The organism is Exiguobacterium alkaliphilum, from assembly GCF_018138125.1.
In the GTDB taxonomy this organism is placed as follows: domain Bacteria; phylum Bacillota; class Bacilli; order Exiguobacteriales; family Exiguobacteriaceae; genus Exiguobacterium; species Exiguobacterium alkaliphilum.
On record NZ_CP073101.1, the window covers coordinates 1,731,037 to 1,846,379 of the forward strand.

111 protein-coding genes, 10 pseudogenes and 2 riboswitches (2 of these 123 only partly in view) are annotated in these 115,343 nt (G+C 49.8%); of the genes and pseudogenes, 45 read left to right on the forward strand and 76 right to left on the reverse strand.

What is annotated here, in order from left to right; translation table 11 throughout:
• On the reverse strand, positions 1-590 hold the beginning of the coding sequence (locus tag KB235_RS08930; protein WP_211779427.1) for an MDR family MFS transporter. It extends 655 nt beyond the left edge of the window; the window shows 590 of its 1,245 coding nt (coding positions 1-590); it begins with the start codon at positions 588-590; the stop codon falls past the left edge of the window.
• A gap of 246 nt (positions 591-836) precedes the next feature.
• Positions 837-1,937 (reverse strand): AI-2E family transporter, encoded by a 1,101-nt coding sequence (locus KB235_RS08935; RefSeq protein WP_034808144.1) that lies wholly within the window; start codon positions 1,935-1,937, stop codon positions 837-839.
• 171 nt (positions 1,938-2,108) lie between these two features.
• Positions 2,109-2,209: riboswitch (SAM riboswitch) on the forward strand.
• 77 nt (positions 2,210-2,286) lie between these two features.
• Between KB235_RS08935 and KB235_RS08940 the strand changes: the two genes are divergently transcribed.
• From KB235_RS08940 to KB235_RS08960, 5 genes are all read left to right on the forward strand, one after another.
• A complete protein-coding gene (locus KB235_RS08940) occupies positions 2,287-3,462 on the forward strand; it encodes an aminotransferase class I/II-fold pyridoxal phosphate-dependent enzyme (RefSeq protein WP_211779428.1) in 1,176 nt (391 codons plus the stop codon).
• On the forward strand, positions 3,459-4,457 hold the full coding sequence (locus KB235_RS08945; protein WP_211779429.1) for an iron-containing alcohol dehydrogenase family protein: 999 nt from the start codon (positions 3,459-3,461) through the stop codon (positions 4,455-4,457). Before KB235_RS08940 ends, KB235_RS08945 begins: the two co-directional genes overlap by 4 nt.
• 58 nt (positions 4,458-4,515) lie before the next feature.
• A riboswitch (SAM riboswitch) is annotated at positions 4,516-4,619 on the forward strand.
• Positions 4,620-4,694: 75 nt separating this feature from the next.
• On the forward strand, positions 4,695-5,516 hold the full coding sequence (locus tag KB235_RS08950; RefSeq protein WP_211779430.1) for a MetQ/NlpA family ABC transporter substrate-binding protein: 822 nt from the start codon (positions 4,695-4,697) through the stop codon (positions 5,514-5,516).
• A 9-nt stretch (positions 5,517-5,525) separates the two neighbouring features.
• The gene (locus tag KB235_RS08955; RefSeq protein ID WP_211779431.1) at positions 5,526-6,560 is read left to right on the forward strand and encodes a methionine ABC transporter ATP-binding protein; all 1,035 of its coding nucleotides are present in this window, start codon (positions 5,526-5,528) and stop codon (positions 6,558-6,560) included.
• A complete protein-coding gene (locus KB235_RS08960) occupies positions 6,532-7,194 on the forward strand; it encodes a methionine ABC transporter permease (protein ID WP_211779432.1) in 663 nt (220 codons plus the stop codon). The genes KB235_RS08955 and KB235_RS08960 overlap by 29 nt, the downstream gene beginning before the upstream one ends.
• 28 nt (positions 7,195-7,222) lie before the next feature.
• Here KB235_RS08960 and KB235_RS08965 read toward each other — a convergent pair whose 3' ends face one another.
• A complete protein-coding gene (locus tag KB235_RS08965; RefSeq protein ID WP_235193442.1) occupies positions 7,223-7,621 on the reverse strand; it encodes a Spx/MgsR family RNA polymerase-binding regulatory protein in 399 nt (132 codons plus the stop codon).
• Between the two features lie 169 nt (positions 7,622-7,790).
• Here KB235_RS08965 and KB235_RS08970 point away from each other — a divergent pair, with 169 nt between their 5' ends.
• Positions 7,791-8,171: a DUF302 domain-containing protein gene (locus tag KB235_RS08970; protein ID WP_211779433.1), complete on the forward strand. Its 381-nt coding sequence runs from the start codon at positions 7,791-7,793 to the stop codon at positions 8,169-8,171.
• Between the two features lie 49 nt (positions 8,172-8,220).
• Here the strand turns inward: KB235_RS08970 and KB235_RS08975 are convergent, their stop codons facing one another.
• The 4 genes and pseudogenes from KB235_RS08975 to KB235_RS08990 all read right to left on the reverse strand — a co-directional run bounded on the left by KB235_RS08975 (position 8,221) and on the right by KB235_RS08990 (position 13,261).
• Complete coding sequence (locus KB235_RS08975) at positions 8,221-9,033, reverse strand: AAA family ATPase (RefSeq protein WP_002316690.1); 813 nt, start codon at positions 9,031-9,033, stop codon at positions 8,221-8,223.
• Positions 9,026-10,474 (reverse strand): annotated as a pseudogene (locus tag KB235_RS15795) (transposase). Before KB235_RS15795 ends, KB235_RS08975 begins: the two are co-directional and overlap by 8 nt.
• Before the next feature lie 45 nt (positions 10,475-10,519).
• A complete protein-coding gene (locus tag KB235_RS08985; protein ID WP_211779434.1) occupies positions 10,520-11,074 on the reverse strand; it encodes a recombinase family protein in 555 nt (184 codons plus the stop codon).
• A gap of 261 nt (positions 11,075-11,335) precedes the next feature.
• A complete protein-coding gene (locus KB235_RS08990) occupies positions 11,336-13,261 on the reverse strand; it encodes a heavy metal translocating P-type ATPase (RefSeq protein WP_211779435.1) in 1,926 nt (641 codons plus the stop codon).
• 464 nt (positions 13,262-13,725) lie between these two features.
• Between KB235_RS08990 and istA the strand changes: the two genes are divergently transcribed.
• From istA to KB235_RS15770, 8 genes are all read left to right on the forward strand, one after another.
• Positions 13,726-15,282 carry an IS21 family transposase gene (gene istA, locus KB235_RS08995; RefSeq protein WP_211779436.1) on the forward strand — a complete coding sequence of 519 codons (1,557 nt, stop codon included), beginning with the start codon at positions 13,726-13,728 and terminating at the stop codon, positions 15,280-15,282.
• Positions 15,275-16,024, forward strand: a complete 750-nt coding sequence (gene istB / locus KB235_RS09000; RefSeq protein ID WP_211779437.1) for an IS21-like element helper ATPase IstB — start codon at positions 15,275-15,277, stop codon at positions 16,022-16,024. The genes istA and istB overlap by 8 nt, the downstream gene beginning before the upstream one ends.
• 263 nt (positions 16,025-16,287) lie before the next feature.
• A complete protein-coding gene (locus KB235_RS09005) occupies positions 16,288-16,602 on the forward strand; it encodes an ArsR/SmtB family transcription factor (RefSeq protein ID WP_211779438.1) in 315 nt (104 codons plus the stop codon).
• Between the two features lie 23 nt (positions 16,603-16,625).
• Positions 16,626-17,549, forward strand: coding sequence for a cation diffusion facilitator family transporter (locus KB235_RS09010; protein WP_211779439.1), 924 nt, complete (start codon positions 16,626-16,628; stop codon positions 17,547-17,549).
• A gap of 285 nt (positions 17,550-17,834) precedes the next feature.
• Positions 17,835-19,121, forward strand: a complete 1,287-nt coding sequence (locus KB235_RS09015; RefSeq protein WP_211779440.1) for a hypothetical protein — start codon at positions 17,835-17,837, stop codon at positions 19,119-19,121.
• Between the two features lie 11 nt (positions 19,122-19,132).
• On the forward strand, positions 19,133-20,377 hold the full coding sequence (locus KB235_RS09020; RefSeq protein ID WP_211779441.1) for a hypothetical protein: 1,245 nt from the start codon (positions 19,133-19,135) through the stop codon (positions 20,375-20,377).
• Positions 20,378-20,625: 248 nt separating this feature from the next.
• Positions 20,626-21,006 (forward strand): hypothetical protein, encoded by a 381-nt coding sequence (locus KB235_RS15665; protein WP_246514167.1) that lies wholly within the window; start codon positions 20,626-20,628, stop codon positions 21,004-21,006.
• Positions 20,934-21,530: a methyl-accepting chemotaxis protein gene (locus tag KB235_RS15770; RefSeq protein ID WP_276514396.1), complete on the forward strand. Its 597-nt coding sequence runs from the start codon at positions 20,934-20,936 to the stop codon at positions 21,528-21,530. The genes KB235_RS15665 and KB235_RS15770 overlap by 73 nt, the downstream gene beginning before the upstream one ends.
• 31 nt (positions 21,531-21,561) lie before the next feature.
• Here the strand turns inward: KB235_RS15770 and KB235_RS09030 are convergent, their stop codons facing one another.
• Positions 21,562-22,218: a M48 family metallopeptidase gene (locus KB235_RS09030; protein ID WP_211779442.1), complete on the reverse strand. Its 657-nt coding sequence runs from the start codon at positions 22,216-22,218 to the stop codon at positions 21,562-21,564.
• A gap of 115 nt (positions 22,219-22,333) precedes the next feature.
• Here KB235_RS09030 and KB235_RS09035 point away from each other — a divergent pair, with 115 nt between their 5' ends.
• Both KB235_RS09035 and KB235_RS15675 read left to right on the forward strand, forming a co-directional pair.
• On the forward strand, positions 22,334-23,524 hold the full coding sequence (locus tag KB235_RS09035) for a MalY/PatB family protein (RefSeq protein ID WP_211779443.1): 1,191 nt from the start codon (positions 22,334-22,336) through the stop codon (positions 23,522-23,524).
• A gap of 64 nt (positions 23,525-23,588) precedes the next feature.
• Positions 23,589-24,797 carry a hypothetical protein gene (locus tag KB235_RS15675; protein ID WP_246514169.1) on the forward strand — a complete coding sequence of 403 codons (1,209 nt, stop codon included), beginning with the start codon at positions 23,589-23,591 and terminating at the stop codon, positions 24,795-24,797.
• Between the two features lie 2 nt (positions 24,798-24,799).
• Here KB235_RS15675 and KB235_RS15830 read toward each other — a convergent pair.
• Positions 24,800-24,856: pseudogene (locus tag KB235_RS15830) on the reverse strand (hypothetical protein); the annotation flags it as partial.
• Here KB235_RS15830 and KB235_RS09045 point away from each other — a divergent pair.
• Positions 24,847-25,929, forward strand: a complete 1,083-nt coding sequence (locus tag KB235_RS09045; RefSeq protein ID WP_211779444.1) for a hypothetical protein — start codon at positions 24,847-24,849, stop codon at positions 25,927-25,929. The pseudogene KB235_RS15830 and the gene KB235_RS09045 sit on opposite strands and share 10 nt — an antisense overlap.
• Before the next feature lie 62 nt (positions 25,930-25,991).
• Here KB235_RS09045 and KB235_RS09050 read toward each other — a convergent pair whose 3' ends face one another.
• Together KB235_RS09050 and KB235_RS09055 are read right to left on the reverse strand one after the other, a co-directional pair.
• The gene (locus KB235_RS09050; protein ID WP_211779445.1) at positions 25,992-26,999 is read right to left on the reverse strand and encodes a tyrosine-type recombinase/integrase; all 1,008 of its coding nucleotides are present in this window, start codon (positions 26,997-26,999) and stop codon (positions 25,992-25,994) included.
• 12 nt (positions 27,000-27,011) lie between these two features.
• Positions 27,012-28,073, reverse strand: a complete 1,062-nt coding sequence (locus KB235_RS09055) for a GGDEF domain-containing protein (protein WP_211779446.1) — start codon at positions 28,071-28,073, stop codon at positions 27,012-27,014.
• A 364-nt stretch (positions 28,074-28,437) separates the two neighbouring features.
• On the opposite strand from KB235_RS09055, the gene KB235_RS09060 reads away from it, so the two are divergent.
• The 3 genes from KB235_RS09060 to parC all read left to right on the forward strand — a co-directional run bounded on the left by KB235_RS09060 (position 28,438) and on the right by parC (position 33,348).
• Positions 28,438-28,842, forward strand: a complete 405-nt coding sequence (locus KB235_RS09060; protein WP_211779447.1) for a CoA-binding protein — start codon at positions 28,438-28,440, stop codon at positions 28,840-28,842.
• 130 nt (positions 28,843-28,972) lie between these two features.
• The gene (gene parE / locus KB235_RS09065) at positions 28,973-30,940 is read left to right on the forward strand and encodes a DNA topoisomerase IV subunit B (RefSeq protein ID WP_211779448.1); all 1,968 of its coding nucleotides are present in this window, start codon (positions 28,973-28,975) and stop codon (positions 30,938-30,940) included.
• Positions 30,941-30,942: 2 nt separating this feature from the next.
• Positions 30,943-33,348, forward strand: coding sequence for a DNA topoisomerase IV subunit A (gene parC, locus KB235_RS09070; protein WP_211779449.1), 2,406 nt, complete (start codon positions 30,943-30,945; stop codon positions 33,346-33,348).
• A 216-nt stretch (positions 33,349-33,564) separates the two neighbouring features.
• On the opposite strand, the gene KB235_RS09075 is transcribed toward parC, so the two are convergent.
• Positions 33,565-34,071: a DinB family protein gene (locus tag KB235_RS09075; RefSeq protein WP_211779450.1), complete on the reverse strand. Its 507-nt coding sequence runs from the start codon at positions 34,069-34,071 to the stop codon at positions 33,565-33,567.
• Between the two features lie 143 nt (positions 34,072-34,214).
• Between KB235_RS09075 and KB235_RS09080 the strand changes: the two genes are divergently transcribed.
• Genes KB235_RS09080 through KB235_RS09090 form a run of 3 tightly spaced genes read left to right on the forward strand, consistent with a single transcriptional unit; the run spans position 34,215 to position 36,025 of the window.
• Complete coding sequence (locus tag KB235_RS09080) at positions 34,215-34,826, forward strand: NUDIX hydrolase (RefSeq protein WP_211779451.1); 612 nt, start codon at positions 34,215-34,217, stop codon at positions 34,824-34,826.
• Positions 34,827-34,840: 14 nt separating this feature from the next.
• Positions 34,841-35,557 (forward strand): MBL fold metallo-hydrolase, encoded by a 717-nt coding sequence (locus KB235_RS09085; protein WP_211779452.1) that lies wholly within the window; start codon positions 34,841-34,843, stop codon positions 35,555-35,557.
• A 15-nt stretch (positions 35,558-35,572) separates the two neighbouring features.
• Positions 35,573-36,025, forward strand: a complete 453-nt coding sequence (locus KB235_RS09090) for a GNAT family N-acetyltransferase (protein ID WP_235193444.1) — start codon at positions 35,573-35,575, stop codon at positions 36,023-36,025.
• A 200-nt stretch (positions 36,026-36,225) separates the two neighbouring features.
• Here KB235_RS09090 and KB235_RS15680 read toward each other — a convergent pair whose 3' ends face one another.
• Positions 36,226-36,369, reverse strand: a complete 144-nt coding sequence (locus tag KB235_RS15680) for an N-acetyltransferase (protein WP_246514172.1) — start codon at positions 36,367-36,369, stop codon at positions 36,226-36,228.
• 696 nt (positions 36,370-37,065) lie between these two features.
• Between KB235_RS15680 and KB235_RS09100 the strand changes: the two genes are divergently transcribed.
• From KB235_RS09100 to KB235_RS09120, 5 genes are all read left to right on the forward strand, one after another.
• Entirely contained in the window at positions 37,066-37,914 is an 849-nt protein-coding gene (locus tag KB235_RS09100) for a transporter substrate-binding domain-containing protein (RefSeq protein WP_211779453.1), read from the forward strand.
• Between the two features lie 2 nt (positions 37,915-37,916).
• Entirely contained in the window at positions 37,917-38,612 is a 696-nt protein-coding gene (locus KB235_RS09105) for an amino acid ABC transporter permease (protein ID WP_211779454.1), read from the forward strand.
• A 95-nt stretch (positions 38,613-38,707) separates the two neighbouring features.
• The gene (locus tag KB235_RS09110) at positions 38,708-39,616 is read left to right on the forward strand and encodes an AAA family ATPase (protein ID WP_211779455.1); all 909 of its coding nucleotides are present in this window, start codon (positions 38,708-38,710) and stop codon (positions 39,614-39,616) included.
• Between the two features lies 1 nt (position 39,617).
• Positions 39,618-40,646, forward strand: a complete 1,029-nt coding sequence (locus tag KB235_RS09115; protein ID WP_034816641.1) for a DUF58 domain-containing protein — start codon at positions 39,618-39,620, stop codon at positions 40,644-40,646.
• Positions 40,643-41,620 (forward strand): hypothetical protein, encoded by a 978-nt coding sequence (locus KB235_RS09120; protein ID WP_211779456.1) that lies wholly within the window; start codon positions 40,643-40,645, stop codon positions 41,618-41,620. Before KB235_RS09115 ends, KB235_RS09120 begins: the two co-directional genes overlap by 4 nt.
• A 37-nt stretch (positions 41,621-41,657) precedes the next feature.
• On the opposite strand, the gene cls is transcribed toward KB235_RS09120, so the two are convergent.
• Both cls and KB235_RS09130 read right to left on the reverse strand, forming a co-directional pair.
• Entirely contained in the window at positions 41,658-43,124 is a 1,467-nt protein-coding gene (cls, locus tag KB235_RS09125) for a cardiolipin synthase (protein ID WP_420842134.1), read from the reverse strand.
• Positions 43,125-43,299: 175 nt separating this feature from the next.
• Entirely contained in the window at positions 43,300-44,082 is a 783-nt protein-coding gene (locus tag KB235_RS09130) for a LysM peptidoglycan-binding and 3D domain-containing protein (RefSeq protein ID WP_211779457.1), read from the reverse strand.
• 208 nt (positions 44,083-44,290) lie between these two features.
• Between KB235_RS09130 and KB235_RS09135 the strand changes: the two genes are divergently transcribed.
• Positions 44,291-44,551, forward strand: a complete 261-nt coding sequence (locus KB235_RS09135; RefSeq protein WP_034816631.1) for a DUF1294 domain-containing protein — start codon at positions 44,291-44,293, stop codon at positions 44,549-44,551.
• A 140-nt stretch (positions 44,552-44,691) separates the two neighbouring features.
• Positions 44,692-45,489, forward strand: coding sequence for a helix-turn-helix transcriptional regulator (locus KB235_RS09140; RefSeq protein WP_211779458.1), 798 nt, complete (start codon positions 44,692-44,694; stop codon positions 45,487-45,489).
• Positions 45,490-45,522: 33 nt separating this feature from the next.
• On the opposite strand, the gene KB235_RS15685 is transcribed toward KB235_RS09140, so the two are convergent.
• Both KB235_RS15685 and bglA read right to left on the reverse strand, forming a co-directional pair.
• A complete protein-coding gene (locus KB235_RS15685) occupies positions 45,523-46,428 on the reverse strand; it encodes an SDR family oxidoreductase (protein WP_246514175.1) in 906 nt (301 codons plus the stop codon).
• A gap of 83 nt (positions 46,429-46,511) precedes the next feature.
• Positions 46,512-47,966, reverse strand: a complete 1,455-nt coding sequence (gene bglA, locus KB235_RS09150; protein ID WP_211779459.1) for a 6-phospho-beta-glucosidase BglA — start codon at positions 47,964-47,966, stop codon at positions 46,512-46,514.
• A 158-nt stretch (positions 47,967-48,124) separates the two neighbouring features.
• On the opposite strand from bglA, the gene KB235_RS09155 reads away from it, so the two are divergent.
• On the forward strand, positions 48,125-48,835 hold the full coding sequence (locus KB235_RS09155) for a GntR family transcriptional regulator (protein ID WP_211779460.1): 711 nt from the start codon (positions 48,125-48,127) through the stop codon (positions 48,833-48,835).
• Between the two features lie 45 nt (positions 48,836-48,880).
• On the opposite strand, the gene KB235_RS09160 is transcribed toward KB235_RS09155, so the two are convergent.
• The 16 genes from KB235_RS09160 to KB235_RS09235 all read right to left on the reverse strand — a co-directional run bounded on the left by KB235_RS09160 (position 48,881) and on the right by KB235_RS09235 (position 63,426).
• The gene (locus KB235_RS09160) at positions 48,881-49,435 is read right to left on the reverse strand and encodes a suppressor of fused domain protein (protein ID WP_211779461.1); all 555 of its coding nucleotides are present in this window, start codon (positions 49,433-49,435) and stop codon (positions 48,881-48,883) included.
• A gap of 27 nt (positions 49,436-49,462) precedes the next feature.
• Positions 49,463-49,924 (reverse strand): NUDIX hydrolase, encoded by a 462-nt coding sequence (locus KB235_RS09165; RefSeq protein WP_211779462.1) that lies wholly within the window; start codon positions 49,922-49,924, stop codon positions 49,463-49,465.
• A 25-nt stretch (positions 49,925-49,949) separates the two neighbouring features.
• The gene (locus KB235_RS09170; protein ID WP_211779463.1) at positions 49,950-51,323 is read right to left on the reverse strand and encodes a barstar family protein; all 1,374 of its coding nucleotides are present in this window, start codon (positions 51,321-51,323) and stop codon (positions 49,950-49,952) included.
• Positions 51,320-52,024 carry a hypothetical protein gene (locus tag KB235_RS09175; protein WP_211779464.1) on the reverse strand — a complete coding sequence of 235 codons (705 nt, stop codon included), beginning with the start codon at positions 52,022-52,024 and terminating at the stop codon, positions 51,320-51,322. The genes KB235_RS09170 and KB235_RS09175 overlap by 4 nt, the downstream gene beginning before the upstream one ends.
• Positions 52,025-52,037: 13 nt before the next feature.
• Positions 52,038-53,099 carry a DUF58 domain-containing protein gene (locus tag KB235_RS09180; protein ID WP_246514176.1) on the reverse strand — a complete coding sequence of 354 codons (1,062 nt, stop codon included), beginning with the start codon at positions 53,097-53,099 and terminating at the stop codon, positions 52,038-52,040.
• A 2-nt stretch (positions 53,100-53,101) separates the two neighbouring features.
• Positions 53,102-54,025 carry an AAA family ATPase gene (locus KB235_RS09185; RefSeq protein ID WP_034815444.1) on the reverse strand — a complete coding sequence of 308 codons (924 nt, stop codon included), beginning with the start codon at positions 54,023-54,025 and terminating at the stop codon, positions 53,102-53,104.
• Positions 54,022-54,249 (reverse strand): hypothetical protein, encoded by a 228-nt coding sequence (locus tag KB235_RS15690; RefSeq protein WP_246514177.1) that lies wholly within the window; start codon positions 54,247-54,249, stop codon positions 54,022-54,024. Before KB235_RS15690 ends, KB235_RS09185 begins: the two co-directional genes overlap by 4 nt.
• Before the next feature lie 707 nt (positions 54,250-54,956).
• A complete protein-coding gene (locus KB235_RS09195; RefSeq protein WP_211779465.1) occupies positions 54,957-55,448 on the reverse strand; it encodes a DUF3916 domain-containing protein in 492 nt (163 codons plus the stop codon).
• Positions 55,445-55,933, reverse strand: a complete 489-nt coding sequence (locus tag KB235_RS09200; RefSeq protein WP_211779466.1) for a DinB family protein — start codon at positions 55,931-55,933, stop codon at positions 55,445-55,447. Before KB235_RS09200 ends, KB235_RS09195 begins: the two co-directional genes overlap by 4 nt.
• 54 nt (positions 55,934-55,987) lie before the next feature.
• Positions 55,988-56,485, reverse strand: coding sequence for a hypothetical protein (locus KB235_RS09205; protein WP_211779467.1), 498 nt, complete (start codon positions 56,483-56,485; stop codon positions 55,988-55,990).
• Positions 56,482-57,525 (reverse strand): DUF2332 domain-containing protein, encoded by a 1,044-nt coding sequence (locus tag KB235_RS09210; RefSeq protein ID WP_246514178.1) that lies wholly within the window; start codon positions 57,523-57,525, stop codon positions 56,482-56,484. The genes KB235_RS09205 and KB235_RS09210 overlap by 4 nt, the downstream gene beginning before the upstream one ends.
• A 111-nt stretch (positions 57,526-57,636) precedes the next feature.
• A complete protein-coding gene (locus KB235_RS09215; protein WP_211779469.1) occupies positions 57,637-58,899 on the reverse strand; it encodes an NCS2 family permease in 1,263 nt (420 codons plus the stop codon).
• Positions 58,900-59,521: 622 nt separating this feature from the next.
• On the reverse strand, positions 59,522-61,027 hold the full coding sequence (locus KB235_RS09220; protein ID WP_211779470.1) for a PH domain-containing protein: 1,506 nt from the start codon (positions 61,025-61,027) through the stop codon (positions 59,522-59,524).
• Complete coding sequence (locus tag KB235_RS09225) at positions 61,024-61,530, reverse strand: PH domain-containing protein (protein WP_211779471.1); 507 nt, start codon at positions 61,528-61,530, stop codon at positions 61,024-61,026. The genes KB235_RS09220 and KB235_RS09225 overlap by 4 nt, the downstream gene beginning before the upstream one ends.
• 74 nt (positions 61,531-61,604) lie before the next feature.
• A complete protein-coding gene (locus KB235_RS09230; protein WP_211779472.1) occupies positions 61,605-62,276 on the reverse strand; it encodes a WGR domain-containing protein in 672 nt (223 codons plus the stop codon).
• A 58-nt stretch (positions 62,277-62,334) separates the two neighbouring features.
• On the reverse strand, positions 62,335-63,426 hold the full coding sequence (locus KB235_RS09235) for an FUSC family protein (protein WP_211779473.1): 1,092 nt from the start codon (positions 63,424-63,426) through the stop codon (positions 62,335-62,337).
• Between the two features lie 171 nt (positions 63,427-63,597).
• On the opposite strand from KB235_RS09235, the gene KB235_RS09240 reads away from it, so the two are divergent.
• Positions 63,598-64,218 carry an NAD(P)-dependent oxidoreductase gene (locus tag KB235_RS09240; RefSeq protein WP_211779474.1) on the forward strand — a complete coding sequence of 207 codons (621 nt, stop codon included), beginning with the start codon at positions 63,598-63,600 and terminating at the stop codon, positions 64,216-64,218.
• A 17-nt stretch (positions 64,219-64,235) separates the two neighbouring features.
• Positions 64,236-67,616, forward strand: coding sequence for a dynamin family protein (locus KB235_RS09245; protein WP_211779475.1), 3,381 nt, complete (start codon positions 64,236-64,238; stop codon positions 67,614-67,616).
• A 160-nt stretch (positions 67,617-67,776) separates the two neighbouring features.
• Here KB235_RS09245 and KB235_RS09250 read toward each other — a convergent pair whose 3' ends face one another.
• A complete protein-coding gene (locus tag KB235_RS09250; protein ID WP_211779476.1) occupies positions 67,777-68,343 on the reverse strand; it encodes a histidine phosphatase family protein in 567 nt (188 codons plus the stop codon).
• 217 nt (positions 68,344-68,560) lie between these two features.
• Here KB235_RS09250 and KB235_RS09255 point away from each other — a divergent pair, with 217 nt between their 5' ends.
• A complete protein-coding gene (locus KB235_RS09255; RefSeq protein ID WP_211779477.1) occupies positions 68,561-69,112 on the forward strand; it encodes a P-loop NTPase family protein in 552 nt (183 codons plus the stop codon).
• 28 nt (positions 69,113-69,140) lie between these two features.
• On the opposite strand, the gene KB235_RS09260 is transcribed toward KB235_RS09255, so the two are convergent.
• From KB235_RS09260 to KB235_RS09315, 12 genes and pseudogenes are all read right to left on the reverse strand, one after another.
• A complete protein-coding gene (locus KB235_RS09260) occupies positions 69,141-70,121 on the reverse strand; it encodes a Gfo/Idh/MocA family protein (RefSeq protein WP_211779478.1) in 981 nt (326 codons plus the stop codon).
• Positions 70,122-70,140: 19 nt separating this feature from the next.
• Positions 70,141-70,581 (reverse strand): annotated as a pseudogene (locus KB235_RS09265) (GNAT family N-acetyltransferase); the annotation flags it as partial.
• Between the two features lie 35 nt (positions 70,582-70,616).
• On the reverse strand, positions 70,617-71,099 hold the full coding sequence (locus KB235_RS09270; RefSeq protein ID WP_211779480.1) for an SRPBCC family protein: 483 nt from the start codon (positions 71,097-71,099) through the stop codon (positions 70,617-70,619).
• A 12-nt stretch (positions 71,100-71,111) separates the two neighbouring features.
• Positions 71,112-71,657, reverse strand: a complete 546-nt coding sequence (locus tag KB235_RS09275; RefSeq protein WP_211779481.1) for a hypothetical protein — start codon at positions 71,655-71,657, stop codon at positions 71,112-71,114.
• Between the two features lie 470 nt (positions 71,658-72,127).
• Positions 72,128-72,637, reverse strand: a complete 510-nt coding sequence (locus KB235_RS09280) for a GNAT family N-acetyltransferase (protein WP_211779482.1) — start codon at positions 72,635-72,637, stop codon at positions 72,128-72,130.
• A gap of 25 nt (positions 72,638-72,662) precedes the next feature.
• Entirely contained in the window at positions 72,663-73,424 is a 762-nt protein-coding gene (locus KB235_RS09285; RefSeq protein ID WP_211779483.1) for a hypothetical protein, read from the reverse strand.
• Positions 73,425-73,569: 145 nt separating this feature from the next.
• The gene (locus KB235_RS09290) at positions 73,570-74,217 is read right to left on the reverse strand and encodes a DUF2750 domain-containing protein (RefSeq protein ID WP_211779484.1); all 648 of its coding nucleotides are present in this window, start codon (positions 74,215-74,217) and stop codon (positions 73,570-73,572) included.
• Between the two features lie 284 nt (positions 74,218-74,501).
• Positions 74,502-75,278, reverse strand: coding sequence for a hypothetical protein (locus KB235_RS09295; protein ID WP_211779485.1), 777 nt, complete (start codon positions 75,276-75,278; stop codon positions 74,502-74,504).
• Between the two features lie 71 nt (positions 75,279-75,349).
• The gene (locus KB235_RS09300) at positions 75,350-76,033 is read right to left on the reverse strand and encodes a hypothetical protein (protein WP_211779486.1); all 684 of its coding nucleotides are present in this window, start codon (positions 76,031-76,033) and stop codon (positions 75,350-75,352) included.
• Positions 76,034-76,125: 92 nt separating this feature from the next.
• Entirely contained in the window at positions 76,126-76,560 is a 435-nt protein-coding gene (locus KB235_RS09305) for a hypothetical protein (RefSeq protein WP_051627722.1), read from the reverse strand.
• 158 nt (positions 76,561-76,718) lie between these two features.
• Complete coding sequence (locus KB235_RS09310) at positions 76,719-77,093, reverse strand: transposase (RefSeq protein ID WP_211779487.1); 375 nt, start codon at positions 77,091-77,093, stop codon at positions 76,719-76,721.
• A 4-nt stretch (positions 77,094-77,097) separates the two neighbouring features.
• A pseudogene (locus KB235_RS09315) lies at positions 77,098-78,199 on the reverse strand (IS3 family transposase).
• 218 nt (positions 78,200-78,417) lie between these two features.
• Between KB235_RS09315 and KB235_RS15695 the strand changes: the two are divergent.
• From KB235_RS15695 to KB235_RS09335, 3 genes and pseudogenes are all read left to right on the forward strand, one after another.
• Positions 78,418-79,272, forward strand: a pseudogene (locus tag KB235_RS15695) (ISL3 family transposase).
• A gap of 140 nt (positions 79,273-79,412) precedes the next feature.
• Positions 79,413-80,348: an IS30 family transposase gene (locus tag KB235_RS09330; protein WP_211780946.1), complete on the forward strand. Its 936-nt coding sequence runs from the start codon at positions 79,413-79,415 to the stop codon at positions 80,346-80,348.
• Between the two features lie 170 nt (positions 80,349-80,518).
• Positions 80,519-81,238: a peptidoglycan DD-metalloendopeptidase family protein gene (locus tag KB235_RS09335; RefSeq protein ID WP_211779490.1), complete on the forward strand. Its 720-nt coding sequence runs from the start codon at positions 80,519-80,521 to the stop codon at positions 81,236-81,238.
• A gap of 63 nt (positions 81,239-81,301) precedes the next feature.
• On the opposite strand, the pseudogene KB235_RS09340 reads toward KB235_RS09335, so the two are convergent.
• From KB235_RS09340 to KB235_RS15840, 9 genes and pseudogenes are all read right to left on the reverse strand, one after another.
• Positions 81,302-82,464, reverse strand: a pseudogene (locus tag KB235_RS09340) (IS3 family transposase).
• A 226-nt stretch (positions 82,465-82,690) separates the two neighbouring features.
• Complete coding sequence (locus tag KB235_RS09345; RefSeq protein WP_211779491.1) at positions 82,691-84,112, reverse strand: MATE family efflux transporter; 1,422 nt, start codon at positions 84,110-84,112, stop codon at positions 82,691-82,693.
• Positions 84,113-84,191: 79 nt separating this feature from the next.
• A complete protein-coding gene (locus tag KB235_RS09350) occupies positions 84,192-84,869 on the reverse strand; it encodes a hypothetical protein (RefSeq protein ID WP_246514179.1) in 678 nt (225 codons plus the stop codon).
• A 160-nt stretch (positions 84,870-85,029) separates the two neighbouring features.
• Positions 85,030-85,173: a heavy-metal-associated domain-containing protein gene (locus tag KB235_RS15835; protein WP_420842135.1), complete on the reverse strand. Its 144-nt coding sequence runs from the start codon at positions 85,171-85,173 to the stop codon at positions 85,030-85,032.
• A gap of 142 nt (positions 85,174-85,315) precedes the next feature.
• Positions 85,316-85,591, reverse strand: coding sequence for a glutaredoxin family protein (locus tag KB235_RS09360; RefSeq protein ID WP_029595503.1), 276 nt, complete (start codon positions 85,589-85,591; stop codon positions 85,316-85,318).
• Positions 85,592-85,605: 14 nt separating this feature from the next.
• A pseudogene (locus tag KB235_RS09365) lies at positions 85,606-88,064 on the reverse strand (heavy metal translocating P-type ATPase).
• An 18-nt stretch (positions 88,065-88,082) separates the two neighbouring features.
• Entirely contained in the window at positions 88,083-88,298 is a 216-nt protein-coding gene (locus tag KB235_RS09370; RefSeq protein WP_029336168.1) for a heavy-metal-associated domain-containing protein, read from the reverse strand.
• Positions 88,299-88,343: 45 nt separating this feature from the next.
• Positions 88,344-88,802, reverse strand: coding sequence for a CopY/TcrY family copper transport repressor (locus KB235_RS09375; protein ID WP_029336169.1), 459 nt, complete (start codon positions 88,800-88,802; stop codon positions 88,344-88,346).
• 112 nt (positions 88,803-88,914) lie between these two features.
• Positions 88,915-89,088 carry a thioredoxin family protein gene (locus KB235_RS15840; protein ID WP_084593011.1) on the reverse strand — a complete coding sequence of 58 codons (174 nt, stop codon included), beginning with the start codon at positions 89,086-89,088 and terminating at the stop codon, positions 88,915-88,917.
• Positions 89,089-89,514: 426 nt separating this feature from the next.
• On the opposite strand from KB235_RS15840, the gene KB235_RS09385 reads away from it, so the two are divergent.
• Positions 89,515-90,261, forward strand: coding sequence for a hypothetical protein (locus tag KB235_RS09385; RefSeq protein ID WP_029336170.1), 747 nt, complete (start codon positions 89,515-89,517; stop codon positions 90,259-90,261).
• A gap of 188 nt (positions 90,262-90,449) precedes the next feature.
• On the opposite strand, the gene KB235_RS09390 is transcribed toward KB235_RS09385, so the two are convergent.
• The 5 genes and pseudogenes from KB235_RS09390 to KB235_RS09410 form a co-directional block, all read right to left on the reverse strand.
• Entirely contained in the window at positions 90,450-90,800 is a 351-nt protein-coding gene (locus KB235_RS09390; protein ID WP_211779492.1) for a hypothetical protein, read from the reverse strand.
• Positions 90,801-90,829: 29 nt separating this feature from the next.
• Positions 90,830-91,264 (reverse strand): DUF6036 family nucleotidyltransferase, encoded by a 435-nt coding sequence (locus KB235_RS09395; protein WP_276514397.1) that lies wholly within the window; start codon positions 91,262-91,264, stop codon positions 90,830-90,832.
• A 15-nt stretch (positions 91,265-91,279) separates the two neighbouring features.
• Positions 91,280-92,804: pseudogene (locus KB235_RS09400) on the reverse strand (IS3 family transposase).
• 57 nt (positions 92,805-92,861) lie between these two features.
• Positions 92,862-94,019, reverse strand: coding sequence for a YncE family protein (locus KB235_RS09405; protein WP_211779494.1), 1,158 nt, complete (start codon positions 94,017-94,019; stop codon positions 92,862-92,864).
• A gap of 357 nt (positions 94,020-94,376) precedes the next feature.
• Complete coding sequence (locus KB235_RS09410) at positions 94,377-94,694, reverse strand: QcrA and Rieske domain-containing protein (RefSeq protein ID WP_246514180.1); 318 nt, start codon at positions 94,692-94,694, stop codon at positions 94,377-94,379.
• 69 nt (positions 94,695-94,763) lie between these two features.
• Between KB235_RS09410 and KB235_RS09415 the strand changes: the two genes are divergently transcribed.
• Complete coding sequence (locus tag KB235_RS09415; RefSeq protein WP_211779495.1) at positions 94,764-95,699, forward strand: IS30 family transposase; 936 nt, start codon at positions 94,764-94,766, stop codon at positions 95,697-95,699.
• A gap of 251 nt (positions 95,700-95,950) precedes the next feature.
• Here the strand turns inward: KB235_RS09415 and KB235_RS09420 are convergent, their stop codons facing one another.
• The 6 genes from KB235_RS09420 to KB235_RS09445 form a co-directional block, all read right to left on the reverse strand.
• On the reverse strand, positions 95,951-96,286 hold the full coding sequence (locus KB235_RS09420) for a four-helix bundle copper-binding protein (protein WP_211779496.1): 336 nt from the start codon (positions 96,284-96,286) through the stop codon (positions 95,951-95,953).
• A 102-nt stretch (positions 96,287-96,388) separates the two neighbouring features.
• On the reverse strand, positions 96,389-96,604 hold the full coding sequence (locus KB235_RS09425) for a heavy-metal-associated domain-containing protein (protein ID WP_211779497.1): 216 nt from the start codon (positions 96,602-96,604) through the stop codon (positions 96,389-96,391).
• Between the two features lie 48 nt (positions 96,605-96,652).
• Positions 96,653-99,109: a heavy metal translocating P-type ATPase gene (locus KB235_RS09430; RefSeq protein ID WP_211779498.1), complete on the reverse strand. Its 2,457-nt coding sequence runs from the start codon at positions 99,107-99,109 to the stop codon at positions 96,653-96,655.
• A gap of 25 nt (positions 99,110-99,134) precedes the next feature.
• Complete coding sequence (gene copZ, locus KB235_RS09435) at positions 99,135-99,350, reverse strand: copper chaperone CopZ (protein ID WP_211779499.1); 216 nt, start codon at positions 99,348-99,350, stop codon at positions 99,135-99,137.
• Between the two features lie 19 nt (positions 99,351-99,369).
• A complete protein-coding gene (locus KB235_RS09440) occupies positions 99,370-99,828 on the reverse strand; it encodes a CopY/TcrY family copper transport repressor (protein ID WP_211779500.1) in 459 nt (152 codons plus the stop codon).
• Between the two features lie 88 nt (positions 99,829-99,916).
• Positions 99,917-100,111 carry a hypothetical protein gene (locus tag KB235_RS09445; RefSeq protein WP_211779501.1) on the reverse strand — a complete coding sequence of 65 codons (195 nt, stop codon included), beginning with the start codon at positions 100,109-100,111 and terminating at the stop codon, positions 99,917-99,919.
• 482 nt (positions 100,112-100,593) lie between these two features.
• On the opposite strand from KB235_RS09445, the gene KB235_RS09450 reads away from it, so the two are divergent.
• Complete coding sequence (locus KB235_RS09450) at positions 100,594-100,926, forward strand: four-helix bundle copper-binding protein (protein WP_211779502.1); 333 nt, start codon at positions 100,594-100,596, stop codon at positions 100,924-100,926.
• 215 nt (positions 100,927-101,141) lie between these two features.
• Here the strand turns inward: KB235_RS09450 and KB235_RS09455 are convergent.
• From KB235_RS09455 to copZ (KB235_RS09465), 3 genes and pseudogenes are all read right to left on the reverse strand, one after another.
• A pseudogene (locus tag KB235_RS09455) lies at positions 101,142-102,607 on the reverse strand (IS1182 family transposase).
• A gap of 573 nt (positions 102,608-103,180) precedes the next feature.
• Complete coding sequence (locus KB235_RS09460; protein ID WP_246514181.1) at positions 103,181-105,319, reverse strand: heavy metal translocating P-type ATPase; 2,139 nt, start codon at positions 105,317-105,319, stop codon at positions 103,181-103,183.
• A gap of 137 nt (positions 105,320-105,456) precedes the next feature.
• The gene (copZ, locus tag KB235_RS09465) at positions 105,457-105,660 is read right to left on the reverse strand and encodes a copper chaperone CopZ (protein WP_211779503.1); all 204 of its coding nucleotides are present in this window, start codon (positions 105,658-105,660) and stop codon (positions 105,457-105,459) included.
• Between the two features lie 272 nt (positions 105,661-105,932).
• On the opposite strand from copZ (KB235_RS09465), the gene KB235_RS09470 reads away from it, so the two are divergent.
• Together KB235_RS09470 and KB235_RS09475 are read left to right on the forward strand one after the other, a co-directional pair.
• The gene (locus KB235_RS09470) at positions 105,933-106,265 is read left to right on the forward strand and encodes a four-helix bundle copper-binding protein (protein WP_211779504.1); all 333 of its coding nucleotides are present in this window, start codon (positions 105,933-105,935) and stop codon (positions 106,263-106,265) included.
• Between the two features lie 97 nt (positions 106,266-106,362).
• A protein-coding gene (locus tag KB235_RS09475) for an IS3 family transposase (RefSeq protein ID WP_211779505.1) occupies positions 106,363-107,933 on the forward strand; the annotation gives its coding sequence in 2 pieces (ribosomal slippage) (positions 106,363-107,002 and positions 107,002-107,933; 1,572 coding nt in all).
• Positions 107,934-108,013: 80 nt separating this feature from the next.
• Here the strand turns inward: KB235_RS09475 and KB235_RS09480 are convergent.
• From KB235_RS09480 to KB235_RS09510, 7 genes and pseudogenes are all read right to left on the reverse strand, one after another.
• Entirely contained in the window at positions 108,014-108,691 is a 678-nt protein-coding gene (locus KB235_RS09480) for a response regulator transcription factor (RefSeq protein ID WP_211779506.1), read from the reverse strand.
• Positions 108,669-110,072 carry a sensor histidine kinase gene (locus KB235_RS09485; protein WP_211779507.1) on the reverse strand — a complete coding sequence of 468 codons (1,404 nt, stop codon included), beginning with the start codon at positions 110,070-110,072 and terminating at the stop codon, positions 108,669-108,671. The genes KB235_RS09480 and KB235_RS09485 overlap by 23 nt, the downstream gene beginning before the upstream one ends.
• Before the next feature lie 99 nt (positions 110,073-110,171).
• Positions 110,172-111,080, reverse strand: a complete 909-nt coding sequence (locus KB235_RS09490) for a F510_1955 family glycosylhydrolase (RefSeq protein ID WP_114167384.1) — start codon at positions 111,078-111,080, stop codon at positions 110,172-110,174.
• A gap of 326 nt (positions 111,081-111,406) precedes the next feature.
• Positions 111,407-111,952 carry a thiol-disulfide oxidoreductase ResA gene (gene resA, locus KB235_RS09495; RefSeq protein ID WP_211779508.1) on the reverse strand — a complete coding sequence of 182 codons (546 nt, stop codon included), beginning with the start codon at positions 111,950-111,952 and terminating at the stop codon, positions 111,407-111,409.
• A 39-nt stretch (positions 111,953-111,991) separates the two neighbouring features.
• On the reverse strand, positions 111,992-112,699 hold the full coding sequence (locus KB235_RS09500; protein WP_211779509.1) for a cytochrome c biogenesis CcdA family protein: 708 nt from the start codon (positions 112,697-112,699) through the stop codon (positions 111,992-111,994).
• Positions 112,700-112,803: 104 nt separating this feature from the next.
• Positions 112,804-113,244 carry a disulfide oxidoreductase gene (locus KB235_RS09505; RefSeq protein ID WP_114167382.1) on the reverse strand — a complete coding sequence of 147 codons (441 nt, stop codon included), beginning with the start codon at positions 113,242-113,244 and terminating at the stop codon, positions 112,804-112,806.
• A pseudogene (locus KB235_RS09510) lies at positions 113,244-113,929 on the reverse strand (DsbA family protein). The gene KB235_RS09505 and the pseudogene KB235_RS09510 overlap by 1 nt, the downstream one beginning before the upstream one ends.
• A gap of 317 nt (positions 113,930-114,246) precedes the next feature.
• Between KB235_RS09510 and KB235_RS09515 the strand changes: the two are divergent.
• From KB235_RS09515 to KB235_RS09525, 3 genes are all read left to right on the forward strand, one after another.
• Positions 114,247-114,861, forward strand: a complete 615-nt coding sequence (locus KB235_RS09515) for a CadD family cadmium resistance transporter (protein ID WP_029595498.1) — start codon at positions 114,247-114,249, stop codon at positions 114,859-114,861.
• Positions 114,862-114,956: 95 nt separating this feature from the next.
• Positions 114,957-115,322, forward strand: coding sequence for an ArsR/SmtB family transcription factor (locus KB235_RS09520; protein WP_211779510.1), 366 nt, complete (start codon positions 114,957-114,959; stop codon positions 115,320-115,322).
• A protein-coding gene (locus tag KB235_RS09525) for a heavy metal translocating P-type ATPase (RefSeq protein ID WP_211779511.1) crosses the window boundary here: on the forward strand, positions 115,315-115,343 show its 5' portion. It continues 2,392 nt past the right edge of the window; the window shows 29 of its 2,421 coding nt (coding positions 1-29); the start codon lies at positions 115,315-115,317; its stop codon lies beyond the right edge, outside the window. The genes KB235_RS09520 and KB235_RS09525 overlap by 8 nt, the downstream gene beginning before the upstream one ends.

Below are 115,343 nucleotides of genomic sequence, written 5' to 3' on the forward strand. Positions count from 1 at the left end.
AACGTCTCATGCTCGGTCGTCTCGGGCAACGTCTCACGGATGAACTTGGCTAGGACGAGCGCGTAGAGCCCGAACACGACCGCCGCCGCGATAAAGATATACTGCCGGTCGAGGAAGAGGACGGCACTGCCGAGGAGCGGACCGAACGCGGCCCCGATGTTGTGCCCCATTCGGAGTAGGCCGAACGCCTCGTTCAACTGTTCCGGCTCGGTCACGTCCGCGACCATGGCGCTCGCTGCCGGATGGAAGAGCGAGTTCGTCAAGCCGAGCATCGCGTTCAAGAGCAGGAGCGGCCAGAACGTATCGGCGAAGGCGAAGCCGACGAGTGCGAGCGCATCCCCGACGATGGCCGTCATCATGACGGGCTTACGTCCGTAAAGGTCGGCGAGACGCCCGCCGACGACCGAGCCGATGAGCGCCATGATCGGTCCGGTCGCGAGGATGACCCCGACCTGGACGTAACTGTCGAGCTTGTCACTATAATAGAGGACGAGGAACGGGGCAATCATGAACATCATGACGCCGGTGATCGTCTCACCGAGGAAACGGATCCAAATGTTGCGGTCGAGCCGCTTGAGTGATTGATACATACGGGTTCACCTGTTTCTGAGAAAGTAAAAAGGGACGAAGCGTGCGCGGAGGCATACTCGTCCCTTTGTCTACGCATGCCTCGAAAGACAGGCGGAACCGTTCGATTGTCACGAAAGTCAAGGAGCCTGTCTGTCAGTATGAAGTTTCGTCTGTAGTCCGTTCATGACTGACATGGGGCAGCCTCCTTTCTAATAGTTGTCTACAGCTAAACTGTATGACAGATTGTTTGAATGTGTCAACTTATTTTAGAGCAGTTCGTTCAAATTCTTTCGTGACAATCGATAGTCGATGAGACGTGACAGGATGACTTGAATCATCGCCGTGACAGGAACGCTGATGAACATGCCGACGAGGCCGAAGAGGCTGCCGCCGATGATGATCGACGTGATGACCCAAAACGGCGTGATCCCGACGCTGTCGCCGAGAATTTTAGGTCCGAGCCACAATCCATCGAACTGTTGCAATAAGAAGATGAACACGAGGACGAGGACGGCCGTGAACGGGTCGTAGAAGTATGTGATGATGAACGCCGGAATCATCCCGAGGAGCGGCCCGACATACGGGATGAAGTTTAAGATCCCGATGATGACCCCGAGCAAGAGGGCGTACGGTGCCCCGATGATGAGTAGACCGATGACGGCCATCACACCGATGATGAGACAGTCGAGCGATTTGCCGATGATGTAACGTTTGAAGATGTAATCCATCTCCTGGAAGATGTCAATCGTCGTCTTCGCCGTGGCGACAGGGAACAGCGCATACAACAGACGTTTGAACATCCGGGCGAACACTTCTTTGTCTTTCAATAGATAGATGGAGATGACAATCCCAATCAAGAAGTTGATGAGCGTCATCGTGAAGCTCGAGACGTAACTGACCGACGACAACACGGCCGTCTCGACCCAGCCCGAGTAACGCTCCTCGAACCGCTTGAAGTCGAGCGTCTGGGCGATCGTCTCATTGTAATCTTGCAAAAACGCATTCAACTGACCGACGAAGCCGTCAAGTTGCCGGATATAAAACGGCAACTCCTCGATGAGCGAGGCGACGCTCGAATAGATGCGTGGGAACAGCGTCACGGCCGAGATGACGAGCAGCCCGATGAACGTCACGTAGACGATCAAGAGGCCTTGGTATCGTTTCAACGAGAATCGCTCCTCCATATACGACAGCACCGTGTTCAACAAGAGGGCGATCGCGATCCCCATGATGACGGGGGTCAATAGTTGAAACGTATACTGCAACACGCGTGAAATCGTGTCCGGTTCGCTGATGACCCGCCATAAGACGAGTAAAATCAGGCCGATCACTGTTAGTTTCCAAATCAATTGCCGGTTTAGCTCCACGAGTCCAACCCCTCACCCTACATTTTTTTCAGAATAACGTTCTTCTTTTACTATGGCCGTTTTTTTTCAGGGTTTCAAGAGCACTTCGTCATTTTTCAAAATAAGGATTGACAGCAATGGGAACGTTTGGTTTACTTAAGGACATATTACACATAAATCGCATATAAACACTTTCTATCAAGAGAAGCGGAGGGACTGGCCCGATGAAGCTTCAGCAACAGATTGTTTCAATACTGTGCTAATTCCAGCAAGGTAACCTTGAGAGATGGGAAGGTGGTTGTTTGAATACGTCTGTATCTCGACACCCCTTTCCTCGGAAAGGGGTGTTTTTTGCATAGGAGGACCATCCATGGCAGACAGACGTTCAAACTTACTTAAGACTTTACCCCCACAGCACTTCGTCGGGCTCGCGAAAGAAGTGGCCGCGCTCGAACAGGCCGGGGCCGATATCATCCGGCTCGGGCAAGGCACGCCGGACTTGCCGACGCCGAAACCGATCTGCGAGGCGCTCGAGACGGCGCTCGCGAACCCGGAGACCCATCAGTACGGCCCGTTCCGTGGGCAAAGCCGATTGAAACAGGCGGTGTCGACGTTCTACTTGAACGAGTATGGAGTCGACGTCGATGCCGAGACGGAAGTCGCGATTTTAATCGGGTCGAAATCGGGGCTGATCACGCTCCCACAATGTGTCCTTGAACCGGGGGAAGGCATCTTGCTCCCGAATCCGGGCTATCCGGATTATATATCGGGCGCACGGCTGGCCGGTTCGGTCGTGCATGACCTCGTCCTGACAGAAGCCAACGATTTTCTACCGGATTACAACACGCTCGATACGCACGGGGCGCGGCTCATGTATTTGAACTATCCGAGCAATCCGACTGGCGCCGTCGCGACGCCACAATTCTTCGAGGACACGGTCCGTTTCGCCCGAGAGCAGGAACTGATGGTCGTCCACGACTTCGCCTATGGCAGCATCGGCTTTGACGGGAACGTGCCGCCGAGCTTCCTTCAAGCCGACGGGGCGAAAGAGGTCGGCATCGAAGTGTACACGATGTCGAAGGCGTTCAACATGTCCGGCTGGCGCGTCGCCTTCGCCGTCGGCAACAAAGACATCATCGAGGCGATCAACACGTATCAAGACCACGTCCATGTCAGCGTCTTCTCCGCGATTCAAGAAGCGGCCGTCGCCGCACTCGAGTCACCGAAGTCGGTTCGAGATGACTTGTCCCGTCTGTATGAGACGCGGCGCGACCGATTGGTGGACGGCCTGCGCCAAGCCGGCTGGGACGTGACGGCCCCGAAAGGCTCGTTCTTCGTCTGGGCGAGAGTGCCGGAAGGCGATTCCGCCTCGTTCGCCAAAAAGCTGCTTCATGAGGCAGGCGTGGCCGTGACACCGGGCTATTTCTTCGGCACCGAAGGGGAGCGCTACGTGCGTTTCGGACTCGTCTCCCCGGAGCCGAAGATTGACGAGGCCGTCGAGCGAATCGAGCGGCTGTTCGCCGCCTATGAAGAGGTGCGGGCGTGATCCGTCAAGCCGTGCTCGAGTATGATCACGCCGCTGACGCGCTCGATCGTCTCGAAGAACTGATCGGCGCTCGTTCGGTCCATGTGTTGCGCGGGCAAAACGGCTACCCGACCGTCGAACGGTTACTCCCTTCGATTCAAACCTATCCGGCAACGACGTTCCGAGGAGAGTGCACGGATCGTGAGGCGGACCGCGTCGACCTCGACGGGGCGGACGTCCTCATCGCCGTCGGTGGCGGCAAGCTCGTCGACACGGCCAAACTCGTCGCCGTACGGAACGGCGTCCCGCTCATCGTCATCCCGACGCTCGCCTCCAACTGTGCGGCGTTCACCCCGCTCAGCGTCGTCTATCGCGACGACGGGAGCTACGACCGCTATGACGTCTTCCGGGTCGTCATCGAACGTGTCATCGTCGACGCCCGGGTCATCGCATCATCGCCGTATGATTATTATCGAGCCGGCGTCATCGACACGGTCGCGAAGTTTTATGAGGCCCGCTATTTGAGCGGGGACGCCTCGACCGATGCCGGCGTCGATGCCGGACTCGCGCTCTCCAAGCAATGTCATCGCCTGCTCGAGCTCGAATTGACCGAGACCGCCTTCCGCTCGTATGGGGAAGGGACGCGTTATGCGGTCGACCACGTTCTCGCCATCGGTGGGGCGGTCGGTGGGTTCGGCGACGCCGGGACACGGGTCGCCGTCGCGCACGCCGTCCATAACGCGCTCAGTCAGTTCGAGACGACGCATCCGTTCCTGCACGGGGACAAGGTCGGCTTCGGGTTGCTCGTCCAAGAATCGCTACGCGGCTCGGAAGACGTGGCTCGGCTTCGGGCATGGCTCGAAACGGTTGAGGCCCCGACGACGCTCGAGGCTCTCGGTCTTTCGACGGACGAGATCCCGTTCCTCGTGGCAGCAGTGATGAGGGAGACGACGCTCCAACAGTTGCCTGAACCGATTGATTATGACTATTTGAAAATAATTCTTGAAAATTTGTAGAAAACTATTTACAAATAAAAGAATAATGAGTAAGATTAAGACAATTAAATTGAACGTTTGCTTATCAAGAGCGGTGGAGGGACTGGCCCTATGAAACCCGGCAACCAGATCGAAAGATCATGGTGCTAATTCCAACAGACGGAAGCGTCTGGGAGATGAGCGTGTCCGACCTTGCTATGTCGTGCCCGCCTCTCTTGATGAGTGGCGGGCTTTTCATATTAAAGGAGGAATCATTCAATGAACATCAAATCGAAATCAATCCTTGCCGGAACATCGTTACTCGCCGCAATCGCGCTATCAGCTTGCGGACAGTCGGACGCGAGCGAGGCGCTCAGCAATGAGTCGATCACAATCGGTGTCACCGGGGGACCACACCAACAAATCGCCGAGGAAGTGAAGAAACTCGCTGCCGAGGACGGGCTCGAACTCGATATCAAAGTCTTCAACGACTACAACACGCCGAACGCCGCGCTCGCTGAAGGTAGCCTTGACGTGAACAGCTATCAGACCCTATCGTTCCTCGAGCTCCAAAAAGCGGATAAAGGGTATAAGATTGACGAGGTATTCAAGACGGTCGCCTTCCCGATGGGGCTCTATTCGGACAAGCTGACCGATATCGACGAATTGAAAGAAGGCGACAAGGTCGCCGTGCCGAACGATCCGGCGAACGAACTCCGTGCGCTTCGCCTCTATGAGACGGCTGGTCTCATCACGCTCAAGGAGGGCTTGACGGACAAGGCGACGAAACGAGACATCGCCGAGAACCCGCTCAACCTCGAGTTCATCGAGCTCGAGGCGTCACAGCTCCCGACGCAACTTCCTGAGGTCGCGCTTGCCGCCATCAACACGAACTTCGCGATGGGTGCGGGGCTCTCGATCAACGAGGACGCCCTCTTCCATGAAGACACGGTCGACAACCCGTACCCGAACTACGTCGTTGTCCGGACCGACAACAAAGAAGACGAGGTCGTCGAGACGCTCAAGTCATACTACCACTCTGACGAGATTCGGACGTTCATCGAAGAGACGTTCAACGGCTCGATCGTCCCGGCATTTTAAGGAGGCATCATGATCGAACTCAAACAGATCAAGAAGACGTTCACCGTCAACAAAGGAACGGTCACGGCGCTCGATGACGTGTCGCTCACGATTGAAAAAGGTGAGATCTTCGGCATCATCGGCCGCAGCGGTGCGGGCAAGAGCACGCTCATCCGAATGATCAACCTGCTCGAGCGGCCGACGTCGGGCCAAGTCGAGATTGAAGGACAGGACATCACGAAACTCGGCAAAAAGGAGCTCTCGAAGCTCCGCCACCGCATCGGGATGATTTTCCAACATTACAACTTGCTGAAGACGGCGACGGTCGAAGAAAACGTCGCCATCCCGCTCCGCCTCGAGGGGCTCGATAAGCAGACGATTCGACAGCGGGTCGACAAGTACCTCGACATCGTCGGACTGACCGACCATCGCAAACATTACCCGGAACAGCTCTCGGGTGGACAGAAGCAACGCGTCGCCATCGCCCGTGCCCTCGCGCACGAGCCGGATATTCTCCTCAGCGACGAGGCGACGAGCGCACTCGACCCGGAGACGACCGAATCGATTCTCGACCTCTTGCTCGAGATTAACCGTGAGCTCGGGTTGACGATCTTCTTAATCACTCACGAGATGGAAGTCATCGAACGGATCTGTGACCGTGTCGCCGTCATCGATGGCGGCAAGATCGTCGAGGAAGGGGATGTGCTTGATGTGTTCGCCGACCCGGTCCACGCGACGACGCAGAAGTTCTTGAAGACGAATCTCGACGTGCCGGAAGAAGTCGTGAAAGAATTGAGCACGCACGGGACGCTCGTCCACTTGTCATTCATCGGCAGCCAGACCGAACAGGCCGTCCTCGCCCAGCTGACGAAACGGTTCGGGCTCCTCCCGAACATCATCGGTGGCGGCATCAAGAAGTTGAAACGTGGGCTCGTCGGCAACCTGCTCATCCATCTCGACGGGGATCCCGACCAGACCGACCAAGCCGTCCGTTATCTCGAAGCGAGCGGCGTGAAAGTGAAGGAGGTGACGAGCCATGCTACAGTTCTGGGCCGACTGGGGTGACTTGATTTGGACCGGTACGATTCAAACGCTGACGATGACAGGCATCGCCCTCGTGATCTCGACGTTCATCGGACTGCCGCTCGGGACGTTGCTCGTGTTGACGCGTCCGAGCGGGCGCCTGGCGAACCGTTACGTCTACGGCGCGCTCTCGAGCGTCATCAACGTGGTCCGTTCGATCCCGTTCATCATCCTATTGTTCTTCATCTTGCCGTTCACGCGGTTCATCATGGGGACGACGATCGGGGTACAAGGGGTGCTCCTCCCGCTCATCGTCTTCACGGCACCGTACATCGCACGTCTCATGGAGTCGGCGCTTCTCGAAGTCGACCGCGGCGTCGTCGAGGCGTACGAGGCGATGGGGATCTCGACACGGAAGATCATCTGGTACGTCCTCATCCGTGAGGCCCGCTCGTCGATCGTGCTCGGACTGACGATCGCGACGATCGGGTTGATCGGGGCGACCGCGATGGCGGGGCTCGTCGGGGCAGGTGGCCTCGGAGACATCGCCTATCAGTACGGCCATCTCCGCTTCGAGCCGGAAGTCATGTACGTGACGATCTTCGTCTTGATTTTGCTCGTCCAATCGATTCAATCGTTCGGAAACCGCTTGGCGGCCCGACTCAAGAAGTCATAATAAAAAGAGCGCTGCTGCGGCAGGGCTCTTACTTGTTGTCGAGCAGACGTTTCAGCTCGGCGATTCGGTCATGGCGCGGGATGAACGTACGGATCTCTTTCTCGCTAAACCCGATTTGAATCCGATTGTCGTCGACGACGATCGGGCTCTTCAAAATCTGAGGGTGCGAGGCGACGAAACTGTACAGTTCTCGGAGCGACATCTCATCGAGCTGGTCGGCGGCCTGTTTGTACACGCTTTTTTGGACGGACAACAGGTCGGTCGTCCCGTTCTCGGTAAGGCGGAGCATGTCTTTGAACTCGTTGAACGACATCCCTTGGTCAGTCAATTTCTTCTCGATGAACGGGATGTTCTGTTCACGTAACCAATCAATCGTCTTGCGGGAAGAACTGCAGCTAGTATGTGTGAATACGGTGACCGTCACCACAACCACTTCTCCTTTGCGTCAAGTTGGATAGTTCTATTTTCTATCATTCATACGTCATGTAGCGGAATATGTTTCAAATCACATAGACTTTTTTCTCGTCTACTAAGGAATGATGTCCCTATCGGAAGGGTACATGACGAAAGAGACTATATTTTAAGGAGGAGTTCATATGTTCGATTATACGGTTACGACGGATCGATCAGTCGCAAACGTCGTCGAGAAGCTGAAAGGGACGCTCAAAGAAGAAGAGTTCGGCGTCCTTTGGGACTTTGACCTCGGGGCGACGCTTGAAGAGAAGGGGCAGGCGATCGACGGGGACTATCGCATCCTCGAGGTGTGCAACCCGAAGGAAGCGAAGAAAGTGTTGACGGCGCATCGAGAGGGCGGCTATTTCCTTCCATGTAAACTAGCCGTCTTCACGAAAGACGGGGCGACGCATGTCGGCATGCCGAAGCCGACGAGATTGATCGAGCTGATTGAGGACGATTCACTCCAAGTCTGTAAATTATGGTTTTATTTCGCACTAACTTCAAGCGCTATGTTGCACTAATAGAACAAAAAAAGACTATTTCGCTAAATGAAATAGTCCTTTTTATTACTTATTTTACTCCAATGACTAAACTATCTCGTGCAGCTTCCACTACTTCTGTCGTGATAGTTTCAAGGTTATTGATTTCTAATATTCTTTCGATTTGGGTGAAAAGTCTTTGGATAAGTCGAAAGTTTCCACTGGTAATTTTAATAATACTAGTGACAGCTTCATAATTAGCAAAATCTTCCAGTTGGACAGATAATCCTAACTCTTCCCATTTGTATTCCAGAATATGGTGGATCTCGTCTTTACTCAATCTGTCAAATTCATGGGCAAAACCTATTCTCGAGTAGAGTTGAGGATAACGAGCCAATCGCTTTTCTATACCCGGCATTCCAATAAAGATCATAGCCACATCTTTTTGGTCATAAATATCTCTTAATTGTTCTAAATGCTGTACTTTTAATCGATCTATTTCATCAATAATAATGAGATCAATTTCTTCATACACATTCGTTGAGTATTTTTCTTCTGCTCCTAACTGAAGAACTCTATACATACTTTTAACCATACCCATTTTACCACCGATCATATCGATTTCATTCGTCATTTTAGTCGCCCGTATGGCTGGAGCGGTGTAAAATATTGTTTTCGCTTCAAGGATTTTTTCATCTGCATTCATTCCGATTTCTTCCGATTTTTTGTAATCAATTTGTTTTTCGACCCAATTCCAATTTGAATATTGCTTAGCGGATAAAGTTTTCCCAACTCCGGGTAATCCATAACAAATTCCGATATATTTGTATTTGATACATGCCTGACAAAATTCTACAAAGCGTTTATATTCTTTTGTTTCAATAAAATAGGGTGTTTTATTCATTGTAATACCTCTTAATTTTTGACTTCTTAGAATCTTTTTTGTTTACAGGATTATCTAACTCTTTCTGCTTAGATGAAATAAGTTCTTCCGCAATATTATTTCCAGAATGGAGCTGATTTTCAAGGTTTTTCCGTGCTTTATTACGTGCCGCAACAATCTCTTTTAAATCGACTTCGTAATCAGAAATTTCAGGAGAAATTGCCGTACATAAATATTGGTCTTTGTAAAATACACGAATCTCAGCAATATCTCTTGGATCATATCGAATGATAACAGTTTCACCTACATAAGCTGCTAAATTGGTGTCAATATATCTTAAACCTTGGAAGTGAATTCCATCAGAATGAACTTTTCTTGGCTTTCCAACATTTAATAACAATAAATCTAAACTTTCTAGACTATCTGGTTGATGAGGAAGAAATCCTGAATTATTCCACATCTTTATAGGTTCCTGTTTTGTAGTGCCATGCACTCTATGGTGATAGTCATATATAATAAAATGCGCTAATTTCTAATCAAGCTCTTTTATCGTAAGAAGATTTAAAGTATTTTGATTCCCAATGTAACCTGGTAAATCTTGCAAAAATAATTGATTAATTGTTAAAAAGAAACGTTCTATTTTCCCCCGTCCTCTTGGCATACCTACCGTAGAAAAAATAAGATTGATTTTTAAATCAATTGCGACTTGCTCCAAATGATTTGAAGTGAAATCACTTCCGTGATCGGTATAGAAAGTTTCAGGTATACCACATATTTGCCAATCAGAGTTGCTTTTTTTCCATATTGCTTGGTGTAAAACTAAAGAAGTTTGAATAGCAGAAGGAGCTTGAAAACTAAGGAAATACCCTGCAACTGCTCGGCTATAATCATCTAAAATAATTGTTAACCATGGCCTCTCAGGCTTTCCTTTTTCGTTTAAAACAAGGATATCCAAGGGAGTGTGGTCAGCCTGCCATATTTCATTGGGATAATAAGACTCACGACGATAAACCAAATCATAATTATTTTGATATTCTTTTTTTCCTTTATGAGCAAGTTCCTTTAATTGTGGCGACAGATTTTTAGCAATCGCATATACTTGATTGTAACTAGGCGGGGCCCAATTTTTCTTTTTACAAATTTTACAGACTTTCCGATGAATAGAAGTTAAGGTGTTTTTTTTGTTTTCAAATATAAGCTTTTTAATTTCTTCTTGTACATTTTCTTCTACTTTAAAGCTTCCTGAATCCGAGCGCTTTCTTCGGATCAATCCTTTCAACCCTGATTGTTGATATTGATTTACCCAATGGTATAAAGTTCTTTTTGGAACCCCTGATTCTTCAGCAATATTACTCAAACTTTCTTCATGCTTAAGATAAGGGGCAATCACTTGATATTTATCCATCGCATTTTGTCGTAGTTCTTCTGAATATGAAGTTAATGGAGGAAGTTCTTGGTTCATGAGAACACCTCTTTCCCACGATTAAATAAAATTAATCGTCAATTTTTATTTATCCAAGTAACGATAAAGCGTTGACTTGCTGATTCCTGTCATCTCAACAATTTCTTTCACACTATATTCCTCACTTTCGTACAATTTTATTGCTCGTTCAATATCTCGTTGGTTCACAGGAGGACGCCCGCCTTTTCGCCCTCTAGCTCGAGCACTTTTTAAACCTTCTTTTGTGCGTTCAACAATCAAATCTCGTTCAAATTGACTAAATGCTTGAAACACAGTCATCATAAGTCGCCCTTGGGGAGTGACCGTATCAAAATTCTCTTTTAAGCTGATCAACTTTACATTATGTTCTTCAAAGTAATTTACAAGATCAATTAAATCTTTTGTGCTGCGCCCCAAACGAGAGAAGCTTTCCACGATAACTGTATCATCTGGACGCAATTTATCTTTCAGCCGATTTAATTGCGGACGGTTAGCTTTGGTTCCCGTCATTTTTTCGGTCAGTATTTCGTTGCAGTTATGTTCATTGAGCAAATCCAACTGACGAGACAATTCTTGTGATCGTGTACTTACCCTTGCATACCCATATATATACCCACTCATAATCCTCTTCCTTCTCTATTTTGATTTTCTCAATTGTATCATAAAGGGTGGGTAAAGATACGTAGATAAAGAGCAAAGTTTTGGCACTAAAAAACCCTTCTTCTAGTCTATAAAAGTTGTTATTTAAAATCGTCCCATAATCGATTGTTTTTGAGACAAAGTAATTTATAAAAAATATGCCTCTAACGTTTTTAGAACGTTAAAGGCATATTAACTTCAGACAGTTATTACTATACCCTAGATTTATGGGTTTTGATAGAATTAATTAGATTTTAATAAACGAAGTCCATTCAGAATAACGACCAACGTACTTCCTTCATGAATAGTGACACTGATTGCTATATCTGTTAGACCTAATAAACTCACTACAACTAAAAAGGCTACGACTGCCATTGAAAAAAGGATGTTTTGCCATATGACACGATTCATTTTAGAAGAAATTCCATGAGCTTTAACCAATTTAGATAAGTCATTCTGCATTAAAACTAAATCAGACACCTCTACTGCTACATCGGTTCCGTCTCCCATGGCAATCCCTACATTTGCATTCACAAGGGCTGGGGCATCATTTACACCATCACCCACCATTGCTGTTACGCCGTATTTCTCTTTTTGCTCGTCTATAATTCGAGATTTATCTTCTGGCATGACATTCGCGATTACTTCATCTATTCCTAATTGTTCAGCAACTGCTTTTCCTGTCATTTCTGAGTCGCCAGTGATTAGAGTGGTGTGTATGCCTTGTTCTTTAAAGTATTTAATAGTTTCTTTTGCATGTTCACTTGGAACGTCCATGAGAGCTATAAGTCCAATGACATACTCATCTTCTGCTACATATACGACTGTCTTACCTTCTGATGCCCACTCATTATTTAAACGAATATATTCATTTGCAACCTCGTCAAATGAAGTTGGTTTTCCGATCCGATAATTTTTGCCGTTGTAATCTCCTGTCAACCCTTTACCAATCTGATTTTCTACTTCAATAGTCAGTTGATTTTTTTGTTCAAACTTTCTTAGAATGGCATCTGCTAAGGGGTGATTGGATTCTTTTTCAAGAGCTACCACGATATCAATCATATTTTCTTCGTTCACGGAATCAGCAAAATAATAATTGGTTACTTCAGGTTTTCCTTTGGTCAAAGTTCCGGTCTTATCAAATGCAATGGCTTGAGTATCGGCTAATTGAGACAGGTAAGAACTACCTTTTGAAAGGACGCCTTTTTTGGCCAAGTTAGAAGTCGTCGATAAAGTTACCGATACAGTAGCTGCTGCTAAAGCACAGGGGGAAGCTGCCACTAAAAGGATCAATCCTCTATAGATACTTTGTGACCATGTCCAGTCTAGGAGAAAAGGAGCCAATAACATGAATAACGGAATGGCAATTAAAACAACTGTAACGTATTTCGGTTCAAATTTTTGGATTATACTCGCAGATTTTGTTTGGTTGTCTTGGTTCTGGTTTACTAACTGTAAAATTTTTGAAAATACTGTATCTTTATTTTCTTTAGTGACTTCCATTGTGAAAGTACCTGTTCCATTGATTGTACTTCCGAAAACGTAGTCTCCTTTGGACTTCTCTTTTGGGATACTTTCTCCATTAATAGACGACTCATCAATGGACGTAGAGCCTGACAAAATGACGCCATCAATGGGGACTTGATCGCCATTCAATACTTGAAGTTGATCTCCCACTTTTAATTCACTGACATCAACAATCTTTGTATTCCCATCAGGCAAAATTAACCGAGCAGTCGTTGGATTCATTTCGAGTAATTTCGTGATTTCTCGTTTACTTCTTCCTTCAGCGTAATCTTCCAGGAAATGTGCGCCTGAAAAAATGAGAATCAACAACGTTCCTTCCCAAAAATTCCCTATTGCTGAAGCTCCTATAGCCGCTAATCCCATTAAAATATGAGAATTAGGCGTGAACTTATTATTTGCTTTTGTGTTCTCAATTGTTTCCCCAAGGCCTTCAAGAATAATGACATGATACCCCGCACTGATGGTAGCGATTGAAAATAAAATGTTTTGTAGCAACTGATAATCTTCATTCAAAAATAGAGCGATCACTGCTAATACTAAACCAATAAAGTATAAAACGATTGGCATTTTCCCGTGATCATGGTCATGGTCGTGGTTGTGATTATGTTTTTCTTGAGATTGTTGTTCTTCGATAGTTTCCATTTTTATCACCTTCCTATATAATTCCTTTGATTTCCATTCATTTACTTATTAAATCACACAAATTCCCACTAAAAGAAGAGAAGTATTCATGTAATTTCCATTGTCTCTGACTCCTTTCAGTTGTCCTATATGTAAATCGCAATCTTTACGTTTTACATATGAATAACAAATCATATGTTTACAAAATCATATTAACTCACTGTATGAGCTTTGTCAAGACAAGATGCTTCTTGTTCAAATGGACTACTATTATGAATACAAAAGTCTTAATTTAGTCTATAAACTAAAAACTTGCATCGTTTTTGATTACGGCCATTAGAATGTACCAGTCTTGCAATCTTATTTACCAAAGAGTGACAAACAATTTACCAAGTGATGCCAAAGCCCCGACCAACCTTCATATTGCCTCCTTATGATTAATGTGCACACCTAATGGTGTGACATCGTTACATGGGAGGTTTTTTATGCTTCGGTATTTAGCTATTCTAAGACTTAGGGAGCAAGGGCTGAGCCTGAGAAGTATCGCGGCTAGCACTGGCAACTCGCGTCAGAAAGTGACGGAGGTGATTGATCGGGCGACAGACAAGGGCTTGATGGGACCTTTCGATGATGACATGACCGACAAGTGGATTGAAGAGTTCTTATTCCCTGAGAAGACGCTTGAATCTTCCGGTAGACATCCGATCGATTTTGACTATGTACACAAGGAATTGGCAAAGCCGAACGTCACCCTGTCGCTCCTGCATCACGAGTACGAGATGGAGTGCCGCACGAACAAGCGCATTCCTTACTCCTATCGGAGTTTCGTCCGACATTACAGCGCCTATGCGAACAAGCATAGGGCTACGCTCCGGATTCGTCGCAAACCAGGGGAAGTGATGGAAGTCGACTGGGCCGGTTCAACCACGTTCATCATCGATCGGGACACAGGAGAAAAAGTAAAAGTATACATATTCGTAGCGACATTGCCCTGTAGCCAATTGTCTTATGCCGAGGCGAGTCTCTCGATGGACTTGTCTGCATGGATTACGTGCCATAACCATGCCTACAGCTATTTCGGTGGGAGCACCCAGATTCTCATCCCTGACAATCTGAAGACCGGTGTCACGAGAAACACGTCACGTGAACTCATCCTCAACCCGACATACCGAGAGATGGCTGAACATTATGGGACGGTCGTCATGCCCGCGCGTGTGAGCGCACCTAAGGACAAACCGAGTGTCGAGGGTTCCGTCGGTGTCATCTCCACTTGGATCATCGCCGCCTTGAGGAACTCCCACTGTTTCAGCCTAGAGGAGTTGAACCGTGAGGTTCATGAAAAGCTGGAAGAATTCAACCGTCGTCCGTTCACCCGGAAACCCGGTAGCCGTCTCTCCGCATTCGAGGAAGAGGAAAAGTTCGCGTTAGCACCACTGCCGAAGCATTCGTACAAACAATCGAGTTGGCGGGACGCGAAGGTCCGCCCGGACTACCACATATCCGTCGAGAGCATGTTTTATTCGGTGCCCTATGAATATATCAACTGTCAGGTCGAGGTGCGACTGACCGAGCAATTGGTCGAGGTGTATTTCAACGAAATGCGGATTACCTCCCACAAACGGCTGATTGGACGCTTCGGACAATTATCGACCAACCGCGATCACATGCCCGACAACCATAAGCTCTACATCGACCAGACCCCGGAGAACGCAAAAGACTGGGCAGACGAGATCGGTCCGAACACATTGAAAGTGATCGATTTCCTTCTTGGCACTGCTCAGACCGAGCGATTGGCACTCCAATCCATCTTCACGCTGAAGAAACTGGAGCGACGTTATTCCAAGTATGAGATCGAGCGCGCCTGTAAGATGGTCGTCTCCATAACCAACAGACCGACGGTCAAGGGCATCCAGAGCATCCTGTCGAACAACAAGAAGAGCGACGCCGAGCAGGAGTTGAAACGCAAGACGGAAACTGCCAACAATCACTATGGCTTCATGCGTGGTGCGGCATACTATGGGGGAGCTGATAAAGATGAATGAACAGACGATTGCCAAACTGATCGAGATGAAGATGAACGGGATGGCCGAAGCCTATGAGGAACAGTCATCCAATCGCGATTTTCAACGCATGGACTTTGATGAACGACTGGCACTACTCGTCGATTTTGAGCATTCCAGACGAAAGAACGGCAAGCTGCACCGGCTGATCCAGGCTGCCTCGTTCATCAACTCGAATGCTTGCATCGAGGACATCGAGTACCATGCCGACCGTCGATTGAACAAAGAGCAGATCCTCAGGTTGGCAAGCGGAACTTACATCTTGGACGGCCACAATTTGATTCTGAAGGGACCGACAGGGTCCGGGAAGACCTATCTCGCGACCGCGTTCGGGGTCTCGGCCTGTCGCCAGTCGTTCAAGGTGAGATACATTCGTCTGCCTGAATTGTTGGATGAACTGACACTGGCGAAGCTCGCAGCCGATGGGAGCTACCGACGACTCCTCAAAAAGTATACAAAAGTCGACCTACTCATCCTCGATGAATGGCTATTGACCGACTTGACGACTGACGAGGCGACGATCCTCCTCGAGATTTCCGAGTCGCGCCATAAGACCGTCTCCACCATCTACTGTTCTCAGATCGACCCGAGCGGATGGCATCTTCGATTAGGAAACGAGACCATCGCAGAGGCTATCCTCGACCGGATCATCCATGACTCTTATCAAATCATGATCGACGGTGAAATATCGATGAGGGAACGCCATGGCATATCAGCACGCTGACCGTCCGAGCCATCCAAGTGATGGCTCTTTTCTTCGCACTAGGTGGCTCAGTCGTCCGCAATCGATGGCTCACAATGCCGCAATCCCTTGTCCAACGGACTTTGAGTCACATGATGGTCGACATATGTCACTGAGTGGTACCGAACATGGCATTTGATGGTAAATAAAATGGCAGAGGCGGTAAAAACTCGTGGCCGTAATCAGTTTTACCCATGTGGTATTATATATATGAACGGAAAATCATATGAGAGGAATAAGAGCATATGGATACATCAACATCTTCGCCAATCAATAAAGAGAAGATTCAATCAATAAGCAAATTATTCAAAGTGATTAGTGACCCTACACGCTTGTCGATTCTCTTTCTCTTACAGAAAAAAGAACTCAGTGTTGGAAACATTGTGCTTGCATTGGATATGGAACAGTCCGCGATTTCACACCAACTAAAAATATTGAAAGATTCACGTTTAGTGAAGGCAAGAAGAGAAGGGAAAAGCATGGTTTACAGTCTTGATGATCTTCATGTTTTCAGTATTCTCGAACAAGTCTTAACTCATATCAATGAACAAGAACAATAAAAGCTAATAAGGTATAAAACTAAATGGAGGTTTTTAAAATTTCAAAGTCAGAGAAACAAGAAAATCACTCGCACCAAAATCAACCGAATAAGAATATTAAAATTGCTTTTTTCACCAACTTTATTTTTTCCATGATTGAATTTTTCTTTGGGTCTCTTTTCAATAGTGTGTCAATTATGTCCGACGCCGTTCATGATTTAGGAGATTCCATTTCTATTGGATTCGCTTGGTTTTTCCAGGGGTACTCAGAAAAGCAGCAAGATGAACAGTTCACTTTTGGTTATAACCGCTTTTCATTATTAGGGGCGTTGATAACTGGAGTAGTACTGATCGGCGGCTCATTTTTTATGATTTACCGAAGTATCCCACGTTTGATTGATCCGCAACCGGTTAATTACAGTGGCATGTTTTGGCTTTCACTCGTGGCTATTGGATTGAATGGATATGCGGCTTGGATTCTAAGCAAAGGGTCATCTAAAAACGAAGGCATGTTGAACCTGCATATGCTAGAAGATGTATTAGGGTGGATTGGGGTCTTGGTTGTGAGTATCGTAATGAACTTTACCGAGGCTTATCGATTGGATCCAATCTTATCGATTTTGATAGCACTCTATATCCTCTATAAAACTGTACCTGAATTTTTCAGTACAATGAAAATTTTATTGAACGGTTCGCCGGAAAATGTAAACGTAGAGAACCTGGCGAACTCCATTAACAATATTCCTGCTGTAAAGGACCTCTCTCATTTTCACATTTGGTCACTGGACGGAGAAGAAAATGCCCTTATCGTTACGGTTCTTATAGACTCTTCCGATATAAACAAGACTAGGGAAATCAAAGAAGAAATTGCAGAGCTTGCCCATACATCGGGTGTAAAGGATCATATCACAATAGAAATAACTACAAGTAAAGACGAACTGGAAAAAGGGTATGCTTATGGCAGTTAAAGTATTTATATATTGAAAAAAGGACTATTTTAAATCGAGTAGGAGACTAGTCAATTAATGGCTAGTCTCCTACTCGATTTATTAGTGCAAAGCACCCCTTAAATTTAATGCAAAATAAAATTACAATTTACACCAAGTCATCGCACGAGACGTCGAGACTCGACTGACACGCGCCATCGATAACAGCATCTGAACAGATCACCCGCTACTATGGCGGGTTTTCTTATGTCATTGAAAGTAAGTAAATGGTAAAATTGGATTATCAAACAAAAAGGGGCGGTACGATTGAAGCCGAAGTTGATTGTAATCGCGTTGAGCATGCTCGTCCTCTCGGGGTGTGGGGACGAGCGCGACAGCGCACTGAAATTAGATTATATCGATGAACATTGGATCGTCGGACATTATTCGCTAAATCAGAAGGCAACGGCGGACGTCGGTACGGTACTCGAGGCGTGTACGGGGGACTTGACGACGACACTCGAGGGCGAACTGACCGTGCACGACACGATCGTGGTGAGTCGTCCGCCGTTCACGAACGCAGGTGATGACTTTATGTACAAGGCGGTCACGTATGTGGAAGGGGACCAACTGTACGCAGTCTGCCGGGACATGGTCTCGCCGAATCTCCAGGCCGAAGTCGTTCCATCGTTCCCTGAACAAGTCGTCACTTCCCAACCGGTCGACCGGGCGCCGGTCGTGTTACCGGTCTCAGAATCGGCCAAGAAAGCGTTCCTCGAAGCGGATGTGTTGCAGGACCATCCGTTCAAGCTCGAGCCGTTCGGTGATGCCGTGTTCGCGTTCTCGCAGGCGCTCTACGGTGAAATCGAGATTGCGATCGACGGCTGGCCGCCGTTGTTCCCCCTTCATATGTTTGAACCGGCGTCCGCTGGAATCGGGGACATTCAGATGATGCTCGCGTCGAGCGAGACCGAGTCGTTACCTTATATCTTAATGCGATACGGCGACGGATCCGTCTCTTCCCAACCACTCGAAGTGACGTTCGATGCGGAGATGGCGGCCCCTCGCTTCGAGTCGCTCGAGATTGAACGGCTACCGATCGATACGGGCGCCCTCATGCCGGACGTTTCCTACCCGGTTTTCGCCTTGCATTATGAGAAGGATGGAAAGTCCGAGACGTCTGAAATGACGTTCACGTATCGGGAAGGGACGTTCAGTACGGAAGAAGACCGCGACTTGAGGCAGCAGTTCGCAGACGAGCAGTTGGGGAATCAAAGCGCGTCACCCTCTGTCTACGTCCATAAAAGACCGTTCAACTTTGACGAGACGCTCGGCTATCCGGATGTCCTCAAGGCGGCAGGCACCGATTTTAACGAGCTGATCGAGGCGATCGAACTGGCCGAGCCCGTCAAACGGGGCGGCGATACGGGTGAGTACCCACTGTTGACGATTGTGGACGGATTGAAAGGACAGCAGTTCGCCATTTCGTTCAAACAACGGTCGAAGAAGCGTGACGTGTACGTGACGGACCAGTTGACGGACCGGACGTATAAATTGACGAGCGCAGGGGCCGAGACATTCTTCTCGTACTTCCCGGATCTGAAAAAGAAATGAGTGGGGTGAACATGAAGAAGCGGACGTTAGCGGCACTCTCGCTATTGTTGGTCGCTGCGGGTTGTTCGGAAGATGTGGACGTCGTCCGCTATGGCCATATCGAGGAGCACTGGCAAGCCGAACAGTTTAAACTAAACGCACGAGATCAACATGTCGACGCGGAAGCGTTATTACACCTATGCGAAGACGATGAACGCTTGTCGGAACTAGACGGTGAGACGTTTTCAGTGCTCGGGATGGCGTATGCGACGCGTGCCCCGTTTGTAACCGACGACTATGATGGATACGCCTTTACCGAAGTGACGTACGTCGAAGGAGACGCGGTCTATGCGCTCTGTCGGTCGAACGAAATGGAAGGATACCGCGCCGCCAAGCTCGAGGACCGGCCTCCTTATTTTAAAGACGAAGTCGGAATGGAGATTTCACTTCTTCCGACCGTCAATCTCGCGACCGAGAGAGAGCGAGACGCGTTAGATGAACCGGATGCCTTCTATCAGGAAGGACACGATATTCGCGTATATCCTGACACGCTCATGACCATCTCACCCGGATTAAGCGGCACAATCGAGTTTAAGATCGGGGACAAGATTGTCGACTTCCCATCCCTTGACTTCAATCCACAGTTCGGCGAGCAACGGAAGTTCGTGGCATTAGGCTACGATGCCTTGACGAATCTTCCTCATTTTTTGTTATCCCATGACGGTGTTCACTACAGTACGAGCGTCATGAAAGATAGCGACATCCTCCTCAACGGTGCAGATCATCTTTCTGTCCGTCCCCTATTCAAAGAAAGGGATATGGAATCAATGGCATTGATTCCGCTGTACGACCTTACGATCGACACGGGTGGACACAAGAGCTCGAAGACCGTGTCGATACGTTATCGTCCGAGTCTGCCGGGTACCGGTGCGGACGATCCAAATGAGAGATCGGTCGCTTATCTTCACAAATACCCTTACCACTCGGATGTGCCGCTCCCGTTTCCGGACGCCGTCAGCGTGAGCGGAGAAGCTTATGAACGATTAGTCCGAGCGCTCGAGACCGCAACCCCTTCGACAAAAAGCGGTGAAACGAAAGACTATGAGCATTTGACGCTGCTACATGGGAATCTCGGGCAACAGTTCGAGGTGAGTTACCAACAGCGGTCGAAAAAAGTCGACGTCTTTGTGAAAGACATGAAGACCGGTGCGGGGTTCAAACTGTCGAGCGTCGGGGCGGAGACGTTCGAGGAGTTGTTCCCGCAGGCGTTCGAATGACCGGGGACAACAATCGGCACTCCAGATTTATGGATTGAATAGCATGCCTCAGGAACGCCTAAACTTCGGGCGTTCTTTTGTTGTGATGAGCAGTAAACAACTGGTAAATACTTCGAGTTTAAGATATTGACCATCTGTATAAATCCTCACTAGCCGGGACTATTCGCACACGGTAAACTAAAATTTCCAGCACGTTAAAGGAATAAAGTCCTAATATAATTCGAGATAATAAGGTGGGAATAATCGGAATGACACAACATTCGAATCGCACGCTCACAGCTCCTGACGTCCTCACGACCATCGCCTCGAATATGGCGATGATCCGATTTGACCGACAACGTCTCGTCGTCGATGTGAACGACTTGTTCGCCAAGACGATGAAATATCGTCGAGACGAGATGATCGGCATGCATCACCATTTGTTCTGCACGCCCGAATTTGTCGGCAGTCCTGACTTCAAGCGTTTTGGAACAAGTTGTTCAGCGGTTTCAGCGCAAGTGACAAAATCGAACAGATTGATGCACACGGTGAATCGATTTGGCTCGAGGCGACCTATATGCCAATCTTTGAAGGCGATGAAGTCGTTAGGGTCGTTAAAATCGCTTCGGATATCACCGAGCGCCAATTGACGATTGAACGCTATGCACGCACGTTCCAAGACATGGCCGGAGACTTGGACGCTCGTGCCCGGAGCGGGATGGAAGAGAGCCATCATTTGAAACAGACGATTGAACGACTCGAACGGGACGCGTCGGTCAATTTGGTTACGCTTGGCAAACTCCAAGACCAAGCCAGTGAAATCACAAAAATCGCCAGCACGATAAAAGAGATCGCCGCCCAGACGAACCTGTTGTCGCTGAACGCTGCCATCGAGGCGGCACGGGCCGGGGAACACGGCCTCGGGTTCAACGTCGTCGCGACCGAGGTCCGGAACTTGTCACGCCTCGTAGAACGGGCCGTCATCGAGGTCCGGGCGAACACGAACGGGATGAACCGAGAATTGACCTCCATCGTCGACGGCGTCTCACGCTCGAACGAAGACATCCATGCGAGCGTCACCATCATGGAAGACACGTTGCGGCGCTTCGCGAGCATCGAGCAATCGGCGGATTCATTGAACGGCACGACGGTGGCGTTCACGGGTGCAATTTAAAAAAACCAATCGACAAGGGTGAAAACCCCCGTCAATTGGTTTTTTTGATTTGGAGCGTATGTCCGTTCGCCTTGAGCCAGGATGTGGCCGATTTGAAGTCTGGATAAATCGAGGCGACCGTCGACCAGAACGCTTTTGAATGGTCGAAGTGGACGAGGTGGGCCCATTCATGGGCGATGACGTAGTCGAGTACTTTGGTCGGCGCGAGCATGAGCCGGACGTTGATCGAGATCGTCCCGGTCGAGCTACAGGAGCCCCAACGTGCCTTCTGATGCCCGATGCGAATCTTCTTTGCCCGGACGCCGAGTGTCCGTTCATATAGGAGTGAACGCGCGGTGACGTAACGGAGCGCCTCGACACGAAGGAACCGTTCATAGGCGGCACGGACGTGCGTCTCGTCCCACGTGTCGGGACAGATGAACGTGTCCTCTTCGAAGGCGAACGTATCGATGTTTTTCCGTCGGACGAGCGGCACCGTCTTCCCTTGGAATAACAACGTATCGGACGGCAATGCCGGCACGTGTGGAAGCGCCGCGAGCCGATCGTTGATCCAGTCCTTATGGTCATGCAAGATGGCCTCGACCGTCCGATTCGGGAGCCGGGCCGGGATGCGCAACTCGATTCCTTCAGGCGTCACGAAAAAGGCGGCGTATTTTCTGCGTTTATGGCGGATGACTTTCACGGTCATCGGTCTCACCCCCTCATCTTCTCGCTCGATTATAGAACACGTCTCGGAAAACCGCCACGCTTTTGCCGACAAGCCGATTGATATTTTTGATACAGTAAGGACAGGAGGGATGACTATGAAATCAATCTTACATCAAACGCTCGACCGGACCGGGACTGACTCGGTCAAATGGGACGGCCTCGAGCGCTGGTTCCGTTTGAAGTCTGACGTATTACCGTTATGGGTCGCCGATATCGATATCCGGACCGCACCAGCGATCAGCGAGGCGCTCGCAGCACGCGCGGCGACCGGGGAGTTCGGCTATACGCTGTTCTCACGTGAAGCGCAACGGGCGGTCAGTTCCTGGTATGGACGCCGTCACGAGACCGAGGTCGACCCGAACCACGTCTTGTTCTCGAACGGGGTCGTACCGGGGCTCACCCAGATCGTCGAGGCGCTCACCGAGACGGGGGACGGCGTCGTCATCCAGTCGCCGGTGTATCCGCCGTTCCATGAGCTCGTGACGGGGCTCGGGCGCGAACTGTTCGATGCGCCGCTCGAGCAAGTGGACGGTCGGTTCGAGATGGACTTCGTCGCGCTCGAGGAGTCGATGCGCCAGGCGAAACTGTTCCTGCTGTGCTCCCCCCACAACCCGGTCGGCCGGGTATGGACCGAGGAGGAGTTGCAGCGCGTCATCGAACTGGCCAAGCGGCATGACGTCATCGTCGTGGCCGATGAGATCCATGCGGACTTGACGTTCCCGACACAACGACACGTCGCCCTCAACCGCCTCGATTCGAACGTCATCACGGTCAGTGCGCCGTCGAAGGCGTTCAATATCGCCGGGCTGTTCGCTTCCTATATCATCTGTCCGGACGATGTCTGGCGAAAACGGATCATCCAAGTCCAGAACAAGCATCACGTCTTGCCGACGCCGTTCGCGAACACGGCCATCGTCGCGGCCTATACCGACCCGCGTGCCGAACGATGGCTCGACCAGCTGCGCGCCGAGCTCGAGGAACAGGCCGACTATCTCGTCGGACGAATCCAAGAATCGTTGCCCCGGCTGACCTGTTTCATGCCGGAGGCGAGCTATCTGTTGTGGGTCGACTTCGCGGCGCTCGGGCTCACCCCTGATGAGCGGAAGAAATGGTTGCAGCAGGACGTGCGTCTCTTCCTCTCCCCTGGGCTACCGTTCGGTATATCGGGACAAACGTTCGAGCGGATCAACTTCGGGACACGCCGCGCCATCCTCGACGAGGCGATTGAGCGCCTCGTCCGTCAAATCGGTGAGACGACACAACCCGAAGGAAACGCGTTTGTATGAAACGAGAAACGGGAAAAATTTCACAACGAGCCGACAGACGAGGCGGGAGAAAGCAGGTGAGATGATGGAGATCAATTGGAAGAAAAAGATGGAGGAGCAGTTAAGACGGAGCGGCTTCACGCTTCAAGTCGAGAATATGGCTAACATCGGGATGACCGAGATTCATGCGACATCCTCTCCGCTCATCTTTTACCCGCTCCGGATTCGGCTTTATGAACGGATGGGGTGGCTCATGTGCACGGTGGACGCGACGACCGTGAACCGCAGTGACGACCATCCATTGTTCGAGCGCATGGTCGCCGCGGTGTTCGAGCGGATCGTCCGTCATCTCTATCAAGCCTATGGCTTTCACTTATTGACGTATATCGGAAACACCGGGAATTACATCGCCCCGAAAGAGTCGGAGACGGGGGAGATCGTCCGCTTGCTCGCCCAACTGTGGAACGACCGGTCTTATTTACATCTAGAGACGTATGAGGAGTTTCCCGCCCTTTACGTGACCCCGCCTTGGGCCCATCAGGCGTACGCGCTCGAGAGCACGGACGATGAGTGGATCGTGTATGCGGGGCGGAGTGGTCGGCCGGCGACCGATTATCGTGCCGACGGGACCGAGCTTCGTCCGCACCGGCTGAGTGAAGGGGATCTCTTCTTCCCCGTCGACCGCATCCCGAAAGAGCGGGGGGCACTCGCCCTCGCCGAGTGGCTGCGGCTCGAGCGTCGGGAAGTCGAGGACTTCATGCTCGCCTTCATGCGGACGATTCGAAAATTCGATCCGTCGTTCGGTATCGCCTGGGGCGGGACGGAGACGTTCTTTCACGGCGTGCCCGTCGAACCGTACGCCCAAGTGCTCCGACTCGAGAACGGCAAACGCCGCTATCGCGTCATGAACAACTCGGCGAAACGGCTGTTCGCCGTCGCTGATGACCCATTGGAATGCCTGAACGAGGTCGAGCAGACGCTACGGACGGTGCGACTACCGGACGACCGCGTCTCATCGCTCGGTCAGCTCGTGATGGGGATTTGGCAACAGTTCGAGTCCGATGAGTCGACCTACATCCAAGAAGTCGCCTACCGTGGCATCTCCCAGTTCCAAATCGAGGAGAAAATCGGGCACGCCCTTGCCAATCAGCAACGTATCCGCTGGATCGAGAAGACCGATCCGCACCAGTCCGTCATCGAGTATGCCTATTTGCGGATCACGTTCCCGAAACGACCGCCTGGACTTGTCACCGTCGAACCGATCGAATCCCCATACGAAAGAGGTGCCTTATGAAAATTGTCGATGCACGCGCGATGCCGATTAGCACGAAGACTTGATTGCCGTGACCGAATCGTCTGTCTATTACCGACAGAAGCGAGGCGAGACCGCCTTCTCGATTTATCGTTACGACGAGGAGGACGGGGCCGTCACCGAGATCAATCAACGTACGTATGAAGATTACGGCATGGCCAAGCTGTTCATGAGTGATGGGCGTGTCTACTTTCTGAACGAGGCGCCAGACCGTACGGGTGTCGTCCGGACAGAACTTGTCGCGCTCGAATATCGGACTGGACGAGAGGACGTGCTCGCGACGTTCGAAAAGCGAGGGAACAGTACACTCTATTGGGTGCTCGGCGACCGCTACTTCCTCTTCTTGACGAGCTATGGGACGACGGACGAGGCGTGGCTGTTCGACGTAGAGACGAATCAACAGGAACGGATCCGAGACGAACGTCTCATCGGTCAGGCCGGCCGGTTCCGCGAGCTGTATTTGTTTACGGCTTCGTTCGAAGGCGTCCCTTACATCATTTGCAACGCCCGACTCGACGAGTTTGACTATTATGAGGCGCTCGAGTCCGGTCTCGTCTCCCCGGACGATCCAATCGATCACTCCGAGGCGATTCTCGTTTGTTCGCTCGACGAGGCGGTCGATGCGATTTGGTCGAAGGCGGAGTGCATCCCGTTCGATGACCTGATTCGCCTGCACGGGGAAGGGGACACCGTGCAATATTTGGGTGAACGGGACGGGAAGCTCCGCTTCGCGGCCTTCATCGACGAGGCGAACGAGGAGACGATTTATGAACTGACGGCACCGGACGTACTGCGTGAAGTCGCCGTCATCGACTGGGGCGCCTACGAGCCGCTCGATTTCACGTATGACGATGTCAGTTCGACGATTTTCATCAAAGTGGAGGAGTCGGACGAGCACACAGAACTGATCGATGCGACGTCCGGCGCCCGTTTCCTCGACACGGCTCCGTTCGAGCGTGTGCTCGGTGGGACATACTTCATCCATGAGTCGGCTGAAGGTGACCAAGGCGTGAGTATCTTCCACCTCGAGGCGAACGAACGCCAACGGTTCGAGAACGCATATTATACTGTGCTCGACGAGACGATTATCATCTTGTCGACACGTCAATTATGAAAAGCACCCCCGTCCTCATCGAGAGAGCGGGGGTGCTTCACGTCTTTTGTTTACATAATATATTATAGTAAACCTGTTATTGCCTGTATTTTTTTCTCATCACCGATATGGGCATATACTTGCGTCGTCGCGACCGATTCATGGCCGAGCAACTGTTGAATCGTCAAGACATCGACCCCGGCCATCGCCAGACGCGAGGCAAACGTGTGACGCAGTTTGTGCGGCGTCACTTGCTTGTGTACCAAGAACGATAGATACGGTTTCAAGCGATCGATGTGACGCTTAAGTATATGTTGAACCGTGCGGACGGAGAGTCGCTCTCCCTTGTCATTTTTGAAGACGGGGCCGCGTTCTGAACTCCATTCGGTCAGGAGTGCCACGAGCGGGGCGGCGAGGGGGACGATTCGTTCCTTGTCGCCTTTTCCGATGACGCGCATCGACCTCGTCGTCAAGTCGATGTCGCTCCAATCGAGTCCCGTCAGTTCCGATACGCGGATGCCCGACAGGCCGAGCAATTGGATGATGAGGAAATCGCGCTCGCGATTCCGCTCGTACCAGGCGGCCTCGCGGTCGCTCATACCGACGTTGCTGCGCACGAGCGTCGAGAAATCGAGCCATTCGGACTCCGTTAAATAGACGGGGTTACGTTTCGCTCGTTTCGGGCGCTCCACAGTTTGGAACGGGTTCGTCCCCGTAACGCCGGTCTCGATTAGGAAATGGAACAGTGACTGCATCGAGGACAGTTTGCGGTTGATGACGCTCGCGGCGTTGTCGAGCTCGAGGGCGAGATACGTCGCATACGCCTCGGCCCCGGCGTGGTCGAATTCGGCGAAAGAGGCGGCCTCGACCGTCCTCGGGTCGACCTTGACGAGGCTTACGGCCTCGACCCAGCGGAAAAAGTCGTCAAAATCGTACAAATAGCGCTGAGCTGTCTGTTTCGAATAGTGTTTCGCCGCGAGATGGTTCAAGAACCGTTGGATGAAGTCGGGCATTCGGTCGTAGCCGTTCAAGTCGAATCGACGTGCGGTTGCTTGGGCAGGGGTTTGACCGAGTTGGCGAAATAGATTCACGGAATCACTCCTTTAAGAACTGATCGATGAGATGACGCGGTCCTTGCCGGCCTGTTTGCCGGCGCGCAGGAAATCGTCCGCCTCCTTGACGAGGCGTTCGACCGCTTCTAGTGTTTTGCCATCGCGATGGGCGACGCCGATCGTCATCGTGACGTGAAGGCGAGCCCCCTCATAAATCGTTTCGGTCGATTTGATACGGCTACGCAGCTCGTCGAGCCGTTCGTCAATGTCGGCCTCTGTCTCCCCGACGAGGAAGAGTAAGAACTCTTCTCCGCCCCAACGGACACAGACGGCGTCCGTCCATGTCAGCGTCGTGGCGACGCGGCGCAAGACGAGGTCGCCGCAATCATGACCGTGCCGCTCGTTGAACGCCTTGAAGTGATCGATGTCGGCCAGAGCGACGGCGTACGGTCGGCCTTCCTGCACCGCACGCGCGACGCCCTCCTCGATGCGTGACGTCCCGGTCAGTCGATTGTAGAGACCGGTCAGGCCGTCGCGCGAGGCGAGGGTATGCAGCCGTTCGTTCGTCCCCTCGAGCTCGTTCGTCACTTCGACGACCGATCCTTCGAAGATGAACGACAGTCCTGCAATGAGCCCGATCGTCGACAAGAGGCAGAACAAGCCGAGCGCTTGCTCGAAGGCGGGCGCAAGCGCTTCTGTGCCATCCGACACGAACAAGTAAAGCGTGCCGTAAATCGCCATGGCGATGCCGGTCGTCGCGACGCGCGCACCTCGATTCACGTTCGGCATGAAGAACACGCCATAGGCGACCATGATGATGAAGTAATGAACGTTCGCATCCCAACCGAGGACGATCGTTGAGATGACGGCATTGTAGACGACCTCGACGAACAGGCCGACGAAGAATGTCCGATAGTAGCGTTTATGTACGAAGTAAAACGAAATCGTGTAATACAGCACGCTGGCGACGTTCGACCAGGCGAGCAACATGACGTCGAGCCGTAAAAAGGTGACGAAGAACACGACATGAATCAACCATGCGAGCGCGTTCCCGTATAATGTGATGCGATAGTTATATAACGTACCGCGACGTTCCTCATAGGTTGTCCCCACGCGAACACCTCCTTTACTCAGTATATCGAAACCGGCTCCATTTGCACATATTTGTCTCGAAATTCGAGTCAATCGCTCGCCATCGACCCGCTTGGAACGGTCGTTAACCTTGCGTGAAATAGATATTTCACGCAAGGTTTGATTGCGTACAGGTTCGCGCCAGTTTGCACGGTTCTCATACACCCGTTCGTGAAACTGAAAAAGACGCCAATGAACATGGTTTACATAATAATTTATAGTGAACCAATTGATTTGTTTTAAAAAAAGAAAAGAGTTACAGTTGTATGGAATCTGAAAATAAACCTTGAAACAGGGAATGAGGTAACGGTACACTGAGAACGTAAACAAAAGGGGGCAAACTAGAATGGATGACCAGCATTTGAAACGATTGCTCGAAGAAGCGAAGACAATCGCCGTCGTCGGGATCTCCTCGAACCCGAACAAGACCGCGAATCAAATTGCCGACTATTTGTTGTTGCAAGGCTACACCGTCATCCCGGTCAACCCGACGCTCGAGACGTGGAACGGACGGAAAGTGTATCCGACCGTCGAGAGCATCCCTGGCCATATCGATATCGTCGACGTCTTCCGTCGCAGCGAGTATTTGGCCGAGGTCGCCGAGGATGCCGTCCGACACGGGGATGTCGGGCTCATCTTTAACCAGCTCGGTCTCTCGAGCGCTGACGCGGAACGGATCGCCCGCGAAGCCGGGATCGATTACGTCGAGAACCGATGCATCTATGTCGAGCACGCCCGCTTGATCGGTTAAGACCTGCCTCCTTGGCAGGTCTCCTTTTTTTCACGTGCCTCGCGCGTCGGGGGCGGGCTTGCCAGAATCGAAAAACAGCTATACAATAGGAAAGAAAAACGAACGTGTGTTCGAAATTGAGGTGACGAAAATGTCAACAGATTTATTCAATTACAATGAAGACGCCATTCAGGTGCTCGAAGGACTCACGGCCGTCCGTAAACGACCAGGGATGTACATCGGTTCGACCGACCATCGCGGTCTCCACCATCTCGTCTACGAGATCGTCGATAACGCGATCGACGAGGCGCTCGCCGGGTTCGGCGGGCAAATCGATGTGACGATTCATAAAGACGATGCCATCACGGTCCGCGACCATGGCCGCGGCATGCCGACGGGGATGCACGCTTCCGGCAAACCGACGCCAGAGGTCATCTTCACGGTGCTCCATGCCGGCGGAAAGTTCGGCCAAGGCGGCTATAAGACGTCCGGGGGCCTCCACGGGGTCGGCGCCTCGGTCGTGAACGCACTGTCGAGCAAGGTCGTCGTGACGATTCACCGTGACGGCAAGCTGTTCGAGCAGACGTTTGCCGACGGCGGAATCCCGCAGACGACGCTCCTCGAGACCGGGAAGACGCGCCAGACCGGCACGAGCGTCTATTTTAAACCGGACGCCTCGATCTTCTCGACGACGACCTACAACTACGACACGCTCGCCGAACGGTTGCGCGAGTCGGCGTTCCTCTTGAAAGGACTCACGATCACGCTGAAAGACGAACGAACTGACAAGGAAGAGACGTTCCATTACGAGGAAGGGATCGCCGAGTTCGTCCAATATTTAAACGACGACAAGGCGACCCTCCACCCGATCGTCTATTTCGAAGGGACAGAGAACGACATCGAGCTCGAGCTCGCCTTCCAGTTCACGGACGCCTACTCCGAGAACGTCCTCTCGTTCGTCAATAACGTCCGGACACGCGACGGCGGCACGCACGAGGTCGGCGCCAAGACGGCGATGACCCGCGTCGTGAACGAATACGCACGTAAGAACGGCTTGTTGAAAGAGAAAGACAAGAACCTCGACGGTGGCGACGTCCGCGAAGGGCTCACGCTCATCGTCTCGGTCCGAATCCCCGAGGAGTTCCTCCAGTTCGAGGGACAGACGAAGTCGAAACTCGGCTCGCCGGAAGCGCGGACGAGTTCGGACTGCGTCATGGCGAAGCAGTTGACGATCTTCCTCGAGGAGAACCCACAGATGGCGACGATGCTCATCAAGAAGGCGATCCGTGCCGCCCAGGCCCGCGAAGCCGCCCGCAAGGCGCGTGAAGAGGCTCGTAACGGCAAGAAGAAGAAACGTTCGAGCATCTTGAACGGGAAACTGACGCCGGCGACGTCGAAGAACGCCGCCAAGAACGAACTGTTCCTCGTCGAGGGTGACTCGGCCGGCGGTTCGGCCAAACAGGGCCGTGATCGGACGTTCCAAGCCATCCTGCCGCTCCGCGGGAAGGTCATCAACTCGGAGAAGTCGAAGCTTCAGGACATCATGAAGAACGAGGAAATCAACACGATCATCCATGCGATCGGGGCCGGCGTCGGCCACGACTTCGACCTCGAGGACTGCAATTTCGATAAGATCATCATCATGACCGACGCCGATACGGACGGGGCGCACATCCAAGTGCTCCTGCTGACGTTCTTCTTCCGCTATATGCGGCCGCTCGTCGAGGCGGGCAAAGTGTTCGTCGCTTTGCCGCCGCTCTATCGTATCTCGAAAGGCAAAGGCAAGTCGGAACAGTTCGAGTACGCCTGGGACGAAGAGGCGCTCGAGAAGCTCGTCAAAGTGTATAAGAAGGGGTATATCCTCCAGCGCTACAAAGGTCTCGGGGAGATGAACGCCGACCAGTTATGGGAGACGACGATGAACCCGGACACACGGACGCTCATCCGTGTCACGGTAGACGACGCCGCCATCGCCGACAAGCGCGTCTCGGTGCTCATGGGAGACAACGTCGCCCATCGCCGTGAGTGGATCGAGGAGAACGTCGCCTTCGGCCTCCAGGAAGATGATTCGATCATCGCCAATGAACACGTGACTAAAGCGATTGAGGAAGTGATGTAACGATGTCGACGATTCAACACATTTTAAACTTGTCGCTCGAACAGGTCGTCGGTGACCGTTTCGGGCGTTACTCGAAATATATCATTCAGGACCGGGCGCTTCCGGACGCGCGTGACGGGCTCAAACCCGTTCAGCGCCGTATCCTGTATGCGATGCACCATGAGGGCAACACGAACGAGAAACCGTACCGCAAATCGGCCAAGACGGTCGGGAACGTCATCGGGAACTATCACCCGCACGGTGACAGCTCCGTCTATGAGGCGATGGTACGCCTGTCACAGGACTGGAAGTTACGTTATCCGCTCATCGACATGCACGGGAACAACGGCTCGATGGACGGCGACTCGGCTGCCGCGATGCGGTATACCGAGGCCCGGCTATCGAAGATCGCCGGCGTCATGCTGACGTCGATCTCGAAGAACACGGTCGACTACACGCCGAACTTCGACGATTCGACCGAAGAGCCGCTCGTCTTGCCGTCACTTCTCCCGAACCTGCTTATGAACGGGACGACGGGCATCTCGGCCGGTTACGCCACCGAGATCCCGCCGCACAACTTGACCGAGGTGCTCAATCTCGCCATCGCCCGCCTGAAAGGTCAGGTCCAAACGGCGACGGAAGCGCTCGAGTACATGCAAGGACCGGATTTCCCGTCCGGCGGGATCGTCATGGGTCGCGACGGCATCTTGAAGGCGTTCGAGACCGGAAAAGGCAAGGTCATCATCCGTGCCAAATCGGTCATCGAACCGCTCAAGGGTGGCCGTGAACAAATTACGATCACGGAGCTCCCATATGAGGTGAACAAGGCGAACCTCGTCAAGAAGATGGAAGAACTCCGTCTCGACAAGAAGGTCGAAGGCGTCGCCGAGGTCCGCGATGAGACCGACCGGACCGGCGTCCGTGTCGTCATCGAGTTGAAGAAAGAGGCCGACGCGGAAGGTGTGCTCCACTTCTTCTTGAAGCATACCGACCTGCAGCTCGCCTACAACTACAACATGGTCTCGATCGTCAACCGGACACCGAAACAGATGGGACTGCTGCCGATCATCGATGCCTATTTGAAACACGTCGAAGAGGTCGTGACGCGGCGGACGACGTTCGAGCTCGAGCAGGCGAAGAAACGCGCCGAAATCGTCGACGCGCTTGAACAGGCCATCTCGGTCTTAGATGAGACGCTCGAACTCATCCGTTCGGCGAAAGATAAAGCCGAGGCGAAACAGAAGCTCATGGCGCGCTTCTCGTTCTCGGACCGCCAAGCCGAAGCGGTCGTCATGCTTCAATTGTATCGCTTGACGAACACGGATATCGTCGAGCTTCAAAAAGAGGCGAAGGCGCTCCAAAAAGAGATCACGCGTCTCGCGAACATCTTGAACGTCGACGCGACGAAACGGAAGCTCATCTCGAAAGAACTCACGGCGCTCCGTGACGAGTTCGGTGATGCGCGACGTTCGGTCATCGAGTCTGAGGTCGAGGAGTTGAAGCTGAAGACCGAGGTCATGATCGCCGTCGAAGAGACGATGGTCTTCGTCAGCCGTGACGGTTACGTCAAACGCTCGTCGATGCGCTCATACGGCGCCTCGAGCGACGAGATGCCGGACATGAAAGACAAGGACCGTCCTGTCCTCGTCACCCAGGCAATGACGACGGACCACTTGCTCGTCTGGACGAACAAAGGCAGCTACTTGCTCATCCCGGTCCATCAAATCCCAGAGTCGAAATGGAAGGATGCCGGACAGCACGTGGCTAACCTCGTGCCGATTGAAGGCGAGCAAGTCGTCTCGGCCGATGTCGTCTCGACGTTCGATACCGACGCACACTGCCTGTTCGTGACGCGTGACGGCATGGTCAAACGGACGCCGCTCCGTGACTATGACGCCCAGCGTAAGTCGAAAGCGCTCATGGCGCTCAAGTTAAAAGGCGATGATACGGTCGTCTTCGCAGGGATCAGCGACGGGCCGGGCCAATTGTTCCTCGTCTCGGAGCGAGGCTATGGGCTCTGGTTCAAGGAAGATGACGTACCGGTCGTCGGGCAACGTGCCGCCGGCGTCAAGGCGATGAACTTGAAGGATGGTGACACGGTCGCCGATGCGTTTGCCTTCTTCACGCCGCCTCTCTTCGTCCTCGTGACGCAGCGTGGCGCAGTCAAGAAGATGAAGCTCGAGGATCAGTTCGATTGCACGAACCGTAACTTGCGTGGGACGATGCTCATCCGTGAAGTCAAATCGAAACCGCATCAGATTCGTCGTGTGCTCCCGGTGCATGACGATGAGACGCTCCACATTATCGGGAAAGAGAAAGCGAAGACGGTCAAGACGAAGCAGTTGACGCTTCTAGACCGCTACGCCAACGGCTCGTTCGTGTTTGACGAGGAGACGTTCGGTGAGATTGAAGACGTGTACCTCGATTGAGGAGGGCCCTGTACAACAGACGTTGTGCAGGGTTTTTTCGTTCCGGTATAAATGTATTTAAGGAGACAGAAGCTTGAAAAGTAGCTGGATTCGCGACATCGATCTTGAAATGAAATGGTTGCTTGACGAGCGGTACGGACTAAATGATTCGTTTACAGAAAGCTTTTACGATGAGAAATGAACAAAAGACGCGCGAGGCGTCTTTTTGAATACGTCTTAGATGTCAGCCTCCATAAGATACCGTTCCAAATCGGCCTGTTGGCGCAAGTGATGGCGGGTATGCATCTCGATCAGGGCGTACCACTCTTGTGCGTTCAACCAGCCAAAACCGCCATGCTGGGCTTTAACGTAAGGATTTGCCGACCGGACGAACGGTTCGAGGCGCTCAAGACGGGAAAGCAATGCATCGATCCGGCGTTCGAGCAGTTCCCGTTTGTCCGTATTGTTCGGAGGTTGGTTCATTTCGTCAGGTAAACGGATTTTCATCGGAGGGAACCCACCGGCCTGAAACAACCGTTCACCGAACTCGGTCTTCCCGAGCGGTTGCTCTTCAGTGGAAGCGAGACACCGTTTAATCTCATCCGCATATTCCTCAGCCACCACGATGATATGGTCGTACATTTGTCCGATTGACCAGATATCGTCTGCTGCCTGATATCGCAACTGTCGCTCGGTATAACCGTCCAAATCGTCTTTGAATTGGGACAATATAAGCATCGTCATACGTTTCCTCCTTGATGAATCATATTGTATGAAGTATATCATGTGCACGATACGTACTTTCTGCTAGAAGCGGGTATTCTTGAAGAGGAACAACTCACCCCTGCGGCGAAATGAGTAGCAGGACAAACGATGGAGGGATGACTATGTCAGAATGGCTCGATTGGGCCAAACGGCTACAGGCATTGGCTCAGGCCGGCTTGACGTTCACGAAAGACGAGTTTGACCGCGAGCGGTACCTTGAGCTGCAACAGATTGCGACCGAGATGTTTAAACGACAATCCAATCTCGCATTGGACGAGATCACTGAGTTGACGCACATTGATGGCTATCCGACACCAAAGCTTGACGTACGGGGTGTCGTCTTCCAAGAAGACCGGTTGTTGCTCGTCAAAGAACGTTCAGAAGGACGTTGGACGCTTCCGGGTGGCTTTTGCGAGGTCGGGCTCTCGCCTACGGAGAATATCGTCAAAGAGATTGAGGAGGAAGCGGGATTTGATGTCGCACCGATCCGTCTCGTCGCCTTGTTTGATATGCATCATCACCCACATCCGCCCATGTCGCAGCATTACTATAAACTGTTTATCGAATGCGAGCTGATTGGCGGGGAGGCGCAGGTGAGCTATGAGACGAGTGACGTCGGCTTTTTCACACGGGACGCGTTGCCGCCGCTCTCGCTCGCTCGGAACACGCTCGAGCAACTCCATATGTGTTTTGACGCCCGATGGCAAGAAGACTGGGTGACATTGTTTGATTGAGGGGAGGGGATTGTGTGGTCATTACACGCTTGGAACATGTTCATCAACTGACCTTTTACGCGCCGGTACTGCCGATTAACGTCCAATTGATTGAAAGAGAGCTCGGGCTCGTCTTGATTGATACGTCACTTGAACGGAACGCCGCGGACATTTTGGCCTATATCGAGTCGCTTGAACGGCCGCTTCTTGCCATTTTATTGACGCATGCCCACGGCGACCACGTCGGAGGTGTCGATCGCATCTTGAAAGTCCATCCTCATGCCGAGTTGTACATCTCGCGCCGCGATGCCCGATTGCTTGAAGGGGATCGGACGACCGACCCGGATGAGCGGGAGCTTAAAATTAAAGGCTCGCTCCCGACAATTCATTCGTTGCCGGACAAGCGGTTAGACCCAGGTGAGCGGTTGTTCGGGTTCCGCGTCTATCATGCTGCCGGTCACACACCGGGCTCCGTCGCTTATTTTGATGAAGCGAGTCGAATTCTGTTTGCAGGCGACGCGTTTCAATCGCATGGGGGAGTCGCTGTGGCAGGGGACGTCAGACCGCTTTTCCCGCTTCCTGGACTGGCGACATGGGATAAGTCGGCCGCTGTCGAGAACGCCGAGAAGTTGATCGATCTCGCGCCACGTCATACGTTCGTAGGCCATGGAAAATCGATTGAAGGGACTCATCGGCTCTATCGGGCGCTAAAACGCGCGAAGCGTAAACGGGCACGGCTGTTTTCACGGTAAAGGAGGAGGTGTGAGATGATGGAGCTACGTGAGATTCAGACGACGCAATATCGTTCGGCTGAGCAAATGCTCGAGATTCAACGAAACGCCTACGCGGTCGAGGCTGAGTTGATCGGTTTCGATGAGATTCCAGCTCGATATGAGACGGTTGAAGTGATTCAAAATTTATCCGGTGAGAGTTACGGATTGTATAACGACGAGCGGTTGATTGGATTTATCACGATCGAGACGGCCGAGACAACGGTCGAAGTCACAAAGCTGTGTATTGATCCGACGTATTTTCGGGCGAGACTGGCGACGACCTTGCTCGAACACGTCCTAAGCCTTCATGAAGACAAGCTAGTTTATGTCCATACCGGAAAACATAACGGTCCAGCAAAGCGTCTGTATACGAAGTTAGGGTTTGAAGCGAGCTCCGAATTCGAACCGGAACCCGGTGTCACATTGATTCGATTTACACGTGCATAACATCTCGTCTCATTTCTCTCATTCTGTCTCACTTCTTTAAGTATACTAAAGGATTGAGACAGATTTTTATTTTTACTGATAATATATGTTATGTTAACTAGAAAGAAAAAGAGAAGCGTAATGTCAGATTTGACGTCTCGCCTCTCAGCTGCAACTCAGAAAATTTTGTACCAATCCAACGTCAGTTCGATGTCCGAATTTCAGGTCTGTTTGAGCGTATCCACGTTCCTGAGCGCGAACCCTTCTTTCGCATAAAATCGACACGCGATCACGTTATCGGTCTGCGCTTCGAGTGACAATCCGAGCAACGATTGCTCATTTGCCCACGTCTCCGCAGCTTCCATCAGCAAATGCCCGAGTCGCTGTTTCGATACGTCTCGATATATACAAAACGGTTCCAGTCTCTTACTACACGGATTTGTCCGATACAAGTCGTCTCGTCGAACTCCAAGAATGCTTCCTCATATAATTGTTCAAACCCCTATTACATACCCATCGAGAATAAGGCCATCAAATTTCAAAGTGACAATCCTAGTGGAATGAGCGACAGGATGGTCACCCATCTTTTCTTTGTAAAGAGTCCAATCATAAGCGTGATTAAGCCGATTGCTAAAACGATGATTATCGTCATAACTGTCATGGTTGGTCCATCTCCCGTAGCTGGATTATTGTAACTGGTTTAAAGCTAGTTGCTCGTCGTTCATCAAGCACCTGTTACATTATTTGCTAGATTGATATGAAACCCCTCTTTCTGCTTGATACATCATAGCCAACATCAACAATTCCTTGATTCAACTTTATTCATTGTTGGACAAAGTTTCTTCACCATCTGCACAACTAGCTCAATTCAATTCTACACCTGTTTCGTCGGAAATAATAAACTGTATTACTCAACTGAATCGTTCATTCAAGGACGTGATAGCGCTTTATGGATTTATGTTTCAAAAATAACTTTAACGCTGTTCATCAATTCTTAGGAGTTGCCTGTAATCGATTGTCATGCTATTTTTAGACAGATGATAACTTAAGGAGGAACATAAATGAAACGTTTGACAAAAGGCTTCGCGGCCTCCCTTTTACTTGCTGTCCCGCTCGCGGCGTGTGGTGATTCGAGCACCGATCAGGCCGAGACTTCGGGCTGGGATGAGATTCAAGAGAGCGGTACGCTCACGGTCGGGACGGCCGGCACACTCTACCCTGCCTCGTTCCGTGCCGAAGAAAGTGACGAGTTGACAGGATTCGATGTCGAATTGATGAAAGAGATTGGTCAGCGGCTTGACCTTGAAGTTCAGTTCAAAGAGATGGCGTTTGACAACATGTTGACGAGCGTCCAGAACGGGCAGATCGACGTCGCCGCGAACGACATCTCGGTCACAGAGGACCGCAAAGAGAAGTTCGCCTTCTCGACACCGTATAAGTACACGTACGGAACGGCCATCGTCCGGAAGAGTGACCTTTCAGGCATCGACTCGCTCGAGGACTTGAAAGGCAAGAAAGCCGCTGGAGAAGCGACGACCGTCTTCATGGAAGTGGCGCGTCAATACGGGGCTGAAGAAGTCATCTATGACAACGCGACGAACGACCAGTACCTTCGTGACGTATCGACTGGGCGCACGGACGTCATCTTGAACGACTACTACTTGCAGACGCTCGCCCTCGCCTTCTTCCCGGAGTTCGATATCGCCATCCACCCGGATATCGCTTATAACCCGCAAGAAGTCGCATTCCTCATGTCGAATGAGAACGACGAGTTGCAACAAAACATCGACCGTGTCCTCGCGGAGATGCTTGAAGACGGTACGGTGAAATCTTTATCGGAGCAGTTCTATAACGGCGCAGATGTCTCGGTCGAACCGGATGTCGATGCAACGATCGTCGAATTGGACTAATTATGTTGGAAGGAGTGAAATGGGAGGCAATCTTTGATGCCGATTTGGCCATCCGCTCGTTCCCGTACCTTCTCGGGGGGCTGCCGAACACACTATGGATCTCGTTCGTCAGCATGTTCTTCGGGCTTGTGCTCGGTTTAATCCTTGCCCTTGGTAAGCTGTCACCGTCACGGCTACTCCGCTTCCCGTCGACGTTTTATATTTCGTTCATGCGGGGTGTGCCGATTTTAATCATTCTGTTCATTCTCTATTCCGGGTTCCCGTTCATCGGGATTCAGTTCGCGGCGTTGACGGCGGCGATTATCGGTTTTAGTTTGAACTCGGCCGCTTATATCGCCGAGATTATCCGGGCCTCAATTCGTGCGGTGGATGATGGACAGGTCGAGGCCGCCCGCTCGCTCGGGATGAACAAGTGGCTGACGCTCAAAGGGGTCATCTTGCCCCAGGCGACACGGATCGCCCTCCCCCCGCTCTCGAACGTGTTTCTCGATTTGATTAAGGCGAGCTCGCTCGCCGCGATGATCACCGTCCCCGAAATCTTCAACAAGGCGAAGATCGTCGGAGGACGAGAGTTCGATTACATGACGGTCTATTTGGTCGTCGCCTTGATCTATTGGGGCATCTGTACGTTCATGTCGTTCTTCCAAGACTGGCTCGAACGGCATTTTGAACGCTACTTGGATTCACCGAAACGATGACGGAAGCGTCATCGTTTTTTCTTTTCGTTCCATGCGGGCGTTTGAATGTGCTATGATTTTCTTAAATATTCAGAAAAAAGACGGGGGAACTACTCATGATACAACCATGGACCACATATTTGAACGACCAAGTGATTGGACAGTCGAAAGCGATCAAACTGTCGACGATCGCCCTGCTCTCCGGGGGACACGTCTTGCTTGAGGACCGGCCGGGGACCGGGAAGACGACGCTCGCGAGAAGTCTCGCTTCCTCTGTATCGGCGGCATTCCAGCGGGTACAGTGTACGCCGGACACGCTTCCGAGTGACATTTTAGGGATGGAACTGTTCAATCCGACGACCGGTTCGTTCGAGCGTCGGACCGGACCGATCTTCACGTCGATTTTGCTCGTCGATGAGATTAACCGGACGACGCCGCGGACGCAGTCCGCACTGCTTGAAGCGATGCAGGAACGCCAAGTGACGCTCGGCGAGGTGTCGATGCGCCTACCTGATCCGTTTTTCGTCATCGCGACGCAAAACCCGTTCGATGGGCAAGGTACGTTCCCACTCCCGCAAGCACAGCTCGATCGTTTCTTGTTCAAGCTGTCGCTCGCCCCGTTGTCACGGGAGTCCGAGCGCCGGTTGCTCCGGAACGAACACTTGAGTGCGGCGCCGTTCACGTTGAAGCAAGACGAGCTCGCTGAGATGCAACAAGCGGTCCGTGACGTGACGTTCCATGAGGCGATGGAGGATTATCTCCTCGATTTCGTCGAGGCGCTTCGGCACCACCGGGACATCGAGGTCGGGCCGAGCCCGCGGGCGACTCTCGCCTATACGATGGCGGCCCGGGCCCACGCCTATATGGATGGACGCGACTATGTCGCACCGGAAGACATCAGGGAGCTCGCCTTACCGATTCTCGGCCACCGTGTCGTGTTGACGGTCGAGGCATCCTTGAAGACGAAACCATCAAAATTGATCAAGTCTGTCCTTGAGACCATCGCGGTCCCATCCGAGGTGTGACATGCAACTCGTCAGCCCTCGCTACCTCGAGCCCGGGTATATGTGGCTCTTGTTCGTCGTCGGGGTATTCATCGCCCTGTACGGCAACGTCTTCCTCGCGAGTGTGGTCATCGGGTTCAGCCTCTATGCGCTCATCATGCCGGAGCTGTTGTTTCGGCTCGCGGATTACGTCCACGTCTCAGTGACGGATGAGTTGAAGCTGTTCCCGGGGGACGAGGAGACGTATACGATCAATCTATTGTCGACGGCACCTGTCCCGCTCGGTGTCGTCCGTTTGTCCGGTTACTTGCATCCGACCGTCGACTCGGAGGACCATGCGTTCTGGCGCCAAGAGAACTATGTAGGCCGCGAGGCGGAAGTCGCCTATACGCTTCCGTTGAAAGCGATCAAGCGCGGTCCGATCCGGATTGAGGCGATCGGCATGGAAATCCGTGACCCGCTCCGGATGTTCTCGCTCTATAAAGAAGAGCCGCTCGATCGGATCGGCTACGTCTTCCCGGACTTCATGCCGTACCCGATCCCGAAACGGCCGCCGACGTTGCCTGGGGAAGAGATGGTGCGCCATAGCGCTTACCGGGACCCGGAGACGTTCCAATCGGTGGCGCCGTACCACGGCCAGCCGATGCGTCAACTGTATTGGTCGGCCTATGCGAAGACGGGCGAACTGCTCGCCCGGACCGAGCAACCGGTTCAGGCGAACGAGTATGTCGTCGTCCTCGACTTGTTGACGAAAGACGGACGTGCCCTCACCCACCAGATGGAACGGTTGATCTCACAGGCGGCGGCGCTATGCCGCGACTTTGAGAAAGAGAACGCGAGCTATGGGCTCATCGTCCCGACGCTTACGAAAGACGGCATCACGTATGACCTCGCCCCGGGGAGCGGTGAGACGCATTTTCGTAAGGTCATGACGACACTCGCTTGTCTGTCGGAACGTGACTTCCCGCTCGCACGGTCATTGTTCGAACGGAAGGTCGCCAAATACGGGGGCAGCCAGTCTATCCTCCGGCTCGGGGGTGACGGACGATGAAACTATTATGGTGGGTCTTTGCCGCGTTTTATGTCGGTCACGTCTTTCCACTCGTCTATCTTCTCACGCTGCGATTCCCCCGCAATTGGCAGCTCGGTGCCCAGACGGCGCTCAGCGTCATGGCGCTATACTTCTCTTTTGAGATGAGTGTCTCCTTGTTGTTGTTCACGTACGTGCATGCCTTCATCCGCACGCTCGACTGGACGGACCGGTACGCCATCGCAAGCGTCTTGTTCTTGATCGTCGACTGGTTGTTCCCGCCGGCATCCCAACCGCTCGCGATGATCGCATTCCCGTTCCTGTTCTTGTTTTGGCAACGAAGTCTCTATTACCGCCGTGATTATAAACGGATGTTGGCGATGCTCGCCGTCGGCCTCTCAATCGGGTTGACGCTTGCCGTCGTGCTCCGGACGATTAAAGAGCTGTTGTTCGGCGATCTCGTGACGTGGGTCCGTCCGTTTCTCATGTGGATTGCTGGCTGGTTCGATGGGTTCACGCTTGACCCGTCCGACAGGGTAAACCGGTTCATGGTGCCTGAAAATCCGAACTTGGATGCGGAGACGCTTTCGAACGAGACGTTCTTTGAGACGGCCTCGAATCAGACAGTCGTATGGATCGCCCTCTTCATCTTCTTGCTCGTCATCGGGGTGTTCCTGTTCATCTACTTGCAGAAACGAAAAGATGTCCAAGAAGAGGCGGTCGTGCCGAGACGGGCGCATGTCACCCATGAACGGACGCTACGTGCCGTGCGCACGCCGAAACACGTCCGGCTACTCGATGCGGGACGTCGTCTCGAGAAAGCCCATCCACGGTTCCGTGAAGAGACGGTCCACGATTGGTTGACACGCATCCGCTTCACCGACGCTTCGCTCTTCGCCACTTGGCTCGAAGCGGCCGAGTACGGGGAGAAAGACGCGCCCGCTCCGATCATCGAGTCGTTCGAACAACATGTCAAACAATTGCTCAAACAATAAGACCAGCGTGACCCCTAGGGGTTGCGTTGGTCTTTTGTTATAAAATCGGGCTGAGTAGACGGGAGACGCTCTCTTTGAATCGAATCCATTTCGTCCGTGTCTCATAACGCTCAATCGTTAACTTGTCAGCACATGCGAGGTCTCGATCGAACGCATCGATGACGGACTGGGCCACAACTTCATCATAGACGAGCGCCGAGATTTCGAAATTGAGACGGAAACTGCGGGCGTCGATGTTCGTCGTGCCGATCGAGGCGACCTCGCCATCGATGACGAGCGTCTTCGCATGAAGGAAACCGCCTTCATACGTATATACTTCGGCACCGTAGCGGACGAGCTCGGCCGCATTCGTATACGTCGCCCAATAGACAAACATGTGGTCCGGCTTATTCGGGATCATCAGGCGAATCTTCGTCCCAGACATGAGCGTGTTGCGGCAGGCGTCGAGGAAGCTGGCGTCAGGGATGAAATAAGGGGTCTGGATGTAAATCGTCTCTTTCGCCTCGGTGATCATCTTGACGAGCATGTTTTTCAAGTGCTCGGTCGATGAGTTCGGGCCCGATGTGACGATTTGCACCGGTGATTGGGCCGTCTTAATGAGGACGGATGGCCATACAAAATCCTCTTTCTCAGCCCAATGCTTCGTCGGCACGGCACGGTTCCAATCGAGGAGGAAACGTTCGAGCAGTTCACGCACCGCCTCCCCTCTCATCCGCAGATGCACGTCGCGCCAATAACCGAACTGACGATTCGTGCCCAAGTACTCGTTCCCAACGTTAAAGCCACCGATATAGCCGATGTCTCCGTCGATGATACATAGCTTGCGGTGATTGCGGTTGTTGACCCGGAAGTTGATGCCGAAGCGTGACGGGAAGAACGACTTCACCTCGCCGCCGTGCGCGAGGAGCTGTTTGAAATGGGAGCGTCGCAACCCCCTCGAGCCGACGGCGTCATAAAGCAGACGTACTTTGACACCTTCCTTGGCCCGGCGTGTAAGCGCCTCGATGAGCGCTTGACCGAGCGAATCGTTTTGAATGATGTAGTACTGGATGTTGATTTCCTGTGTCGCCATCTCGATGTCATGGAACAACGCCTCGAACTTCTGCTCGCCGTCATGAATGACCTGAATCGCATTATGATACGTCACGAGCGCGTTCGTGGAAGATAAGTTCAAGCGGGCGAGCCTTCGATATTTGGATAAGAGCGGGTCATGAGCGAACAGGCCATCATGCGCATCGAGCTCAGTCAATTGATCGTCGACGTGTTTGGCGTACTCGTGGCGACGTTCCTCGTCGACTTGATAAAAGTTGTTCGATTTGATTAACCGACCGAAGAAGATGTAGATGAAGAAACCGAGCAGTGGGATAAAGAATAGGACGAGCAACCAAGCCCACGTCGAACCGATGTCACGCCGCTCGAAAAAGATGATGGTGACGGCGAACGTGACGTTCAAGAGTAGCAACACGATCCCAAGCACGCTGATGATGATTTCCATTGAGACCATCCAATTCCCCTCCCTTTCTCTCTACATACCCGTTTAAAGGAGATTTGGCGTGAGTGAATATGGCCAGACGATAATTCGTTTCGGTTTCCGCCTGTTTGTCCGCAAACATTCACGGATTGACACGTATCGACACAAAAAAAACACCGCGCCAGCGGTGTTTTTGGGGTCGTACGAATTAGTTTAAGATTGTGATTTGGACAGATTGACGACCAAATTGAATCGCTTGTTCTTGTGTCGGCATCAAGAGGTCGATTTTGTTCCCTTTGATTGCGCCGCCAGTGTCTCCAGCGATGGCTTCGCCGTAACCTTCAACGTAAACTTTAGAGCCGAGTGGGATGACTGATGGGTCAACCGCGATGACTTTTTGGTTCGGGTTTGAACGTACGTCGATTCCAGTAGCTGTGATTCCTGAACATCCTGCACAGTATGGTGTATAAGCTGTCGCTTCAACAGTCATCGTCCGCCCTGAAGCCGGAGCTTGAGTTTGCGTTGTCGAAGTAGACTTTTTCGTCACTTGTGTAGATGTTGATGCTTTTGGCTTCGCTGCAGGAGCGTCGTTCGCTACTGATGCAGCGGCTGCGCCTTTCACTGCGAATTGTTGACCTGGGAAGATCAAATCTGATTTAAGACCGTTCCATGTCATCAATTGATTGACAGTAACACCGTTGTTTTTCGCGATTCGATACAACGTGTCGCCTGCTTTAACTGTATACGTTTTAGATGAGTTCGAAGCTTTTGCTTCTGCCTTTCCAAGTTTCAATACTTGGTTCGGGAAAATCATATTAGAGTTTAAGCCGTTCGCTTGTTTAATGTCGTTTACAGAGACGTTGTTGTTCACGGCGATACGATACAATGTATCTCCAGACTGAACTGTGTGTGTTGATGCTGCCGAAGCTGGAGCAGCGACTCCTAAACTAAGGCCAGCGAGTGCCGTTAGTGTCAATAGTGGTTTTTTCATAAGAATATTCCTCCCTTTTCTAACGCCCCCTTACTGTAACACCTCTATATTTCACTGCCGTTACAGCCTGATATGAGAGTGATATCAGTTCAGTTACAGAACTTTATGGGCTAGAAGTCAAGGGTGAATTTCTTACAAAACGGATACAAACGGCTTTGTTAAGCCATTTCAAGTTATAATCAATGAAGAAGAAAGGAGCGGATAGGCTTTGGAACTATTACTGCTATATTACATTGTGACTAATTTACTAGCTTTTGTTACGTTCTTTCTCGATAAACGACGTGCGAAAGCGAACGCGTGGCGGATTTCGGAAAAGACGCTGTTGACGCTCGTCTGGATCGGCGGGGCGTTCGGGGCGTATATCGCGATGCGGCTGTTCCGTCACAAGACGCTGAAGCCAGCTTTCCGTCTCGGTGTCCCAATCGCCATCTTAGTCCATGCCGGGATCACGGCATATTTCATCTTTTGACACCATTATATAGAAGAGACACGGTCACACCGGTTGAGGATGTCTCACTCGAAATGTCGAAATTGACGCTTACAAAAGAGGGATGGGAGTCTTTGGTCGGTGTGTGATTCTACAAAATGTTCGATTGTTGAGGTGGGAGGATGCATCCTGAAGGAAAGATGATTACTGTTGAAACATGGACAGAGCAGATGGTGGAGACGAGCTTTACAACGAGTTCAAGCTTTCAGATTTGGCTCGTCACGAAAGGACGTCTTACGGTACGCATCAACGGAACGCGTGTCCGGCTCGATCCGAGCATGGCATTGATGCTTGATTGCGGCCAACTCACAAGAGTCGAACGAGCGGAAGATTCATTTCACATGGACGTCATAAGTGTCGACCCGTTCGACTTGTTTTCACCGTTACTTGCGGAGCAATATGTCACCCCGTATATCGAGAGGATTGGCTACTACGTGGCGCACTCGACTGTACCGACCGACAAGGCGATGCTCGACACAATCGATAAAGCGGTCAGGCGTCTCAAGAGCGACTCGGCTTTCGCATTGCTTGATGCGACGTTACAGCTCGCTGTCGTCTGGCGCTATTGGATTCAGCGGACACCTGTGATGAGGCAACACGGATATGACCGAATGGATCACATGATTTCCTATATACACGACCATGACACGATGAAGCTGTCGCTCGAAGACATCGCCGCTGCCGGTGGACTGAGCCGAGCCGAGTGTTGCCGTTACTTTTCAAAATGGGGCGACACCTCACCGCTCGCTTATGTTCAAGACGTCCGGATGCAACGGGCCGCGCGTCTATTATGTGAAACGGATCTTGCGGTCGCTGAAGTAGCGAACCAGCTTGGTTTTACGAGCGTGAGCCATTTCGTCCAGACATTCAAAAAAATACATAACCGAACACCTCTCGCGTACCGTAAACAGAAGACATAAGAAAAACCGACACGCGCGTGTCGGTTTTTCTCGTTAGCGGGCGGTCCAACCCCCGTCCGCTTTCAATACGTCGCCATTGACGAAACTCGAATCATCCGACGCGAGGAAGAGTGCGACTTTGGCGATTTGCTCCGGTTCACCAATCGGCGCCTCTCCTGCCCCTTGGATGGCCCGCATCCCGAGCTCGCTCGGCGCGGTGATGGTGGCACCGATATTCGTATTGACCCCACCCGGTGCGATGGCGTTCGCCCGAATCTTATTGAACGTGCCATAGGTCGCGGCAATGTTCTTCGTCAGGCCGAATAACGAGAACGCGTGCGGGCCCGCAATCTCCTCAATCACCCTTTTTTGAAACAGTCTTACACCCCGTTCGTACCCTTCGATCCAAAACGACGCACCGGTCACCGAGACGATCAATTTGAAAAGCACAATCCGATTGCGTTTTTTGTTCGATTTCGGCGTCTTATTCAACAAGACGACCAACTTATAGTCGTTCATTTCAATCTGCTTCAGGCAATGCTCGATCATGTCAGAAATCGACCGTTCCGAGCTAATCATCTGAACTTCTAACAGCGGCACGAGCACGTCCCGAATGACCATCGCGAACTGGTGAAACTTCTCTTTCTCATCTAGTATCATCATATACGTCTCATAATCGAACGTCTCACGCGTGAACTCGTGTGTCACGAGTTGATGATGTGTGTCATCATACGTATGCGTATTGTATGTATGATTTGTCTCAGCATAGATAAGGTTTATCCCTACAAGATTAGGGTCTTTGAAACGAATGTCCCCGCTCTCCACGAAGCGTGACAACGCACGTGATAACAATTCTTCAAAGACGTACGATGAGTGAATCGCTGTAATGTGTTTCTTTGCCCAGTTCCGATCGCGCTGCGCGTTTACGCTCGAATATAAACGAATGGTAATGTGCCCCATCTTTCCCCCTCATTTCTCTCACTTCTTCATTATACAAAAAACTCCCTTTGACGATCATCGAGATCATCAAAAGGAGTCCGAGATTACTTGACCGGTTCGTACGCGAGCGCTTCCCCGTTCGTCTCGATCACGTGCTTGTACCAATCGAACGAGTCTTTCTTCATCCGCTCCATCGAGCCGTTGCCCTCATTGTCACGGTCGACATAAATCATGCCGTACCGTTTCTTCATCTCGCCCGTCGTGAACGAGACGATGTCGATGATGCCCCATGGCGTGTAACCGATCAAGTCGACACCATCATAGACGACCGCCTCTTTCAGCTGCTCGATATGTGCCTTCAAGTAGTCGATACGGGCCACATCATGAATCTTCCCGTCGACGATCTCATCGACGGCACCGAATCCGTTCTCGACGATGAAGAGCGGGATTTGATAGCGGTCATACAATCGGTTGAGCACGTAACGGAGACCGACCGGATCGATCGCCCATCCCCAGTCGCTCGACTTGATATACGGGTTCTCGACGCCGTTCGGCAAACCGCCGTTGACGATGTCGCCGCTGTTGTCGGCGACGACGTCACTCTTCACGGTCGTCGACATGTAGTAACTGAACCCGAGATAGTCGACGGTCCCGTTTTTCAAAATCTCCTCGTCTCCTTCAAGGAACGGAATCGTATAGCCTTCACGTTCGAATTCGTTCAAGGCGTAGCTCGGATAAACACCGCGCACTTGCACGTCGGGGAAGAAGTAACGCTGACGCATCATCTCTTCAGCGAGCATGACGTCGTCCGGGTTCGACGAGTACGGATAGATCGGAACGTGTGACACCATCGCCCCGATTTCGAAGTCCGGGTTGATTGCCTTCCCTTTCGCGACGGCGAGGGCGCTCGCAATCAACTCGTGGTGGCCCGTCTGATACATGACTTCACGCGCGTTCTCCCCTTCTTCGACGATGACGCCTGAGTTCGTCCATAAGAAGAGCGGGTTGTTGACGTCCATCTTGTTGTTGATCTCGTTGAACGTCATCCAGTATTTGACCTTGTCTTTGTAGCGGTCGAAACAGACCTCAGCGAAGCGGACGAAGTGGTCGACGACGGCACGGTTACGGAACCCGCCGTATTCGCGTGCGAGGAGGAGCGGCATCTCGAAGTGCGACAACGTGATGATCGGCTCGATATCGTGCTTCAACAGCTCGTCGAACAAGTCGTCATAAAACTTGAGACCGGCCTCATTCGGTTCTGCGTCGTCCCCGTTCGGGAAGATCCGGCTCCAGCCGATCGACGTACGGAGACACTTCAAGCCCATCTCGGCGAACAAGGCGACATCCTCTTTATAGCGGTGGTAGAAACCGATCGCCTCATGGTTCGGATAAAACTCGTTCGGCTCGACTTTGTCCGTGATGCGACGCGCGACGCCGTGGGCACCGGCCGTCAAGACGTCGACGACGCTCGGTCCTTTGCCGTCTGCGTCCCAACCACCTTCAAATTGGTGAGCAGCCAGTGCGCCGCCCCATAAAAAGTCATTTGGTAATGTTTTCATTGTAGTTCCTCCTTATCAACTTTAAATCTCCAATACTGAATCATACATGTAAATTATAATTGTAACGGTACAATTAAACAAGTGCGATACATTTTGTATTTTCGACGAACTGGTGACGTGATATAATTAAAGCAGATATAACGAGGTGAGGATGCCACATGTTAAAATACCAACAGATTGCAGCAGCGATTGAGCAGTACATTAATGATCAGGATTTAAAACAAGGGGATAAGTTGCCCGTGCTCGAGCAGTTGATGAGCCAATATGGTGTCAGCAAGAGCACCGTCACGAAGGCGCTCGAGTTGCTTGAACGTCGCGGTGTCATCTTCCAGTTGCGGGGAAGCGGGATCTTCGTCCGGCGTCACAACCGCCCGGGCTATATGAGCCTGTTCTCGACGCAAGGGTTCAAAAGCAACCTCGGCGACCGAGTCTTGACGTCGGACGTGCTCGACGTGTCAATCACGAAGCCGAGTGAAGACGTCGCTAGAAACTTAGGGATTGACGTGTCGAATGACGTGTATCGCGTCGAACGAGTCCGTTACGTCGACGGGGAAGTGTTTTGTTACGAGGAATCGTATTATGTGAAGGCGATCGTACCCTATCTGAATCGAGAGATTGTCGCCGACTCGATTTTCGACTACGTCCAAAGTGCGCTCGGCGTCACGATTGGGTTTTCCGATATGTATATGCAGGTCGGGCGACTGAACGAGACGGAGGCCGGATATCTTGGTCTGAAAATGGACGACCCGACGCTCCGCATCGAGACGATTTTCCATCTTACGAACGGGAAGCCGTTCGACTATTCACGAATCACCTACCATTATGAGCACTCACAGTTTGTCGTCCAGGCGAACGGGCCGTACATGTGAAAACACCGCTCGACGCGATTTGCGTGGAGCGTGTTTTGGTGTGGTTCAGACGAGCGGTTTGCGTTTCAAATCGAGTAACGCATCATCTGTTTTATAAAGTACTTCGTTGAACCGTTCTACCCCGTTCGCTTCGATGAACGCTTCTTCAGACGGGAAGATGGGAATGAACCAGACGGGGACTACGGTCTGTTCGTCGCCTTCGTACACATGAAACGACTCATCAAAATAAAACGGGGTCGCCACATAGATCGCTGAGAAGTTCAATCGTTTGAAAACGTTCGGGGGGAGTTCAAAATACTCACCGAACTTGAAGGCGTGATGTGTCTCGAGCGCATGCGTCGTTAATTGCCATAACAACTCGAGCACGTCTTCATACGAACGTTTTTGCTTGAAGCTCAATAGGAGTTCTTGATGTGTCTGTATGCCGTCCTCGTTTTGCAACGTATGCCAATGAAGGCCTAGCGTCGAGATGGTATACGAATCGGTCGTAGGACTGTCATTGAACTGCAAGAACTGCACGGCCTGCTCTAACAAATCGTCCGTCTCGAATTGATTCGTGAATTCTCCACAGTGGGATTCTAAATGCTCTAAATAATTCATTATGTTTCCAACTTTCTTGATGGATTCTTACTTTACTATAGGCGCTTGTTCTTGATTCACCCAATCCATAATAAACCTCTCTTGGTGGCTGTTTAATGTTGGAAGTTCATCGCGTGAGAAAAAACGATGCTCGTGACTCTCTTGTCCTTCCTGCGCAAGTTCTCCTGAAAATCCCGTCGCATGAAAGATGACTTGTACACTAAAGACTTGATCTCCATTTTCATAAGAAGCATATCCTTCTTTTCCTGAATATAGCCCAAACAAGCTTAGTTGACTGACTGTAAGACCTGTTTCTTCAAACGTTTCGCGTTGTGCTGCGCTCTCGAATGTTTCACCAGGTTCCATGACACCACCCGGGATTCCCCAAACGTCATGATCTTTACGATGTTGAAGCAAAATTTCATTATTGTGTTCGATTATGACGCTGCAACCGACCGTCATTAATAAGTTAGTTCCAATGAGGTTCCGCATGTCCTGTATGTAGTTCAATCCATTTCCTCTTTTCATTTAAATTTCAAAACCGCTTGATTGAACCGTTCACATGATCAAGAAAGTGATACACATCGTCCGCATCGTGCGCCAGTACGAAGTTTCCGAAGAGGTTAGGATGAAATTCTCCAATGAACGTCTCGACTGTCTGTACAGGTGTAGTTGAGAAAAAAGACTGCCAAAACTTTTTTGCTTTCGGAATCTTTAATTGAGTCAACAACCTGTCTTCAATCAACTTCTCCCATGCTGCGTCATGTAGCATCAATCGATACACTTTCTCACTCGGGCCGAACGTTCCTCCGAAACAGAACGTCAATTCAATCGGATACGCACCACGTGTCACGTGACGAAAAAACGTCTCGTAATCCGCTGTATCGATCGATTCAACGGATTCAATATTCGTCCCTTGGAGTGTCAGCCCCTCACGGTAATAGCTTACCAACCAATCCGTCTCATTTGAGAACGTGACAACGTCTTGGCAATGTTCGTCACGGGAAAGTGTCAGCCATGGGGCAATCGACTCATGATTATGAACGATTCCGGATGTGACAGACTCCTCTTCTAAGCGTTCAAACGAGAAACGATGTCTCTTTGGAAACCGTACCGAAGTCTTCCGTTCCACGCGTAACGGGAAAGCTTCTCCGGTGAGATGTCGGTAGATCAGGCGATTTGCTTCTCCCTCTTTTAATGCCTGGCTCGGTAAAATCAGCATCTCTGTCTGATGATAGATGATTCGACACGGTTTCAAGTCCGGCTCGTTCGTGTAGTCCGTAAAACTGGTCGCGAGCATGTCTGCCGCCTCAGGCAATCGCCGCTCAAAATCCGTCCAACCGTGTAGCTCCACAATGTCCGGCAATCCGTTCTCATCGGTGATGACGTCCCAAAATGCGTCCCAGTTCATACCATAGTGCGAAGGGAATTGTAACTGTTCGTTCAATAGTTCATGCAGCTCGGTTTCCGTCGCGATGTTTGAGACGTCTAGCGTCACACGAGTGACTCGGTCATTCTGTTTACACACCTCGCTCGGATGCATCCAGACATACACCGTCTCGACGACCCCAGATCCAGTGACATCGACGTAGACATCACGGGTGAACGGATGCAAGACGAGGTAACGTAGCATCGTTGCATCCGTGAAACCCTCAACGATTTGTATATCACCTGGATGAAACGAGAAGATGTCAGCAACTTGTCGACGAACCGTGCGATACACGTCATCAAGCGCTTGATCGTAGACGCGGTCGAATTCATAACGGTCGACTTTCCATAACGTCCCATCGCTCGAATTTGATAAGCTTACCGTGTTTTGTTCAAACTCATCCGTGTGCACTGCATGTCGACGCACAAATAAAGCCGTGGCCGCATCGACTTCATGCAACCACGGACGTTTTACATTCATCTTTTCCAACGCCTCCGATACAAGAGATAACCAATCGGGAGACCCGCCAACAATGCGAGGCCAAGCATACGATACGATGTTGGCTCTGTCGTCTGAACGTCACTTGAACCACCCACGAGACCATCCTCCACGGAACCTTGATCGTTTGAACGTGTCTCGACCAAGAGTTTCTGATACATCTCGAGCGTGATCGTGTCTCCGGCGATGACCCGTTTCGCATCGGTCGTCAAGCCGGTCAGCGTCTCCCCATCATAGTCAAACCAGGCGTTCTCTCGCGCGGAATGGACCAATGTACCGGACACATCGGCTAAGGCGACGGCCAACTCGTCACCATACCCGAACGTGGAGAAGGCAAAGACGCCTGGCTCTTGCTCGTACGTACCGATGACGTTTCTCGCTTCTCCGTCTTGTAGGACGGCCGAGACGTATTCTTTACTTGAGACGAACGTACACGCGTCATCTGGCGAATAACAGGATTGTGCGGCCATCATCACTTCGTGCAGTGGACCGAACGAGATGGTGCGACTTTCCGTCAAGTGATAGTTACTCGGATTGTCTCCTTCGATATGATCAAGGACGATCGACTCGAAATGTGTTTCTGCAAACTGCTCTGCTGACCGTTCTGTCGGCGCGGCCATGGCTGACGTAGTACCGAGCGTGAAGAGTCCGGCTAAAGCGAATGATGTGATCAGGCGAAACATGTCATAACTCCTTTCAACCGACAGCGATCCGGTTCAGCAGTGACGCGTCAATCCGAATCACTTCCGCATGCGGATGCTTCTGTCGCTCGATGATTTGATTGAACCGTTTCGAAGCGACGAATCGATCGGATTCGTGGACCCACGCCAAACGTACGAGGGCGAGGCGCAATTGTTTGCGACCGTCACTCATCCGCAGGTGGTCAATCTGATTATCGGCGTCTAACCGATTGATGAACAGCTCGACTTTACAATCTTCCTTCACCAAATAGGATACCAGATAAGCGGCTTGTTGAATCAACTCTTCGTAACGCCCGTGGAGGCCATTCCCGAGCGGACCGCTCAAGTCGAGTGCGAGTGTGAACGTATCGAGGTTTTGGCGTTGAAACACTTTCGCCTGCAGCTTCCCTGTCTTCGCTGTCGCGACCCAGTCGATTTGTTTGACCGGCTCTTGCTCGTACCGTTTTGTGCTTTGGATCATCAACGGGTCGTTGAGCGGTGAATGTTTGACGAGTCGGTCTCCCATCCGAACAAGGCGCGAGTTGAATCGGTTCTGTCTCGTGATGGACGGAAGGATGATCCAGGACGGAAGCGTAAAACCGGTGAGGAAGATGGTGCCGAGCCAAAACGGTAGCTTAAACTGAAGAGTGCATTCTTCGATTTGGACGGGACCTCGTCGCTTCGCGTGGATCGAAAGCAAATAGCTCGATTCATGACGAAGCTGTAAGGTGTGCACGGACTGATCTTCGTCAAATGTCAAGCCGTGCCCCGTGACCAGACGGATTGATGTCGGGATCCCGAGCGTCTCAAGTTGCTCGATGCCTGTCACGTCCATCTTGAGTGAGACGCAATCATTCACGAACAACAACTGCTCCTTTTGATGGAACGACAAGCCTGTCACCCCGACGATTTGCTTCGTCAGCCATTTTCGTACGAGCATCAGCCCGAGAATCACGCCAGCCAGGTAAGCGAACGGCCAGACGTAGGGGAACCAGACGAAGAAGACGAGTATCCCTGTGTAGGCTGGCCAAAGCTTTTCATCTAAAAGGGACGGTGTACTGACTTCGACCTGTCGCATCCTCACACCTTCTCGACCGGGACGTCGACGCGCTCCAAGATGTCGGCGAGGACGGCCCGTTTCGTTGATTTCACGTCTCCTTCGAGCGTGAGCGTCAACCGATGCGCGAGGACATGCGTCGCGACGGCTTGGACATCTTCTGGCGTCACGAAGCGACGATTCTCGATGTAGGCATACGCCTGAGACGCCTTGACGAGGGCGAGTGTCGCACGAGGGCTGGCCCCGACTTCGACGAGCGGATGGTTCCGCGTCTCTTGGATGAGGGCGAGTAGATAGGTCACGACGTCCTCATGGATGCGAACCTCCTCGACTTCTTGCTGTGCCGCTAAAAACGTCTCGGACGACATGAGGGCATGGACGGCGTGGCGTGTCTTCGAGATCGTCTGTAAAATCAGTTGCCGTTCTTCCGCCGCTTCGGGATAGCCGACTTGGAGCGACATCAAGAAGCGGTCGAGTTGTGCGTCCGGCAAGGCGAACGTCCCAGCCGACTCGATCGGATTCTGTGTCGCGATGACGAAGAACGGTTCCGGCAGTTGATACGTGACCCCGCCAATCGACACTTGCCGCTCTTCCATCGCCTCGAGTAACGCCGACTGTGTCCGAGGGACGGCCCGGTTGACCTCGTCAATCAAGAGGATATTCGTGAAGATTGGGCCCGTCCGATTTTCGAACGTCTGCGTCTGCACGTTGAAGTAGTCAGCACCGATGATATCACTTGGAAGCAGGTCGGCCGTGAACTGGATCCGTGTGAACTCCGCCTCGAAGCTCTTCGCGATGCTTTTGGCGAGGAGCGTCTTCCCCGTGCCTGGGACGTCCTCTAGCAAGATGTGTCCGTTCGCGAGTAGCGCCGTGCAACAGAGGCGCGTGATGTCAGGTTTTCCAAGATAGATTTGGTCGAGTTGTTCGAGCACGCGTGTGATGGTCATAAGGGTGGCTCCTTTTCTAGGCGAAGTAAGTGGGCATCGAGTTGCTGTTTGAACGCTTCTTCCCGTTGTGGCGTGATTTCGACTTGGTCATACCGGGTCTCTAAATAGCTCAAAAGTGAGGCGTCGAGCTGGATACGATTCGCCCAAGCAGATAACGTCTCGAACGGCCGTCGTCGTTGTTGTGGCGGCAGCGCTTGCTCAAATTGAATTAGATGTTGCCGCAACGGGGAATCCGGCAACGGATGGATTGAGCGTGGGGACTGCTCGAACCTTTCTTCTGGTTCTTGACTTGAGTGGTTCACTTCGTCTGTCGATACGGAGCCACTCAGTTTTTTGTTGAGACGTCGCCTACGCCACAACCATGCGCCAATTAACAGAAGGCTAGCGCTAAGAATGTATGGTAACAACGATAGGCGATCGGCTTCGTCATTGGATGGTTCCCCATATGACGGAGACAAGTCATCCGAATTTCCTCTCGGTGTGCCACCGTCCTCATCCGATGGTCCAACAATGCGCCCACTTCCAGAAGACTTAGACGCAGAATCTTCGTCAGCGCCACCGCCGCACCAACGATTGGTGTCAACCACTTCGATAATCCCAAACAACTTTCGCTTGTCGTGACAGTCCGTCACCCAGCTCGTGATAGGGCTCCCGGAAATATCCACTCCTTTAAAGTATGTATATGCGGCTTGACCTGAGAATGAAATGAGTGCGACAACCAGTAACGAAATCAAAACCGTGGATATAAACAGGGCTTTGGCCTTTCTCATATAACGATCCGTCTGTGAAACTGTTGATTCGACCGCATCCGATGTCACGGCTCCCTTCATTCATCGATTCCATTTAATCCTTTTTATGGAAAATGGATTTGAAAGGATTATAGCATATGGATTGATAGAATATTCAGTTTTTTTATAAAAAAGTCGCCCGCTTATTGAACGAGCAACCATACTTCCCCGCTATATGTATAATCATCGTCTTGAATCCGCTCATGGAACCGATGTACCTCGACGTCCGCTGAAAGGTTGACCTGCTGTAGGCACATCGAGTCGACAGGCAAGCGCGTCCACGTCTGCTCGGACGTATCGCGTTCCATGAACACCTTTAGTCGTGCGTCGCTTTCGAATACGAGAAGTTCGGACTGCCAGAGCGTCGGCAGGTCAATCAAGACGACGACCCGGTACTGTTTATCTTCTCGGAGATGCACAAGCCGAGCTCCCCCTTCTAGCATCGCCTCGATGACAGCTTGCTGGATTCGGCTGTTCTCCTCGATTGATAGTAAGAACGATTGATCGATTGGAATTTTGCTATGCCAATACCCGTCATGGAACGTCGTCGGAAACGAATGGGTCTGTTCTGCGATATCCAAACGCAACCGTTTCAACCTTCGTCTGACGTCTCGTACTTTCGTTTTTCTCTTCACGGTTTCATCCCTAAAACTCGGTCGACTTGCTGCTGATGGTGGCGGTCATGTTCGATGAACTCGGTGACGATATAGGCAAGTGTGTACGGAACACCTTGGTGCGGGCAATGGGTCGCCCCGTTTGCCGTCATGTGCATTGTCATCGTCTCGTGACGAAGTGACGTCAGCCCTTCTATAAGTGAACTCCGACTCGTTTTGGCGAACGTGAGCACCTTTTCTCCAGAGAGACGTTTCGCTTTTTGGGTCGCGCGCGCGTTAAACGAGTCGAACTCGGGGAAGATCATCCCTTCCCCGTTTTTGACGGCTGGGATGATGACGTTCAACAGATGGTTGTCCCAATGGGCGATGTGCAGGACGATTGCTTTGATTGACCATTTGTCGGTCGCAATCGGTTTCTCCCACGTCGATTCATCCAATTCCGTTAGCGTGTTAAGCCATGTGGTATAGGATGCAAACTCGTCGATGACGTCTGAAGTGTTCCTCATGAAAATGTCCTCCTTGATTTATTAAGTTAAGAATCCGCTCATATTCAATCTCATCTATTCCGATTCAAATAACCCTTCCGTACGATTATATTCCTCTAAACTTCGCCAACCGGGGAAGGTTTGACGGAATCGCTCGCTTACGTCCTCAACTTGGCTGAGCATTAAAACAAATGTTGAGTCCCAAAAGATCAATTCACACATAGCGTCTGGATGCTGAATACGGGGTGACTCGATCCATAGATCGCTATTCCCGTCTGCGAACGGATGGACGATTAAATCGTTTAACGTGATGGACGTCTTTCGTTCAAACGCCGTGAATACTCCCCAAATGACGTATAGGTTTGTGTGCTGGACAAGTTCGAGTAGACGTTCACCTTTTATCCAGTAGGCCGTTCCCTCCTCAAGTTCTTGAATCTCTTCGAAATACTTTAACGAGTCATTTGAGATTACGGCATCGAGGTCCGTCACCAACCAATTATAGTTGGTGACTTGTAAACAAAGAGCATCCATGACTTCTTGAATGGAAACGAATCGCTCGATAATCGTATTCATGTCAATACAGCCTCATCTTTTAACAACCATCTGAACCATCTGCCGTGCCCGTCCGTCTCCGCAATCGTCTGCTCTCGTTTGACACCGTTCACGTATTCGTCCAGATGCAAGTCTTTGTCTTGGATATTGTTGTAGAGATGGAAAACGTCTCTCGTCTGGCCGATTTCTTCGACCACGTTCAATAAGTGTTTTTTCATGTCGATCGTCATCTGATTGGCTACGTGCGTGTGGAAGATGCATAAGGTGCTTCCTTCTGGAATACTCCCGACAAGGCCGCTCAATCGACTGATCCCGTCGCCTTCGATGAAGTCGATCGGCTGCTCGCCGATATAACTCGACGCGCGTTCGAACATCTGTAAACGTTCCTCATGCTCTGGCCAAATCAACGACTTGAGCCATAACCGCTCTGCTTCATTATTTAAATCGACGATGTTCAAATCAAGTCCGATACGTGTTGCGACCGGAGCGGGTGCTGACGAGAGCGGCGGTGTCAGCTCCCCGACGAATTCTGAACGAATATGTAGCCGGGACTGCACCTCTCCGAACACTTCCTCTGTCCCATATGAATATGCATACTGGTCCCACAACAGTTGTAAGCCGGCACTTGTTCCAATCTCAATCAATGCCAGTGGTTTTCTTGTTTTATGATGAATGTAACCAAAAGCGGGATATAAGTATGCACACCTTCGGACTTCGTTCGTCTGAACGCGTTTCGAACTTAAGATAGACTCGATTTCATTTCGATACGTGAGACAAAACGATTTGAACGACTCGAACGATTCGGTTACGGGCTTAGCGTCGCGCACTATACTCGGGTAGTAGTCTGTTAGCGGGTGGTCGTTCCCTTGCATCAGCAAGTAATGGACCGCACCGAACAATAAGTTCGGGACCGGTTGACCGTCCCTCGCCACGTTACAGAGTTCAAGCAGTTCGTCGTCCTGCGAGATGTGAAGCGATAACGATTCATAGAGCGGGCTCGAGTCCCGGCATTCTCTCTCAGCAAACGTCGCAAACTTTTGAGACAATTTAGATGTCGTCAAATCAAATCCTCTCCTCACACGTGTTTTATGCATACTACTTCCCGTGTAAGTCATGAGACTCCTTTTTATCCATACAAAAAAACGGCACCGTATTCACGGTACCGCCCGATCTTACAGCCAGACTGGTAAAGAAAAGAAAACGAGGAACAAGACGGTCAAGACACCGACGACCGGACTGAGCGACCGATAGCCCTTCTTGAACAAGACAATCATCGTATAGGCGATGAAGCCGAGCCCGATCCCATCGACGATGGAATACGTGAACGGGATCATGATGATGACGAGAATCGCCGGGAAAGCATGCTCCCAATTGTCGAGCGGGAGATGCTTCACGTTCTGGAACATCATCATGCCGATGATGATCAAAACTGGCGCGATCGCCGTCACCGGGATGATCGCGAACAGCGGCAACAACAAGAGCGAGACGACATAAAGGCCTGACGTCACGAACGAGGCGATTCCGCCCCGTGCCCCGACCGAGATGCCGGCTGCGACCTCGACCGTCGAGACGGTCGGGCTCGAGCCGAATAGGGCACCGGCCATCGTCGATAGTCCTTGCGCGACGAGCCCTTTCGGTGCGTCCGCATCTTTGCCGATCGCCCGTGTCTGATTCTGGATCAAGCTGATGTTTTCAATCAGCAAGACGAGCGTCAACACGCCGACGGCGACGAGGAAGAGCGGCGACATCGATTCGGTGAACGAGACGCTCCCGAATACGGTGCCGAACGACTCGAAGAACGGGGTGAGCGCGAACTCACCGGTCCAGTCGAGCGTGCCCATGACGGCGCTCAAGCCGACACCGAACGCGATGGTCCAAAGGAAACTGCTCGGTCCCATCTTTAAGAAGAGAAGGATGGCGACGAAAAGCGTCAGGAACGCGACCTGCACCGGCCGTTCCCCGAGATCTCCGATGTGAAGCAACGCCCCGCCACCGCCCGAGACGATCCCCGCCGCCTCGAGCCCGATCAAAATGAGGAAGAGGCCGAGACCGACCGTCAATCCGTCATGAATGATCGGCGGGAACGCGTTCGCCAGCTTCCTCGCCACCTTCGTCACCGTCAATAGGACGACGAGCGCCCCCGAGACGAACGAGACGGCGAGCGCACCTTGCCAGCTTAGACCCATCTGCAGGACGAGCGTGTACGTGAACAACGCGTTAATGCCCATCCCCGGTAACAGGAGCAGTGGCAAGTTGAAGAGCCCTGCGATGAACGTTCCGATGATGCTTGTCAAAATCGCTCCGATGAGCGCTCCCTCGAACGGGAGTCCGGCTTGTGTCAAGATTGCCGCGTGCACGGCCGGGATGTATGCTGTCGCCAGAAAATTCAGCACGCCCCCGTATGTTTCTGTTTTCCATTCTGTTTGTTTTGCCATAGGAATCAATCCTTTATTGGCACCCTCACCCACCCATGTGGTTATACACACGAGGTTGATTATATCCTGTCTGACTTCTGACATGCAAGCGAATGTTGACTCAATTCCATCTTTCGACCCAATCGTGAGACCTGCTCCGCCTAAAGCTTCATTTCCTAAAACAAGAACAAACGTTCTTGTTTTTAGCATCTTTTTTGAAGAGAATCTGCTATAATGAAGGAGCAGGTTAACGCAGCAATAGTGGGGTCAGCCGCCAAGTCCACAATGGAGGAAGGCGGTGGTGCGGATGGAACAGCTTTGGACCTGGATCGGCGATTACGTAATCCTCCCGATCCTCGCTCCGATTATCGTTCACTTGGTAATCCACCAATCATCCGATCGTGCAACGTCTGAACGCACAAAAAAATGACCCCCTCGGCGCAATGAGATGGGTCACTTTCTGATTCACTAACCATTGTGGCGGCTGGGCCACTCTTGAAGTGGTAGCCTGTACGCCAGAGGCCGGTGTATCGAGCACCGGTCTCTTTCTACTTGCATCATACCATATCTGTTCCCGGTTTTCAGTAACGGAAACGCGAAAATTGTGAATCGAATCGCACAAATGGGACACACCGGGCCATCTTCAGCCCGGTGTTTTCATGTTTTCTACGTTGTAGCGCGAGAACCAGTCAAGCATGGCGTCCGCTTCTCGTTTCGGGATGTCCTCAATCGACTCGATGGACAACAGACCACCGCGCGTCGACAAGACGACGTTACAAAGCCCGAAGCGTCGTTGCAACCAAGACTGCGTCACGTGAATCTGTTCGATGCGCGGTTTGTCCGTCACGAACGAGCGCACGTTGAAGGCGCCGGTCCGCAGTTGGATGAACGCCCCGTTCCGCGCATAGCGGGTCGTATAGTAACTGAGCACGCGCCCGCCGACGATGAGCGTCCATAACAAGAGGAGCCACCACGCGTATTCGCGGAAGAAATAAATGACGATGCTGGTGACGATGACGCCGAACCAACTGATGCGCATCAACTTGATTCCAAGCGATCGTTTCGGCAGACGGTGGAGCGTGTCGGCCCAGGCGAACTGGCTGAAGTGTTCGTTCAGCACCGCCATCGCCTTGTCCCGTCTTACGAACGGGAGTATCGTCGACGACTCGTCTTTCAATTCGTCCATTGTCCCGGCCGCGACGAGTTCGACACCGATGATGTTGAACCAGCGCCGGATGAACGTCTCTTTGATGCGAATCGCTTGAATCTTCTCGTACGGGATCTCTTTGGCCGACCGGTTCAGTAAGCCTTTCTCGACCCGGATGCGGTCGCCCCTTCGTTCGAGGACGAAGTTCCCATACTTCAGGAAGTTGATCACCGTCCCGATGACGACCGACAAGAGCAAGATGGAGAGGATGAGCACACCGATGGCGATCACCGAGGCACTGATGACCCAGTCCCCGATTTGGTCGAACGTGCCGTCGAGGTTGATGAAGTCGTCGATGTACGTGATGATCGTCGAGGCAACCGGGAAGATGGCGAACACGGACAGCGACGTGAGCGAGGCAATCAAAATCTCGCGGGTCGATAGTGTATATAGCCGAACGCCCGGCGGTTTCTCGATCGTCACCGACTTCTCCGTGCTTCCTTCCTCCGTTTCGCTCGATTCGGCCGAGGCCTCGAGCCGTCGACGTCTGGATTGGTCGAGCACGTCCTCGAGCCGTTTCGCCTCACTCGGGAAGACGCCTGCGAGTTTGAACGAGGCGTCATCACTGTTCGCATTCGTATCGAATGTCAATTCGACGACACCGAGCAACCGGTAAAAGAACGGGCTGTTCGAATGGACGCTCTGAATCTTATAGAGCGGCAGCGACTTCTCTTGCTTCATCCAGTTCCCTTCGATGACGTACATCGTCTTCTCGTCCAAGGCGTACCGGAAGTTGCGCCAACCGAAAAACTTTTGCAGCAAATCGAACCCGATGAAGAGGAGCACGGCGACTCGGAGGATGATGCCAAACGTCGTTTCCCAGTCGTTGTTCAAGACGAACAAGATGACGATCGGGATGGCGAACGACTTCAGCATGTCGACGATGCGTAGGACGAGCACCCGTGTCGGAAGCCGATGCCACGTGAGCGACGCTTCGGTCATACGACATCCTCCTCTTCGATGCGGGCGTAGACGGCGATCTGTTCGCGGAGCGTCTTCGCGAATGATTCTTCGATCGCATAAATCTCATGCGATCCGGCAGCCGTACCGATCGTGATCGTCTGAAGGCCGAACTTTCGAAGGAGCGGTCCTTGCTTCGCATGCACGTATTGCACTTTCGTCATCGGGATCAAGACGTCATGTGTCGTGATGATGCCGTGATGAAGTCGAATCTCGAGCGGTTGGACGAGATACGTGAAGCGCTCCTGTCTCCATTTCTGGAAGACGATGATGTCGACTAGGCTATAGATGACCGCGATCGCCAGTAACCCGTAAGCTGTGGCTTGGAGCCAACCTGGCCAGTCGAACCAGACGGCCGCGAATACGAGCGCACCCGTGATGATCAAACCGATCACATAGAAGATGGCACTCGATAAGCGGAACACGGTTCTCGCCTCGACCGGCAATGTACCGCTGATGGGTGATGCTGTTTCAATCTCTGACATTGGTGTTTCCCCCTATCCGTTCGGACGTTCGTCCGTCTCTCTCTTTAGTATACGCCGTTTTGTTGAAAGAAGTTTCAACTCGATGCTGGAAAAGCGGCCAATTGTTTGTTGATTAACTGGAAACGGTGCACATCCTCAGGCATGACTTCGTCGACGATGGTCGTTAACGCTTCGTGAGCGGAACGTTTTAACGCATCCGTGATTCGCCCAGTCAGCTTGATTGAAGCGAACGCACTTGCGAGGATGACGACGTCACATGCGAAGCGGTCCCCGTTTTGCATCCAGTCTTCGGGCGTCGAGATGTCTTCTTCAAGCCAGTCCGATAGAATCGCATACGCCCCTTCCAAAAAATCGAGGTCTCGGTCTTTTCGAAGCGCTTCTCCAAACATATCGAGGACATCGGCCCCTTCATCGCTCCCGAACGGCGCGAATTCGTCCGTGCAGTCCAAATAGAAGTCTTCTTGGAAATGTAGCATGAACGCCGGGTGGGCCGTCAGCGGATGCGGCCCAATCTCCGGGTCGTCGACGTAAAGATGAGTGTCCCAGTCGTATTCGACCTCGACGTACCCTTTCTTCAGTTTTTGACGGACGAGCTTATCCGCTTCTTTCTTGCACGCTTCTTCCGTATCGAACGACTTCAGTTGGACTTTCCCGACCGTGCCGCGTTTTCCGTATTGGACGACGAACTCGTCCGTGCCGACACGGATGTTCCAAAATTTTGTAGTGTGTAGTAAATAGATCTGCATCTTGTTCTCCTTATGTGATGACGTAGCTTAAGTATACAAAAAACCGCTCGAGAGCGGTTTAGTCTTCAAAGAACCACTTCTTACGCGGTTCCACTTTCAAGTTGTCCCCATGTTTCTTCATCTCGGTGATGAGGTAGCGTTCGAGTTCGTTCATCGCCTTGACCCAATCCGTCATCGTCGCGACGAGCGGGACGACGGTCAGGATGAGGTCTTCCTCTTCATCCCGCATCTTCTCGATCATCAACTTTGCGAAGTCGAAGTTCTCGTGAATGAGATCCTCTTCCCGGTCGATGATGTGCTCGTTCTCGAGTTCATAAGCCGAGAACAGGCGCTCATGCCGGCGTAACAAATGCCGCATATGGCGCAAGAGTTCATCTTCGAGCTGAGGCGGTAGATGTTCGAGCGTCAGAAAATCGTCATGCAGCTTATCGAGCACGTGGATGGCGGCACTGTTCGTATCGATCATCTTCGACTTCAAGACGGCCCGGCGATAAATCGGTGTCTTCTTCTCGAGCCAGCGGTTGGCTTTAATCTCTTCTTCAAAGAAATCGTAGGTCGTCTTCGAGCCGCGATGTTTCTTTTTCGTCTCTTCAAGTGACTCGAACGACGAGCGTCCCCCTTCTGTTTCTGAGAACAAACGGGCGATGCGGACGGCCATTTGGAACACGGTCGTGATCTCGTCCTCGAGTTTCCGCTCATAGCGCGGAGGGAACAAGAGTGCGTTGACGAGAAGCGCCACCGTGATTCCCATCATGATGAGCAAGTACCGTTCCCCGGCGAACATCCAGACGGGCATGTCCGACTGGCTCGCCCCTTCCATAATCAGAATCGTCGTCAAGATGACGGTCCGGGTCGTCGACTCGAGGTTCAAGAAGAGAAGGATCGAGATGGCGATGATGATGACGACGCCGATGGCGATCGGTGTCGGGTTCGGCGTCAACATTAACGAGAAGACGGCAAGCAAAGCACCGATCAAGTTCCCTTTTAGTTCTTCTAATAGCCGGACACCCGTCTGATAAACGGACGGCAATAATGCGAGCGAGGCCGCGAGTGCCGGTACGACAATCTGTTGAAATTGAAATGCCTCGGCGATGAGCAATACCAAGGCGACGGATATCCCGGTCTTGATGGTTCTAGCTCCAAATCTCATGCGGTGTCGACAACGAAGTGTCTTCCTCCCTTATACACGTCTTAACTTTTTGTATCCCACTTACCCTGCCCTGAAACCTCACAACTTCAAGCCGTTGTCTCCTGTTTCGATAGCGCTCCGTGGTATGATGGCGTTGGATATTTTCTTTAATCTTGATTGGGAGGGGTTTACTTGTCAACCATTGCTTTATTTGGAGGGAGCGGCCGCACGGGGATGCGGTTGCTTGAACGTTTGTTAAAAGACGGCCACGACGTCCGACTCTTGTCACGTCGCGAGGTCGAACCGAGGGATCGTCTCACGGTCATCATTGGTGATGCGACCGATGCGGACGCCATCGCAGAAACGGTGAAATCGGCCGACGTCGTCATGTCGGCGCTCGGTACGGATAAGCAGGACGTCTTGTCCCGCTTCACGCCGTTCATCATCTCAGCGATGCAAGCAGCCGGGGTCACGCGCATCTTGACGGTCGGGACGGCCGGCATCTTGCAGGCACACGATTCTGACAACTATCGTTTCGAGACCCGTGAGTCGAAACGTTCGATGACGACCGCGGCCGAGGATCACGCCCGGGCATATGAACTGCTCGACGCATCAACGCTCGATTATACAATCGTCTGCCCGACCCAATTGATTGAAGACGCGTCCGTCGGGAACATCGTCATCACAGCTGACGTGCTCGGGACACAAAACTCGGGACCAATCTCGCGTGACGATGTAGCAGATCTCGTCATTCAAGCCTGGGAAAACAAATCATATCGTAGACATCGCGTCGGCATCACGACGGAATCATAAGTAGGGGATGGGGATTTATGAACGAACAACGCATGCGCCTCGCGCAATTGACCGACGTATTTGACACACAAACTGAGACCGAGTCGGCTCGTCTCGCCAAGACCGCACTCCGAAAAGTGACACAAAACGAGATTTGGATCGCGGTCTGTGGTCATTTCTCGGCCGGTAAGTCGACACTTCTCAACAATTGGCTCGGGGACGGTGTGTTACCGACGAGTCCGATTCCGACGAGTGCGAATATCGTGACGCTTCGACATGGGGAAATCGGGGCATCCGTCGCCGTCAACGATAAAGATTGGATTCGACTCGCGCCGGATGAGCTCGACCGTTTGAGCGACTACTGCAAAATCGAAGAGATTAAAGAAGTCGAGTACGCCCTGCCCCGCTTCCCGTTTGGAAGCGACGTCGTCCTCATGGACACGCCCGGAATCGACTCGACCGATGAACGGCACCGTCAAGCGACGGAACGCTCGCTCTTCCTCGCCGACCATCTGTTCTTCATGATGGACTACAATCACGTCCAATCCGAACAAAACATCAAACTGATGAAACAGTTTAGTGCTGAAGGGCGTCCCTACTCGATCATCATCAACCAAATCGATAAGCACGATGAAGGAGAGCTTCCATTCAGCACGTTCAAACGCTCGCTCGAGACCGCCTTCACCCGTCATGCGATCAATCCGGACGATATGTTCTACATCTCGCTCCGTGAGCTCGATCACCCGGAAAATGAGGTCGAACGCCTCCGGACGTACGTCCAAACCGTCATCGACGCCGCGCGGGAACATGCGGAAGCGCGCGCCGACTTGCTCGTTGACACGTTGCTCGCCCGGTCCACTGGTGCGCACGACGCGCTCCTGAACGAGTTGCCGGTCATCGAGAAGCAGCCGACGGAGATTCAAGCCCGCCTGCAACGTCTCGACAAAAAATCGATATGGCTCACCGCGTTCCGCCGCGAGTTCTTCAAACACCAGACACCGATTGTCGCGAGCGCGCCGATCATGAACTACGAGTTCCGCGAACTGTTGCGGGACTATCTCGAGAGTTGTGCGCCGGAGTTCAAGGTCGGCCTGTTCTTCTCAAAAGACAAGACGCGCCAGGAACGGCTGCGTCGCGAAGACATCGCCGTCAAGGAATTCAACCGGTTGATTGATACGAACCTTCGCCCCCACTTGATCAAGTACGCGGAAGACATCGTCCGCGATTTGAAACTGCCCGAGGCGATTTTGTCCCGTCCGGATACGTTACCGACTGCACCGAGCACGCTCATCAGTGACCAAGTGAAGTCCGGCGCATCGCTCAGCGGTGACACGGTGCTTCAATTCAGCCGCGACATCGAGTCGGCTCTCGCCTCTTGGGTGACGAAAGTGTCCGAACCGTGGGTCACGTCCGTCGAAACGTATCTTGAGGCCGAAGGTAAAGACCGAATCCATGCCATCGAGACCGAGCAAGACGAATTGTATGACATGCTCGACACGTTGGCGCTACAACGTCAGCTGGCCGAACAGAGAGACGAGCTCACCCATTACACGACACGTGACCTCTCGGATTCGCGTTTGACGGACCTTGAGACCCGTCACTACGTCACGGCCGACCAATTACCGCAGAAACAAGTCGAACATCAGCAACAAGAAGTTGCCTCGACCTCGATTCTGGTGGATGATATCACCGTTTTGTCGTTTGATTTTTCTTATGAATATGCGGTATGTGAAATATTAGAGAACCATTCGTTATTCAAGTCACGCGTCAAATCGCTCCGTCATAAATTGGCCCGGGCCGAATCCGAGACGTACACGCTCGCCATCTTCGGGGCGTTCTCGTCCGGCAAATCGTCGACGTTGAACGCGTTGCTCGGTGAGACGGTGCTCCCGACGTCACCGAATCCACTGACGGCGTCGATCACGAAAATCGTGCCGCCGAACGGCCGTGCCAACAAGAGCGCGTTGATCACTTTCAAGACACGTGCCGAACTCGAGGCCGAGCTGAACGGTTACGGGGCGTCACTCGACGCACTCCATCTCGACCACCCGTTCGTAAACGCCGTCAAGAACGCTCCCCTGTCCTATCTCGGTAGCCAGGAGACGGTCGACTATGACACGTTCTGCTCGTTCGTCACGGAGGAAGAGAAGAGCTGTATCGTCAAAGAGATCGAGCTCGCCATCGACTCCCCTTGGGCCGAGCGTGGCATCATCTTCGTCGACACGCCGGGTGCCGACTCGCAGTTCAACCGTCATAGCGAGGTGCAGTTCGGCTATATGCGTGACGCCGATGCTGTTTTATTTGTGACGTACTACAATCACGCTTTCACCGAGGCCGACCGTGAACTCGTCATCCAGCTCGGACGGGTCCAAGGGACAGGTGACCATCACATGTTCTTCCTCGTCAACGCATCAGATTTGGCGGCCGATGAGACGGAACGGCTTGCCGTCACTGATTATGTGTCGAACCAGTTGACGAAGCTCGGTGTCCGTCATCCGACGGTGCTACCGATTTCGAGCCGGAACGCCATCCAAGGCACGGACGCAGGATTCGAACGATTCTCGGCCAAGCTTGAGCAATTCGTCGACCACGATTTGCGTCAGGCGAACGCGGTCCGCATCAAAGATGAGGCACATGCCCTCGTCACCGCGTTCGAGGACGTCGTCCGCGAGGCCGAAGCGGATGCGAGCGTCAAGGCGGCCCGCCGTGACAAGCTCGAACAAGTGCGCACGTCTGACAATCGTCTCAACGTCACTACGCTCGAAGACCCGTTCAAGCGCGAGTCGGACGAGTTGCTCGCCCACCTCGAGACCCGCTCGCTCCTCCGGCTGTCGGACTTCGTCAAAGCGACGTTCCATCCGGTCGAGGTCGATGGGTCGAAGGCGAGCCTCGAGCGCGCCCTCAGCCGGACACTCGACAAGTATGCGTATGACATCCATCAAGAGCTGCAAGTGTTCCAATATCGGCTCGAGCGCTTCTTGAAACGGGAGACGGAACGCTTGATCGAGCGCGAGACGCTCAAACTGCGTCCGCTCTTGCCGACGTTGTCGTTCGAAGACGACATCGACATCGATTGGCTCCGCGACGCCGTCGACCCAATCACGTTCGAGGCGGCCCCTTTCCGTCCCGTCTTAAAGCACTATAAGAATGCGAACCAGTTCTTCGAAGGCGATGGCCGGACGAAGTTGCGCGACGACTTGAGCGCCCTCTTGAAGACGGCGGTGCGTGAACAGCTTGCGCGCGTCGGAAGTCATCAAGTCGAACGGACGGCGACGCACCTTGTCGCGCTCGAGACGACGCTCAGCCAGGACTGGGACCGTGAAGTGAACGACCTCGTCGCCGGTGAATTGAGCGTGCTCTCGGACGGACAATCGTTCCAAGACATGACACAGCGCCTCGCTGCGCTCAGAAAGGACTGAACGCATGGGTTCTTTGTTGCTCGTCGACCTGATTCCGGCCGTCATCATGACGGTCGCACTCGGCTTGTTTATTCGCCACCTGTATCTGAATAGAGAGTAGACTTTCAAGGATGGGACCGAGACCGGCCCCATCCTTTTTTCATGTCGTCATGAACGGATTTCAAACCACTCCTTGACGGTCCCATAGCTTTTCGACGTTCACGAGTTCATGTTGATCGAACGTCACTTTATATATGTCCGGCATATCGAGTTCTTTCCAGAACGTATAGACGTATTTGTCATCGAAGTAGTTCAACATCAATACCATGATATTCCCGTGCGTACCGATTGCGATTCGCTTTCCTTCGTATTGGTCGAGTAGTGCCTGAATCGCACGGACTCCCCGCTTTTGAGCGACAACGTTCGATTCGCCGCCTTCCCATGTAAAAGTAGGATCTTCCCACACTTTCGTCATCGCCAACGTGAAATCTTCCGCCGGTTTTGTCGTCAACATCCGTTCCCGCAAATCGTCCATGAGTAGCACTTCTGTTCCAAGCTGGTTAGCAATCCCTTGTACCGTTTGAATGGCTCGTTTATATGGGCTCGAGACGACGAGATCAATCTTTTCTTCACTCAAGGTGTTCGTGATATTACGGACGTCTCTCTCTCCCTTTTCAGATAAAGGTCTCGTCCACTCATCGGCTGTATATGTAGAGTGTGCATGTCTTACGAAATATAAGGTCGTCATGTCATCGTCTCCCGTTCTATGGATGTCATCATTCACTATCATTCCACTGAAACTTATTGTAAAATTATCCAGCGTGACTTCATTATAATCCTCAAAAAGAGGATAACGCCTTCACATTTTCTCGACGAAGACGAACATCGAAGTTGGAACAGTGAGAATATACCGTGCGAGTTCACGATGTTAGCCATAAAAATATAGGTTGATGGGAGAGGCAAACATGAGAAGCAGAATTCACATACTGGGCGCTTCGGGCTCTGGAACCTCAACACTTGGCGACGCGTTGGCGAACGTCCTGGCGCATACTCATCTGGATACGGACGATTATTTCTGGATCAACAAGTTCACCGAAACGAGACCCGTACCTGAACGACGCGAGATGCTCAAAGAAGAGTTGTTCCAATCTGAACGGTGGATTCTGTCAGGGTCACTTGTCGGCTGGGGCGACTGCTTCATGCCCTATTTTGATTTGGTTATCTTTTTATGGATTCCGCCCGACGTTCGTTTGGCCAGATTACAACAACGGGAGCTCGAGCGCTATGGAGCAGCGGCACTCGCTGGCGGCAACCTATACGAGCAATCACAAGCGTTTTTGAGATGGGCCGCCCTGTATGACCATGCCGGGACGGAAGTGAGAAGCAAGACGTTGCATGACCAATGGCTTGCTGAACTGTCTTGTCCCATCCTAAGAATCGAGGGCGACTACTCGACCGAGGAACGAATTGCGATGGTGCTGAATTTTCTAAAAGAGGATTATAGTCATCAAAAATGAACCCCGAGCACATGCTCGAGGCTCTTTGTTATGCGTCAGCCGGGTACCGCACGTCGATGCGCTGTCGGATATCGGTCATGACGTCCGCAAGTGTGTGCATATCGGCAAATGAATGAATCTCGGTCTCCCGCTCCCCTGCCTCAATCATGTTCACGAACGTCTGAATCTCATACGTCATGTGGCTCGCCTGTTCTAAGCCAAGTTCGACGGTCGTCCCGTCGCGGCCAACGAATGTCAAGCGATCGAGCGAACCGATATCGTCAATCACGATGCGCCCCGCTTCCCCGATAATCTCGGACGGGGCGTCCGTGCCATGGATCTTCGAGTGGAGCACGATGATGTCCATACCGTCATACGACAAGATGGCCGAACCACTGCCGTCGACACCTGACTCGAGCTTGACGGCGTTGGCATGTAAGCCTCTCGGTCGTCCAAACAGTTTCAAAGCCGGACCGAGGCAATAGACGCCAAGGTCCATCAGTGAACCGTTCGAGAATGCAGGATTAAACGTATTCGGGTTGTCCCCACGCTTATACAAGTCGTAGCGTGACGAGTATTGCGACTTGTTCAAGATGACACGCCGGACCGGTCCGACGCGATGGAGTTCTTGACGCAACACATCGAAGTTCGGCATGAATAGATTGCGGAGCGCTTCGAGCAAAACGACGTCATGTTCGTGCGCCGTCTCAAGCATCTGTCTGACTTCCTCGACGTTCGAGGCGAACGGTTTCTCACAGAGAACGTGTTTACCGTGACGCATAAAGAGCAGGCTCTGCTCGGCGTGGAGCGAGTTCGGGCTCGCGATATATACCGCATCAATCAACTCACTGGACGCCATCTCCTCGAGTGAGGTGAACGTATGTGAAATATCAAATTCTTCAGCGAACGTTTTCGCGCGCTCGTCTGTCCGGGAATAGACGGCGGACACGGATGCGCCTTCGACTTCATGGGTCGCTTCAATGAAAGAACGGGTGATAAAGTTCGTGCCGATAATACCGAATCGAATCATAGGAAAATCCCTCTTTTCTTTAAGTTGTGATGATTTTGCTAAGGACGATTTCGTCATGGAGCGGGATGCCGTGCTCACCGATAACGGGAATCGACGGTTTATGTAGCCTGGCCGCATCGACCGCACCCGGGATGATCCGTGCGAGGCGCCAGCCTCGGCGTTGGTAAAAGGAGAGCGCACGCAGGTTGTCGTTCGTCGTGATGAGCGACAGCCGTTCGAGCTGATGTTGCTTGGCCACTCTCTCCACTTCATCGAGGAGCGCCGAGCCGATGCCACGCTTCTCCTGGAGGCTGTCGAGCGAGATGATCTCAATCTCGTCTTCCCGAATGACATACGTGACGAGGCCGATGATGACGTTCGTTTCCGACCAGACAAACCCGTCAAGCGTGGCGCAGTCATACGTCCCGGTCGAGATCACCATCTCAGGTGTGCCCCAGGCATCGATAAAGAATGCACGGACCGCGTCAAAGAGGTAATCGGTTCAATCATCGCAAATCACTCCGCATCCCGGGCAAGTGACGGTTTTGATGCACTCGCCTCGGTGTAGATGCGGAACTGTTTGAACTGTTCATCGTAAATCAGGCGAATCGCCCATTTGAACGCCTTCACATATAGGGCATATAGCCAGGATGAAGGGATGAGTGAAATCCGAATCGTCACATCCGTCCCGTCCGTTGTCTCGCTCAACGTATACGTCGCAATCGACACCCCTTGATTCGTCACCGCCTGCACCTCGCATTCGTGAGGACGATTGACATGGGTCAACTCGGATTCGACCCGAATCTCTTTTTTCTCGAACTGTTGGACCGAGATGAACCGTTTTCCCGTCACGAGTGAGGCGTCACCGTCCTCATAAATATTTTCGATCAAATGGTCGTTCCATTTGATGATATGTTCGTCTTCTGCGAGACAAGCGAACGTGTGGTCAATCGGTGCGTCGATTGTCATCGTATACGTAGCCACTTCGAGTTGTTTCACATCAAATCCCCCTTAAGAAATCCCTTTCGGATAACGGATATACTGTCGTTGTCCCTCGATAATTGCTTTATTTTTATTGATCAAGTGGTCATAATTCAACTTAACCATTTGGTCAAAATCATTGGCCTCGAGCACGTCTAAGGCCTCCATGTTTTTTTGCATATTTTCTTTTCCGACAGCAATCCTTTTTATGAATTTCTTTTCTTGTCGAGACAGGCTGGACCATTCTTTCGTATTTTCGAGAAACGCCGCGAACGCTTGAATGTCTTCACCTTGACTCGTTAAAATCTTCAACGTTTGATATTGATAGATGTCTGCTAGCACGGCGAATTCTTTCATCTTAGACAAATCTGTGTCCGTAATGTGCTTTCGGATTAATACGTCATCGTTATAATACGCGGTATAGTCCTGAAGCATCTGATTAAACGTTTGTTGAATCTCCCAAAAGTGAGCAAACGCTTCTCTCCCCTGTTGAACCTGCGGGCTCGCGTTCATAATCGGAATGTCTAACGGTTTCGTGTAATAAGAGATCGGAATGTTTGCGCGGTCCGTCGCCATACGTGATAGGTTGCCGCTTAAATCGGCAAAATAAGACAGGTTCGGCTACGCAATTAACACTTCGTCCACGTTCTCTTCTCCGATTGTGAAGTAGGCGGTTGCCACCGATTGATTGTTTCGCGTAAAGCCTGCCATGTAGTATGGCGTTCCGTTAACCATTCAATAGACTGGATTGACAAACACGCCTTCGGTCCATTTCCTTTGTTTCTTCGCCTTTTTCATAAGTAATTTCGTTGTTTGATCCCACATCTTTGAATTTCCTCTTTTATGTCATGTTGATGATCTGTTCGTCGTTCCTTAGACTAACGAATGTGTAGTTGATTCGTGAATCGAACGGAAACGGATATGTAGCCACTTTGAGCTATTCGGACTCAGCGCTCCTACATCGGTATAGTAGCCCATTTTCTTTTCATAGAAACATTCTTAGGACCTCGCCCAAGACTAACCGTGGCGGCAGACTGTTAGCTGATTTAGAGAAGCTCTTTTTCAAAACAGACATACCGTTCATGCCCTTTCGGTTTCGAATCAAAATGGACGCTTCCACGTTCCACGTAGCCGTGTCCTTTGTAAAAGTTGCAGGCTTCCTCATTTCCTGAGAAGCTGTCGAGCCGGATGCTGGTGTAACCTTCCGCTTTTGCCAACTGTTCAGAGGCATGTAACAGGGCTTTTCCGCTACCTTGACCTTGCCGCTCCGGATGCACCATTAAGGAATGGATGACGAGCGGATGGTCGTGACGCCAGTGAATCGCCTCCCATTCGTGCGACTGCCATTGATCGAGTACAACGACTCCGAGCAACTCCTCACCGTGTTTCATGATATAGACAGAATCGTCTTTGATACATTCCTCAAAATAGGCGCGGTTCGGATACGTGTCGTCCCATTGAAAAATCTGTCGGGTGAGCAAATCGTATTTACAAGCGAGATACAGTTGTTCAATTGCAGTTAAATCTGATGGTTTGGCTAATGCGATTGTGTTCATTCCAATGCTCCGTTCTTTAGGGTGACTATCTTTTATTGATGATCCGCTCGTATTTTTTATACTCGTCGTGGTCCATGCTTAGACCGAGCAGCTCAGCGATTGTGTCTTGTCGCCACGTGGTGGGATTAAAATACTGCGAGCCCGTGTTGAACCAGCGCCCCTTTTGATCGAATCCCCACGTATACTTCACCCGGTCAAGCCCTTGCTGTAGAAGCATCTTTCCTTCTGCTGGATGGGCTCGCAAGCGATGTTCGCCGAGACGCATATATGGTTCGACGGCCCACGGGCATCGTTCAATCGCTCGTTGAACATATGTATAATCGAAACGATCGATGTCTCTCCTCGCCAACGCAATACATAGCAGGCCGCTCACTTCTTCCGGTCCTTGTTCGATGAGCGACTCTGCCAAAGCGACATCCTCGTCTGTGATGACAAAGTCATTCCAACCCGCCCAATATAAGGCGAGCGCGAAATAGAACGGGTCATTCGGATGAAACGTATAGGCAGTGAGACCGAAGCTATTCACCCGGGCAAAATCTTCGATGGTATCAATCAACTCATACCCGATGAGCATGTCCCATCGGCTGTTATCAGTCGGGTCCATCATCACATGATCAATCAACATCTGCTCGATGCCTCGGGTTTGTTGAAGGTAATGTTCAAGCTGTTTGAACTGGTTTGCCTCAACGTAGGCGTCGATGGGATCCATCATCGCCTGTTGCTCCACCGAGAGGGTCTCGTTGCCTGAATACAGCTCAAAGATATTCCCTATGTTATAATCATTCAAAGATGTGTTCTCCTCTCCCACGTCGCTTTCCACGATGAGCGCTAGTAATTCTGTCGATATGATTGCGTTTTTAGAAAAAGAATTTATCATATTCGTTGCTATATTTTCTTTAAAAAAGATATCACATTCGGTATTTGAAATAAAATTATTCAAAATACTCTAGAATGGTTTCTGGGTCATATTCCAACCCTACCAGCTCGCTCGACCAATCGAGGCCGCACAGCAGCTCATCATCCGACATGTTCGGCAACCAGCGTTCAAGGAATAGCTCGACCGGCAACTCGATCACATGATAGTCGGCCCATTCTTTAACCCGGCACGCGAGCGCAAGCTCTCGTGACGAAAAGAATAACAAGACGTCTGTGTCTTCGACGTGCGATGGTGCGTACGCCCACCCCTCGTCTTGCTCCGCAGATAATCCGAAGACGAGTCCATTCTCCTCGACTCGTTCGCAAAACGTCTCGAGCACGTCGCTTTCCGCCTGCGTCACTTCGACGAACGCCTCAAACGAAAGCGCCGCCACCTGGAGTTCGTCTAACTCGTGCCACCAGACGTAAATCGTCTCCCGGTCGTCTTTTAGAAAACCGAGCTCATCACCGGATCCGTTCGTCGCAAGCGTCACGAACCCATGCGGTAACTCCTCTTGTTTCAATTCGTTGGCTCGAATGACGTCATCCCATGTCTTATTGAAAAACCGCTCGTCCTTGGTCGGATAAAAGAACCAATCCCCAAGTTCGAACTTGTTCTCATGACCCCATGCGTCACGTAAGCCGTCCGGGAAGCGTGACCCCACTTGTTACTCTACCTGTTCAATCGTTTCGACCGAAATTCCTGAAAGATTCGTATCAAGCCTCATCTCATCGCCTTCTTTCTAACATCAATAACATGAGTATACTGAATTTACAAAAAAGAGGGAATTGATTCCGACAAGTTGATTCAATAATGATCACGATTCTGTTGCGCCAAACGTTTGTAAAACGTAAAAAAGGACCTATAGACAAGGTCCATCGTCACGAGAAATCATTCGGTTGTAAGTTGTAACTTCTTAGTCGATTCAACGACTACCTATATGCGTCATCACTCGTTAACGAGCTGAACGCCGCTCACTTCATAATCACCGATTTGAATGAAGTGGAACCGTTCACCCTCCCCTAACCCTCTAGCAGTTCCCGAAAACTCAGCTACAACGTCAGGGCGTTTGCGTGCACCGAACGGCCACTTGTACAACAACCCGTCTTTTACGAAGTAGCCGACCTGTCCTTGAATCGTCAGCGCCGAACTGTCGTGAAGTCGCTTCGGCGTCTTATACTTGTTGAGTCGACCGGTTAAATCAACATGAATCAAGTCATACCAAATCGACGGACAGAACCATACCTCGGTTTGATTTGCTTGCAACAATTCGCAGTCGACAATGGTCGGCGGACGTACAAAATCTGACTGATAGCGTTGTAACACTTCCCCTGTCCTCGAGAAACAGACGAGTGCCTCGGTGGATATCCCTTCCCCGAACACCCCTTCATCGGCATAGCCGATCCAAATCCCCGTGTCGTTGACGGCGACCGCTCCGATGGCGTTGCCCGCATGGAACGAATGAAGTATCGACCCTCGCCCATCGATAACCCAGGCGTTGCCGGGTGTACCTTCGTGCGTCACATCGACGACGAGAAACGTTTCTGAATCAAGTAGACGGATGAATGGCGAACTCAAATGAAACGGCAGTCGTATCATTCGCTCATTCCAATAGACGACCTGGCCATCCTGATTCACCAGAACAATCACTTCACCACCTGATAAATCGGCATCAAATACTCTTGATTCATCGGTTATAAATATCCTCTCAATCTGCAGTTTCATCCAGTTTCACCTCCCATATTCACCGCTATCTTGTTGTTCAATCGAACACGATGAATCGTTTATACGTTTACTCAACGAGCTAGACGGTCTTGATACTGCTCGAGCCTTCTGCGGAAGCGGTCAACTTCTTTCGGTGTCACCGAATCTGTCATTCCATAGCGCTCTTCCAAATATGGCTTGAAATCGATGTCCGTCAATTCGATGCGCCGTGCCCACTCTAAAACCGTTTCTGTCGGCAACCATTTCTTCGCCGGCGGTAACGCCTGATTGAACGTGATGAGCGCGTCTCGAATCGTCACACCGGTCCAAGCCGGTTCTTCGACACTCGTCATCGAGCTCGGGACTGAATGACGCGAGAACGTCCGCGTCGTGAACGAAGCTGTTTCGTCAGCTTGCTTGCGGTGCTGAAAACGAATGTTAGCGGCAAAAATCAGTACGCTAAGCAATACACAGGCTAGTATCAACACCCAATAGAAGAGGCCATCGCCTCGTTCGATGACGGTAGTCACAGAATCAATCGTATAATCCAAATAGTCCAGTTTCAGACGAGACTGTTCTTCTTCTTTCGGTATCCTCATCTTTCCTTCGGACGACTCCATCAAATACTCAGATTCTGCCGGTGTCGGTCGCAACTTTAACCCCGAGGTCGGAGGCTCATACCACCATTCCATCAACAAGCTGATGAGACGAAGTCCAATAAAGACCGCTCCTACTGTCAGCACTGCGGTCAAACCAAGCCGAATCATCCAACGCATGTTGTCGCCTCCTCTAGGGATGACTTACATCACATTGTATCATTGGACGTTTCCACTTGGAATAATCATTCAGCACGACTCTAGTCATCGTTTTACAGAAGATGCATCTTAGCGACCTGACTTGTTGGCCGCAGCTTTAGAATCTCGGTCGCTAATTCGTTCGCTTCATCATCCGTCATTAATTTGTCGGGAATCGCATTGAAAAAGAGCAAGTATTCCTTTAGATCTATGCGACTAGAATCAAGCACGACAGCACGTTTCGCATGTTCGTAGGCCCGTTCATAGGCATGAGGATGGTGACAGAACGGTTGGCTCATGAGAAGCGACGCAGCCTCTTCCCAATCCGCAGTCTGCTCAACTTGAATCTGATCGCATACGATTTCGTAGACCGCTAAATCATCCGTATCAAACGCAACTTCAAGAAATGTATCTAACACCACTTCGTGAGCGAGCGGCTTCACTAGACGTTGAACGGTCGCTCGGTCATTTGAGAGGATCGCCTTGTGTAGTTGTTTTTTCAGGCTCATTTGAACGCTTGCCCCTTCCTTGATGATTCATCAACGCTCTTTTTTTCATTCATTTCCGTTTAAAACCTAGCGCGATGGAACGAAGAATCCTCGATTTGTTTCCGCAACTATCACACGCTATAATCATTGGCTCATCACCATAACACGTGGTTGCTATTTTAACGACCAAGCTCGAAGCGTAATCTCAAAAAGAAACGTTCGAGGTTTCGGTAGCCATAACCACGGCGTTTGATAAGCTTGATTTTGTTGTTCGTTCCTTCCATCTTTCCGTTCGATAGACTGGACACGATTGTTCGACGTATCGCTTCCTCTCGGTTCTGGATCGATTTCGCGATCTTCGCCAGAGGCCCGCAAGGATGGGACTGATAACGATCCAACCAATCGGTCAGTCGACGTTTCGCCTGTCCATGGCACGTGGCCTTCAGCACATATCGAATATGTTGAAGTCCTTGATAGAGGTCCCGGGTGAACGGATCTTCCCGAAGGCAAGAATCGGCGACCTCCCGGTCTTCGGGGGACTGGATTGTCAACACTTAACTAGACATTTTTTAAGAGGTCTCTTTTTTTGTATTCTTTCGGTGTCAGGTAACCTAATGTCCCATGGATTCTGATGTGATTGAACCAATGTATGTAATCACGTAATTCACGGTCGAGAACCGTCAGATTCGGGAAAGTCTGCTTCTTGACGAACTCGATTTTGAGAACCTTGTACGTCGCCTCTGACACTGCGTTGTCGTAAGGACACCCCTTGTCACTGAGCGAACGACGGATCCCGAAGCTACGCAACGTGTCGCTCACGAGTTTGTTGTTGAACTCGCTCCAACGGTCGGTGTGAAACATGCCCACCCGACGGAGGTCAGCTGGAATTGTTGCGATCGCCCGGGCCACCAGGTCCGCATCCTTGCGTTCGCCGACGCTATGTCCGATGATTTCCCGATTGAATAGGTCGACAAATACACAGACATAGTTCCATTTGTTTTGGACCCTGACGTATGTCAAATCGCTCACGATGACCGACAGTTCCTTTTCCTGACGGAACTCACGATTCAGCTCGTTTTTCACCGTGGACTCGTTAGGATTGCTTCGTTTCGGTTTGAATTGTGCGACGGTGTAGGAGGACACGAGCCCCTGCTCATTCATGATGCGTCCGATGCGTCGGCGTGACACACGCTTCCCTATACGCTGTAGCTCGACCTTGATCTTGCGCGTCCCATAATTGTCACGACTGCGGCGGAAAATCTCGATGACATCACCGGTCACCTCTTGGATTCGTAGTAGAAGGTGCTTCTTGATAGTTTCAGGACTTTACACATTGCTGATACCGAGTATTTGTGCATATTGTTCTTGATGACAGTTACTTTCGTCCTATGATCAGCGTGGCTTGCTTTAAAATGTCGTTCTCCATCTCGAGCTGCCTCACTTGCTTGCGCAGGTCACGGAGTTCACGGGCCTCGTCGCTCAGGTTGTCCTCTGCCTTGAACGAACCGGTCGTATGGCTCTGGTTGATCCAACGTCCCAGTGCCGATGGTGTCAAATCGTACTCGCGAACGATATCGATCCTCGGCTTCCCGTTGAGATAGAGCTGGACGACCTGTTCTTTAAATTCATCTGTGTAAACGCGGTGCGCTCTCTTTGTCATGTCTAATGTTCTCCTCGTGTTCATAATTTGTTTCAGTCTAATCGACCTCTTCATTTATGTCCAATTGAGTGTAGCCCATCCATCGCTTCCGACACGGTCACGCATGGAACGTCGGTATACTCTGGATTGAGCTGGATGTCCCACGTCAAAGATGCTTCTCTTGTGATTTGACGTTCGTGTATGACTACGGTCTCGGGCTCGTCCGCACCTCCACCGAGGTGTTCCGGAAAGGCATCGCAGAACGTTGCCACGGTAGGACGATCTCAGATGTAGCGCGTGAATACGGATTACCTTACACGACGGTGGAACGATGGTTTTATCGGTACGCCTCAGTAGAGACAGAGAAGCATACGACAGACGTCCTCATCGACGAGTTCGCCACACGAAAAGGACATCACTATGCGACAATCGCCCTCGATGCGGAGAGTGGTCGGCTCCTGTCCATTGTCCCGGGAAGGGACGTCACGGCCATCACGGCTGCACTCCAAGGCATAGCCGGAGACATCCGTTCTGTCGTCAGTGACTTTGCACCGGCAATGGCGAAGGCCGTCGCACATGTCTTCCCGGATGCGAAACATGTGCTGGATCGTTTCCATCTCATCTAGTTCTTCACGGACGCCCTTCGCCGTCGGCGTCGTTTTTTGAACGAGGTGAAACGTCACCATCATGTCCGTGTGATTGACCGTGCTCTCGCCTGTCGTCCGGAGACGCTGTCCCCCGAAGACCGGGAGGTCGCCGATTCTTGCCTTCGGGAAGATCCGTTCACCCGGGACCTCTATCAAGGACTTCAACATATTCGATATGTGCTGAAGGCCACGTGCCATGGACAGGCGAAACGTCGACTGACCGATTGGTTGGATCGTTATCAGTCCCATCCTTGCGGGCCTCTGGCGAAGATCGCGAAATCGATCCAGAACCGAGAGGAAGCGATACGTCGAACAATCGTGTCCAGTCTATCGAACGGAAAGATGGAAGGAACGAACAACAAAATCAAGCTTATCAAACGCCGTGGTTATGGCTACCGAAACCTCGAACGTTTCTTTTTGAGATTACGCTTCGAGCTTGGTCGTTAAAATAGCAACCACGTGTTATGGTGATGAGCCTGAATTATAAAATTAAGTGCAACACTTGAACGTGAACGCAAAAAAAGCCCACAGCGATGGCCTCGTTTAGAATGAAGTTACGACACAAACATTCAGACGGAGGAATCGCTATGAGCTACACCCATCTTACCACAACGGAGCACGTGAAAATAGAGACCTATCTGGAGCTCGGGATGTCCATCCGGTCCATCGCGAGACGGCTCGGGCGACAGCCCTCGACCGTCTCGCGGGAGATCAGACGGAACCCCGGCTACGAGTCAGGACGTGCGCAGAAACGCTACGAGAAGGCGAAAACCCATTGCGGCGCCAAGACGAAGCTCGACGACACGATGCGCCGGACGATCGTCGAGAAGCTGCGTGCGACCTGGTCCCCGGAACAGATCGTCGGCCGCCTCTACGCAGGAAAAATTGCCTTCTCCACCATCTACCGTTGGATCTACGCGGGACGGATCGACGTGCCCCTGACCGTGCTCCGCCAGAAAGGAAAACGTCAAAAGCCGACCGAGACGCGCGGGCGCATCAACATCGGACTCCCCATCTCGCAACGACCGCCAGAGGTCAAGGGGCGCCGGACGTTCGGGCACTGGGAGCTCGACACCGTCGTCTCCGGACGAGGGAAGTCGAAGGCGTGCGTCGCGACGGTCATCGAGCGGAAGAGCCGGTTCTATCTCGCCCTGCCGATCGCGGACCGCACCGCGGCCTCGATGGAGGGGGCGATCCATGCGGTGCACGGCGCCTTCCCGGACGGCACGTTCGAGACGGCGACGACGGACCGTGGCAAGGAGTTCAGCGGTCACGAGCGCATCCAGGCGTCACTCGGTGTGCCGATGTATTTCGCCGACCCGTACGCATCGTGGCAACGGGGGAGCAACGAGAACGCCAACGGGCTCCTCCGCGAGTTCTTCCCGAAAGGAACGGACTTCGCGCAGGTGGCGCATGACGAACTCGCGGACGCACTGGCCAAAATCAACGGGCGACCAAGGAAGTGCCTGAACTGGAAAACCGCACACGAGGCCTTCACCGAGGAAGTGTTGCGCTTAATTTGACAAACCATCTTATCATAAAATCCGTTTGTGAAAAAACTATGCATTTTTTGATTAAATCTCTTGTCAATTTTTGAAATGAATTTGATATACTTTTTTGTAATATAGTGATGCTATACTCCTTTTAACAAATCGTTCGTCACTGTATCTTTATCTTTAAAGGAGTACAACTAATGAAAAACAAGGTAATACTTATCGCTTCTAGTGTCTTACTCACAACAACTTTTTCGATGCATAGTCCAAAAGTCGAAGCAAGTAGTGCATATAACGTAAAAGTGAAGACAGACGATCTTCGTGTTCGGACTGGTCCTTCTCTCAATCACAAAATTGTCGGCATCACTAACACTGGGCAGACCTTTTCTTATTTGGGAAAAAAAGGAGCTTGGACAAAAGTACTTTACAAAGGAAACACACGGTATATCTATAGTTCTTACCTAAAAAAATATAAGAGCCACGTTGCCAAAAAAACATCATATAATAACTCTCTTTTTGCTTCTCCTACAGAAGGTCGGCTGACCCAAGGATACGGAAACTCTAATGGTGCTTACGGTTATACATTCCATAATGGCGTTGATCTAGCTGCAGCAAAAGGCACACCCGTCTACGCTTCTGCCAGTGGAAAAGTCATTACATCTAAAAACAGCGGTGCATACGGTAAACACGTTATGATTTCACATAGTCTACAGAATCAAAAATACGTAACCGTTTATGCTCATATGAACAGCCTTTCGGTAAAAAGTGGTCAGACAGTCTCTAAAGGTATGAAGATTGGAACAGTTGGGAATACAGGAAACTCGTTCGGAAATCATTTGCACTTTGAGATTCATAAAAACAGTTATAAATACAGCAGTTATTCTGCAGCGAATAGTGTCAACCCAATGAACTATTTGTAACCTAAAAAAAAAGAAAAGATTAGACTGACCTAGCTATATGAGACACTAATAAAAATACCTTGATTAGGCTACCGCCACACCATATTTTATCGGTGTGAGGTAGCCTAATTTTTCTTGGCTACGTTCTTCGTTGTAGTAAGTTAAGTAATTATTCACCCGCTCACGCACTTCATAGTCGCTTAACGAGTTGAACTTGACGTACTGGAACACCTCAGACTTCAAGTTCGAATGAAACGATTCGATCACCGCATTATCCCAACAGTTGCCTCTTCGAGACATGCTGCTCGTCAGATACTTCCTCTTTACGAAATCTTGAAAGGCATATGATGTATAGACACTTCCTTGATCTGAATGGATGATAACCCCTTCGGGATTGTTCCGACTCTCCAACGCCATCCTTAACGTATCGATGACGAGGGGCGTCTGTTGATGATCGTATAGCTTATAGGCAACAATCTCATTGTTGAATAGGTCGATGATCGTGGAGAGGTACTTCGTCGTGCCCCCGTATTGGATGTAGGTGATGTCCGTCACCCACTTCTTATTCGGTCTACTGGCAGTGAAGTCTCGCTTGAGAAGGTCAGGGGCGATGACGATGCTCTCACCCTGAGACTTCCATTTTCGTTTGGGTTTGATCCGACACTGGAGATGGTGTTTCTTCATGATTCTCTATACGGTGTTCCGGTTTGCTGTTAACTCATAGTTTTGCTCTAACAGAGCCTTTATCTTTCGATGTCCATATCGATATTTCGTATGCTTACATACTTCGACGATTGCTTGCTCTAGCACCGAAGGGTGCTTCACCGGTTCTCTGACCCAACGGTAATAGGTTGCCCGTGGCACGTCTAGGACACGTAGGATCGCCGTAATCGTATATTTCCTCTTCAGGAGCTCTACAGTCTTTAGGGCTACTTCTTTCTCAACTCTCTTTCGATCTCCATGAATTTTTTTAAGATTTCGTTCTCCGTCTTCAGGTGGGATAGTTGACGCTCTTTCTTGTCATCCTCGCTGGCGGAATCAGGACCAAGTCCGTAGGTGTACTGCTTACCGATCGGCTGGTCAAATCGATAGATTTCATTGGACCGATACCATCTCATCCATGTGTGGATTTGGGACTCGCTTTTGATTCCGTGTTTCTCCATGATCTCTCTATTCGTCAACTCACCGCTCAGTTTGTCTTTCACCACTGCCCATTTCACTTCACCTGAATATACGTTTTTGCCCACGCAAAAACACCTCCGATGCTAGCACTTTTTTTAAGTGTACCACTGCGAAGGTGTTTTTATATTGTCTCAAAAATTTAGGTTAGCCCAATAGGCCGCATGACATATGTGTGTTTTTCACCACTGATTCGATTTCTTTAGGTCGGCGTGACGGGCTCCTTTAATAACTTTTTCAGAAAAGATAAATGGAAAGAACAACTTTGCTCTTTCCTACAATTTCAGCCAAGTGTTAATAATTATTTATACATCGCACGTCTTCATGCTTAGTTTTGGGATGACAGGGCTTCTGCGGTTCGGATTCCACTACAATCCAACGCCCTCGGCTGAATTGAATCCAAAGGACGATCGCCTTAAAGACGATGTCTAGACCGATGGCGATCCACACTCCTGCAATGCCCATCTGCATCTGAATCGCCAATACATATACTGCCCCAGTCCGGATCACCCACATACCGATCGTGGTCAGATACATTGGAAACTTCGTATTGTTCGCTCCTTGGAATCCACCGGTCAATACAAGGACAACTGCTAGGAAAGGCTGGAAGACCGCTGCTATTTTTAACGCGACATCGATGTCTTTGATGACTTGGGGATCGTCGGTGAAAAGTGAACCTGCCCATCCTCCGAAGAAGAATAAGACGACCCCGAATAAGGACATGAAGCCCATCGCCATGAACGTGCTCAATCTGGCATATTCTTTGGCGGTCTCGTGGTCTCCCGCTCCGATGTTGCGACCGACGAGAATGGTTGCTGCTGTCGCGAAACCATATGCCAACATATAAGAGAAAACCTCTAGATTCCCTGCAATTTGATGCGCGGCGAAGGTGTTCGTCCCGAGTACCACGATGAATCCGAAATACACGATCTGTCCGGCTCTCATGACCAATCGCTCGATAGCCGCCGGGCTTCCAAGGTTCACGAGCTCCAACTGGTGTTCGAGATCCGGTCTCCAGAAATCTTTCCTGAAGGCGATCACTTCCGTCTTACGAATATAGTTCATCAATAAGAGCGTCCCGACGAGCCGGGCGATGACGGTCGCGAGTGCCGCTCCGACGAGACCAAGTTCGGGGATGATCCAAAAACCGAAAATCAACATATAGTCGAGCACAATATTGACGACATTGATGACGATGCTCACCTTCATCGGTGATTTTGTATCTCCCGCACCTCGTAAGATACTACTGAGCACAAACATCAATGCCATCACGATCGATGGGATCCCGACAATTTTGAAGTAGGTGCTACCAGCTTCTAAAACGTCATTCTCCACCCCCATCAACCGCAGGAGAGGCTCAGCGAAAAATAGCGTCACGACCCCAAAGGTCACCCCGACCACGACAGATAGGACGATGGCCTGCTGCGCGATATGTCTCGCGCGCTCGATTCGTTCTGAGCCTAAGTTATTGGCGACATAAACGTTTACTGCCACACCGATTGCCATAAAGACAGCAAAGTAGATGGCGAGGATGGCATTCGTCACTCCTACCGCTGACACTTCTGCTAGGCCGATTCTTGAGACGAACAGCGTATCGACAAATCCGAGCAACGTTTGGAAAAAATTCTCGGCAATCGCTGGTAACGCGAGTAGAAGGATGAATTTCATCTTGGTTTTTCGATCACCATGAGTGTCCAGCCGCTCACTTTCTATCATCTGAGTCCTCTCCTTCGAAAATTATGCTTACAACGATTACAGGAAAGCGACCCAACGAGGTACCATGGGTCGCTCATGGTCAATCTGAGACACGAATGACGAAAGGATAGGTGTGCACAGTCCCATGGAACTGGAATTCGGCCCAGACCTTGTATAGGCCAGGTTTATGGAAGACCGTCTCAAATTCCGTCGTATCATGAGAAGAAGGATGCACATGGATAAACTGTTCTCCGGCTTCATCCAAGATGACGACATGACCAAGTGCTCCAAGGTATGGCTCCGGGTTACTTTCTTTGGTGTCATAGCTGAAGACAGTCGGGACATGCGCTTTTAAAGAGTCAATCGACAGCTCGACGGTATGACCTTCGATCGTCTTCGTCAGACGCTCATCCACTTTAAGTGACGATTTGATAGAGGAAGAGGACTGATGATCAATCTGTAAGTGAACCGGCTTCACTTGATATGCCAGTCCCTTAGGCTGAATATCCACGAAGAGTTTATACGCCCCTGCCTCAAGTTGGACGGGGTGCTCGAATCGACCCTCACCCTTTTTAAACGGATGGAGGTGTCGGTACTCAGTTAGGTCTTCGTTCACGAGAATCAAATGGAATTCCTTTTCATGGCTGACTTCGAGTTCCGGGGCTTGCTGATGTTGATCCTTTAACTCGATACTGATTTTCCCGAATTCATATTTGGCTTCTACAGACACTTCATTTCCCGTCAAGTTCTTCATATGATGATGTCCATGGTCTTTCACGTTTAACACTCCTTTGTGTAGTCCTTGATCGCACCGTCACTCGACCTCCATTACTTGCAGCAAGAACAGCCGATTTTAACGGTCGCCTCCGTTACCTCGTAGCCAGTCTCTTGAATTGCGGTTTCAATCTCAGAAAGTGTGAGTTGGCTTTCATCGAACGTCACGTCCACCTCTCCCGCCGAAATCCCGCCGAAAGATTGACCTTCACTGATTCAATACCCGCTAACTTTCCAACGTATCCTTCAATCTTATTGATACAAGATCCACAAGACATACCCGCTACCTGAAATGTTGATTTTTTCATTATATGTTCCTCCTGATTATTTAATTACCTTACATGGGTAGGGTGTAAAAGTATCGATTTTTTTACACCCTCGCCACCTTATGTTCGTGTCCCTCATTGCGCGACACGCTTTCAACAGGTTCTGAGAGTGAGCTATCGTTGCTTATCGTAGCAATGTTAGAATCTCCTCTTTGTTGTTCTCGAAGCCAACAAAGTACTTCACTACTTTTCTCTTTCTGAGCATCCCTTTTTTGTAGAAGACAAACAGTGGTACGATTCGATTTCCTGATATCGCTACCATTTCTTGTTCAAGGTCAAGGTTCACACCCACATCTTTGTTCACATAAGAGACTGAGATTGTTTTTAAGTATTTTTTGGCATCCTGACAATCTGAACACGTCGGACGCGTGTAAAGTTCGAGCTGTAGATCTCTATCCATCCCAATTCCTCCTTTTATTTGATCATCGAAGGCTTGAATCGTTTCAAACGGAGTGCGTTCACCAGGACCGAGACTGAGCTTAAACTCATGGCCGCTCCAGCAAGTATCGGGTTCAATAAGGGCCCACCAAGTAGATAAACAATCCCCATCGCAAACGGGATACCCATGACATTATAGGCAAATGCCCAAAACAGGTTCTGTTTGATATTGCGGATGGTTGACTTGCTCAATTCGACAGCTGTAGGTACATCCATCAAATCGCTTCGCATCAAGACGATGTCTGCAGATTCGATCGCAAAGTCAGTACCCGAACCGATCGCGATTCCGATGTCTGCTTGGGCCAAGGCTGGTGCGTCATTGATTCCATCACCGACCATTGCGACCTTCTTCCCTTCGGCCTGTAACTTCTTCACTTCGTTCGCTTTGTCTTCAGGTAACACTTCACTCAGTACCCGATCGATCCCGACCTGTCTCGCAATCGCCATGGCCGTACCTTTGTTGTCTCCGGTGATCATGGCTACTTCGATACCCATTCGTTGAAGTTTCTGAATGGCTTTACGACTGTTTTCTTTGACGGTGTCTGCGACAGCGATGATCCCTGCGATTTGTTGGTCAATCGCGATATACATCGGCGTCTTGCCTTGGTGTGCGAGTTTGTCTGAAGCGCCTTCAAGGACATCAAGTGAGATGCCGCGGTCTTTCATCAATTTTCTGTTTCCGGCAAGCAAGACTTTTCCGTCGATCAGGACTTCGATCCCGTGCCCTGGGATGGCTTCAAAACGATCGATATCCATGACACGCATCATTCTGTCCTCTGCCGCTCTTACGATTGCTTCGCCCAATGGATGTTCAGACCCTTTTTCAGCGGAAGCGGTCAAGCGTAACAACTCATCTTCTTGATGTCCATTCACTGTCACGATATCTGTCACTTTCGGTTTTCCTTCAGTGATCGTCCCTGTCTTGTCGAACACGATCGTCTGGACTTTATGGGTCGTCTCCAAGGCGCCGCCACTCTTGATCAACACACCATTCTCAGCACCTTTGCCCGTACCCACCATGATTGCTGTTGGTGTGGCCAAACCTAGTGCACAAGGGCAGGCGATGACCAGTACTGAAATCGTGATCGTCAAGGCGAAGAGGCCGGTCTGACCGCCTAAATACCATGCAATTCCTGAAAGGATCGCGACGACGATGACAATCGGTACAAAGTATCCGGAGATGATATCGGCCAGTTTTGCGATAGGAGCTCGAGAGCCCTGTGCATCCTCGACCAATTTGATGATTTGAGATAGCGCCGTATCCTTACCGACTTTCGTGGCTCGGTATTGGATGATCCCGTTCTTGTTGATGCTGGCACCGATGACTTGAGCACCCACATTTTTTTCAACAGGGATACTTTCACCGGTCAGCATGGATTCGTCTACAGACGTATTACCTGATAGAACCACGCCATCCACCGGAATCTTCTCACCAGGCTTTACGATAATCGTGTCGCCGACGATGACTTCGTCGATTGATACTTCTAACTCTTGTCCGTTGCGGACGACCTTTGCCGTCTTAGGTGCCAGTCCCATCAATTTTTCAATCGCTTCGGATGTTTTACCCATCGACCGGACTTCAAGATATTTACCTAATGTGATCAGCGTGAGAATGACTGCGGCTGTCTCATAGTAGAGGCTATTCACGTATCCCTCATAACCTGAGAGGATAGCCATGGTGGCACCGACGCTATAGAAGAAGGCTGCGCTCGTCCCTAGGGCGACAAGTGAATACATATTCGGATGCCCTCGGAACAATGTCTTAAATCCGACGGAGAAGAATTTCCATCCGAATAACATCACTGGGATGGTCATCATGAGCTGCAAGACAGCGAACAATTCTGGGTTCATCGTTGGATGCAATGCCATCGGTAGGGGTAGGCCGATCATATGCCCCATCGCCACATAGAGTAATGGAATCGTGAAAATCGCCGACCCTACAAATCGGTTCCACATCGATTGAATTTTTTTCAGTTTCTTTTCTTTCTCGGTATCTTGACTATCCGCTGATTCTTGATCTTCTCTTGCCTCATATCCGGCGTTTGCCACCACTCGGATGACATCTGATACAGTCACCAGCTGAGGATCATATCGAATGACTAATTTTTCTGTCGCCAAGTTCACATTCGACTCAGTCACACCCACCATTTTCCTCGTGGCCTTCTCAATCGTCTGCACACATGAGGCACAAGTCATCCCTGTGATGACAAATGATCTTTGCTCGGTCTCGGTTGAGGCCTTGTAGCCAGCCTTCTCGACGGTCGTCTGAATATCCAGCGGCGAGATTTTCGTCTCATCGTAATGAATGCTCAATTTCCCAGTCGCTAGGTTGACGTTGGAGGTCACTACGCCAGGCAATTTTTTGTTGCTTTTTCAACTGTCTGAACGCAGGACGCACAGGTCATCCCTTCCACGGCAAATGTCTTACTCTCCATATCGTCTTACCTCCATTATTATTGGGCTGATTCGACTTCGTAACCGACCTCGCCCACAACTTCTTTAAATTCATTCACATCTAGTCGTGTTTCATCGTACTTCACTTTTGCGATGCCTTTCTTTAAGTTGACTTTCGCACTTTCAACCCCATTCAGACCTTCAAGTGCTGACTCGACTTTGTTGACACAATGAGCGCATGACATACCTTTAATCGTTAAAATCGTTTTTTTCATCTTGAATCTCCTCCTATTCACTACATTCATGACATCATTTCAAACTCAATGTCTGGATCCACAAGAATGGTCCTGACATCTGCATTGACCCGGGGTACAGGTGCATGGAATGTCCTCCACCGCTTCACTTTCCTTCATCTCAAGGATTTTTTTGAGATTCTCGATATCCTGTACACTCAGTGTCGCCTGTGTGATCATCGTTCCGATTGTGTTCCCGACATCCCTGTCACAGATATGATCGAGTAGATCGTGTAACGTCTCTCTGATGACGTCACCTTCAACGACGTTCGCGGAGTAGATGAATTTCTTCCCCTCGGCCTCGGTTGAGAGCATCCCTTTTTTCACGAGCCTTCCAATGAATGTCTTCGTCGTCGCAGGCTTCCAGCTCATCTTCTTTTCCAATACCTCGATGATTTCTTTACTGGTCACGTGCTTTTGGGCCCAAACGACACGCATGACTTCCCATTCTGAATCCGTGATTTGTTTTTCGACATGTTCAGCCATTTGTCTAACCTCCAATTTTAAGTTTACAATCGTAAACGTTTTATTTGTTTTCAGTTTACATTCGTAAACGTCGACTGTCAACCATTATGTTTTTGGGTTCGCTATTCAGTCTTCATTGGCTATATTCTTGTCTAGAAAACGCATCTGGATATCCTTCAGCAACGCTTTCAAATAGTAGTGCGAGCTGACGGCATCCCGGGCACCAATCGGTGGTGAACTTTAAGACTACAGGCTGCGTAGAGTGATTAACCATTTGCAAATCAGATAATTGAAATTTCGAAAGCATTTTTTCTCCTCTCTTTCCGTTTACATTTGTAATCTATTTGAGTTTACGAATGTAACCGTTATTTGTCAATCTATATATTCGTGTTCATTTTGTATGTTTTTTATTTTGATCTCATACAGCTTTAAATTGTTAACTACTGTCATCTCTTATATGATGTAATAAAACAAAGTAGGAATTGTCTTAAGCGTTTTGTTGCTTAGTCGCTAGGATTAAATAGATGATTCGACTACTAGCTTACTATTGAGACATTCTCATAAGTAAAAAGTGTAGGAAGGTATACATTTCGACGTCGAAATGTATACCTTCCTACACCACAAAGTGCCAGTTTATGAGTGACTCTTTTTTATAACAACTTGTATTTATATGATTTAAATATAGGAACTACATATGCTGTATACAAAATAATAACCAAATGAGGGATTAGAATTGGAATCAAACGAGACCAAGGTGACGTCATTCCGCGTGTCACAAGAAGTGAAAGAACATATTCAGCGTTTAATGGAGCAACGTCAAATATCAACCAACCAATTATTCGAGCAATTAATATCATTGGCCGATAAACAGTCACCGGACCCCTTAGTCGTCAAGGAGAACGAATCACTCGAAGCAGCACTGAATCAAGTGCTTGCCCTGTTCAATGAACGAGCCACTCGACTAGAAACGCAACAAAAAGAACATGAGCGAATCAACGCGCGATATAAAAATACCATTCATGACCTTGAACAAAGCGTAATTGCAGAAGCTGAACGACTTCAAGAGGAGTATGAGCGAAAGGTGTCGTCACATGAAATTGCACTCACTCAATTACAAGATCAAATCAACCAACTAATCGCTGAAAAGAGAATCGTTGAAGACGCATTGGAAACAGAACGTGTGTCTAACAAAGAAGAACTAAAAGAGCAGAAAAAAACAGTTTTTCATCTAGAAGGAGACATGAAAAAGCTAGAAGATGAACGTAGCCAGCTCTATCGGCAAAATCAAAGTCTTATGGACGCTGTCGACGACTTAAAAGCTCGTACACGCCGTCTTGACCAGCTTGAAGAAGAGAACCAGAAACTGCACTTAGAAGTCCAGCTCCTCCGTCGAGAGAAAGAGACATTCGAGAACCGGTTACAGGAACAGGTCGAGCTCGCGGTCCTGCGTGAGCGGAGCACCCAACAAAATAAACAATGATACGAAAAGGGTACTAGATTGAGTCAACCAGTGACTGAATCTAGTACCCTTATGTTTATTACAAACAAAGTATTTAACGGTTTGAAGAAATCGTCTGATACATGTTCAATGACTTGACCAAAGATGCTTCATTCACACGTAGAATCATAACCTCATGAGAGTATAAAGAATGACTCCGCTTGGTCCAATTAAGATTTCACCTGCAATCCACGCACCTTGAATCGATTACGCTTTTCTTCTAATTTCACTTTCATATCTACCGAGAACGTATTTTCAGGAGTGTTGTAGGCACGCCGTGCTGCCATACTAAGCATTTTTGCCACATCCTCTGCCCGGTCGTCCTGTAAATCATGCAGTGAAGATCGAACATACTGGCGAGCCATTTCTCGGTTACGTAGCGATTCAGGGACCGATACATGACGACTTAATGCCAGGGCCAATTGAGCCGTCTCTAAGCGATAGCTTGTCCCGCCTGCCTGCATACGATTCAGTTCATCCGCTAGCTCGCTTTGCAGAAGTACATGATTACTGTCTGACATCGGTCACCCTCCTCTACTCTTCTTTTGATTTATTGTATACCCTTTTTCTGAAAAATTCGACTCAAGTCATGCACGTTACAAAATGGATCGTCCCACGTCATGTTTGCTTTGTATTCCTCTACAAGGTCGAGAAGTTTATCTTTATCGCAAAGTGCCAATAGATTCGTTTTTTCGAGATCCTCTAGATCCTTTTGGCGAGAGGAGAAAATCTTGGTACATGCTAAAAGTTCAATGTCGGGGATATACACATCAATCGCCTCGAACAGCCCTTCAATCTTATGCCGGAATTCATTTTCCCTAAAGTCTTCACGGGGTGGGAACTGAATCACCCCTTCGACAATTTCAATTTCATATTCATGAAGCGCCTCTTTCAATTCAGGTGTCACGACGCCCTCCGTCACGCGAATATCAATATCTCGCGTCGGACGATACTGAACTGCCCCCCCGTCAAGTAGACAGGGCAAATAATGAAAACCGAACTAGGCGGCTTGAGACCTGTATTCGACAGGGCTCAAGCCGTTTAGCCGTTTCTGGAAACGGTCATGGTTGTAGAACGATATGTAGGTCTCGATGGCCGATGTGAGTTCGCTATAGGCCTGAAACTCACGCAGGTAGTACATCTCGACTTTCAGGGTACCCCAAAAGCTCTCGATCGGGGCGTTGTCGATGCAACGTCCGACCCGGGACATGCTGTGGGTCAGCCCCGCATCTTCTACTATGCGTTTGAACCCTCTCGATGTGTATTGATATCCTCGGTCGCTATGGATCATCGGACGCGCTCCTGTGCGGAGCACTGCGATCGCTGGCATCATCGTCTGGAAGACGAGCGCGTTGTTGTTAGATTTCCCGATGCGATAGGCGACGATCGAGCCGTCATACAGGTCGATGATCCCGCTCAGGTAAGCCTTCTTCCCGGCGCCATATTTGAACTTGGTGACGTCGGTGCACCATTTCTCGTCCGGTCGGGACGCGCTGAACTCTCGGTTCATCAGATTCTCGGCCACGTGCTGCGGCGTTGACTTCTTATGCTTCTTCCGCTTCCGGCGGATGACCGATTGGATCCCATGGATATGCATCAAGCGATAGACTCGCTTTTCATTGAACGGGGACAGTCCTGGTTGTCGGCGCAACCGGTTGATCGTCATCGTGATCCGACGGTACCCGTATGTGCCGTTCGCCTGGTCATAGAGTAGACGGATGTCCTCCAGAAGCTTCTCGTTCTCTTCTTGACGCACCGGTATGGTGCGATTCAACCATTTGTAATAGGCCGCCCGTGAGATGCCGGCGACTCGACAGAGGAGCACGATCGAAAGGGCCTCCTTTTCGTTCAATTCTTTGATGGCGATATATCGTTGCTGTAGCCGTACCTGGCTGATTATGACCTCCTCTCGATCTCCTCTAACTTTTTTAGAAATAAGATGTCCGCACGAAGAAGTTCATTCTCAAGCTCCATTTGCTGGATACGGCGCTTAAGCTTCTCTTCTTCGCTTAGTTCGTCCTCTGGCTTCGTACGCCCACGGCGGTCCACGAGCGCCTCTGCCCCGCCCGTGTCATACTTTTTTTGATCCAGCCACAGACCTGGGCATAGGACACCTGAAATTGTTCCGCGGTCTGCTGGTAGTTGCGTCCATTCTCCAAACAATATTTCACGATCTCAAGGCGCTCTTCGAATGTAGTTTTTCTTCCTTTTGTCATAGCTCGATCCATCCCTTTTCTCGAATCTGTTAACTCGCTATGACTAGTATACTTCTTAATCCATTTACGAAGAACAGACCAATCACTGATCTGATACTTGGAGAGTACCTCCATTCTAGTGAACCCATCGAGATAGTCGCGGACGGCCGCGATTTTCAGTTCCTTGGTGTAAGATTTCCATGCCTTCGATTCCTTCAACGCATCGATCCCACAGGTATCGAATTTCACTTTCCACACCTGGATGGTGTGCCTAGAGACGCCATGAGCCTCCATGATTTTCTTCCAAGTATATGTTTCTTCTTCCATCATGCGCAGCGCACTCAATTTTTGTTCGATTGTATGCCGAGTGGGCAGCGGGGCTTGGCGTTATTCTGTTATGCTGATACCATTTGGAACACCTTTCACTTCGATCGTTTCGATTAACTTGTTTTGCCCTTTGTCGATGATTGACACTGTATCTTCAAACATATTGGTTACATATACTTTCTTATTGTCCGGACTGGTTACGACTCCGTGCGCCCCTTTTCCGGTTATAATTTCAGCAGTTGCTTTCCTTAAGGCAAGTTCAATCACTGTGACGGAGTTAGATGGAGCGTCTTTTGTACCCTGGTTTGCCACATAGGCAAATTCATCATTTACATCAACATAAACCTGTGCCGGACCCACGCCAACTTCGATTTTTTCAACCTTTTCAGTCTCAAGGTCCACTACAGCCAACGCATTTTCAGCATTTAAAGTGACCACAAGGGTTTTTCCATCCGATGTGACACCTGCAGTAACGGGAACTGCACCGACTTTGATCCGTTTTTCTTCCTTCATCGTTTCTAGGTTCACCACACTGACTGTGTCTTCTCCCATGTTCGCAATATAAGCCTTCTGGCTATCGGCTGAAATCCTGAATCCATGAGGGCCTATTCCTGTCTCTACCGTATTGACAACCTCGTAGCTTGCCATATCTATGACAGAAATATTGTTATCCTCATTATTCGTCACGACCGCAAAGTTCCCGTTCTCAGTAAATACGATGTGCGCAGGGTGATTTCCTACTTCAACTTCCTTGATTAGTTCATCACTTTCCACATCAAAGAAAAGCGCTTTTCCACTATTCCCCTCTCCGTGGCCGCCCTCTTCTTCATGGCTTTCATCCTCTTCGTCATGGCCGCCTGTTTCCGGTACAAGGGTTGCACCAATGATTTTTCCATCTGGAGATACTTGGACATTATGAACAGAACCTTCCAACTTAATCGTATTTATAATTGTGTTGGTTGCGGCGTCAATTTTGGAAATGCTTCCACCTTCATTTGCAGTATAATAATATTGGGCAGCTGTTTTCCCAGCCATTTCTTCAGTATTCTCCCCTTCTTGCTTCTCATTTTCTCCCACTGCTGCAACAAGCTCCTTTTTGTTGGGGCCTTCATCAACTGCATTGTTGCCTGAACTACACCCTGCTAGTACAACTCCCAGAACTCCCAGAACTCCCAGCATTAATAGAAAAATAAATATACTCATTTTCACTTTATTCATGTAAAGCTCCTCCTTTATCAATGTAAGGCAATCATAACAGCTGATTTTTGTACCAACTGTGATATATTTCACTTGGCAAATAAAAGGTTTTTAAAATCGTACAATTTGTTGAAATCCATTAAAACTGCATATTCTGTCTATAAGATAGAAGGTTTTCAAGTCATAAAAAAAGAACATGGCCTGCATTAAGGGCCTGTTCTCTAGGGGATATTTGTAGTTGCTCATTTAAAGTAAAGACCAGCCAGTCCGGCGGCCGCAACTACTAGTGACCAGAAAATAAGGAAAGCGAACGGCGAGAGTTTTTTTCTTCCTTGCTTTTCCTTTTGATTCGAACAGCATGCCATAGAGCACCTCCATTCACTTTTTCCGCTTTTCCCTCACCATAGGGCTGAGAATGGCAATACAAACATTTTTATCCTCGATAAAGGATTCAAAAACATCCAACGACCTTGGTGGAGGCCCTCCTACATTGATTCCCTGCTCATCATACTTGCCTCCATGACATGGACAATAAAACTCGACTCCTTCATTTTCCTTCATGGACACTTCTGCGTTTCCTGCTGCACAGCCCAGATGTGTGCAGATAGGTGACATAATTAACAGGGAATTATCCTCCTTGTTTTTATTGATATGTTGAATTATAAAATTAAGTGCAACACCTAAAAGTGAACGCACAAAAAGCCCACAGCGACGTCCTCGTGTAGAATGAAGTTACGACACAAACATTCAGACGGAGGAATCGCTATGAGCTACACCCATCTTACCACAACGGAGCACGTGAAAATAGAGACCTATCTGGAGCTCGGGATGTCCATCCGGTCCATCGCGAGACGGCTCGGGCGACAGCCCTCGACCGTCTCGCGGGAGATCAGACGGAACCCCGGCTACGAGTCAGGACGTGCGCAGAAACGCTACGAGAAGGCGAAAACCCATTGCGGCGCCAAGACGAAGCTCGACGACACGATGCGCCGGACGATCGTCGAGAAGCTGCGTGCGACCTGGTCGCCGGAACAGATCGTGGGGCGGCTCTTCAACGGAAAGCTCGCCTTCTCCACCATCTACCGCTGGATCTATTCGGGACGGATCGACGTGCCCGTGACCGTGCTCCGCCAGAAGGGGAAACGTCAAAAGCCGGCCGAGACGCGCGGTCGCATCAACGTCGGCCTCCCCATCTCGCAACGACCGCCAGAGGTCAGGGGGCGCCGGACGTTCGGGCACTGGGAGCTCGACACCGTCGTCTCCGGACGAGGGAAGTCGAAGGCGTGCGTCGCGACGGTCATCGAGCGGAAGAGCCGGTTCTATCTCGCCCTGCCGATCGCGGACCGCACCGCGGCCTCGATGGAGGGGGCGATCCATACGGTGCACGGCGCCTTCCCGGACGGCACGTTCGAGACGGCGACGACGGACCGTGGAAAGGAGTTCAGCGGTCACGAGCGCATCCAGGCGTCACTCGGCGTGCCGATGTATTTCGCCGACCCGTACTCATCGTGGCAACGGGGGAGCAACGAGAACGCCAACGGGCTCCTCCGCGAGTTCTTCCCGAAAGGAACGGACTTCGCGCAGGTGGCGCATGACGAACTCGCGGACGCGCTGACCAAGATCAACGGGCGACCGAGGAAGTGCCTGGACTGGAAAACCGCACACGAGGCCTTCACCGAGGAAGTGTTGCGCTTAATTTGACAAACCGTCTTTTCTATAAGATGGACAACTTGGTGAAGTATAAAGCGTAACCATGTTATATCACTCCTAGTGATTTAGCATATATGAAATGTAAATGATTTTCTAAGCATAGGAATCAAATAAAGTTGTCATCTATGAAACTATGTGGTTCCTCTAATTTTAGTTTAATGTTCTTTGAGCATGTGTATATCGTAATTTCTTATAAAAGGAGAATGGCAGTTGCCATTCTCCTTTCTAGAATCACTACTTGATTAGGAAAGTAACTTTCTGCATTCATCTGCACATTTGAAGCAAGTATCTGCACATTTTTTGCAACTTTCCATGTGGCTTGCATGTTTCATGCATTCATTTCCACATGCTTCACATATTTTAATGCATAACTCAGCATATTCAGAGGCAAACGCTGTCCCTCTTGCTAATGCTTGAGCAACAAAGGCACTAAATTCAGCACACTCTCTTTCTAATCTAATACAATCAACCATCATGGTAACATTTTCTTCTGTTAAGCATTCATCATAGCACTCATTACAAGTAATAGCGCAATTATTTAACGCCTCGATCACTGATTTATATTGTTCTTTCACCATAATTATATTCTCTCCCTTATTAGCAATATAACCTTACCATGGTATAGTATTTAAAAGAATAAATTGATTGATTCTGGTATCTTAGCTGTCACAAAAGTGAATTCATCTATCTTCAATTTCTACAACATTATATTTTACATCTGCTAATGATTCGTGAATCGCTTCGTCACTTACCTCATTTTCGCCACTTATGACTGCACTATTTGTTTCCCGGCTTACAGTAACACCAGTAACTCCTTCTATCGACTGTAAGTTTTTTAGGACCTTAGTTGCACATCCATCGCATGTCATTCCTTCAATAATTAATTTCTTTTCCATTTAAAATTTCCCCTCTCTATAATTTAAGTGTTTTTTATAATAATCCTTCTAATTAGTAGAAGGTTTAAAACGTTTTAGTCGTAAAGCATTTAACAACACGGATATAGAGCTGAAACTCATAGCCGCTGCGGCAATGATTGGGCTTAATAATGGTCCTCCAAGGAGGAAGACGATACCCATTGCAAAAGGAATACCTGCCGTATTATAAGCAAATGCCCAGAATAAGTTTTGTTTAATATTTCGAATCGTAGACTTGCTCAATTCTACAGCTGTTGGTACATCCATCAAATCGCTTCTCATTAAGACGATATCTGCTGATTCCATTGCAACATCCGTACCTGAGCCAATGGCTATCCCTACATCTGCTTGGGCAAGCGCTGGTGCATCATTGATTCCATCTCCAACCATTGCTACTTTTCTTCCTTCATCTTGAAGTTTTTTCACTTCGGCTGCCTTATCTTCTGGTAAGACTTCACTTAATACTCGGTCAATACCAACTTGCTTAGCAATTGCTTCAGCAGTACGTTTGTTATCACCAGTAATCATGGCAACTTCAATTCCCATTTTGTGAAGTTTTTCAATCGCCTTTAAACTATTTTCTTTGACTGTATCTGCCACAGCGATAATACCTGCAATTTTATCATTTATGGTAATATACATAGGCGTTTTTCCTTGGTTAGCCAATTCATCTGATTTAGCGGCTAAATCGCCTAATGAGATATGACGATCATCCATTAATTTCCGATTCCCTAGTAACAGGTTATCACCATTAATCGTTACTTCAATACCATGACCTGGTATCGCATTAAAGCTACTCGTTTTCATCAATGCTAATCCTCTATCCTCGGCACCTTTAACTATTGCTTCGCCTAAAGGATGTTCAGAACCTTTTTCAGCTGATGCTGACAGTGATAGTAATTCTTCTTCGGAAATACCATTTGCAACAACAATGTCTGTTACCTTTGGTTTTCCTTCAGTGATTGTACCTGTTTTGTCGAACACAATCGTTTGTAGTTTGTGTGTTGTTTCAAGAGCTGTACCACTTTTAATTAATACACCGTTCTCTGCCCCTTTACCTGTTCCAATCATAATTCCTGTTGGAGTTGCTAAACCAAGGGCACATGGGCAAGCAATAACTAATACTGAGATAACGATGGTTAGTGCGAAAATTCCTGTTTGACCACCGAAGTACCATGCTAATCCCGATAGAATTGCGATTCCAATAACGATTGGAACAAAGTAACCAGAAATAATGTCGGCTAATTTGGCAATGGGAGCTTTAGATCCTTGTGCATCTTCAACAAGTTTAACAATTTGCGACAATGCAGTATCTTTCCCAACTTTGGTTGCTTCATATTGAATTGTACCGTTTTTATTGATACTTGCTCCGATAATAGTGTCACCCTTGTTTTTTTCAACTGGGATACTTTCACCTGTTAGCATTGATTCATCAACTGAAGTTGTTCCTTCAATAACAACTCCATCAACTGGCATTTTTTCACCAGGTTTAACAATGACAATATCTCCGACAATAACTTCATCAATAGAAATTTCAACTTCCTGATTATTTCTTATAACCATCGCAGTTTTAGGCGCTAGGCCCATTAATTTTTTAATTGCTTCTGACGTTTTACCTTTCGTTAATGTTTCTAAATATTTCCCAAGTACAGTCAGTGTTAGAATAACTGCTGCCGTTTCATAATATAGTTCACTTGCATAACCTGTATCTCCTAAATAGATCATAACCGTTGCAAAAATACCATATAAAAATGCAGCACTTGTACCTAAAGCAATTAATGAATCCATATTTGGGTGTCCACTAAAGAGAGTTTTAAAGCCTACTTTGTAGATTTTCCTATTTACAAATACTACTGGTGATGTTAATAGTAGCTGTGTAGTAGCAAAGGCTTCTGGATTCATCATTGGATCGATAAAACCTGGTAATGGTGCACCTACTAGGTGACCCATCGCTATATAAAATAATGGCACAGTGAATACTGCTGAAATCCAAAATCTGTTCCAAAGGCCTTTCGTTTCTCTTTGTTTTTTCTCTCTGTCTACATCAACTGAGTCCGCAGACGTAATGTCTTCATGGGCTTCATAACCTGCATTAGAAACGGCTTGTGAAATGTCTGAAATAGTAACAACGGTTGGGTCAAATGTAATATTCATTTTTTCTGTTGCCAGATTAACATTAGACGCTAATACACCATCTAGCTTACGTGTTGCTTTTTCAATTGTTTGGACACAAGATGCACAGGTCATTCCAGTAATAGCAAACGTTTTCTGTTCCGTTTCTATAACAGCTTTATACCCAGATTTATCAACAGCTTCCTGTATATCTTGCAATGAAACTAAACTTTCGTCATAACTGATATTCAATTTTTCTGTTGCTAGATTTACGTTTGATTCTTGTACTCCTGGCAACTTTTTAGTAGCTTTTTCTACCGTTTGGACACAAGATGCACAGGTCATTCCTTCAATATTTAACGTTTTCGTAGCCATAGTCTTTCACCCCTGACATTAATTTTTATTTGATAATTTCCGATTGATAACCTACTTCGCTTACCGTTGAAATTAATTTTTCTAATGTTTGAATGGAGTCATCATACTTTACCTTTGCCATTCCTTTTTTTAAATTCACTGTTGCTTTTTCAACACCATTTAGTTGTTGTAATGCAGTTTCTATCTTGTTTACGCAATGTCCACAACTCATTCCTGTTACTTTTAAAGTTACTTTTTCCATTGATATACTCTCCTTTATATTAATGATGTTTCATATGATTATGATCTTGACAGTGACATTGACCGGGAACACATTTACACTCAACCTCTTCAACAGCATCTTTTTTCTTCATTTTTATAACTTCTTCTAGCATCGCAATATCGTTGTGACTCAAGGTAGCCTTTGAAATCAATTCTGTGATTGTCTTTCCTACCTCTTTATTACAAATAAGTTCAAATAGTTCAGTGGTAACACCTTTTATGCTTTCATCTTCGTTTACCGATGCGGTATAAAGGTAACGATTACCTTGCGTTTCTGTATTAAGCATCCCTTTTTTCACTAATCGTCCGATGAGTGTTTTCGTAGTTGCCGATTTCCAAACTTTCTTCTTCTCTAGGACTTGACTAATTTCTTTACTTGTAGCTTTGTTATTTGTCCATACAACACGCATCACTTCCCATTCAGCATCCGTAATTTTAGAATTTTGTTCTGTCAACAATTGCAACACCCCATTTCCGTTTACATTTGTAATCAATCTATATTTAGAGTTTACAATTGTAATCGTTAATTGTCAACTAATTTTTTTTTTAAATCATCCCAAATAATATTGCAGCAACTCCCAGCGTAATCGAAGTCCAATTTAAGGGTTTCTTTGGAGATGCTAACCCAATCAATCCTAGAAGTACCGCAGCACCACCAAACCAAAATGGTTCAAATAAAAACCCAATGATTGCAGCTATAATCCCGATCCACCCTAACCAATTACCTGTTCTTTTATTCATGTTTAATCGCTCCTCTTTTTTAAAAATTAATTTAGGTTGTTTGAAAATGCTACGATCCACCTTTCCACTTTTCGTTTACATTTGTAATCAATTTATGTTTTTTAGTTTACAATTGTAATCAATATTTGTCAACAGTTTATTCTTTTATTTTTTCATTAAACCCATATTCACCTTACATATGAATTTTTTGTATAATCCCTGGTCAAAAGGCATGATGTTAATAGAGTCCGGTTACTCATAACTATTTTCTTCCCATACAATAGTGACAACCTCAATAAAACTCACATTACGGTTTTATTCAAAGTATTTTCCCCATATCATGTTTAGACATTTATATTGCTTTTAGTATAAGCATAAGTAAATGATAGAACTCTTCATATAATTGTCACATTTAGGTAGTTAATAATTGGGTTTTCAATGTGTAAAAAAAATATAAGGGGAATATTAAAGATCGTATGACAAAATTTTCAGGAGGAATTAATATGCATCAACAATTTAAAGAATGTATTGAAGAATGTCTTGTTTGTATGACTGAGTGTAATCATTGTTTTGACGCATGTTTGAAAGAAGAAGATGTCAAAATGGTCGCAGAATGCATCAGACTGACCCGTGAATGTGCTGATATTTGTAGTTTTGCTGCAAAAGCCATGGCATCTGGAAGTCCATTTGCTACTCAGATTTGTCAATTATGTGCAACGATTTGTGATGCATGTGCTACTGAATGTGAGAAACATGCCCACCACCATGAACATTGTAAAAAGTGTGCAGAATCGTGCGAAAAATGTGCGGATGCCTGCAGAAAAATGGCTAACTAACAGCCATTCATAATTAAACGATCACCTGTTTTATCAGGTGGTCGTTTTAACCCAAAACCTCTTTTATTTTGACTTTGAACTCTCTAACTGATTCTAGCAAACTATCTGACTTTCTTTCGAGGGCACTGAAAAACCTCCGCTCTATCCGAGCGTGAAAAGAAAAAAGGGGGATTGAACCGACTCACGTCGGGACAATCCCTCTTTTTTCCTTGCCCTCATCCTGTATTTTCTTTTCGAAGGGCGATGATTCGCTTCAGGTTGACCGCAATGATTGCCATCACGCCCTGTAACGTCATGCCTTTCAGGTCTGACGTCTTGTTGCGCGCCAGACCTTGCGGGTTCTTCAATTGACTATTTTTCGCCTCGATGGCGAAGCGCTTGCGGCGATAGTGCTTGAACTCATCCGTCTGCTCGTACTCGTACTGTTCGCTATGCTCCCTCGATTTCAAGGACACGCTGTACGTTTTCGATTTTGCACCATTCTTGTAACAGCCATTGCGCAACGGGCATTGCTTACAGAGCTCAATATCGAAATAATGCGTTTCTTTCTGATTTTTACCGATGTCCTTTGTCCCTGTCCGGGCCTTCCGGATGGCCATGTGCCCGGCGGGGCAGACGTAGCGTTCGGCATCCTTGTTGTAGGTGAACCCCTCACCGCGGTTATCAGCCGGCGAATAGACACGCGGATTCAACGGGGCGACAAGCTTACATCCTTGTGAGGCAGCGTAAATCAGGTTGTCACGGCCAGAATAGGCGGCGTCACCCACGATGTGGTCGAACTCGGCACCGGCTAGATGGCTCTTCTCAACAAGACTCGCCAATCGTGGCCCGTCTGCCACCTCGCCAGATGTGACGACGACAGCCGTGATGATGCCCTCCTCCGTCATCGCGAGATGGTGCTTGTAGCCGAAGAACGACGAGTCGGCACTCTTGTGCCCCGTCCGGGCATCACTGTCTTTGGACACCTGCAGCTCGACATGCGCATCCTCCGCTAGCTCACGCACCCGGTTCACCTGGTCTCGGATGTGCTCGCGAAACATCAGCTCGGGCATCCCGGTCTCGACGGTCTCTGCGACGGCAAGCGCATAGGCGAGGAGTTGGTCGATATCCTCCTCGTCGACATTTTCCGGGAAACGACCTTTCGCATCGACCGATGATTGGTAGCACGCTTGTCTCAGGCGTTTCGTCTCGTCGATGATTGCCTGTCTGATCGGTTTCTGCCCGTACCGGGCCCGTGAATGGGTCGCGTCGACGATCAATGTCCGTCCCTTGAGCAGCCCCATCCCTTTCGCGACCTCGACCGTGTGCCCGATCAACTTGTCGAGCAGCTCGTCGTCGTCCATGCGCTGACGACGGAACTTCGTGAGCGAGGAGGGGTCGATGACGTCATCTTCCGGTGCCAGGTCCAGAAAATATTTGTAGGTGAGGTCGGTCTTCGCCCGTCTGACGAGGTCGACGTCGGACAGGTTCGAATGCGCCTTCAGGAACAGATATTTGAACATCCGGACAGGATGGACGGCCATCCGACCGTTGTCGTGGCAATACGTATCCTCGAGTAGGTCCGTGATAAATCGAACGAGACGAGGTCATGGATGAGCCGCAGTTCGTCATCGGCCGGGATCAACAGGTCATAGAGGGCCGCATACGGGCTCGGCGGCATGTTGGGCAGGTCAGGCATCATCGGGATCGCCTCCAGATTGGTTGGTTACAGCCAGTATAGTCCGGAATGTCAGGCGCGTACAGCGCCGCCCGAGGGCACGCCGACTCCCGGGGAATCAGCGGGCAAGGCGAGACCCAGCAGCGACGACGTCGCGATGCGGCTCGGCGCCCGCCCCCAGGAAAGCGGCATGCCGGACAGGGCGGCTGAAGGGCAATGAAAACAGAGGAGCGCCATCCCTTCCGGGACGACGCTCCTCTGTTCGAAAACATTTGAAGTTTTTCAGTGCCCTCGAGTGTACCACGAATGGCTTTTTCAATTGTCTAGCTTAATTTTACAATCGGCGATTAATGAATGAATGATCAATTTTTGAAAACTTTTTTGTGTTAATTGAATTTAAGTAGAAAAGAGAAGAAGCTTTTGGGCTTCCTCTCTTCCGATAATATCTCATATGTTAACTATAAAAATATATTTAATTATCCAAAGTCTTCAAACCTCCGTTTGACTTTAACCTAATACAAAACTGTGCCCCCAAGGTTAAAGAAAATTCAACTTTTGGGAGGCAGCACTTTTCGTGTACGACAATTAAACACGGTGTTAAACAGCTCCATTTCTTAGTTTCAATGTCATCGCATTGATAGCCACGATAACCGTGGACACGGACATCAGAACTGCTCCTGCGGCAGGAGCCAACGTAATCCCAATGGAGGCTAGAACACCCGCCGCTATGGGAATGGCAATAAAGTTATAACCGGCTCCCCACACGAGGTTCTGTTTCATTTTGCTGGTTGTTTTATTGGCCAATTCGATAAAGGATTCAATATCGCCTGGATCCGACTGAGTCAAAATCACATCAGCGGAATCGATGGCGACTTGAGTTCCGGCACCGACTGCTATCCCAACGTCTGCTATTGCAAGGGATGGTGCATCGTTGACGCCATCGCCGACCATGATAACCGTTTGTCCATTATTTTTCAGTGATTCCACTAAATGATATTTATCTTGCGGTGATTGATTGGCTCTGTATTCAATGCCCAGTTCCTCTGCTACTCCTTGGGCAGCCGTTTCATTGTCACCTGTAGCCATAATCGGTTTTATATTGTAATGCTTCAATGCCTGTATCAGCGTTCTGCTCGTTTCTTTCAATTCATCGCCTAATGCGACCGTACCGATCGGATTCCCGTCCTCAACTAGTATACTTAATGTTGCCCCTTTGGGAACATCCACCGCTACATCTCTTCCAAGTGCCTTTTGGCTGATCAATTCGTATTTGCGGCCATTGGCGTTTCCTTCTATACCCGCACCCGACACAACATCAATCGAATCAAAGTGGACAGGCTGAATCCCTTGTTTCTCAGCGTATTGGACGATTGACTGGGCGATTGGGTGGCTGGACCCGCCTTCAATCCCTGCCATTAACGCCGCGATTTCGGCTTCGGTATGTTGACCATCCAGTGTTTCCATGTTCAAAACTTTAAATTCGCCAGTAGTCAATGTACCCGTTTTATCCAGTATCATTACATCAGCCTTAGTTGCCAGCTCCAATGCTTCGCGGTCTTTCACCAACAGCCCGCGGCTTGCACCTAAACTGGTGCTTCGTGCAATAACCAGCGGAATGGCAAGGCCGAGAGCGTGTGGACATGCAATGACTAATGTCGTAACCGTAAAAAGAACAGCGGTTTGAATGTCAGCAATGTACAGCCAAACGACAAAAGCGATGAAAGCCACCGCAATGGCGATATAAAACAGCCAGCCGGCTACTTTTTGAGCAAGATTTTCAGCTCTTGAAGGTTGATCCTGCGCTTGGCTTATCAGGGTTTGAACTTGAGAAATGAACGATTGGTCGCCGGTTTCCTGTACTTCAAGATATAAGATGCCTGCACCGTTCGTGGAACCGCCGATCACTTTGTCTCCGGCTCCTTTTTCAATGGGTTTAGATTCCCCCGTCAGCAAAGCTTCATTGATCCGCGAGGTGCCTCTTTTGATGATGCCATCGGCAGGGACGTTTTCTCCGGCCTGAACCCGTACAAGGTCTCCGACTTCCAGCTCATTTACGGGACGCGTCTCGATCGAATCATCTTCCAATACCACATGTGCATCTTTTGGCACCAATTCGGCGAGCGATTTTTGCGCGTCTCCTGCTTCTCCGATAGCCTTCATTTCGATCCAGTGTCCAAGGAGCATGATCAACAGCAAGGACGCGAATTCAAAGAAGAAATCCATGATGTGATCGCCGGTTACGTAGCGTGCCAGCACGGCGTAAATGCTGTACAAATAGGAAACGGATATCCCTAATGAAATAAGGGCCATCATGCCCGGTGCTTTTTCCTTAAATTCAGCGATTGCACCTTGATAGAAGGGTTTTCCGCCATAAACCAATAAGATAGTTGCTAATACAGCGACCACAATATCCGAGTATGGAAAAGTAAATTGGAAAGGAAGCCGAACGTCCATCATCGGCGACAATAATAGAATGACAATGCCCAAGGGCAGCGACTTCAGGAAAATTTCTTTGAAATTCCCATGATGGTGATGTCCATGGTCACTATGATCGTGGCCACCATGATTGTGATGGGCATGATCATTATGAATTTTGGCAGGATTGCTGTCGTCTTGAATGCCTTCTTTCACTTGGTCTTCATGGTACGAATGCCCAACATGTTTGGAATGATCCATTTTACTGTGATCTACCTGTTCGTCTTGATGGTGGTGATGGTCTTTATCATTTTTAGCCATTCAGTGCGCCTCCTCCAAACTAGTGGTTCTTATCCTATTTAACCCTATTTACATTCTTAACATTCACAAAGTTCTTGCCGAATATACCACGCGAGGGTATATTTCATTTAAAAGTAAAGTGTGCTGTGAAAGCACCCTTATACGACGTCATACCCTTTTTCTTCAATCGCTTTCTGAATTTCGTTTAATGATGTCTTGGCAGTATCATAGTCTACTGCCACTTCGCCTTTTTTAAGATCAACTGTCACAGATGAAATCCCTTCGAGTTCACCGACGCCCGTTTCAACCGAGTTTGCACAGTGGCCGCAGGACATACCTTGTACTTTTAATGTTTCAATCATTATTATTCCTCCTAAAGTAATATTTCCTTAAACTTAACATACCCCGATAGGGTATGTTAAGTGTTTAGTATCATTTTACTTTATCGCTATTTCCATGACTCTAATTTAGAAGTTCACAATGCCTCCCCAAAAAAACCGCACCATTGATTTTAATATTTGATTACTTGTCTATAAAATGTGCAGTTTCTATGGAGTTTCGGTATTTCTGTTTAGTTTGGAAAGGAGAGGGAAATCCAGTAAATGAATCAAAAATAAGAAATGGAGGTTTTAACATGGCTCATGAACAACATCAGGAATTGATTCGGGCATTACATGATTGTGCAGCGGAATGTAACCATTGTTTTGACGCTTGTCTGCAGGAAGACGATTTGAAGATGCTAGCACAGTGCATTCGATTAGACCGGGAATGCGCGGACATGTGTGCATTTTTGGAACATGCCATTACTCACAATTCACCGTTCGTTTCCGAACTGGCAGCCGTTTGCGCAACCATTTGCGAAGCTTGCGCAGAGGAATGTGAGAAGCACGCCGATCATCATGAACATTGCAGACGCTGTGCGGAAGCTTGCCGTAGATGTGCAGAAGCTTGCCGTAACGCCGCATAACCTTACTCAAAAAGGCCCGTCGGAAATATGATATGCTCCCCAATAGGTAGACAGATGAAATAACAAATCTGTTTATTCTTATCGGGGAGTGTTTTTTATGGCGAGAAGTCGGCATTCGATTGAACAAAAACTGAGTGCGCTACGTATGATGGAAGAAGGGACATACACCTGGAAGGAAATCGAGGAGGCCCATCACGTCTCTGAGAATACCCTCCGGGTGTGGAAAGTGAAATTCGATACCGGTGGGATCGATGCGTTGAAGGAGTCGAAGACATGGAAACATTACACCAAGGAACAGAAGATCGCGGCCGTACGTGACTATCTCGATGGGTTCACTAAAATGGAGGTTCTCTCCAAATATCATATTAGTAGTTGGTCGGTTCTATATCGGTGGATCAAGAAGTATACTGGTCATAGCGAGTTAACAGATTCGAGAAAAGGGATGGATCGAGCTATGGCCAAAGGGAGAAAGACAACATTCGAGGAACGCATGGAGATCGTCAGGTATTGCCTGGACAACGGACGGAACTATCAAAGGACGGCCGAGATATTCGCCGTGTCGTACCAGCAGGTCTACGGCTGGACGAAAAAATATGACACCGACGGCGTGCACGGGCTCGAGGACCGGCGCGGACGGACAAAGCAAGAAGAGGAACTGACCAACGAGGAGAAGCTCGAACGTCGCATCCAACAGATTGAACGGGAGAATGAGCGCCTTCGGGCCGAGAATCTGTTCCTAAAAAAGTTAGAGGAGATCGAGAGGAGAGGTTGATCAGCCAGATCCGGCTACAATTGCGGTACATGGCCATCAAGGAAATGTCGACAAGCGACACGTTCCCGGTCGTGCTCCTATGCGAGATCGCGCAGGTCTCACGGGCCGCCTATTATAAATGGTTAAAACGTACCGTCTCGGTACGCGAGGAAGAAAACTCGAGTCTACTGGAGGACATCCGTCTCCTCTACGACCAGGTGAATGGGACCTACGGGTATCGACGGATCACCATGACGGTCAATCGCAGACGACGCCAGCATGGCCTGCCGGCATACAACGAGAAGCGCATCTATCGTCTCATGCGCATCCATGAGATCCGTTCGGTCATCCGCCAGAAACGAAAGCGGTACAAAAAGTCGTCACCGCAGCATGTGGCCGAGAACCTGATGAACCGGGAATTCAGCGCGTCACGACCGGACGAGAAATGGTGCACCGACGTCACCGAGTTCAAATATGGCGCCGGGAGGAAGGCGTATCTGAGCGCGATCATCGACCTGTATGACGGCTCAATCGTCGCCTATCGCATCGGGAAATCCAACAACAACGCGCTCGTCTTCCAGACGATGATGCCAGCGATCGCGGGGCTCCGTACAGGAGCGAGTCCGATGATCCATAGTGACCGAGGATATCAATACACATCGAGAGGGTTCAAACGCATGGTGGAAGACGCGGGGCTGACCCACAGCATGTCCCGGGTCGGACGTTGCATCGACAACGCCCCGATCGAGGGCTTTTGGGGCACCCTGAAAGTCGAGATGTACTACCTGCGTGAGTTCCAGGCCTATAACGAACTCACATCGGCCATCGAGGCCTACATATCGTTCTACAACCATGACCGTTTCCAGAAACGGCTAAACGGCTTGAGCCCTGTCGAATACAGGACTCAAGCCGCCTAGTTTGGTTTTCATTATTTGCCCTGTCTACTTGACGGGGAGCAGTTCAATATTTTCCGACGGACCTTTTCTTTTATCAAGCATCATTCTGCTTCATGGATCCATTTGTAGCCGATTCCCCAAACCGTGAGAAAATGATCATCGACCGGAAAACCGGACTGGCGGATTTTTTCCCGAACATTTCGCACATGCGAATCGATGGTCCGCCCTTCCGTCTCTGAGTCGAATCCCCAAATTAAGTGGATCAGCTGCTCCCTCGTAAACACTTTGTCGGCATTCTTCATCAGGTGGCCCACCATCAGAAATTCTTTTGGCGTCAATTTGATGATATGTTTGCCGTACGTAAGTTCAATCCGGTCTTCGTCCCACACCAAACCGTCCACTTCAATGGTATTTTTCGGAGTTCTCCTGCGAAGCAGCGCCCCCATCCGGGCCAGCAACTCATCTTCATTAAACGGCTTTGTGATGTAATCATCCGCCCCGATATTCAATCCCTTAACAATATCCTCCTGTTGTTCCCGCGCCGTCAGCATAATGATTGGCACATCCGAAAATTTCCGGATTTCGCGGCACAGTTCCCAGCCATCCATTTCCGGCATCATGATATCCAGTAAGACGAGATCGAAAGGTTCCGATTCCAAATAGTCGAGGGCTTCATGAGCTCCCAGTGCTTTTTTACAGAGGTACTGATGCGGCTTCAAATATAAAGCCACTAAATCCAGCATTCGTTGTTCATCATCAATCAACAGCACTTTCTGCAAGCGAATCCCCCCTTTTCAATTCTATCAGGACGGTTGTCCCTTGTCCGTACTCACTTTGAAGCGTCATGAGACCACCGTGCGATTCGACGATTTCTTTTGCAATCGCCAGGCCAAGACCGCTTCCTCCGTACTGTCTGGATCTGGATTTATCGACCCGATACAATCGTTCAAAAACAAAAGGAAGATTTTTTTCCGGTATGCCCTCTCCTTCATCACGGATGCTTATGGTGATGGTACCTTTATCTTGGACTCCCTGTAATACCACTTGTGTTCCTTCAGGAGAATGCTTGCGGGCGTTGTCCAAGACATTCAGCAATACCTGCTGAAAACGTTCGGGATCAATGAAGGCGACAATCTCATGTTCACAATGGACAGCCAATGAAATCTGTTTCTCGTCAAAAGCTGGCCGAACCAAGGCAACGACGGATGCAAAAAGCATCTCCAGTGAAAATTCCTCTTTTTGAATGGCGAACTGGTTATGATCCATCTGAGCCAGCTCAAACAGCTGCCGGATCAATTCCGTCAAATGGGCCGTCTCTTCCCGGATGATGCCAATGTATTCCTTTTTCTCTTCCTCGGATGCATCCGGCCGGCTCGCGATATCGGTATATCCTTTGATATAGGTCAACGGCGTCCGCAACTCGTGCGAAATACTCGCCAAAAATTCATTCCGCTCATTTTTTAAATGTTCCAAGTCACTGGATAGAGCAGTGATGGCTTTCGCCAGCTCTCCCAACTCATCGTTTCGGCCAATATTCAGGCTGACCTCGTGGTGCCCTTCGCTTAACTGTTCCGTCGCTTCTTTCATCCGAATCAACGGCAACGTAATCAATCGGGATAGCAGAAAAATTGTGATGACGGTCAACCCGACAGCAATCAGGCCAACAATCAGGAATTGGTTTCGCAAATGACTGACCATCCCTTTGATATGATTGGTTTCCGCAAACATGAACACGTGGCCTCTATGTTCTCCTTCAATGGTGATTGGGCTGTCCGTCGCAATAAACTCTTTTTTGTCCCATCGCTCTTCCACGACCTTCCCTCCCTGCAGAACCTCATCAAAATCGGTGTGTTCCAACACTTCCCTCATTTCAGGTTCAATCAGATCGGAATGGGTCAATTCGTTGCCATCTGCATCCGTGATGATGACGATGAAATCGGAGGCCGATTCCATCAACGCCACATGGTTCAATGTCGCCGGTTCAAAACTGTCTTCCAATACTTCGCTGTGGGTGTTCCCTCTTGCAAGCAGGTTGGTCATGACTTCATCCACCCGTTCATTGACAAAAGTAACGTACAGGGTTAGAAACAAAACCGATTCAATGATGATAATAAACACAAAAAACAGCAAACCTATTTTCAATGCAAGCCTGTTTAACATGGCATCCCTCTTTAAGTCGATTGGTTAGCAGCAATCAAGACAAAGACTGCTGCCGAAAGCTGTTGGATTCGGTTCGTCTTTCAAACGGCTAGCTGGTTTCTACTTGGTTTTTCCCTCTTCCAGCAGCGTTTTCCAGGTCTGTGATCCGTCTTCCGACAAGTAAGCATTGCCCTGGAGTGAGTAGATCGCCAGTTCCCTTTCATCAGTCGGATTTTGTGCAATAAAAGCGATGGCATCTTGCGGAAGATCCGGTATGTTCACCGTCTTCAGTTCTTCATTTTCCATAGTATACTTCACCAAAGCCGCCGCTGTCCCGTAGCTTCCGAAATACAACTGGTCTTCGGTGAAATGCACCGCTGTGCCTGTTTCATTTTCCGATGTAATCGCCTCAAAATTTTCGCCGCCATCACGTGAGAAATACACACCTGTAGAAGTAGCTGCAGCAACGAAGTTCGAATCTGTCGGATGAAGGGCGAGCGCCATCACTTCTCCTTCTAATCCTGAAGCTTTGACCGGCTCCCACGATTCTCCTATATCGTTACTTTTGTAGAACCCTGCTTCGAGCAAGGAGTTTTTTGCTGGATTGAGCAGGAAAATATCATGGCTGGTGTACCCTACAGCCATCGCATGAAAGTCCGTTTCTCCTTGAAATGCAATCTCTTCCAAGGTTTCTCCGCCATCTGTACTCCGCTGAATCCCAAGCGGATTGGGCAAATCCGAATCTGCGCTCGGGTGTCCCGAAGAATAAAAGCCTTCATCTACAGCGTTAAAGCCCATATAATCGAAAAAATTATCCGCTGTTTCAAACCATTCGCCATCGCGATAAATTTTTGGACCGCTGTGTGATGCAAAATACAAATCGTTCCCACCTCCTGCATAGCCCATACCGTGGACGTGTCTCAGTTCTCCTTCAAATGGAACTTCAAATGAATCCGCTGTATCGTTGCTGCATCCTGCCAGCAAAAGCAAAGCCGACAGTACCGCTATGCCCATTCTCTTTTTTTTCATGTAGATGCCCTCCGAATATGTCAATTTTCTATACTTTCCATAAGTATCAACCTCTTATAGCTTAACGAAAAAGTTTCGACTTTTTGTGCAGATATCTTGATTTCAAAACAGGTAATCCATTCCCTCTACAATTGACCCAAAAGGAATAATCCTTCCAATCGGTCCGGTGGAGGATCTTTGCCTGATTTTTATTTATAAATTTTCTACACCTGACATTTCTTTTCTTTCGGTTAGTCCACTTTAAAGAAATGTTTTTTTCTCGTTTTTTCTTTGCAGCATTTTTCAAAATAACGTGGCCCGCATTATGCTTGGGAAATTCAGAGGTATCAGCACGGTTTGATCTGTTCCATATAACTCGCGATATCCTCTTCGGACATTTCACCCGTAATAATTTTCTCGATTTTGCCCTCTTGATTGACTAACAGAGTAGTCGGCAATGGACGGATATTATAAGCTTCCATAACACTTTTGTCCTTATCGATAACAATCGGGAACGTTAAATTTCGCTGTTCAGCAAATTGTCTCACTTCATAATCGGATTGCGCAATATTGACAGCGAGTATCTCCACACCTTGATCCTTGTATACCTGGTACTGCTTTTCCATCAGCGGGAACTCTTTTTCGCACGGTTTGCACCAAGTACCCCAAAAGTTCACGAACACCCCCTGCCCTTTGTACTCAGACAGCTGATGCCGTTCCCCATTCAAATCCGTCAAAGCAAAATCGGGTGCCCAATCTCCAACTTGCAGCAATTCGTTTTTCTCTTTTGTTAATCCGTTGTAGATGGTAAAGATTATAGCCCCTGCCAGGACAAGCAAAATGCTTGTCCTCATTATCAAACGGTTCTTCTTTTTATTCTTTTTCGCAGTCATATAGCGTCACGCCTTTCTAAATATTATAAGTCCGGTCTATTAAAATCCAGTGAACCCACCCGTGAACTGCGACAGGTAAGCGATGACGTCCGTCATCATATCGAAATACAACATGAGACCCATGATGACCATCAAGCCTCCGCCGATCGACATGAACTGCGCACTCCGTTTCTTTAGGAAGGTCATCTTCTCGATGAAGAACGACATCAAGAGGAACGGAATGGCAAAGCCGAGGACGTAAAACAGCATATACAAGAGCCCGCGGCTCGGATCGGCGATCCCCATCGCTATCACCGCGGCCAGGATGGGGCCGGTACACGGCGTCAATCCGGCGGCGAAGCCCAGCCCAATTACCACGGAGCCGGTATAGCCCGATGGCCGTTTTTGAAAATGGACTTTCTTATCCGAAAGCAGGAAGTCGAATTTCAGGACACCGGTCAGCACCAAGCCGAAAAACACCATCAAGATGGCACCCAGCTGGCGCAGCAGGTCGGCGTTCTCAAAAAAGAAAGAGCCGATGAACGAAGTGGACAACCCGAGCGCCAGAAAGATGATGGAAAACCCGACCAAAAAAAGCACCGTATGGATCAACGCGCTCTTTTTCATCGCCCCTTTTCTGGTTTTCAGCTCATTGACCGAGACACCAGTGATGTAGGACAAAAAAGCCGGGTACAGTGGAAGCGCGCAAGGCGAGAGGAACGATAACAATCCGGCGCCGAACGCCAGCAATAAACTTACTTCAGCCATAGAACAGTCTCCTTTTAGATGATTGACGTGTATAGTTCCTTAACTGCCCTATCGTCGCTTTCTGTAAAAATGACAGTCCGTGATAGATTGTTAGGGGCGATCCGTCAGTTCGCTCTATTCTTCATTACTAGAATTACCATCGCCACACTGATTAAGAGGAAAGCGATAAATGCGAGGAAGGGGATGGTGATGAACCCAAACCAATTGATATACTCTGCGCTACAGGGAACGCTGCTTACACATGGCCGGAGACCACCGAACCCCGGAATCTTTTGTTCCATGTAATGCAGGACCGAGATGCTTCCCCCGATAACTGATAAGGGCAGGGCATAGCGGACAACCTTCCAATCGTTCTGGAACGTCGCGATCCCTAAAATCAACACAAGCGGATACATGAAAATCCGCTGAAACCAGCACAGGTCACACGGGATAAACCCCTTGATTTCACTGAAGTACAGGCTGCCGAGCGTTGCAATCAACGAGACGAACCAAGCTCCGTACAGCAAGAAGCCCCTTTTATCCGATACTTTATGGGTTTCGTTCATTAGTTTTCCTCCGCTAACGCTTCATCGATCAATGCTTTGATGGCATCGTAATCAAACGGATCTTCCAGCGTCTGTCCATTGACCACGATCGTTGGTGTCATCGCTACCCCGTGTTCTTCCACCAACGCTTCATCTGTTTTGACTTTGTCCATGGCCGTTTGCTTTTCCATGTCTTCCTTCAGCTGTTCCAGGTCAATGGCCGGGAATTGGGAAGCCACTTCCACCGTTTTTTCCTGTGTCAGCCAAGGGCATCGTGATTTTCAACTGCCGGCTGTTCCGCAAATAGAGCTTTGTAGAAATCCCAGTAATCGTTCGGACTTTGTTCATAGACTGCTTCCGACGCCAAAGAGCCGATCATCGATTCATTGCCATGGAACAGGACATTGATGTAGGAGAACTTCACATCCCCCGTCTCGACATAGTCCGCCACCAGCTGCGGATATACCATTTCTCCCCAAGCTTTACAGGACGGGCATTTGAAATCCCCGAATTCCACGACCGTGACCGGTGCATCACTTTCACCAAGCGTTGGCTGGCCCGTAATATCTACTTCTCCTGTTTCCACGGGTGAAGCAGATTGCTGGTTTGTGAGCACGACGATTGCTGCTAAAATGCCAACCGCCAATAGTGTCAGGAGAACTGCGAACTTCATTCCGGACTGTTTCTTCTTATTGTTTTTATCCATATTATCCCTCTTTCCTATCATGATTTATCAATCAACTACTCCACATTGTTCTTCTATACCATTTTCAGCTCTTCTAAAGATAGAATGCTTAACAAGACATGCAGGCATTGGCCATACTAAATTTCAATTTGCCTTGCCACTTGTCGCTCCCTGTTCAATCTAACAAGCATGCCCAAACATTAAAACAATCATTTGAATATATAATTGACAATCTAGCGAAATCTTTGTACACTTGCATTAATCAAACGTTTGTTTGAATTTATAACTATCAGAGGGTATCACTTCACACTAGGATATCCGTAAAGGAGATGAGGGTGCTGTTAACCACGATTTTTACCGCGGTTGCCGCTTATGTGGCGACCAGCATTGATTACGTCATTATTTTGCTGATCCTGTTTTCACAAACGATGAAAAAAGGCCAGTTAAAATCCATTGTCATCGGACAATACCTAGGAACAGCCATCTTGGTGGGCGTCAGCCTGTTGGCTGCGTACAGCCTGACGCTTGTGCCGTCCCACTGGGTGGGCTTGCTAGGGCTCATTCCGATTTACCTGGGCATCCGGGTCTGGAAGCGAGAAGAAGACGAGGACGACGAAGAGAATCTCCTGTCCCGTTTGTCTTCCGGAAACCCCAATCGCTTGTTTGTCACCATTACAGTCATTACCCTGGCGGCTGGCGGCGACAACATTGGCGTCTACATACCCTACTTTTCAACCTTGAATCCAAGTGAAACTGTGGTGATGCTGGTTGTCTTTGCCATCCTGGTCGCCGTCTTGTGTTACCTCAGTTACCGGTTGGCAGCCGTTAAAACGATTTCTGAAACGATAGAAAATTGGGAACGGTGGATTGTGCCGATTGTCTTCATCGGGCTCGGCATCTTGATTATGGCGGAGAATGGGACTTTCCGATTCCTTTGGGGATTGGTGAGTTGAAGTGATTCTTTGCACTCTTTGTTTTATATAGAAGAAAATCACTTACTTGAAAAAACGAATGAGTAAACAGAAGTGAGAAAAAGGAGTGAATGAAAATGGCAAAAGAGATTTGTGATGTGGTCTGTGTAGATGAAGAAAAGGTGGAACGAGTCCAGCAGCAACTGTCTGAACAAAATCCATTGGAAGTGGCGAAGATCTTCAAGGCGTTGTCGGACGATACGCGTATCAAGATCGCCTACGCCTTATCGCTGGAGGACAAACTGTGTGTGTGCGACGTCGCGAATATCATCGGCTCTTCTACAGCAACGGCCTCCTACCACCTGCGCCTGCTAAAAAACATGGGATTGGCGAAATACAGCAAAGAAGGCAAGTTGGTCTACTATTCACTGGATGACGCACATGTGAAATACTTGGTGCAAGTGGCCTTCATCCATCAAAAGGAGGTTGTTGAAGTTGGTTGAGAAAACAAAGATAGATGAGGA

Coding starts and splice junctions, on each gene's coding strand:
- KB235_RS09520 (WP_211779510.1), top strand. CDS start 114,957: ATGGCAAAAGAGATTTGTGATGTGGTCTGTGTAGATGAAGAAAAGGTG.
- KB235_RS09505 (WP_114167382.1), bottom strand. CDS start 113,244: ATGAACGAAACCCATAAAGTATCGGATAAAAGGGGCTTCTTGCTGTAC.
- KB235_RS09375 (WP_029336169.1), bottom strand. CDS start 88,802: ATGGCTGAACATGTCGAAAAACAAATCACGGATTCAGAATGGGAAGTC.
- KB235_RS09105 (WP_211779454.1), top strand. CDS start 37,917: ATGTTGGAAGGAGTGAAATGGGAGGCAATCTTTGATGCCGATTTGGCC.
- copZ (WP_211779503.1), bottom strand. CDS start 105,660: ATGATTGAAACATTAAAAGTACAAGGTATGTCCTGCGGCCACTGTGCA.
- KB235_RS09490 (WP_114167384.1), bottom strand. CDS start 111,080: ATGAAAAAAAAGAGAATGGGCATAGCGGTACTGTCGGCTTTGCTTTTG.
- KB235_RS09060 (WP_211779447.1), top strand. CDS start 28,438: ATGGATGACCAGCATTTGAAACGATTGCTCGAAGAAGCGAAGACAATC.
- parE (WP_211779448.1), top strand. CDS start 28,973: ATGTCAACAGATTTATTCAATTACAATGAAGACGCCATTCAGGTGCTC.
- KB235_RS09120 (WP_211779456.1), top strand. CDS start 40,643: ATGAAACTATTATGGTGGGTCTTTGCCGCGTTTTATGTCGGTCACGTC.
- KB235_RS09430 (WP_211779498.1), bottom strand. CDS start 99,109: ATGGCTACGAAAACGTTAAATATTGAAGGAATGACCTGTGCATCTTGT.
- KB235_RS09170 (WP_211779463.1), bottom strand. CDS start 51,323: ATGAATGTAAAACGTCCGTGGTTGCATGAAGTCGATGCGGCCACGGCT.
- KB235_RS09100 (WP_211779453.1), top strand. CDS start 37,066: ATGAAACGTTTGACAAAAGGCTTCGCGGCCTCCCTTTTACTTGCTGTC.
- KB235_RS09305 (WP_051627722.1), bottom strand. CDS start 76,560: ATGAGCCTGAAAAAACAACTACACAAGGCGATCCTCTCAAATGACCGA.
- KB235_RS09230 (WP_211779472.1), bottom strand. CDS start 62,276: ATGCAGATCTATTTACTACACACTACAAAATTTTGGAACATCCGTGTC.
- KB235_RS09390 (WP_211779492.1), bottom strand. CDS start 90,800: ATGTCAGACAGTAATCATGTACTTCTGCAAAGCGAGCTAGCGGATGAA.
- KB235_RS09255 (WP_211779477.1), top strand. CDS start 68,561: ATGAGAAGCAGAATTCACATACTGGGCGCTTCGGGCTCTGGAACCTCA.
- KB235_RS09485 (WP_211779507.1), bottom strand. CDS start 110,072: ATGTTAAACAGGCTTGCATTGAAAATAGGTTTGCTGTTTTTTGTGTTT.
- KB235_RS09030 (WP_211779442.1), bottom strand. CDS start 22,218: ATGACCGTGAAAGTCATCCGCCATAAACGCAGAAAATACGCCGCCTTT.
- KB235_RS09020 (WP_211779441.1), top strand. CDS start 19,133: ATGAAGAAGCGGACGTTAGCGGCACTCTCGCTATTGTTGGTCGCTGCG.
- KB235_RS09425 (WP_211779497.1), bottom strand. CDS start 96,604: ATGGAAAAGAAATTAATTATTGAAGGAATGACATGCGATGGATGTGCA.
- KB235_RS09250 (WP_211779476.1), bottom strand. CDS start 68,343: ATGACGACCTTATATTTCGTAAGACATGCACACTCTACATATACAGCC.
- KB235_RS15665 (WP_246514167.1), top strand. CDS start 20,626: ATGACACAACATTCGAATCGCACGCTCACAGCTCCTGACGTCCTCACG.
- KB235_RS09205 (WP_211779467.1), bottom strand. CDS start 56,485: ATGAATACGATTATCGAGCGATTCGTTTCCATTCAAGAAGTCATGGAT.
- KB235_RS15675 (WP_246514169.1), top strand. CDS start 23,589: ATGGAGATCAATTGGAAGAAAAAGATGGAGGAGCAGTTAAGACGGAGC.
- KB235_RS09245 (WP_211779475.1), top strand. CDS start 64,236: ATGAACGAACAACGCATGCGCCTCGCGCAATTGACCGACGTATTTGAC.
- cls (WP_420842134.1), bottom strand. CDS start 43,124: ATGGTCTCAATGGAAATCATCATCAGCGTGCTTGGGATCGTGTTGCTA.
- KB235_RS15685 (WP_246514175.1), bottom strand. CDS start 46,428: ATGGGGCACATTACCATTCGTTTATATTCGAGCGTAAACGCGCAGCGC.
- KB235_RS09500 (WP_211779509.1), bottom strand. CDS start 112,699: ATGGCTGAAGTAAGTTTATTGCTGGCGTTCGGCGCCGGATTGTTATCG.
- istA (WP_211779436.1), top strand. CDS start 13,726: ATGCTTCGGTATTTAGCTATTCTAAGACTTAGGGAGCAAGGGCTGAGC.
- KB235_RS08940 (WP_211779428.1), top strand. CDS start 2,287: ATGGCAGACAGACGTTCAAACTTACTTAAGACTTTACCCCCACAGCAC.
- KB235_RS09470 (WP_211779504.1), top strand. CDS start 105,933: ATGGCTCATGAACAACATCAGGAATTGATTCGGGCATTACATGATTGT.
- KB235_RS09345 (WP_211779491.1), bottom strand. CDS start 84,112: ATGATAGAAAGTGAGCGGCTGGACACTCATGGTGATCGAAAAACCAAG.
- bglA (WP_211779459.1), bottom strand. CDS start 47,966: ATGAAAACATTACCAAATGACTTTTTATGGGGCGGCGCACTGGCTGCT.
- KB235_RS09235 (WP_211779473.1), bottom strand. CDS start 63,426: ATGAGATTTGGAGCTAGAACCATCAAGACCGGGATATCCGTCGCCTTG.
- KB235_RS08975 (WP_002316690.1), bottom strand. CDS start 9,033: ATGAATAAAACACCCTATTTTATTGAAACAAAAGAATATAAACGCTTT.
- KB235_RS08990 (WP_211779435.1), bottom strand. CDS start 13,261: ATGGAAACTATCGAAGAACAACAATCTCAAGAAAAACATAATCACAAC.
- KB235_RS09005 (WP_211779438.1), top strand. CDS start 16,288: ATGGATACATCAACATCTTCGCCAATCAATAAAGAGAAGATTCAATCA.
- KB235_RS08955 (WP_211779431.1), top strand. CDS start 5,526: ATGATCGAACTCAAACAGATCAAGAAGACGTTCACCGTCAACAAAGGA.
- KB235_RS09080 (WP_211779451.1), top strand. CDS start 34,215: ATGTCAGAATGGCTCGATTGGGCCAAACGGCTACAGGCATTGGCTCAG.
- KB235_RS08970 (WP_211779433.1), top strand. CDS start 7,791: ATGTTCGATTATACGGTTACGACGGATCGATCAGTCGCAAACGTCGTC.
- istB (WP_211779437.1), top strand. CDS start 15,275: ATGAATGAACAGACGATTGCCAAACTGATCGAGATGAAGATGAACGGG.
- KB235_RS09075 (WP_211779450.1), bottom strand. CDS start 34,071: ATGACGATGCTTATATTGTCCCAATTCAAAGACGATTTGGACGGTTAT.
- KB235_RS09460 (WP_246514181.1), bottom strand. CDS start 105,319: ATGGCTAAAAATGATAAAGACCATCACCACCATCAAGACGAACAGGTA.
- KB235_RS09420 (WP_211779496.1), bottom strand. CDS start 96,286: ATGGTGAAAGAACAATATAAATCAGTGATCGAGGCGTTAAATAATTGC.
- KB235_RS09280 (WP_211779482.1), bottom strand. CDS start 72,637: ATGAACACAATCGCATTAGCCAAACCATCAGATTTAACTGCAATTGAA.
- KB235_RS15835 (WP_420842135.1), bottom strand. CDS start 85,173: ATGAAAAAATCAACATTTCAGGTAGCGGGTATGTCTTGTGGATCTTGT.
- KB235_RS09300 (WP_211779486.1), bottom strand. CDS start 76,033: ATGCGTTGGATGATTCGGCTTGGTTTGACCGCAGTGCTGACAGTAGGA.
- KB235_RS09175 (WP_211779464.1), bottom strand. CDS start 52,024: ATGTTTCGCCTGATCACATCATTCGCTTTAGCCGGACTCTTCACGCTC.
- KB235_RS09180 (WP_246514176.1), bottom strand. CDS start 53,099: ATGCGACAGGTCGAAGTCAGTACACCGTCCCTTTTAGATGAAAAGCTT.
- KB235_RS08985 (WP_211779434.1), bottom strand. CDS start 11,074: ATGAGTGGGTATATATATGGGTATGCAAGGGTAAGTACACGATCACAA.
- KB235_RS09295 (WP_211779485.1), bottom strand. CDS start 75,278: ATGAAACTGCAGATTGAGAGGATATTTATAACCGATGAATCAAGAGTA.
- KB235_RS09160 (WP_211779461.1), bottom strand. CDS start 49,435: ATGAATTATTTAGAGCATTTAGAATCCCACTGTGGAGAATTCACGAAT.
- KB235_RS09405 (WP_211779494.1), bottom strand. CDS start 94,019: ATGAATAAAGTGAAAATGAGTATATTTATTTTTCTATTAATGCTGGGA.
- KB235_RS09155 (WP_211779460.1), top strand. CDS start 48,125: ATGTTAAAATACCAACAGATTGCAGCAGCGATTGAGCAGTACATTAAT.
- resA (WP_211779508.1), bottom strand. CDS start 111,952: ATGACTGCGAAAAAGAATAAAAAGAAGAACCGTTTGATAATGAGGACA.
- KB235_RS15680 (WP_246514172.1), bottom strand. CDS start 36,369: ATGGAAGCTGCGGAGACGTGGGCAAATGAGCAATCGTTGCTCGGATTG.
- KB235_RS09140 (WP_211779458.1), top strand. CDS start 44,692: ATGCATCCTGAAGGAAAGATGATTACTGTTGAAACATGGACAGAGCAG.
- KB235_RS09130 (WP_211779457.1), bottom strand. CDS start 44,082: ATGAAAAAACCACTATTGACACTAACGGCACTCGCTGGCCTTAGTTTA.
- KB235_RS09010 (WP_211779439.1), top strand. CDS start 16,626: ATGGAGGTTTTTAAAATTTCAAAGTCAGAGAAACAAGAAAATCACTCG.
- KB235_RS09335 (WP_211779490.1), top strand. CDS start 80,519: ATGAAAAACAAGGTAATACTTATCGCTTCTAGTGTCTTACTCACAACA.
- KB235_RS09185 (WP_034815444.1), bottom strand. CDS start 54,025: ATGACCATCACACGCGTGCTCGAACAACTCGACCAAATCTATCTTGGA.
- KB235_RS09260 (WP_211779478.1), bottom strand. CDS start 70,121: ATGATTCGATTCGGTATTATCGGCACGAACTTTATCACCCGTTCTTTC.
- KB235_RS09330 (WP_211780946.1), top strand. CDS start 79,413: ATGAGCTACACCCATCTTACCACAACGGAGCACGTGAAAATAGAGACC.
- KB235_RS08960 (WP_211779432.1), top strand. CDS start 6,532: ATGCTACAGTTCTGGGCCGACTGGGGTGACTTGATTTGGACCGGTACG.
- KB235_RS09225 (WP_211779471.1), bottom strand. CDS start 61,530: ATGTCAGAGATTGAAACAGCATCACCCATCAGCGGTACATTGCCGGTC.
- parC (WP_211779449.1), top strand. CDS start 30,943: ATGTCGACGATTCAACACATTTTAAACTTGTCGCTCGAACAGGTCGTC.
- KB235_RS09415 (WP_211779495.1), top strand. CDS start 94,764: ATGAGCTACACCCATCTTACCACAACGGAGCACGTGAAAATAGAGACC.
- KB235_RS09370 (WP_029336168.1), bottom strand. CDS start 88,298: ATGAAAAAAACGATTTTAACGATTAAAGGTATGTCATGCGCTCATTGT.
- KB235_RS09115 (WP_034816641.1), top strand. CDS start 39,618: ATGCAACTCGTCAGCCCTCGCTACCTCGAGCCCGGGTATATGTGGCTC.
- KB235_RS08950 (WP_211779430.1), top strand. CDS start 4,695: ATGAACATCAAATCGAAATCAATCCTTGCCGGAACATCGTTACTCGCC.
- KB235_RS09110 (WP_211779455.1), top strand. CDS start 38,708: ATGATACAACCATGGACCACATATTTGAACGACCAAGTGATTGGACAG.
- copZ (WP_211779499.1), bottom strand. CDS start 99,350: ATGGAAAAAGTAACTTTAAAAGTAACAGGAATGAGTTGTGGACATTGC.
- KB235_RS09450 (WP_211779502.1), top strand. CDS start 100,594: ATGCATCAACAATTTAAAGAATGTATTGAAGAATGTCTTGTTTGTATG.
- KB235_RS09090 (WP_235193444.1), top strand. CDS start 35,573: ATGATGGAGCTACGTGAGATTCAGACGACGCAATATCGTTCGGCTGAG.
- KB235_RS09220 (WP_211779470.1), bottom strand. CDS start 61,027: ATGACCGAAGCGTCGCTCACGTGGCATCGGCTTCCGACACGGGTGCTC.
- KB235_RS09360 (WP_029595503.1), bottom strand. CDS start 85,591: ATGGATAGAGATCTACAGCTCGAACTTTACACGCGTCCGACGTGTTCA.
- KB235_RS09275 (WP_211779481.1), bottom strand. CDS start 71,657: ATGGCGACGGACCGCGCAAACATTCCGATCTCTTATTACACGAAACCG.
- KB235_RS09035 (WP_211779443.1), top strand. CDS start 22,334: ATGAAATCAATCTTACATCAAACGCTCGACCGGACCGGGACTGACTCG.
- KB235_RS09445 (WP_211779501.1), bottom strand. CDS start 100,111: ATGAATAAAAGAACAGGTAATTGGTTAGGGTGGATCGGGATTATAGCT.
- KB235_RS15770 (WP_276514396.1), top strand. CDS start 20,934: ATGCCAATCTTTGAAGGCGATGAAGTCGTTAGGGTCGTTAAAATCGCT.
- KB235_RS09200 (WP_211779466.1), bottom strand. CDS start 55,933: ATGAGGAACACTTCAGACGTCATCGACGAGTTTGCATCCTATACCACA.
- KB235_RS15840 (WP_084593011.1), bottom strand. CDS start 89,088: ATGCTTTCGAAATTTCAATTATCTGATTTGCAAATGGTTAATCACTCT.
- KB235_RS09215 (WP_211779469.1), bottom strand. CDS start 58,899: ATGGCAAAACAAACAGAATGGAAAACAGAAACATACGGGGGCGTGCTG.